The 115343-nt window shown below is 31.3% G+C and carries 114 protein-coding genes, 1 other RNA gene and 1 pseudogene (1 of these 116 running past the window's edge); 52 read left to right on the top strand and 64 right to left on the bottom strand.

Going from position 1 to position 115343, the window contains the following annotated elements; genetic code table 11:
• The 10 genes from CELLY_RS00570 to CELLY_RS00525 all read left to right on the top strand — a co-directional run.
• Positions 1 to 1573 carry the 3' portion of a TonB-dependent receptor domain-containing protein gene (locus tag CELLY_RS00570; RefSeq protein WP_013619700.1) on the top strand. Its footprint begins 851 nt before the window's first position, so only the last 1573 of its 2424 coding nucleotides appear in the window; its start codon lies off the left edge, out of view; the stop codon is at positions 1571 to 1573.
• Between the two features lie 9 nt (positions 1574 to 1582).
• Positions 1583 to 2080: a hypothetical protein gene (locus CELLY_RS00565; RefSeq protein ID WP_013619699.1), complete on the top strand. Its 498-nt coding sequence runs from the start codon at positions 1583 to 1585 to the stop codon at positions 2078 to 2080.
• Positions 2081 to 2114: 34 nt separating this feature from the next.
• The gene (locus CELLY_RS00560) at positions 2115 to 2819 is read left to right on the top strand and encodes a hypothetical protein (protein WP_013619698.1); all 705 of its coding nucleotides are present in this window, start codon (positions 2115 to 2117) and stop codon (positions 2817 to 2819) included.
• Positions 2820 to 2878: 59 nt separating this feature from the next.
• Positions 2879 to 4351 carry an IMP dehydrogenase gene (gene guaB, locus CELLY_RS00555; RefSeq protein ID WP_013619697.1) on the top strand — a complete coding sequence of 491 codons (1473 nt, stop codon included), beginning with the start codon at positions 2879 to 2881 and terminating at the stop codon, positions 4349 to 4351.
• Between the two features lie 118 nt (positions 4352 to 4469).
• Positions 4470 to 4802, top strand: coding sequence for an ArsR/SmtB family transcription factor (locus CELLY_RS00550; protein WP_013619696.1), 333 nt, complete (start codon positions 4470 to 4472; stop codon positions 4800 to 4802).
• Between the two features lie 23 nt (positions 4803 to 4825).
• A complete protein-coding gene (locus CELLY_RS00545) occupies positions 4826 to 5296 on the top strand; it encodes a DUF6428 family protein (protein WP_013619695.1) in 471 nt (156 codons plus the stop codon).
• A gap of 1 nt (position 5297) precedes the next feature.
• Entirely contained in the window at positions 5298 to 5789 is a 492-nt protein-coding gene (locus CELLY_RS00540; protein WP_013619694.1) for a GNAT family N-acetyltransferase, read from the top strand.
• Positions 5790 to 5801: 12 nt separating this feature from the next.
• Positions 5802 to 6416: an arsenate-mycothiol transferase ArsC gene (locus CELLY_RS00535; protein ID WP_013619693.1), complete on the top strand. Its 615-nt coding sequence runs from the start codon at positions 5802 to 5804 to the stop codon at positions 6414 to 6416.
• The gene (arsB, locus tag CELLY_RS00530) at positions 6416 to 7456 is read left to right on the top strand and encodes an ACR3 family arsenite efflux transporter (RefSeq protein WP_013619692.1); all 1041 of its coding nucleotides are present in this window, start codon (positions 6416 to 6418) and stop codon (positions 7454 to 7456) included. The genes CELLY_RS00535 and arsB overlap by 1 nt, the downstream gene beginning before the upstream one ends.
• Before the next feature lie 52 nt (positions 7457 to 7508).
• Positions 7509 to 8012: a DUF3124 domain-containing protein gene (locus CELLY_RS00525; RefSeq protein ID WP_013619691.1), complete on the top strand. Its 504-nt coding sequence runs from the start codon at positions 7509 to 7511 to the stop codon at positions 8010 to 8012.
• Positions 8013 to 8082: 70 nt separating this feature from the next.
• On the opposite strand, the gene CELLY_RS00520 is transcribed toward CELLY_RS00525, so the two are convergent.
• The gene (locus tag CELLY_RS00520; protein ID WP_013619690.1) at positions 8083 to 8616 is read right to left on the bottom strand and encodes a thioredoxin family protein; all 534 of its coding nucleotides are present in this window, start codon (positions 8614 to 8616) and stop codon (positions 8083 to 8085) included.
• A gap of 175 nt (positions 8617 to 8791) precedes the next feature.
• Between CELLY_RS00520 and CELLY_RS00515 the strand changes: the two genes are divergently transcribed.
• A complete protein-coding gene (locus CELLY_RS00515; protein WP_013619689.1) occupies positions 8792 to 9463 on the top strand; it encodes a hypothetical protein in 672 nt (223 codons plus the stop codon).
• Between the two features lie 30 nt (positions 9464 to 9493).
• Here CELLY_RS00515 and lysA read toward each other — a convergent pair whose 3' ends face one another.
• Entirely contained in the window at positions 9494 to 10744 is a 1251-nt protein-coding gene (gene lysA / locus CELLY_RS00510) for a diaminopimelate decarboxylase (protein ID WP_013619688.1), read from the bottom strand.
• A 225-nt stretch (positions 10745 to 10969) separates the two neighbouring features.
• Between lysA and sucC the strand changes: the two genes are divergently transcribed.
• Positions 10970 to 12160 (top strand): ADP-forming succinate--CoA ligase subunit beta, encoded by a 1191-nt coding sequence (sucC, locus tag CELLY_RS00505; RefSeq protein WP_013619687.1) that lies wholly within the window; start codon positions 10970 to 10972, stop codon positions 12158 to 12160.
• Between the two features lie 74 nt (positions 12161 to 12234).
• Here sucC and CELLY_RS00500 read toward each other — a convergent pair whose 3' ends face one another.
• Positions 12235 to 12621: a DUF1456 family protein gene (locus tag CELLY_RS00500; RefSeq protein WP_013619686.1), complete on the bottom strand. Its 387-nt coding sequence runs from the start codon at positions 12619 to 12621 to the stop codon at positions 12235 to 12237.
• Between the two features lie 137 nt (positions 12622 to 12758).
• Between CELLY_RS00500 and CELLY_RS00495 the strand changes: the two genes are divergently transcribed.
• Positions 12759 to 13166 (top strand): hypothetical protein, encoded by a 408-nt coding sequence (locus CELLY_RS00495; RefSeq protein ID WP_013619685.1) that lies wholly within the window; start codon positions 12759 to 12761, stop codon positions 13164 to 13166.
• A 208-nt stretch (positions 13167 to 13374) separates the two neighbouring features.
• A complete protein-coding gene (locus CELLY_RS00490) occupies positions 13375 to 13797 on the top strand; it encodes an Hsp20/alpha crystallin family protein (protein WP_013619684.1) in 423 nt (140 codons plus the stop codon).
• A 100-nt stretch (positions 13798 to 13897) separates the two neighbouring features.
• Here the strand turns inward: CELLY_RS00490 and uvrB are convergent, their stop codons facing one another.
• Positions 13898 to 15883, bottom strand: a complete 1986-nt coding sequence (gene uvrB / locus CELLY_RS00485; RefSeq protein WP_013619683.1) for an excinuclease ABC subunit UvrB — start codon at positions 15881 to 15883, stop codon at positions 13898 to 13900.
• A 134-nt stretch (positions 15884 to 16017) separates the two neighbouring features.
• Entirely contained in the window at positions 16018 to 18747 is a 2730-nt protein-coding gene (locus CELLY_RS00480) for a T9SS type B sorting domain-containing protein (RefSeq protein ID WP_013619681.1), read from the bottom strand.
• 135 nt (positions 18748 to 18882) lie between these two features.
• On the opposite strand from CELLY_RS00480, the gene CELLY_RS00475 reads away from it, so the two are divergent.
• The gene (locus CELLY_RS00475; RefSeq protein WP_013619680.1) at positions 18883 to 19563 is read left to right on the top strand and encodes a hypothetical protein; all 681 of its coding nucleotides are present in this window, start codon (positions 18883 to 18885) and stop codon (positions 19561 to 19563) included.
• Between the two features lie 15 nt (positions 19564 to 19578).
• On the opposite strand, the gene CELLY_RS00470 is transcribed toward CELLY_RS00475, so the two are convergent.
• The 4 genes from CELLY_RS00470 to CELLY_RS00455 form a co-directional block, all read right to left on the bottom strand.
• Entirely contained in the window at positions 19579 to 20412 is an 834-nt protein-coding gene (locus CELLY_RS00470; protein ID WP_013619679.1) for an ABC transporter permease, read from the bottom strand.
• Between the two features lie 27 nt (positions 20413 to 20439).
• Complete coding sequence (locus CELLY_RS00465) at positions 20440 to 21342, bottom strand: ABC transporter ATP-binding protein (RefSeq protein WP_013619678.1); 903 nt, start codon at positions 21340 to 21342, stop codon at positions 20440 to 20442.
• Between the two features lie 86 nt (positions 21343 to 21428).
• A complete protein-coding gene (locus tag CELLY_RS00460) occupies positions 21429 to 21905 on the bottom strand; it encodes a DUF7507 domain-containing protein (RefSeq protein WP_013619677.1) in 477 nt (158 codons plus the stop codon).
• A 27-nt stretch (positions 21906 to 21932) separates the two neighbouring features.
• Positions 21933 to 23879 (bottom strand): DUF11 domain-containing protein, encoded by a 1947-nt coding sequence (locus CELLY_RS00455; RefSeq protein ID WP_013619676.1) that lies wholly within the window; start codon positions 23877 to 23879, stop codon positions 21933 to 21935.
• A 170-nt stretch (positions 23880 to 24049) separates the two neighbouring features.
• Between CELLY_RS00455 and CELLY_RS00450 the strand changes: the two genes are divergently transcribed.
• Positions 24050 to 25135 (top strand): hypothetical protein, encoded by a 1086-nt coding sequence (locus CELLY_RS00450; RefSeq protein WP_013619675.1) that lies wholly within the window; start codon positions 24050 to 24052, stop codon positions 25133 to 25135.
• A gap of 59 nt (positions 25136 to 25194) precedes the next feature.
• Here CELLY_RS00450 and CELLY_RS00445 read toward each other — a convergent pair whose 3' ends face one another.
• Genes CELLY_RS00445 through CELLY_RS00435 form a run of 3 tightly spaced genes read right to left on the bottom strand, consistent with a single transcriptional unit; the run spans position 25195 to position 27880 of the window.
• On the bottom strand, positions 25195 to 26253 hold the full coding sequence (locus tag CELLY_RS00445) for a nucleoid-associated protein (protein ID WP_013619674.1): 1059 nt from the start codon (positions 26251 to 26253) through the stop codon (positions 25195 to 25197).
• A 54-nt stretch (positions 26254 to 26307) separates the two neighbouring features.
• Positions 26308 to 26820, bottom strand: a complete 513-nt coding sequence (locus CELLY_RS00440) for an IS1096 element passenger TnpR family protein (protein ID WP_013619673.1) — start codon at positions 26818 to 26820, stop codon at positions 26308 to 26310.
• A 25-nt stretch (positions 26821 to 26845) separates the two neighbouring features.
• Positions 26846 to 27880 (bottom strand): COX15/CtaA family protein, encoded by a 1035-nt coding sequence (locus tag CELLY_RS00435; RefSeq protein WP_013619672.1) that lies wholly within the window; start codon positions 27878 to 27880, stop codon positions 26846 to 26848.
• Between the two features lie 296 nt (positions 27881 to 28176).
• On the opposite strand from CELLY_RS00435, the gene CELLY_RS00430 reads away from it, so the two are divergent.
• A complete protein-coding gene (locus CELLY_RS00430) occupies positions 28177 to 28755 on the top strand; it encodes a TetR/AcrR family transcriptional regulator (protein ID WP_013619671.1) in 579 nt (192 codons plus the stop codon).
• A gap of 76 nt (positions 28756 to 28831) precedes the next feature.
• Here the strand turns inward: CELLY_RS00430 and CELLY_RS00425 are convergent, their stop codons facing one another.
• From CELLY_RS00425 to CELLY_RS00385, 9 genes are all read right to left on the bottom strand, one after another.
• Positions 28832 to 30775: an OmpA family protein gene (locus CELLY_RS00425; RefSeq protein ID WP_013619670.1), complete on the bottom strand. Its 1944-nt coding sequence runs from the start codon at positions 30773 to 30775 to the stop codon at positions 28832 to 28834.
• Between the two features lie 12 nt (positions 30776 to 30787).
• Positions 30788 to 31729 carry a PorP/SprF family type IX secretion system membrane protein gene (locus CELLY_RS00420; RefSeq protein ID WP_013619669.1) on the bottom strand — a complete coding sequence of 314 codons (942 nt, stop codon included), beginning with the start codon at positions 31727 to 31729 and terminating at the stop codon, positions 30788 to 30790.
• A gap of 37 nt (positions 31730 to 31766) precedes the next feature.
• On the bottom strand, positions 31767 to 38435 hold the full coding sequence (locus CELLY_RS16840) for an Ig-like domain-containing protein (protein ID WP_244847025.1): 6669 nt from the start codon (positions 38433 to 38435) through the stop codon (positions 31767 to 31769).
• A gap of 441 nt (positions 38436 to 38876) precedes the next feature.
• A complete protein-coding gene (locus tag CELLY_RS00410) occupies positions 38877 to 40292 on the bottom strand; it encodes a CCA tRNA nucleotidyltransferase (protein ID WP_013619667.1) in 1416 nt (471 codons plus the stop codon).
• 2 nt (positions 40293 to 40294) lie between these two features.
• Positions 40295 to 40885 carry an L-threonylcarbamoyladenylate synthase gene (locus CELLY_RS00405; RefSeq protein ID WP_013619666.1) on the bottom strand — a complete coding sequence of 197 codons (591 nt, stop codon included), beginning with the start codon at positions 40883 to 40885 and terminating at the stop codon, positions 40295 to 40297.
• Positions 40869 to 42695, bottom strand: coding sequence for a CDP-glycerol glycerophosphotransferase family protein (locus CELLY_RS17305; protein WP_013619665.1), 1827 nt, complete (start codon positions 42693 to 42695; stop codon positions 40869 to 40871). The genes CELLY_RS00405 and CELLY_RS17305 overlap by 17 nt, the downstream gene beginning before the upstream one ends.
• A complete protein-coding gene (locus CELLY_RS00395; RefSeq protein ID WP_013619664.1) occupies positions 42692 to 43378 on the bottom strand; it encodes a phosphocholine cytidylyltransferase family protein in 687 nt (228 codons plus the stop codon). Before CELLY_RS00395 ends, CELLY_RS17305 begins: the two co-directional genes overlap by 4 nt.
• Before the next feature lie 132 nt (positions 43379 to 43510).
• Positions 43511 to 44347: a glycosyltransferase family A protein gene (locus tag CELLY_RS00390; RefSeq protein ID WP_013619663.1), complete on the bottom strand. Its 837-nt coding sequence runs from the start codon at positions 44345 to 44347 to the stop codon at positions 43511 to 43513.
• A gap of 40 nt (positions 44348 to 44387) precedes the next feature.
• The gene (locus tag CELLY_RS00385; protein WP_013619662.1) at positions 44388 to 45245 is read right to left on the bottom strand and encodes an ATP-grasp fold amidoligase family protein; all 858 of its coding nucleotides are present in this window, start codon (positions 45243 to 45245) and stop codon (positions 44388 to 44390) included.
• A gap of 80 nt (positions 45246 to 45325) precedes the next feature.
• Between CELLY_RS00385 and CELLY_RS00380 the strand changes: the two genes are divergently transcribed.
• Positions 45326 to 46147, top strand: coding sequence for a glycosyltransferase family 2 protein (locus CELLY_RS00380; RefSeq protein WP_013619661.1), 822 nt, complete (start codon positions 45326 to 45328; stop codon positions 46145 to 46147).
• Between the two features lie 69 nt (positions 46148 to 46216).
• Here the strand turns inward: CELLY_RS00380 and CELLY_RS00375 are convergent, their stop codons facing one another.
• A complete protein-coding gene (locus tag CELLY_RS00375; protein ID WP_013619660.1) occupies positions 46217 to 47032 on the bottom strand; it encodes a 2,3,4,5-tetrahydropyridine-2,6-dicarboxylate N-succinyltransferase in 816 nt (271 codons plus the stop codon).
• Positions 47033 to 47137: 105 nt separating this feature from the next.
• Between CELLY_RS00375 and ruvX the strand changes: the two genes are divergently transcribed.
• The 3 genes from ruvX to CELLY_RS00360 are packed head-to-tail and all read left to right on the top strand — an operon-like array spanning position 47138 to position 48672.
• A complete protein-coding gene (gene ruvX, locus CELLY_RS00370; RefSeq protein ID WP_013619659.1) occupies positions 47138 to 47548 on the top strand; it encodes a Holliday junction resolvase RuvX in 411 nt (136 codons plus the stop codon).
• A gap of 45 nt (positions 47549 to 47593) precedes the next feature.
• On the top strand, positions 47594 to 48184 hold the full coding sequence (def, locus tag CELLY_RS00365) for a peptide deformylase (RefSeq protein ID WP_013619658.1): 591 nt from the start codon (positions 47594 to 47596) through the stop codon (positions 48182 to 48184).
• 56 nt (positions 48185 to 48240) lie between these two features.
• Positions 48241 to 48672 carry a DUF5606 family protein gene (locus tag CELLY_RS00360; protein WP_013619657.1) on the top strand — a complete coding sequence of 144 codons (432 nt, stop codon included), beginning with the start codon at positions 48241 to 48243 and terminating at the stop codon, positions 48670 to 48672.
• Positions 48673 to 49040: 368 nt separating this feature from the next.
• On the opposite strand, the gene CELLY_RS00355 is transcribed toward CELLY_RS00360, so the two are convergent.
• Both CELLY_RS00355 and CELLY_RS00350 read right to left on the bottom strand, forming a co-directional pair.
• Positions 49041 to 49793 (bottom strand): LytR/AlgR family response regulator transcription factor, encoded by a 753-nt coding sequence (locus tag CELLY_RS00355; protein ID WP_013619656.1) that lies wholly within the window; start codon positions 49791 to 49793, stop codon positions 49041 to 49043.
• The gene (locus CELLY_RS00350) at positions 49794 to 51584 is read right to left on the bottom strand and encodes a tetratricopeptide repeat-containing sensor histidine kinase (RefSeq protein WP_013619655.1); all 1791 of its coding nucleotides are present in this window, start codon (positions 51582 to 51584) and stop codon (positions 49794 to 49796) included. It abuts the gene before it with no gap.
• 596 nt (positions 51585 to 52180) lie between these two features.
• Between CELLY_RS00350 and CELLY_RS00345 the strand changes: the two genes are divergently transcribed.
• The 5 genes and pseudogenes from CELLY_RS00345 (at position 52181) to CELLY_RS00325 (ending at position 56487) form a co-directional block, all read left to right on the top strand.
• A complete protein-coding gene (locus tag CELLY_RS00345; RefSeq protein ID WP_013619654.1) occupies positions 52181 to 53203 on the top strand; it encodes a hypothetical protein in 1023 nt (340 codons plus the stop codon).
• Between the two features lie 32 nt (positions 53204 to 53235).
• On the top strand, positions 53236 to 54486 hold the full coding sequence (locus tag CELLY_RS00340; protein WP_013619653.1) for an MORN repeat-containing protein: 1251 nt from the start codon (positions 53236 to 53238) through the stop codon (positions 54484 to 54486).
• Positions 54487 to 54499: 13 nt separating this feature from the next.
• Positions 54500 to 54811, top strand: a pseudogene (locus CELLY_RS00335) (DUF6852 domain-containing protein); the annotation flags it as partial.
• Between the two features lie 186 nt (positions 54812 to 54997).
• Complete coding sequence (locus tag CELLY_RS00330) at positions 54998 to 56089, top strand: PAS domain-containing sensor histidine kinase (protein ID WP_013619651.1); 1092 nt, start codon at positions 54998 to 55000, stop codon at positions 56087 to 56089.
• On the top strand, positions 56089 to 56487 hold the full coding sequence (locus CELLY_RS00325) for a response regulator (RefSeq protein ID WP_013619650.1): 399 nt from the start codon (positions 56089 to 56091) through the stop codon (positions 56485 to 56487). The genes CELLY_RS00330 and CELLY_RS00325 overlap by 1 nt, the downstream gene beginning before the upstream one ends.
• A 32-nt stretch (positions 56488 to 56519) precedes the next feature.
• Here CELLY_RS00325 and CELLY_RS00320 read toward each other — a convergent pair whose 3' ends face one another.
• The 3 genes from CELLY_RS00320 to CELLY_RS00310 all read right to left on the bottom strand — a co-directional run bounded on the left by CELLY_RS00320 (position 56520) and on the right by CELLY_RS00310 (position 59464).
• Complete coding sequence (locus CELLY_RS00320; RefSeq protein WP_013619649.1) at positions 56520 to 57116, bottom strand: LURP-one-related family protein; 597 nt, start codon at positions 57114 to 57116, stop codon at positions 56520 to 56522.
• A gap of 80 nt (positions 57117 to 57196) precedes the next feature.
• Positions 57197 to 58810: a family 20 glycosylhydrolase gene (locus CELLY_RS00315; protein ID WP_013619648.1), complete on the bottom strand. Its 1614-nt coding sequence runs from the start codon at positions 58808 to 58810 to the stop codon at positions 57197 to 57199.
• 9 nt (positions 58811 to 58819) lie between these two features.
• A complete protein-coding gene (locus tag CELLY_RS00310; protein WP_013619647.1) occupies positions 58820 to 59464 on the bottom strand; it encodes a GDSL-type esterase/lipase family protein in 645 nt (214 codons plus the stop codon).
• A 276-nt stretch (positions 59465 to 59740) separates the two neighbouring features.
• On the opposite strand from CELLY_RS00310, the gene CELLY_RS00305 reads away from it, so the two are divergent.
• From CELLY_RS00305 to CELLY_RS00280, 6 genes are all read left to right on the top strand, one after another.
• Positions 59741 to 61030: a DEAD/DEAH box helicase gene (locus CELLY_RS00305; protein ID WP_013619646.1), complete on the top strand. Its 1290-nt coding sequence runs from the start codon at positions 59741 to 59743 to the stop codon at positions 61028 to 61030.
• A 5-nt stretch (positions 61031 to 61035) separates the two neighbouring features.
• Positions 61036 to 61263, top strand: coding sequence for a VF530 family protein (locus CELLY_RS00300; protein ID WP_013619645.1), 228 nt, complete (start codon positions 61036 to 61038; stop codon positions 61261 to 61263).
• A gap of 96 nt (positions 61264 to 61359) precedes the next feature.
• Entirely contained in the window at positions 61360 to 62136 is a 777-nt protein-coding gene (mazG, locus tag CELLY_RS00295; protein ID WP_013619644.1) for a nucleoside triphosphate pyrophosphohydrolase, read from the top strand.
• A 54-nt stretch (positions 62137 to 62190) separates the two neighbouring features.
• Positions 62191 to 63564, top strand: coding sequence for an MATE family efflux transporter (locus tag CELLY_RS00290; RefSeq protein WP_013619643.1), 1374 nt, complete (start codon positions 62191 to 62193; stop codon positions 63562 to 63564).
• A 2-nt stretch (positions 63565 to 63566) separates the two neighbouring features.
• A complete protein-coding gene (locus tag CELLY_RS00285; RefSeq protein ID WP_013619642.1) occupies positions 63567 to 63794 on the top strand; it encodes a hypothetical protein in 228 nt (75 codons plus the stop codon).
• Between the two features lie 9 nt (positions 63795 to 63803).
• Positions 63804 to 64373, top strand: a complete 570-nt coding sequence (locus tag CELLY_RS00280) for a phosphatase PAP2 family protein (protein ID WP_013619641.1) — start codon at positions 63804 to 63806, stop codon at positions 64371 to 64373.
• Here CELLY_RS00280 and CELLY_RS00275 read toward each other — a convergent pair whose 3' ends face one another.
• The 4 genes from CELLY_RS00275 to CELLY_RS00260 all read right to left on the bottom strand — a co-directional run bounded on the left by CELLY_RS00275 (position 64374) and on the right by CELLY_RS00260 (position 67458).
• Entirely contained in the window at positions 64374 to 65036 is a 663-nt protein-coding gene (locus tag CELLY_RS00275) for a hypothetical protein (protein WP_013619640.1), read from the bottom strand.
• Between the two features lie 69 nt (positions 65037 to 65105).
• Positions 65106 to 65834, bottom strand: a complete 729-nt coding sequence (locus CELLY_RS00270; protein WP_013619639.1) for a glycosyltransferase — start codon at positions 65832 to 65834, stop codon at positions 65106 to 65108.
• Positions 65835 to 65857: 23 nt separating this feature from the next.
• Positions 65858 to 66895, bottom strand: a complete 1038-nt coding sequence (gene meaB, locus CELLY_RS00265; RefSeq protein ID WP_013619638.1) for a methylmalonyl Co-A mutase-associated GTPase MeaB — start codon at positions 66893 to 66895, stop codon at positions 65858 to 65860.
• A gap of 2 nt (positions 66896 to 66897) precedes the next feature.
• Positions 66898 to 67458 (bottom strand): DUF2911 domain-containing protein, encoded by a 561-nt coding sequence (locus CELLY_RS00260; protein ID WP_013619637.1) that lies wholly within the window; start codon positions 67456 to 67458, stop codon positions 66898 to 66900.
• 221 nt (positions 67459 to 67679) lie between these two features.
• Here CELLY_RS00260 and CELLY_RS00255 point away from each other — a divergent pair, with 221 nt between their 5' ends.
• From CELLY_RS00255 to CELLY_RS00245, 3 genes are read left to right on the top strand one after another with little or no spacing between them, the layout of a single operon-like run.
• Positions 67680 to 68222 (top strand): RNA polymerase sigma factor, encoded by a 543-nt coding sequence (locus CELLY_RS00255; RefSeq protein WP_013619636.1) that lies wholly within the window; start codon positions 67680 to 67682, stop codon positions 68220 to 68222.
• Positions 68206 to 68787: a hypothetical protein gene (locus CELLY_RS00250; protein WP_013619635.1), complete on the top strand. Its 582-nt coding sequence runs from the start codon at positions 68206 to 68208 to the stop codon at positions 68785 to 68787. Before CELLY_RS00255 ends, CELLY_RS00250 begins: the two co-directional genes overlap by 17 nt.
• Positions 68768 to 70159, top strand: coding sequence for a hypothetical protein (locus tag CELLY_RS00245; RefSeq protein WP_013619634.1), 1392 nt, complete (start codon positions 68768 to 68770; stop codon positions 70157 to 70159). The genes CELLY_RS00250 and CELLY_RS00245 overlap by 20 nt, the downstream gene beginning before the upstream one ends.
• Positions 70160 to 70168: 9 nt before the next feature.
• On the opposite strand, the gene msrA is transcribed toward CELLY_RS00245, so the two are convergent.
• Entirely contained in the window at positions 70169 to 70846 is a 678-nt protein-coding gene (msrA, locus tag CELLY_RS00240) for a peptide-methionine (S)-S-oxide reductase MsrA (RefSeq protein WP_013619633.1), read from the bottom strand.
• 87 nt (positions 70847 to 70933) lie between these two features.
• Between msrA and CELLY_RS00235 the strand changes: the two genes are divergently transcribed.
• The 5 genes from CELLY_RS00235 to CELLY_RS00215 all read left to right on the top strand — a co-directional run bounded on the left by CELLY_RS00235 (position 70934) and on the right by CELLY_RS00215 (position 73460).
• The gene (locus CELLY_RS00235) at positions 70934 to 71614 is read left to right on the top strand and encodes a peptidoglycan DD-metalloendopeptidase family protein (RefSeq protein ID WP_013619632.1); all 681 of its coding nucleotides are present in this window, start codon (positions 70934 to 70936) and stop codon (positions 71612 to 71614) included.
• A gap of 187 nt (positions 71615 to 71801) precedes the next feature.
• Positions 71802 to 72038 carry a hypothetical protein gene (locus tag CELLY_RS00230; RefSeq protein ID WP_013619631.1) on the top strand — a complete coding sequence of 79 codons (237 nt, stop codon included), beginning with the start codon at positions 71802 to 71804 and terminating at the stop codon, positions 72036 to 72038.
• Between the two features lie 242 nt (positions 72039 to 72280).
• Positions 72281 to 72517 carry a hypothetical protein gene (locus CELLY_RS00225; RefSeq protein ID WP_013619630.1) on the top strand — a complete coding sequence of 79 codons (237 nt, stop codon included), beginning with the start codon at positions 72281 to 72283 and terminating at the stop codon, positions 72515 to 72517.
• Positions 72518 to 72754: 237 nt separating this feature from the next.
• A complete protein-coding gene (locus tag CELLY_RS00220; protein WP_013619629.1) occupies positions 72755 to 72991 on the top strand; it encodes a hypothetical protein in 237 nt (78 codons plus the stop codon).
• Positions 72992 to 73217: 226 nt separating this feature from the next.
• Positions 73218 to 73460 (top strand): hypothetical protein, encoded by a 243-nt coding sequence (locus tag CELLY_RS00215; RefSeq protein WP_034647105.1) that lies wholly within the window; start codon positions 73218 to 73220, stop codon positions 73458 to 73460.
• Positions 73461 to 73664: 204 nt separating this feature from the next.
• Here CELLY_RS00215 and secA read toward each other — a convergent pair whose 3' ends face one another.
• From secA to CELLY_RS00180, 8 genes are all read right to left on the bottom strand, one after another.
• On the bottom strand, positions 73665 to 77027 hold the full coding sequence (secA, locus tag CELLY_RS00210) for a preprotein translocase subunit SecA (protein ID WP_013619626.1): 3363 nt from the start codon (positions 77025 to 77027) through the stop codon (positions 73665 to 73667).
• Positions 77028 to 77228: 201 nt separating this feature from the next.
• On the bottom strand, positions 77229 to 77453 hold the full coding sequence (locus tag CELLY_RS00205) for a DUF2795 domain-containing protein (RefSeq protein WP_013551418.1): 225 nt from the start codon (positions 77451 to 77453) through the stop codon (positions 77229 to 77231).
• Positions 77454 to 77587: 134 nt separating this feature from the next.
• Positions 77588 to 78163 (bottom strand): cob(I)yrinic acid a,c-diamide adenosyltransferase, encoded by a 576-nt coding sequence (locus CELLY_RS00200; protein ID WP_013619625.1) that lies wholly within the window; start codon positions 78161 to 78163, stop codon positions 77588 to 77590.
• A 3-nt stretch (positions 78164 to 78166) separates the two neighbouring features.
• Positions 78167 to 78514: an SdpI family protein gene (locus tag CELLY_RS00195; RefSeq protein ID WP_013619624.1), complete on the bottom strand. Its 348-nt coding sequence runs from the start codon at positions 78512 to 78514 to the stop codon at positions 78167 to 78169.
• Positions 78515 to 78519: 5 nt separating this feature from the next.
• Positions 78520 to 78651, bottom strand: coding sequence for a hypothetical protein (locus CELLY_RS17270; protein WP_013619623.1), 132 nt, complete (start codon positions 78649 to 78651; stop codon positions 78520 to 78522).
• A 31-nt stretch (positions 78652 to 78682) separates the two neighbouring features.
• Complete coding sequence (locus CELLY_RS00190; protein ID WP_013619622.1) at positions 78683 to 79156, bottom strand: hypothetical protein; 474 nt, start codon at positions 79154 to 79156, stop codon at positions 78683 to 78685.
• 12 nt (positions 79157 to 79168) lie between these two features.
• Positions 79169 to 81043: an ABC-F family ATP-binding cassette domain-containing protein gene (locus CELLY_RS00185; protein WP_013619621.1), complete on the bottom strand. Its 1875-nt coding sequence runs from the start codon at positions 81041 to 81043 to the stop codon at positions 79169 to 79171.
• A 13-nt stretch (positions 81044 to 81056) separates the two neighbouring features.
• Positions 81057 to 82235, bottom strand: a complete 1179-nt coding sequence (locus tag CELLY_RS00180) for an Lnb N-terminal periplasmic domain-containing protein (RefSeq protein WP_013619620.1) — start codon at positions 82233 to 82235, stop codon at positions 81057 to 81059.
• A gap of 168 nt (positions 82236 to 82403) precedes the next feature.
• On the opposite strand from CELLY_RS00180, the gene CELLY_RS00175 reads away from it, so the two are divergent.
• Positions 82404 to 83159 carry a CDP-alcohol phosphatidyltransferase family protein gene (locus tag CELLY_RS00175; RefSeq protein ID WP_013619619.1) on the top strand — a complete coding sequence of 252 codons (756 nt, stop codon included), beginning with the start codon at positions 82404 to 82406 and terminating at the stop codon, positions 83157 to 83159.
• An 8-nt stretch (positions 83160 to 83167) separates the two neighbouring features.
• Here the strand turns inward: CELLY_RS00175 and lptB are convergent, their stop codons facing one another.
• The 4 genes from lptB to CELLY_RS00155 all read right to left on the bottom strand — a co-directional run bounded on the left by lptB (position 83168) and on the right by CELLY_RS00155 (position 86117).
• The gene (gene lptB, locus CELLY_RS00170) at positions 83168 to 83908 is read right to left on the bottom strand and encodes an LPS export ABC transporter ATP-binding protein (RefSeq protein ID WP_034645320.1); all 741 of its coding nucleotides are present in this window, start codon (positions 83906 to 83908) and stop codon (positions 83168 to 83170) included.
• Between the two features lie 64 nt (positions 83909 to 83972).
• Positions 83973 to 84329, bottom strand: a complete 357-nt coding sequence (locus CELLY_RS00165; protein WP_013619617.1) for a carboxymuconolactone decarboxylase family protein — start codon at positions 84327 to 84329, stop codon at positions 83973 to 83975.
• Complete coding sequence (gene tatC, locus CELLY_RS00160) at positions 84310 to 85152, bottom strand: twin-arginine translocase subunit TatC (RefSeq protein ID WP_013619616.1); 843 nt, start codon at positions 85150 to 85152, stop codon at positions 84310 to 84312. Before tatC ends, CELLY_RS00165 begins: the two co-directional genes overlap by 20 nt.
• On the bottom strand, positions 85152 to 86117 hold the full coding sequence (locus tag CELLY_RS00155) for a KpsF/GutQ family sugar-phosphate isomerase (RefSeq protein WP_013619615.1): 966 nt from the start codon (positions 86115 to 86117) through the stop codon (positions 85152 to 85154). Before CELLY_RS00155 ends, tatC begins: the two co-directional genes overlap by 1 nt.
• A gap of 196 nt (positions 86118 to 86313) precedes the next feature.
• Between CELLY_RS00155 and recQ the strand changes: the two genes are divergently transcribed.
• Complete coding sequence (recQ, locus tag CELLY_RS00150; protein ID WP_013619614.1) at positions 86314 to 88515, top strand: DNA helicase RecQ; 2202 nt, start codon at positions 86314 to 86316, stop codon at positions 88513 to 88515.
• A gap of 78 nt (positions 88516 to 88593) precedes the next feature.
• Here the strand turns inward: recQ and CELLY_RS00145 are convergent, their stop codons facing one another.
• From CELLY_RS00145 to CELLY_RS00135, 3 genes are read right to left on the bottom strand one after another with little or no spacing between them, the layout of a single operon-like run.
• A complete protein-coding gene (locus CELLY_RS00145) occupies positions 88594 to 88905 on the bottom strand; it encodes a CCC motif membrane protein (RefSeq protein ID WP_013619613.1) in 312 nt (103 codons plus the stop codon).
• 14 nt (positions 88906 to 88919) lie between these two features.
• On the bottom strand, positions 88920 to 89249 hold the full coding sequence (locus CELLY_RS00140; protein ID WP_013619612.1) for a CCC motif membrane protein: 330 nt from the start codon (positions 89247 to 89249) through the stop codon (positions 88920 to 88922).
• Positions 89250 to 89268: 19 nt separating this feature from the next.
• Complete coding sequence (locus CELLY_RS00135) at positions 89269 to 89517, bottom strand: DUF2752 domain-containing protein (protein ID WP_316931707.1); 249 nt, start codon at positions 89515 to 89517, stop codon at positions 89269 to 89271.
• Positions 89518 to 89679: 162 nt separating this feature from the next.
• Between CELLY_RS00135 and CELLY_RS00130 the strand changes: the two genes are divergently transcribed.
• Entirely contained in the window at positions 89680 to 90225 is a 546-nt protein-coding gene (locus CELLY_RS00130; protein ID WP_013619610.1) for a Smr/MutS family protein, read from the top strand.
• A gap of 2 nt (positions 90226 to 90227) precedes the next feature.
• Here the strand turns inward: CELLY_RS00130 and CELLY_RS00125 are convergent, their stop codons facing one another.
• Entirely contained in the window at positions 90228 to 90734 is a 507-nt protein-coding gene (locus CELLY_RS00125) for a hypothetical protein (protein WP_013619609.1), read from the bottom strand.
• A gap of 112 nt (positions 90735 to 90846) precedes the next feature.
• Here CELLY_RS00125 and CELLY_RS00120 point away from each other — a divergent pair, with 112 nt between their 5' ends.
• On the top strand, positions 90847 to 91995 hold the full coding sequence (locus CELLY_RS00120) for a cysteine desulfurase family protein (protein ID WP_013619608.1): 1149 nt from the start codon (positions 90847 to 90849) through the stop codon (positions 91993 to 91995).
• On the opposite strand, the gene CELLY_RS00115 is transcribed toward CELLY_RS00120, so the two are convergent.
• Both CELLY_RS00115 and CELLY_RS00110 read right to left on the bottom strand, forming a co-directional pair.
• Positions 91992 to 92645, bottom strand: coding sequence for a hypothetical protein (locus CELLY_RS00115; protein WP_013619607.1), 654 nt, complete (start codon positions 92643 to 92645; stop codon positions 91992 to 91994). The two genes, CELLY_RS00120 and CELLY_RS00115, sit on opposite strands and share 4 nt — an antisense overlap.
• A gap of 172 nt (positions 92646 to 92817) precedes the next feature.
• Complete coding sequence (locus CELLY_RS00110) at positions 92818 to 94509, bottom strand: M23 family metallopeptidase (protein WP_013619606.1); 1692 nt, start codon at positions 94507 to 94509, stop codon at positions 92818 to 92820.
• Between the two features lie 196 nt (positions 94510 to 94705).
• Here CELLY_RS00110 and CELLY_RS00105 point away from each other — a divergent pair, with 196 nt between their 5' ends.
• From CELLY_RS00105 to rny, 4 genes are all read left to right on the top strand, one after another.
• The gene (locus tag CELLY_RS00105; RefSeq protein ID WP_013619605.1) at positions 94706 to 94996 is read left to right on the top strand and encodes a hypothetical protein; all 291 of its coding nucleotides are present in this window, start codon (positions 94706 to 94708) and stop codon (positions 94994 to 94996) included.
• A gap of 16 nt (positions 94997 to 95012) precedes the next feature.
• On the top strand, positions 95013 to 95309 hold the full coding sequence (locus CELLY_RS00100; RefSeq protein ID WP_013619604.1) for a cell division protein ZapA: 297 nt from the start codon (positions 95013 to 95015) through the stop codon (positions 95307 to 95309).
• 60 nt (positions 95310 to 95369) lie between these two features.
• Positions 95370 to 95480: non-coding RNA, 6S RNA (ssrS, locus tag CELLY_RS16835), on the top strand.
• Between the two features lie 46 nt (positions 95481 to 95526).
• A complete protein-coding gene (gene rny, locus CELLY_RS00095; protein ID WP_013619603.1) occupies positions 95527 to 97098 on the top strand; it encodes a ribonuclease Y in 1572 nt (523 codons plus the stop codon).
• A gap of 74 nt (positions 97099 to 97172) precedes the next feature.
• On the opposite strand, the gene CELLY_RS00090 is transcribed toward rny, so the two are convergent.
• From CELLY_RS00090 to CELLY_RS00040, 11 genes are all read right to left on the bottom strand, one after another.
• Positions 97173 to 97406: a DUF6095 family protein gene (locus tag CELLY_RS00090; RefSeq protein ID WP_013619602.1), complete on the bottom strand. Its 234-nt coding sequence runs from the start codon at positions 97404 to 97406 to the stop codon at positions 97173 to 97175.
• A gap of 15 nt (positions 97407 to 97421) precedes the next feature.
• The gene (locus CELLY_RS00085; protein ID WP_013619601.1) at positions 97422 to 98234 is read right to left on the bottom strand and encodes a DUF4249 family protein; all 813 of its coding nucleotides are present in this window, start codon (positions 98232 to 98234) and stop codon (positions 97422 to 97424) included.
• A gap of 5 nt (positions 98235 to 98239) precedes the next feature.
• Positions 98240 to 100612: a TonB-dependent receptor gene (locus CELLY_RS00080; protein ID WP_013619600.1), complete on the bottom strand. Its 2373-nt coding sequence runs from the start codon at positions 100610 to 100612 to the stop codon at positions 98240 to 98242.
• Between the two features lie 125 nt (positions 100613 to 100737).
• Positions 100738 to 102948 (bottom strand): NADP-dependent isocitrate dehydrogenase, encoded by a 2211-nt coding sequence (locus CELLY_RS00075; protein ID WP_013619599.1) that lies wholly within the window; start codon positions 102946 to 102948, stop codon positions 100738 to 100740.
• Between the two features lie 653 nt (positions 102949 to 103601).
• The gene (rplS, locus tag CELLY_RS00070) at positions 103602 to 103952 is read right to left on the bottom strand and encodes a 50S ribosomal protein L19 (RefSeq protein WP_013619598.1); all 351 of its coding nucleotides are present in this window, start codon (positions 103950 to 103952) and stop codon (positions 103602 to 103604) included.
• A 140-nt stretch (positions 103953 to 104092) separates the two neighbouring features.
• Positions 104093 to 104413, bottom strand: coding sequence for a hypothetical protein (locus CELLY_RS00065; protein WP_013619597.1), 321 nt, complete (start codon positions 104411 to 104413; stop codon positions 104093 to 104095).
• Positions 104406 to 105086 carry a tRNA (guanosine(37)-N1)-methyltransferase TrmD gene (gene trmD / locus CELLY_RS00060; protein ID WP_013619596.1) on the bottom strand — a complete coding sequence of 227 codons (681 nt, stop codon included), beginning with the start codon at positions 105084 to 105086 and terminating at the stop codon, positions 104406 to 104408. Before trmD ends, CELLY_RS00065 begins: the two co-directional genes overlap by 8 nt.
• A gap of 38 nt (positions 105087 to 105124) precedes the next feature.
• Positions 105125 to 105568, bottom strand: coding sequence for a GNAT family N-acetyltransferase (locus CELLY_RS00055; RefSeq protein WP_013619595.1), 444 nt, complete (start codon positions 105566 to 105568; stop codon positions 105125 to 105127).
• Positions 105569 to 105614: 46 nt separating this feature from the next.
• Entirely contained in the window at positions 105615 to 106241 is a 627-nt protein-coding gene (locus CELLY_RS00050) for a hypothetical protein (protein WP_013619594.1), read from the bottom strand.
• A 157-nt stretch (positions 106242 to 106398) separates the two neighbouring features.
• On the bottom strand, positions 106399 to 107847 hold the full coding sequence (locus CELLY_RS00045) for a glyceraldehyde-3-phosphate dehydrogenase (protein WP_013619593.1): 1449 nt from the start codon (positions 107845 to 107847) through the stop codon (positions 106399 to 106401).
• A 138-nt stretch (positions 107848 to 107985) separates the two neighbouring features.
• A complete protein-coding gene (locus CELLY_RS00040) occupies positions 107986 to 109386 on the bottom strand; it encodes a S1C family serine protease (RefSeq protein ID WP_034645224.1) in 1401 nt (466 codons plus the stop codon).
• Positions 109387 to 109504: 118 nt separating this feature from the next.
• Between CELLY_RS00040 and dapF the strand changes: the two genes are divergently transcribed.
• The 4 genes from dapF to CELLY_RS00020 all read left to right on the top strand — a co-directional run bounded on the left by dapF (position 109505) and on the right by CELLY_RS00020 (position 112658).
• Entirely contained in the window at positions 109505 to 110278 is a 774-nt protein-coding gene (gene dapF / locus CELLY_RS00035) for a diaminopimelate epimerase (RefSeq protein WP_013619591.1), read from the top strand.
• Positions 110272 to 110796 (top strand): GNAT family N-acetyltransferase, encoded by a 525-nt coding sequence (locus CELLY_RS00030; protein ID WP_013619590.1) that lies wholly within the window; start codon positions 110272 to 110274, stop codon positions 110794 to 110796. The genes dapF and CELLY_RS00030 overlap by 7 nt, the downstream gene beginning before the upstream one ends.
• The gene (gene mltG / locus CELLY_RS00025; RefSeq protein ID WP_013619589.1) at positions 110796 to 111839 is read left to right on the top strand and encodes an endolytic transglycosylase MltG; all 1044 of its coding nucleotides are present in this window, start codon (positions 110796 to 110798) and stop codon (positions 111837 to 111839) included. The genes CELLY_RS00030 and mltG overlap by 1 nt, the downstream gene beginning before the upstream one ends.
• Positions 111840 to 112001: 162 nt before the next feature.
• Positions 112002 to 112658, top strand: a complete 657-nt coding sequence (locus CELLY_RS00020) for a hypothetical protein (RefSeq protein ID WP_013619588.1) — start codon at positions 112002 to 112004, stop codon at positions 112656 to 112658.
• A gap of 53 nt (positions 112659 to 112711) precedes the next feature.
• Here the strand turns inward: CELLY_RS00020 and CELLY_RS00015 are convergent, their stop codons facing one another.
• From CELLY_RS00015 to dnaA, 3 genes are read right to left on the bottom strand one after another with little or no spacing between them, the layout of a single operon-like run.
• Entirely contained in the window at positions 112712 to 113431 is a 720-nt protein-coding gene (locus CELLY_RS00015) for an SAM-dependent methyltransferase (RefSeq protein ID WP_013619587.1), read from the bottom strand.
• 3 nt (positions 113432 to 113434) lie between these two features.
• Entirely contained in the window at positions 113435 to 113890 is a 456-nt protein-coding gene (locus tag CELLY_RS00010; RefSeq protein WP_013619586.1) for a low molecular weight protein-tyrosine-phosphatase, read from the bottom strand.
• 11 nt (positions 113891 to 113901) lie between these two features.
• Positions 113902 to 115326, bottom strand: a complete 1425-nt coding sequence (gene dnaA, locus CELLY_RS00005; RefSeq protein ID WP_013619585.1) for a chromosomal replication initiator protein DnaA — start codon at positions 115324 to 115326, stop codon at positions 113902 to 113904.
• Positions 115327 to 115343 lie beyond the last annotated feature (17 nt).

Raw genomic sequence — 115343 nt, 5'->3', positions numbered from 1 at the left:
TAGTTTTAACTTTAAGCAAGGAGATGGTTTTAGGCCAAATTCATACTTTAATTCTAAAAATGCATTTATGCATTTGGGGTATCAATTAAGTACAAAAACTAAAGTAGAAACAGAGGTTACATATTTAAATTATTTAGCACAACAAGCTGGTGGGTTAACAGATAATATGTTTAATGAAAACCCTTACCAAAGTAATAGAGCAAGAAACTGGTTTAAAGTTAATTGGCTTTTATATAATATAAAGTTTAAACACAATTTTACGGAAAATACCAGCTTATTATTTAACTTTTTTGGTTTAAATGCATCTAGAGATGCCCTAGGTTTTAGAACAAACAGAGTAAACCAAGTAGATACAAATGAAGAAAGAGATTTAATTACCGGAGATTTTAAAAACTTTGGTTTTGAAGCTAAGTTGTTAGACAAGTATACGTTTTTTGGAAAAAAAGCAACCTACTTAATTGGTACTAAGTTTTATAAGGCAAACAACACATCTATACAAGGGCCAGGAAGTAATGGTAGTGACGCTAACTTTTCTTCTGCAATAAATGATTATCCTAATTACCCGTCGCAGTCTAATTATAAAAACCCTAATTTAAATATTGCATTTTTTGGTGAAAATATATTTTACCTAAAGGATAATTGGTCTCTAACACCTGGTTTAAGAGTAGAATATATAAAAACAGAGAGCGACGGTTTTTTTAAAAAAATAAATACTGATGCAGCAGGTAATGTTATTTTAAATGAAACGGTAGAGAGTAATGATAGTAATGAGCGTTCTTTTATATTATTTGGTTTGGGAACAAGTTATAAGCCAAATAAGTTTTTAGAGATTTATGGTAATGCATCTCAAAACTACAGGTCAGTAACTTTTTCTGACTTAAACATTGTGAACCCCTCTTTTAGAATTGGAGATTTATCCGATGAAAAAGGATATACTTTAGATCTTGGTTTTAGAGGTAATTATAAAAACTATATTTCTTATGACGCAGGTGTTTTTGGTCTTTTTTATAATGACAGAATAGGTTTGGTTACAAAAGCCTTAGATGATGGTAGTGTGGTGCAAGAAAGAACAAATGTTGGTGATGCTCGTATTATAGGGGTAGAGTCTTTAGTAGATTTTAATTTAAAAAAGGTGTTTAAAATAAATAGTAGTTTTAGCTTTAATTATTTTATAAATACATCTTTTATTAATTCTGAGTATACCCAGTCTCAGCAAAATGGTATTGTAGGAAATAAAGTAGAATTTGTACCGGATTTTAACTTAAAAACGGGTGTAAAATTTGGGTGGAAAAATATGTTAACTAGCATACAATATACAAGCCTAACACAGCAATACACAGATGCTACTAACTCTAAAGAGCCAAGTTTAAGTGGTGTAAATGGTGTTATACCAAAATATAATGTTTTAGATTTTTCAATGTCGTACAGATATAAATTTTTAAAATTAGAAACAGGTGTAAATAACCTATTAGATGAAGAATATTTTACTAGAAGAGCAACAGGATATCCTGGTCCTGGTATAATTCCTTCGGCCAACAGAAATTACTATGCTACACTAGAAATTAAATTTTAAAATTTTATAATGAAATACAACGGACTACTTGGCACTTTTCCATCAGAAATAAAACTATTTATAGGAGCTTTTGTAGTTATCTTGTCTATTGGTTTTTATACAGGACTTATGTTTGTTAATGAAACCACCGGAGCCAAACCAGCAGGCATTACAGAAAACTATTTAGGTAATGAAGAAGATGAAGATGCAGAGGTAATGAAATTTAAAAAGAGTAAGCGAGAAATGCTTACTACAGTGCATACACATATATTGTCTATGTCTTTTATTTTCTTTTTATTAGGAGGTTTGGTGTGGCTTACAAAACTACCAAAAAAGTTAAAACTGTTTTTAACAATAGAGCCGTTTTTGTCTGTATTGCTAACATTTGGAGGTATTTATATGCTATGGTCTGGTATGCTATGGATGAAGTATATAATTATGATTTCGGGTGCATTAATGACACTTACTTTTACGTTATCTGCTCTGGTAATTTTATGGCAATTAATTAAAAAACAAGCCACAACTTAGTTATTACTGTATAGTTTAGTAGCTTTATACTACTATGCGCTACTTGGTAACTCTTATTGTATTCTTTTTTTGTGTTGATAGCTTTGCTGCCGAATGGAAGAATTTTAAAGCATATCAGCAAAAAACCGGAAGAAATACACTTTTGCCTAAAGACTGGTTTAAAAAAGACCGATTGAAAAATACGGTTACTTGGCAACAAGCAAATAGTTTCAATCTAACTAATAATCTATTTTTAGAATATCAAACTATAGCAGAAAGAAGAGATTTTTACAAATGGTTTGCATTGTCAATAGAAGAAAAAGGACATAAGGTTGTATGGCCAAGAATGGCACATTTTATTTCTGCTAAATTAAACTTAGCTACTCATTACCCATATAAAATGTTTTTAAAAAATGATGTTATAGATGCTGCAAAAATAGGTAGCGAAAAAGTATTTAATTCTGCTTTTTTAAGTATGTATAATTTATATTCAAATACCACTGTTTTAAATGAAAAAGAAAGTTTAGCTTGGGATAAAGCCATATTGTATAAAGAGCAACACATTTGGGTAAAAGAAGTTTATGATACTTTAAATGAAAAAACCTTAAAAAGGTTAGCGCATATAGCAAAAGGTAAATTTGTATATGCAGTTGTAGTTCCTAAAAAATTACGCTTTAAAGGTTGTTTAGCATCCGCACAAGAGAGGTATACGTATGCTATGCATACGTTAAGAAAACATTGTGAAAACTCTTATTGGTAAATATGTGGTTGTTTACATTTATAAATTGTATATTTGCACGCAATTAATCCTTAATTGCTATGCAAGCTCACCTAAATAAAATTGTTGGAGAAGGTCTTACTTACGATGACGTACTCCTTGTTCCTGCTTTTTCAGAAGTGCTTCCAAGAGAAGTAAGTATAAAAGCAAAATTTACAAGAAACATAACTATAAATGTACCAATTGTCTCTGCGGCAATGGATACTGTAACAGAATCTCGTATGGCAATTGCCATGGCGCAAGAAGGCGGTATTGGAGTGTTACATAAAAATATGACCATTGCAGAGCAGGCAGCAAAGGTTCGTAAAGTTAAACGAGCAGAAAGTGGTATGATTATAGATCCTGTTACTTTGCCATTAAATTCTGTTGTGCGTGACGCTAAAGCGAATATGAAAGAGTATAGCATTGGCGGCATTCCAATAGTAGATGAAGAGGGTAAATTAATTGGTATTGTTACGAATAGGGATCTTCGTTTTGAAAAAAATAACGACAGGCCAATTTCAGAAGTAATGACTTCTAAAAACTTGGTAACTGTTAGTGAAGGTACCTCTTTAGCACAAGCAGAAGATATTTTACAAGAAAATAAAATTGAAAAACTACCTGTTGTTGATGAAGACAACAAATTGGTTGGTTTAATTACGTTTAGAGACATTACAAAACTAACTCTAAAGCCTATAGCTAATAAAGATACTTATGGTAGATTAAGGGTTGCTGCAGCTTTAGGAGTTACAGGAGATGCAGTAGAACGTGCAGAAGCGTTAGTAAATGCTGGTGTAGATGCAGTTGTTATAGATACAGCACATGGCCATACAAAAGGTGTTGTTGCTGTTTTAAAGGAAGTTAAAAAGAAATTTCCAGAGTTAGATGTTATTGTAGGTAACATAGCAACAGCAGAGGCTGCTAAATATTTAGTAGAGGCTGGTGCAGATGCTGTAAAAGTAGGTATAGGTCCAGGATCTATATGTACAACTAGAGTAGTTGCTGGTGTTGGTTTTCCTCAATTCTCTGCAGTTTTAGAGGTTGCAGCAGCTATAAAAGGTAGTGGGGTTCCTGTAATTGCAGATGGCGGAATTAGATATACTGGTGATATACCTAAAGCTATAGCTGCTGGTGCAGATACAGTAATGTTAGGTTCTTTATTAGCAGGTACTAAAGAATCTCCAGGAGAAACTATTATATACGAAGGAAGAAAGTTTAAGTCTTACCGTGGAATGGGTTCTGTAGAGGCTATGAAACAAGGTAGTAAAGACCGTTATTTTCAGGATGTAGAAGATGATATTAAAAAACTTGTACCAGAAGGTATAGTAGGCCGTGTACCATACAAAGGAGAGTTGTATGAGAGTATACATCAATTTGTTGGTGGTTTACGTGCAGGTATGGGGTATTGTGGAGCTAAAGATATTGAGTCTTTAAAGGAGAAAGGTAAATTTGTTAAAATTACAGCTAGTGGTATTAATGAGAGTCACCCTCATGATGTTACTATAACTAAAGAGTCTCCTAACTACAGTAGATAAATAATAACTTATATTATAAAAATGCAGCATAGCTTTTTAAGTTATGCTGCATTTTTTTTGAGTAAAATTTGCTTTTGTATTTATATTAATCGTAATATTGCAATAAACAAATTAAGTTATGGGTTTAGCAAAGACAGAAATATTTACAGAAGACCAAAATCAGGTAGCAATTTACGCTAAAGCTTTTAGTCACCCAGCACGTGTAGCCATACTTCAACACTTATTTAAAATAAATACGTGTATCTGTGGAGATTTAGTAGGAGTTATTGGTTTGGCACAACCAACAATTTCTCAGCATTTAAAAGAATTAAAGTTATTAGGGCTTATAAAAGGTAATGTAGAAGGTACAAGTGTTTGCTACTGTATACATAAAGAAAATTGGACAAAAATGAAAACTGTAATGAGTCAGTTTTTAGATCAAGATTTAGAAGAAAATAATAGTTGTTGTTAAGTTTAATTTAAAATAATATTTATATGAAATTATCAGAAGTTAAAGCAAATTTAAAAAGCTTAGAAAAAATAGCATTTCAATTGCCAAACGGAGAATTAGTACCTAGTCATTTTCATGTAACAGAAGTAGGTAAGGTAACTAAAAACTTTATTGATTGTGGTGGTACTGTAAGAAATGAAGATGTTGTTAATTTTCAATTGTGGAATGAGCAAGATTATGATCATAGATTGCATCCAGAAAAATTAGTAAACATAATAGAATTGTCTGAAAAAGTTTTAGGCATTCCAGATTTAGAAGTAGAAGTAGAATATCAAGGAGATACTATTGGTAAATACGGATTAGATTTTGACGGAACTAACTTTTTGCTTACATCAAAATTAACAGATTGTTTAGCAAAAGATAAATGTGGTATTCCAGAAAAAAAAGAAAAGGTAAAGCTAGCAAGTATACAAGCATCTGGCAATAGTTGTGCTCCTAATTCTGGTTGTTGCTAAAATGGAATTTAAACCAATTTCTAAAGCTAATTACTCTAGTGTAGCCAAAATTTATCAAGATGGTATAAGCACTGGTGTAGCAACTTTTGAAACTAAAGTTCCAACTTGGGATGTGTGGAGCAAAGCTCATTTGCCATTTGGGTGTATTGCATTATTTACTAATGAGGGTACTATGCAAGGTTGGGCTTCTTTAGCAGCAGTTTCATCTAGGTGTGTTTATGGCGGTGTAGCAGAAGTTAGTGTTTATGTGGCAGCTAATGCCAGAGGCAAAGGTTATGGTAAATTACTGCTAAAACAGTTAATAACTATTAGTGAGCAAAATAATATTTGGACGTTACAAGCTGGTATTATGAGAGCTAATAAAGCTAGTTTACACTTGCATAAAGAATGTGGTTTTAGAGAAATAGGTTACAGAGAAAAAATTGGTAGACTTAACGGTAAGTGGCTAGATAATATAATTTTAGAGCGCAGAAGCGCAATTGTGGGAATTTAAAAAGTTTAAAAAATGATTTTTGAAGAAATTAACTCCTTTATTGGTGATTTAAAAAAAGTAGAAGTTAGTAATGAGCGTAAGGCAATTTTACAACCTTTAGCAGATTATGTACAAGAAAAAGCAACTAAAAATGAAGACATTCGTTTAAATTTTATTTGTACACACAACTCTAGAAGAAGTCACTTGTCTCAAGTATGGGCGCAAACAATGGCAGCTTATTTTAATGTTAAAAATGTTACTTGTTATTCTGGTGGAACAGAAGCAACAGCTCTTTTTCCTATGGTAGCAACCACATTAAGTAACACTGGCTTTAAAATAGAAAAACTAGCAGGTAAAGACAATCCTGTTTATAGTATAAAATATGGTGTAAATGCAGCACCAATTATTGGTTTTTCTAAAAAGTATGATGCAGAATTTAATCCTGCTTCAGAATTTGCTGCAATTATGACTTGCTCGCAAGCAGATGGTGGTTGTCCTTTTATAGCAGGTGCAGAAAAACGTGTTCCTATAACTTTTGAAGATCCAAAAGCTTTTGATGGTACACCACAACAAGCAGAAAAATACCAAGAAAGAAGCACGCAAATTGCTGCAGAAATGTTTTATATCTTTTCAAATATTAAGAAATAATGGCGGGTAAAAAATTAAGTTTTTTAGATAGTTACTTAACATTGTGGATTTTTATTGCAATGTTACTAGGTGTAGGTATAGGTTATTTTGTGCCAAGTTTTCCGGGGATTATAGATTCTTTTAGTAGTGGAACTACAAATATTCCAATAGCAATTGGGCTAATAGTAATGATGTACCCACCACTAGCAAAAGTGAATTACGCACTCTTACCAAAAGTGTTTAAAAACACAAAAATATTATCTATTTCTTTAATTCTTAACTGGATTATTGGACCTGTATTAATGTTTTTCTTGGCTATAATTTTTTTACAAGATTATCCAGAGTATATGGTTGGACTTATTTTAATAGGTTTGGCACGTTGTATAGCAATGGTTCTTGTATGGAATGATTTGGCAGAGGGTAGTAGTGAGTACGGAGCTGGTTTAGTGGCTTTAAATAGTATTTTTCAGGTATTTGCGTATAGTTTTTATGCATGGCTATTTATTACTGTTTTGCCTCCTTACTTTGGTTTTGAAGGTGCTATTGTAGATATATCTGTTAGTGCTATAGCAGAAAGTGTTGCTATATATTTAGGAATTCCTTTTTTATTAGGTATTTTAAGTAGATTAATACTTGTAAAATTAAAAGGAGAAGAGTGGTACAATACTAAGTTTATACCTACTATTTCACCATTAACTTTAATAGCATTGCTGTTTACTATTGTGCTAATGTTCTCTTTAAAAGGAGAGTTAATTGTAGAAATACCTATGGATGTTGTAATTATTGCTATACCATTATTAATATACTTTACATTAATGTTTATTATAGGGTTTTTCTTTACAAAAGCAACAGGAGCAAGTTATGATAAAACAACTGCTGTAGCATTTACCGCTGCAGGTAATAATTTTGAGTTAGCTATTGCTGTAGCTATTGCTGTTTTTGGATTAAATTCTGGTCAAGCTTTTACAGGTGTAATAGGACCTTTAGTAGAAGTACCTGCTTTAATATTGTTGGTTAGAGTATCATTCTGGTTTAAGAAAAAGTATTTTAGTAAGGCATAATAGTATAGATAAAATTTATTTTTATGTAACTTAGTCTTTCAAACAAATTATAATGAGAAGCTTTGTTTTATTACTAATATTTGCTGTTGTTTCTTGTACAGAGCACAAGGATGTTAATACTTTAAGTACGGTAAACTGGGATAAGAGAAGTGTAGGGTTTAAAATCCCAGATTCTTTAAAGGCAGGTAAAACTTATTTATCTGTTTATTCACAAGTTTATAGTCAGTCAGAGCATACAACGCATGACTTAACAGCAACAATAAATATGCGTAATACTAGCAGTACAGATACTTTGTATATTATAAAAGCAGAGTATTTTAATACAGTAGGTAAGTCTATTCGTAATTATGCAAAAAAGCCAATATATATAGCTCCTATGGAGAGTGTAGCTATTGTTATAGATGAGCATAATAAAGAGGGTGGTACTGGAGGTAATTTTATTTTTAATTGGAAGATAAGTAAGTTATCAAGTAATCCGCTTTTTGAAGGTGTTTTTATATCTACCAAAGGTCAGCAAGGTTTGTCTTTTGTGACGCAAGGAAAAGTAATAGACTAAATTTTAAATTTAAGTATAAAAAAAGCGCTCTAAACTAGTTTAGAGCGCTTTTTTTATACTATATGTGGGCTTATTCTGTTTTAGAGTCATATTCAGCCCATTTTTTTGTTTTGTGTATATCTTCACCAAAATATTTGGCAATTTTTAAAAATGGTTTAGGTTTTTGGTAGCCAGGTACAGGAGATAACATTTGTTGTTTTTCATCTAAAAAAATAGTAGTTGGGTAACTCATTTTACCTTGCATTAATGCAGCAGCAAACTCGTGGTAACCACTTCTTCCAGACGCAACAAATTTATAAGTTTGTCCTTTGTATTCTAATGGCTCTTTACGTTCACCATCTAACTTTACCATATAATAGTTTTTTGCCATATATTCAGCTACTTCAGGATTTTGGAATGTATCTGCATCCATTTTTTTACACCATCCGCACCAATCTGTGTAAACATCTATAAACATTTTTTTAGGCTCTTTATCTTTTGCAGCTAGCTCTATAGCTTCTTCCCAGCTAAGCCATTTTACTTCTTGAGCATTTGTTGTAAAAGATGTAAATGCTAAAAAGAATATAGCACAAATCTGTAAAGCGTTTATAGATTTTAATTTCATAGTAAATATTTTAGTTTTTAGTCCATCAACCTTAACAAAGCTAACGAAAAATATAAAAAATTATTTTACAAATATACTATACTCCCTGTTTACCGTGATTGGTTTTTACTAAAACAAGGGTAGTATGGGTGTTCTAATGCTTATAATTTTGCTGTATAAATTAAAATAGTATAAGATGAATATACAAAAACTTTTTCCATCTTTATTGGTAGAAACTCCAAGAGTTATTTTAGATAAAATTGTAGAACATAATACAATTATTAATCAAAAAAGTAAAGCTGTTGTTTCTTTGCATTTAACTACAGGTTTGTTTTTAGAAGGGAGTCCAATAAAAATAAATGTAGAAAATAGTATTGTGGTGCTGGTTTCTGGTGAAAAAATTAGTTATGTTAAAATTGCAGATATAGCGTGTATTAGCATTATAAATTTTGTGCGTTTTGTAGATATTTTAACAGATGATACATATTTTGAAGTTAAAGATGAATTGGTGCCAACACCTTTAGAGCTAAAAAGAATACAGAGGGAAATAGAAGAGTATTTAAAAAACACTTTTAGTGTTACATTGGTAAATACAGCACTCGAAGAGGTAAAAGATTCTAAAATAGAAAAATTTCAGATGCAGCAATTTTTTTCTAGTTTACTACAAAGTCTTAAAAATATTGGAAGTTATAAATCAGGTAAAGAGGCACTAGAAACTGTTAGTGTATTAACAATTGCATCAACCATAAACAAATTAAATGTAAAGAAAAATGCAGAAGGTAATTTAGAGTTGGAGGTTAATTTTAAAGAAAAATTTGAATCAGATTTTAATAAACAATTAGAAAATAAGTTAGAAGAAAGTTTGTAAGTTTAGTTAGTTAAAGGCAAAAGCCACTGCTTATTTAGCAGTGGCTTTTTCTTTTTTCATTTCTTTTTTCGAAAATAAATTTTTTACATCTATTTGGTTTTTAATAAGATCATCAAAAGTTTCTCTTTCTCTTATTAAAATTGCCTCGCCATTGTGCCATAATACCTCTGGTGGTCTAAATCTAGAGTTGTAATTGCTAGCCATAGTAAAGCAATAAGCACCTGCGTTGCGGAAACATAAAATATCTCCTTCAGATATTTCATTAATTCTGCGGTTGCTAGCAAAAGTATCCGTTTCACAAATGTAACCTACAACAGAGTAGTAACGTTCTCTTCCTTCTGGATTAGAAATGTTTAAAATTTCATGAGATGATCCATAAAGCATAGGTCTAATTAGGTGATTAAAACCAGAATCTATACTAGCAAACACTGTAGATGTAGTTTGTTTAACTACATTTACTTTTGCTAAAAAGAAACCAGATTCACTCACTAAAAACTTACCAGGTTCAAATGCTAAGGTTAATTCTTTACCATATTCTTTACAAAAGTCATTAAACTTTGCACTTAATTTCTGACCTAATTCTTCTACGTTAGTTTCTATATCACCAGTTTTATATGGTACTTTAAATCCGCTACCAAAGTCAATAAAGTCTAAGTTTTTAAAGTTTTTAGCAGTTTCAAAAAGTATTTCAGAAGCGTATAAGAAAACGTCAATATCTAAAATGTCACTACCAGTATGCATATGTATACCATTAATATTCATTTTAGTTAGGTCTACAATACGTAATAAATGTGGTATTTGATGAATACTAATTCCAAATTTTGAATCTATATGACCAACAGAAATGTTAGAGTTACCTCCGGCCATAACGTGTGGATTAATTCTAATACAAACAGGAATATTTGGGTGTTTACTACCAAATTGCTCTAATACAGACAAGTTATCTATATTAATACGTACACCTAAAGCAGCAGCTTTTTCAATTTCTTCTAAAGATACTCCGTTTGGTGTATATATAATAGATTCTGGTTTAAAACCAGCTAAAAGCCCTAATTCTACTTCTTGTATAGACACAGTGTCTAAACCACTACCTAAAGAATTCATTAGGCGTAATATAGATATGTTAGACAACGCCTTTGCGGCATAGTTTAATTTTAATTTTTTAACACCCTTAAATGCATTAGTTAATCTTTGGTATTGGGAAACTATTTTTTCCGAATCATATACATAAACGGGATCTCCGTATGTTTTTGCAATTTTTAATAAATCGGATGCTTGCATAAGTATATTGTTTATATTTTATTAGACAAAACTAAGATAGTTATTTATAGCTTCAAAAAATATAGTTGCAATATTATTAAAAAATAACAATTTGTTATAAATAAAACATTTTTATGATTTATTTAGGAGTATACACTATAATTATAGTAAGCTAACTTAAAATTAATTAGAGAAATTGACCTTGGTTTCTTATTTTTGTACCAGAACAAAATATACCTAATATATATGAACCTTCACGAATATCAAGGAAAAGAGATTTTAGCAAGCTTTGGCGTACGTATACAACGTGGCATTGTTGCTCATAACGCACAAGAAGCTGTAACTGCTGCAAAGCAACTTACACAAGAAACTGGCACTGGATGGCATGTAATAAAAGCACAAGTACATGCTGGTGGTAGAGGTAAAGGTGGGGGAGTTAAACTTGCCAAAAATTTAAACGAAGTAGAAGAAATTGCAGGTAACATTATAGGGATGAACCTAATTACACCGCAAACTTCTGCAGAGGGTAAAAAAGTTCACCAAGTTTTAGTAGCTGAAGATGTATACTACCCAGGTGAGAGTGAAACATCAGAATTTTATATGTCTGTTTTATTAAACAGAGCTACTGGTAGAAATATGATTATGTATTCTACAGAAGGTGGTATGGATATAGAAGAGGTTGCAGAAAAAACTCCACACTTAATTTTTACTGAAGAAATAGACCCAGCAACAGGTTTACTAGGTTTTCAAGCACGTAAAATTGCTTTTAACTTAGGCTTATCTGGTTTAGCATTTAAAGAAATGACAAAATTTGTTGCTTCTTTATACAAAGCTTATGTAGAGAGTGATTCTAGTATGTTTGAAATTAACCCAGTGTTAAAAACATCAGACAATAAAATAATGGCTGTAGATGCTAAAGTATCTATAGATGATAATGCACTTTACAGAAGAAAGCAATACGCAGAAATGAGAGATTTGCGTGAAGAAAACCCAATTGAGGTTGAAGCGGGTGCATTAGGGTTAAACTATGTAGACTTAGACGGTAACGTTGGTTGTATGGTTAACGGTGCTGGTTTAGCAATGGCAACTATGGATTTAATTAAGCAAGCAGGTGGTGAGCCAGCTAACTTTTTAGATGTTGGTGGTACTGCAGATGCTGCACGTGTAGAAGCTGCTTTTAAAATTATACTAAAAGATCCTGCTGTTAAAGCAATCTTAATAAATATTTTTGGTGGTATTGTACGTTGTGACCGTGTTGCACAAGGTGTTATAGATGCTTATAAAAATATGGGTACTATAAACGTTCCAATTATTGTACGTTTACAAGGTACTAATGCAGATATAGCTAAAGAATTAATAGATAATTCTGGTTTAGATGTACAGTCTGCTGTACAATTCCAAGAAGCTGCAGATAAAGTAAAGGAAGTATTAGCTTAAGCTACATACAATTAAATATACTAAAAAAGGGACAATCTAAGTGATTGTCCCTTTTTTTTGTACCCAACAAAAAATTATTTCTTTTTGTTCTTGTATTTTACAGTACTTAAGTCCTGATTTTTATTTTTTTCTCTAACCTTATCTTTATAAATAGGTTTAGGTTTGTTATTGTTGTATATCTTTTTTTTAGGTAAAGTAGTTTTTCCTTTTTTAGCCAAAGCCTCAGCAGGTGTAGTTGGGTTGTCCTTAGAACCGCGTAAATATATAACCAATCCGTTTAAAAAATTACGTAATATTTGATCACCACACTCCATATATTTAGGATGATCTTCTTTTCTAAAAAAAGCACCAAGTTCACTTGTTGAAATTTTAAAGTCTACCAATTTTAATATTTCCACAATATCATCATCACGTAGCATAAGTGCTACTCTCAATTTTTTTAGGACATCATTATTCGTCATATATAAATATATTATTTTGTACAAAGTTACTATAAATATACCATTGATACATAGATATGTATCAGTTATACAATTTATGAACCATTTCTTGGATGTTTTTTATAAAATGCAGTATATTGCCGCTAATAAAATTAGCTATGTCTGTAAAAACCAATTATTTAAAAAAACTAAGTATATTATTAGATTTAATTGATTTGGCAAAGGTTGACGGCCTAGTACAATCTGAGTATGACTTTTTAGTAGAAGTTGCAGAAGATTTAGGTGTAGATGCTGTTGTTTTAGATTCTCTTTTTGAAGCAAAAATAGAACGTATAAAACCAGGTACAGAAGCAGAAAAAATTAGTCATTTTTTTAACCTAGTTAAATTAATGAATGTAGATGAAAAACAATCTATATTAGAAATTAATAAACTACATAAATTAGGTTTAGGTATGGGCTTATCTCCAATGGCCATACAACAAGTATTATCTATAATGCATAATTACCCTAATAAAGAGGTTCCATTAAATGTTATAGAGCAAGCTTTTAAAGCACAGCAGAACTAATATAACTCCTTTATTGCTATTTTTTTTCATAACTGTGTCTCCTTTTTTAGTTAGGTACAGCATAATTTGGCGTGTATAATATTTAAACCCTGTCCTTTTGTCATATACACACCAGTTATTTATGACAAAAAGTCATTAATTTATGGTTGGTATATAATTTGAAAAGTAACTTAACAAGAATAATTATTAAAATTTAAAATTGTTAGTTATGAGTTTAGTTAAAAGAAATACAGTTTTTCCTTCATTATTAAATGAAATATTAAATACAGATTGGTATGGTGGCTTAGAGAATAATACATCTAATACAGCACCAGTAAATATTAAGGAAAACGAAAAAGATTACACTTTAGAGTTATTAGCTCCAGGTAGAGAAAAAGAAGATTTTAATATAGAAATAGATAAAAATATTTTATCTGTATCTGTGTTAGATGAAAAAGTTAAAACAGATGTAAACGAAAAGTTCTCATTAAAAGAATTTAGTGTAAAAAGTTTTAAAAGAACCTTTAGTTTGCCAGATACTATAAATGAAGATAGTATTAATGTTACCTATAAAAATGGAGTTTTAAAATTTACGTTACCTAAAAAAGAAGAAGCATTACCTAAGCCAAAAAGGTTAATAGAGATTGCATAATAAGTTTAAAATATTGTTTTATACGCTAGGATAAAGCAATATTAGATTTGGTTGGTTAGTTTTTGTAAAGTGCCCTAAGTAAAATTACTTAGGGCATTTTTTATTTTTCCTGTAAAGCTTTTATTTCATCTCTTAATTTAGCGGCTTCCATAAAATCTAATTCTTTAGCAGCTTTTTCCATAGCTTTACGTTTTTCACGTATCATTTTATCCTTTTGGTCTGTAGTTAAGTAAGCCATATCTGGCTCTGCAGCTCTTGCTTCTTCTTTTTCAAAATGGTAAGTAGAAACTGAATTTTGTGACAAAGCACTATCCAAACTTTTATTTAAAGCCATAGGCTTTTTGTTATGTTTAGTGTTGTAAGCAATTTGGCGTTCTCTTCTGTAGTTTGTTTCATCAATAGTTTTTTGCATACTAGCTGTAATTTTATCAGCATACATAATGGCTTTACCGTTTACATTTCTTGCAGCTCTACCTACAGTTTGTGTTAAAGAGCGTGCACTACGTAAAAAACCTTCTTTATCCGCATCTAAAATAGCAACTAAAGACACCTCAGGTAAATCTAATCCCTCTCTTAAAAGGTTAACACCAATAAGTACATCAAACAAACCTTTACGCAAATCTTGCATAATTTCTACACGTTCTAAAGTATCTACATCACTATGTATGTAGCGGCAACGTACACTAATTCGGTCTAAATATTTAGCTAATTCTTCCGCCATACGCTTAGTAAGTGTAGTAACTAAAGTGCGCTCATCTTTTTCTATACGTAAGTGTATTTCCTCTACCAAATCATCAATTTGGTTTAAACTAGGTCTTATTTCTATTATAGGGTCTAGTAAGCCTGTAGGTCTAATTACTTGCTCTACATACACACCACCACTTAGTTGTAACTCATAATCTGCAGGTGTAGCACTTACGTGTATTACTTGGTTTTGTATCATTTCAAACTCTTCAAACTTTAATGGTCTGTTATCCATTGCAGCTGGTAATCTAAAACCATATTCTACTAAGTTTTCTTTTCTACTTCTGTCACCACCATACATAGCGTGTACTTGTGGTACAGTAACGTGACTCTCGTCTATCACCATTAAATAATCATCCGGAAAATAATCTAATAAACAAAAGGGTCTAGTTCCCGGTAGTCTACCATCTAAATATCTAGAGTAGTTTTCTATACCAGAACAATAGCCAAGTTCACGTATCATTTCCAAATCAAAAGTAGTACGTTCCTCAAGACGTTTAGCTTCTAAATGTTTTCCAATTTCCTTAAAATAATCAACCTGTTTTACCATATCTGCTTGTATAGCATGTATGGCATTTTGTAAAATATCTGGCGATGTTACAAACATATTAGCAGGGTAAATATTTAAATTTTCATATACCTCTAATACTTTGTTGTGTAATGGGTCAAAAGCTTCAATTTCTTCTATTTCATCACCAAAAAAATGAATTCTAAACGCATGATCTGCATAACTAGGAAAAACATCTACCACATCTCCTTTAACTCTAAAATTACCATTTCTAAAATCTTCAGTAGTTCTAGAGTATAAACTCTGTACCAATTGATGTAAAAATTTGGTTCTAGATATTACCTGGTCTCTTTTAATAGAAATTACATTTTTCTGAAACTCTACAGGGTTACCAATACCATATAAGCAAGACACAGATGCAATAACAATCACGTCTCTACGGCCAGACAATAGGGAAGAAGTGGCACTTAAACGCAATTTTTCTATATCTTCATTAATAGATAAATCCTTTTCTATAAAAGTTCCCGTAGTAGGTATATAAGCTTCAGGTTGGTAATAATCATAATAAGACACAAAATACTCCACAGCATTCTCAGGAAAAAACTGCTTAAACTCAGAGTACAATTGCGCAGCCAACGTTTTGTTATGTGCTAAAACCAAGGTAGGTTTTTGTACCTTTTCTACCACATTTGCCACCGTAAACGTTTTTCCAGAGCCTGTAACTCCTAGTAAAGTTTGGTGTTTTTCTCCTTCATTTACCCCTTTAACCAACTCTTTAATTGCTTGTGGTTGGTCACCAGTAGGTTCAAATTTTGATACAACTTTAAATTTCATAGATTAAAAGTAACAAATACCGCAATAAAAGCATACAAATAAGCAATGTATTTTGGGCGCTCGGGCGGGCTTTACGCTATACTCCGTTTTGCTTTAGGGCAAATACGTGGTGCCGCTTCAATCCCTAGCGCAGCTTATCGTTTTAAAGAAAAATGACCATTAAAGTCTCTGCCATTTTCTAATTTAGCTCTAAACCAATAATCAGACTCAGGAGCAGGAATACCTTTGCTGTCACCATCCCAACCATTAGAGCTAGGATCTATTTTAGCAACAAGTACACCATACCTATCAAAAATATAAATATCACTTTTAGCTAAAAAAGTAGTGCTTATACCGTTAATTTGCCACGTATCATTAATAGCATCTCCATTAGGAGTAAACATTTTAGGGTAACCAATTACAGAAACACTATAAGGAGCTGTAGTTCCACATCCTTTTTTATCTCTAACAAATACCTCTAAAATACCAGCAGGTACATTTGTAAAAGTGTTGCTATCTTGGTAAGGTCCACGGAGATCTAAAATAGCATACTCATAATCACCATCTCCAGTAACAATAATGCTAATGCTATTATTGTTACTTAAATCTTTAACCTCTACATTAGTAATAGTAGCAATGTTAGATGGCGTAACAACAAATTGCTTAGAGTTTGTACAGTTTTGTGCGCCGCCATTATAACTGTACCCAAGTTCTAATCTGTAGTTTCCTATAGTATTAATAACAGTATTAACAGAGCTAGATATTAAATTTTCTGTGCCATTAGCTTCAATTTTAAACCATTGGTAAATATCATAACCTGGTTCTGCATTAAGCTCTAAAATAGGGTTATCTGTGCACAAATAATACTCATCATTAATAATAACTTGTGGTGTTGGCTGTACAATTAAAGTAATTTCTTCTACACCTTGGCATTGGTTGCTAGCTTCTAATCTTGCATATAGTGTAGCACTAGTAGAAATGTAATTTTCACCAGAAATTGGGTTTAATTCTAAAGATGCATCTGTGATAGATGCATAAAAATTAACTTCTAAGCCTGGGTAGTCTAAAGTTTTTATATCTTCTAAATTAAAAGATCCAGTAACCTCTGTATCTAAAGGATTAATATCACAAGCATAATAAGGTAATTTAGTTGGTAAGCTGCTAGTGGTGGGTTGTACCTCTAAATAAAGTTCTGCATACACAACACAGTCATTTTCATTAGTAACACTAGTATAAATTGTTTGGCTTTTAAAGTTTGTGTTTGTAAAACCAACAGGGTTTGTTATAGGTAAATTGGCATCTCTGTCTGCAACAGAAGCATAAAAGTTAACCGTATTCTCTGCAATACCGTTAGAGATATCAAAACTAGCTTGCTCTAAATTAAAGCTAGCAAAACCATCTGTAGAATCACTGTCTAAATCGCACTGTGTTAAAGTGGTATTTATAGCAATAGGTAACGGATTTATATTTACTTGTGCTTCACCAATTATGGGACATTCAGCTGGGTCTGCAGGAGTCACTTCTAATGCATATTTTCCTACATCTGCTAATGTAGCATTAGTAACATTTAATACATTACTATTATTTGTTATTGGAACTCCATTTAAAGACCAAGTATACGTTGCTCCAGGAAGATTGTCTACTTCTAGCGTAAAGTTATCTGCCTCACAAATAGTTAAAGACGGACTGGTACTACCGTCTGTATTTTTAACCAAATCTTCTTTAGCAAAAAAAGACTGTATAAAAGGTGGCAAGCCTTGTGTTGCTAATTTACCTTGTAAATTAACGGCATTATGTTGGTAACCAGCTGCTGTGCCAATTTGGTTAGGGTTATTAATAACGCCTAAATACTGTGTTCCTTGGTCATAATTAGTAGCAATGGTTCTGTATATTTTACCATTTTCACCTAATTGTAATGCGCCACGGTAAATATCTCTGTCATCTAAAACAACTTCACTAGCAGAAATACTAGGAGCCATTAAATTGTATTGTAAAAGGTTAGATGTTTCTGTGGTTAATCCTTGTTGAGCATTGTAGGTGTGTACGTAAAGCAACTCGTTGTTAGGCGAAAACTCTAGACCGTATGGATCTTTATTTGGAGCATTAATGTTTATGCGTTGTTCATTTGTAAGTACACCAGTGTCAGCATCAAAATCATATAAATATAATCCCTGGCTAACGTTAGCCGATGCCATTTTAGTACCATCTGAAGATAGTTTTAAGTAACCTCTTTTATCAGAAATTAAACTACTTACTTTAGATTTTACAGATGTGGTTACCACGCCAGTATCATTAACTTCAAAGGCGTGAAAAGTATCAAAAATACCTTCACTACCATCATTAGTTGCATAGGTAATAACCCAAACAGACTTATCAAAACAATCTTTAAGAACTGCTGTAATTTTCTCTGAGCAATAATCTAACAGTCTAACGTTTTTAGAGGTTACCGCACCTTTTCCTCCATCTAAAGACATATCTACAGTAGAGTAATTAAGGCCATAATCAGGGTCTGCTTCAAAAACACTAGTATCTACAGTAAAAATGTAAAAAATATTAGTGTCTTTTTGGTTGGGAACAATCAATGCAGATTGCGAGCTAGAAGGATCACCATACAAGCCCGTACCATTCTGCATTATTGTATGGTCTTTTGTAAAAACACGTATGCCATCAGTATAAAATAATAAGTTCCCAGTATCATCAGATATTGTTGCGCAACCTTCTGTTGTATTTAATTTACCATCTGTAACGGCAGTAACACTACCATCATTATTAAAGCGTAAGCCAGCACCTTCTCCAAAATACCAATTAGAAGCCTGAGTTTGACCAAAAGAGAGTAGGGGCAATAGCATAGCTATTGCAAGGAGTAGTTTTGTGGTTGATTTCATAAAAGCGTTCTCTAAAACGCTTAAATATACTTATAAATCTCGTTTTTTTAACATAAAATTATATATTAATTATATGAATGGTTTGATTTTTGTAAGAAATTTATAGTATTATTAAAATTATTAAAAATAGTCATTATGAAAAAATCAATAACCAAATTAAAAACACTATTTATTGTATTATTTATAGGTGTTCTACATTTAGAGGCTCAAGTTTCTGATGTTAATTTAACAAACTTGTATAGTAGAATGACTGTTGCGTCTTTTGATAGTTCTTCATCAAACGATATTAAAGGAGATAGTTATATAGTAGATGATTTTAGGCCAGCTAAATTGGCAAAGGATAAAAAAACATTTTTTGTAAGGTATAATGCTTATAAAGATGAAATGGAAATTCAGCGAGGTAATGATGCTTATTATTTATCTCGTTTTTATGACTTACCTATTACTTTTATCGGTACAAATGAAGTATATAAGATGTTTGATTATGATAAAGGAAAAAGAACAGGTTACTTTCTTTTGCTAAATGAAGGAGATAAAATTTCATTATTATTAAAACAAACAATTAAATTTTATGAAGCTCATAAAGCCAAAACTGGTTATGGTAAATCTGAGCCAAAAAGATTAGAGAGAGAAGATGATGCTTTATATTATTCAAATAAAGAAAACATTGCAGTTAAGTTACCAAAGAAGAAAAAAGATATTATGGGATTATTTGACAGCAAAGAGAAAGATATTGAAAGCTATATAAAGCAAAATAATTTAAATTTGAAGAAAAAAGAAGATTTAATTAAACTTTTTTCTTTTTACAATTCGTAAATTAAAAAAGCGAGATTATAAATCTCGCTTTTTTAGTAATATGTATGATAAATATATAAAAATAGCGGTCCAACATAACACAATTAGTAATTGTAAAGGTTGCACACTATAATCTCTAGAGATATCCTCACCAACTTGCTTTGCGGCAGATTTTATAACATTTAACCTGCTAAAAGGTTCAGTTATTGTACTCCACATAGATCCAAAAGGGAAAAAACTAGTTACATTATCTGCTAATTCTTTAGAATATTTAGAAGCTAAATAAGTGTACGGAATAATTTCTGCTCCAATAAACCAGATAAATAAAAAGCCTAGAGCAAAAGCAGAGCGTTTTACCAAAATACCTACAAAAAAGCAAAAAGAGAAAAACCCAATAAGCTTTATAAAGTAGGCAGCTAAGTACTCTAAATCAGAAAATATAATAGAAAACTCATTAAAATCAGAATATATTAATCCTAATAGCAAGGATATTAAAAATATAAATATTGTAGAGGCTAAAGAAAATACTCCTATTGTTAAAAATTTAGAAAGTATCAACTCTTTTTTTGATAAACCATCTATTAGGTTTTGTTTTATAGTCTTATTACTGTACTCATTAGCTATCATAGAAACTATAACAATAGCTAAAAATACCTTAAGAAAAGCAGCCATAAAGGTGTTAAAATGCCAAATGTATGGGAAATTAAAAATACCAACATCTGCTATATGAAATTTTAAAGGGCCAAAATCTACTTTTATCATAGAAATACCAGCAATGAGTATCATTAAAATAAAATAAGATAGTATAAGAATTTTACTAGCTCTGTTGTTCCATAGTTTTATAAATTCTATTTGTAGTAAACGTAACATATTTTTAAGTTTTTTTGATTGTTGTAATTAGTTAGATTGGTTTTTTGTAAGCTCTAAAAATTGCTCTTCTAAGCTTTCTTTACGTTTTACTAAATGAGATAAAATTATACCATTATTATGCAGTTCTTTATTTAATTCTGAAGCATTCATTTCAGCTTTTAAATCTGCTATAATTAAACCATTTTCTTCTCTAACATTACTAAAATTAGGATTTAGTTTTAAAAATGATAAAAGTGCTTCATTGTCCTCTGCTTTTAACTCAAAAAAGCCATAACTAACAATCATTTCATCAACACGACCAGAATATAATTTTTCTCCTTTTCTTAAAATTACTACGTGGCTACACACTTTTTCTACTTCATCTAATAAGTGAGAAGCTAGTAATATGGTGGTGCCTTGAGCAGCAATAACCTTTATAATTTCTCTAATCTGGTGAATTCCTTGGGGGTCTAAGCCATTTGTTGGCTCATCTAAAATAAGTATTTCAGGATCATTAAGTAGGGCAGAGGCTATAGCTAAGCGTTGTTTCATACCTAAAGAATAGGTTTTAAACTTACTGTTTTTACGATCTAAAAGTCCAACTAACTCTAGTTTTTCTTCAATTTTAGACTCATCTACTTCTTTAATTTTACAAACTAGCTTTAAGTTTTGTACAGCCGTCATATATGGGTAAAAGTTAGGCCTTTCTATAATGGCTCCAACTTTTTTTAATGCTTGGTGTGTATTTGTATTCCCATCAAACCAACTAAAATCTCCAGATGTTTTATTTACTACATTAAGTACAATACCAAGAGTAGTAGATTTGCCACTTCCGTTTGGACCTAATATGCCATAGACATTGCCTTTTTCAATAGTAAAAGATAAGTCTTTTACAGCGGTTAAATACCCGTATTTTTTTGTTAGATTTTGAACTTTAAGAATTGTTTTCAAAAGTAGTTGGTTTTATGATTGTTATGGTCATATGACGAACTACTATAGAATTTGTTACAAAGTCTTACAAAAAAGGTTTGTAAAATTTAGTTTAGCTTTACTCTGTGGGTAATTTTTCTGTTTGTGATTACTGTTTTAGGTCTTCCTAAAATTACAATAGTAACATCATCTGGTTCACCATCACTATTAGCATCAAAATTAGTACTATCACTTGGGTCATCAGAGGTATCTGAAATACTAAAACCATTTGGTAATTCTGCTTGAGCTGTAGCACTATTTGTTACCATTAAAGCCATTAGCTCTGAATTATTTATACTATGTGTTAATGTAAACCTTGCAGATGCAGATGGGGCTAATGTAGCAACAGATGCCGGACTAATACTACCAGAATCTGCAATAGGGTCTGATATAGTTACATTAGTTAGGGTGTTTGGTCCATTATTGGTTACAATTAGTAAATACGTAATTTGCTCGTTTAAAGAATCATACGATCCGTCTGGTGCAGGTAAAGCAACTTTTGTAACAGTAACTTCATTATTAGTAATGTTAATTGTTTCAGACATATCATCACTAGTAGTATTACTATCTACTTAGTCTTGGGAGTTGGTAACTGTATTGGTGTAAGATGTTGTACTAGAATTAAAAGGTAATTCATCTGCCTTAACTTCTAAAATAATAGATACCAATTCTCCTTGACTAATAGTTCCTATTGTCCATTCTGGAGCAGACCAACTTCCTACGCTAGGACTAGCGGATAGTAATGTTAAACCAGCGGGAATAACATCTGTGATTTTTAAGTTGGTAACATCATTAATACCAAGGCTTTCTACTGTTACTTTAAACTCAAAAACATCACCTTCTAAAACAGAACTTACATTGGCTGTTTTTTTCACAACAATATCTGGTAAACAGTAATAAGCAGCTATTGGCTGAGAGTCATAGGTACAACCACCTTTGGTTACCCTAACAAAATAATCTCCTGCTTCATTAGGTGTGTAGCTAGAGAATATTGCACCAGGCACAGCTGTTCCGTTTTGAAACCATTGATATGCATCAAAATTTGCATCAACAACTTGTATTATAGAACCAGGTAAACAGCCACCACCAGTTACTTGTAAGTCTACTTCTGGGACAGTATCAAAACCAGAAAAATAGCCTGCAATACCTCTTGCACCATTAAAACCTAAAAAACCTACGGCAATAGGTCCTGTAGATTGTACAGAAACATTACCTGTTAAGTTAGGAACATAAAAGGTTTTCCAATCTGCAGATCCGGTAACAGTTGTGGCAGCAGGTAAGGTAACATTTCCATTACCATCTGTTACAGTAATATTACCGTCTGGAGTAGAGGTAGAAGCAATTATTGTAACACCACCATTCATAGTAATACCAGCGGCATCTTTTATATCTGGAATATTATCTAGACTATCTGGAAGCAAACAGTTTACTGGAGCAACAAAGTTTAAACCTACTGTAACTATAGAGGTACCACCAGCTAAAGATTGATAAGCATATGCATCTTTAGAAGTTGTTACAAACATATTGCCACCAGCTGCATTACTAGAATAATAGCTATCTGGAATTTCAAAATAATCTCCGTTGTTTATAGTAGCAATAGGTGTTGCAGATCCATTAACAAATATATCAGTACTATTTTGTGTACCAATAATTATTGGTTTTTCTGTTTCGTTATTACCATTACCACGAATAAAAACATATTCTTTTCCTATTTTATTTTGGGGTACAGGCTGGTCTATTGCAGCATCTCTACTAGAATTATTGTTTCTAACACCAATGTTAAGTCCACCGTTACTTATAACAATATCTTTGGTAGATTGTAAGGTAGCACCTAACCAACCATCAACATTTGCAGTAGTTTGTTTAGTGTATGCTTCAAAAACAAAAGATTCATTTGCGTTTAAAGTTATTTGGTACGTATCATCTGTAATGCCTCCGGCATTATTTCCTAACCTAAATTCACTGTTAGGGTCATAGCCAGACAAGGTTATTACTGTGTTATCTTCAGTAGCCATAATACCTAATGTACTTGTTAAACTATTATGGTTTCCTCTATTGGGTATACCTCCCCATTTAAAAATTTGTCCCATTGCTTGCCTACCTTTACTTGTAAGCGAAGTAGATTGAGAGTTAGAACTACCTCTATAATTTACATAAAATTTTTCTCCTCCAGGAGATTCAAAACGTAAACCACTTTGAGTTAATACAATACCTGTATTTGCATTTTTTACTAACGTAATGTTATTATCTCCATTTGTTAAGTTGTATGTTACAGGAGCGCCATTAGAAAGGGTTAAAGTAGCTATGGGCGCAGCAATTGTACCTTGGTAAACGTTTACCGTAAAGGCAGCAGTTTCTGGAGTAGATAAATACACAGCCTGTTCCCTTACAGCTTGGTTATTTCCTCCTTGTTTTAAAGGTGGTAAATAGTGTAAATCACTTAATTGAGCGAAACCAAAATAGTTAAATGTTAAAAATAATAGTACGCTTAGTCTTTTAAAGGATTTAATATAATTCATTATCTATATTGTAAGTAAAACAAATAAAGCTATTGTATTCCTAATTTCTAAATATATGTTGTATATATGCTACTAGTTGTTGTAATATGTTAATATTGATAGTTAATAAATGCTAATTATTTCTTTTTTATCTCAACTTATTTCCTATTTTTATTAAAAACGAAAAGTACATGTCAGATGAAAAATTAATGTCTAAAAAAAAACCTGCTTACCCGGTAAGTAGTCATTTAGACGCCTATTTAGAACACTATAATAGAAAAATGAAAATACCTATCTTCTACGAAGATTTGTTGCGTTTTGCTGGTTCTGTAGTTGTTTATGATTCAGATGATAACGATACTTTATGGGTACGTGTATATTACTCTGAGTTTGATAGGGCAGAAATAGATTTGAGCTTAAAAAAGGTGTATTCTATTTTACTTTCTGATGGTGGAGATAACATAATTCAGTACTTAAATATTGATGCTGTAGATTTTTGCACTTTTGGAAACTCTAAGCCTTTTAGAATAAAAGTGCGTAATATTTTAAATGATAATTTCACATATTTTTATATTAAGAAGACTGATGCATCTAGAATTTACGGCTTAGAATTGGAGCACATGCTTTCTCCATACAATTTAAACTTTTTAGTATACAAGGACACCTTAATAGAAGAACACATATCTGGTATTCCAGGAGATGTTTTTATAAAAGATATGCTGCCAAAATGTACAGAGTCAGAAAAAGCACAACTAGCTAAAGAATTTGTAAAGTTTAATGAACGTTGTATGATTAGGTTGTTGGGAGATATGAGATCTTACAACTACGTAATTGTTCCTGTGCATGATTTTGACCATGTTGTTTACAGAATAAGAGCAATAGATTTTGACCAGCAATGTTTTGAAGGAAAATTAAAAGTATATAGACCACAGTTTTTTAAAGAAAACTTTCAGATGGTAGAATTGGTGCGAAAAAAACTTTTAGTAAGCTCTGTAGACCAATACAAGTTAGAAGAACGATCTATAGTAGCAAAACGAATTAAAAGTTCTGGAAATAGAATTAAAAAACTTAGAAGTATTTGTAAAAAAGATACAATTTCTACTCCAGAAAATATAAAACTTTTAAGAAAAGAAATTTATGAATTAACCCTAGATATGCAGTTTAAAAAATGTCGTAAAATGGGAAGGGTTTTAGATTTAGCTCTGGATTTTGTTAAACGTAATTATGAAGATGTAAGTATGAAACAAATAATGGAGAATAGGATTAAAATAGATTAATATTATACTCCATTATTAGTAATGTTATGGTAAGCTAAAAACTACGCTATTAGTGGTTTTTAGTTTTTTTCTTCTTTGTTAAAATATACCAGGTAGTAGTACATTTGGCGTTCTTCATCCCAACCTTTTTCTACAAATTTCTCTGCAGATTCTGGGTTAATAAAGTCCATTTTTATTTGAATGTTAGTATCTAAATTAATAACATTTTTAATTTTTTTACGAACATCAGAAACTGCTTTGTTTGCAATATTAAAGTTTGATACGTCTTCTACACTAAATTTAGGCCCCTTTTCTACTTTATAGTGCTTAAACTCTGGTATTAACTCAGGGTTTTCCATTACCTCATTTAAAAACTCTGTTTCTTCAAAGTTATCATTTTTAGCAAAGTGGTTAACAGCCTTATTCATAAACAATACCTCTTGTTGTTTATCTTCTGCAGGTAAAACAACATCTTTAGCAAAGTTTTGACAAAATTTTAAATAGTTTTTAGTGTAAAATGTTTCATCTGCTAAAGCATCTACACCTAAAAAGTTTTCTAACCAATATTTGGTGTCATAACGGTTACTATCTACAGATAAAACTTTGTAACCTTCCTCTTTATGAGAGTTAAAAATAAGGCAACCCTTATCTAATTTATTAATATTTATACCTTGTAATATATTAATATCTATATTTTCACCATTTTCTATTAACTGAAGAAAATCGTGCTTAAGCTCGCTTTTAAAAATACCAATAGCATCTATTTTCTTATTGTCTAATAACACATCTGTTAGGTGTGTTACGTATAACTCTCCGCTTTTTATATGTGGGTGGTTAGACTGTTCAAAAAGATGAGTAGCAACTTTTTTAGAAACCGCATGACAACTTTCTGGAGCATCAAAAATTTCTGCTGCCAGCTTGTATATTTCATTAAACTCTACATCTACTTCATTTGTAAATTTAAAATAGTTTTCTTCTTTTTCTCTAAATGGTTTAAAAAAGTACTCTTTTAAAAGACCAGTAGTTTCATCATTTAAAGTAAACGGTTGGTTAGATAAAAATGCACCTTCGCCTTTATTTTTATTACCAACACGGTGTATAGAAATACTTTCTATTTGAGTAGAATATAAATTTATCAATGGTATCTAGTTTTATAATTAGTATTTGTAAAAGTATGTTATTTGTATTTAAAATTAGTTCCAATTTTCATCAAAATCTAAATCTTCATAACTACCTAAATCATCTGTGTAATTGTCATCAAAATTTTCACCTTCTGGGTTATCAGATTCAAAGTTTTTTTCAGGCGGACTATCAGGTAGTTCTCCAAAACTAAATAGCACATTTGGGTAGGTAACACCGTCTTCATTATCAACAATATCTGCTAGTTCTACAAAGAAAGTCCACATACTAAAAAAGTCGTACACATAAATAAGTTTAGGTGTTTTTTCAGTAAGTATATCTTCTAAAAATATTTCATTCATCAATTTAACATCAGAACCATTTTCACTCATATCAAAAAGAGCAATTTCTTCATCTTGGTTCCAATCTTCATCACAAGTATAAAAAGATGCCATTTCGCTTCCTAAAAAACCAAAAGCCTGTGTAATGGCATTGTGTAAATCTTCTAGTGTGTTGCTGTCTTCAATTTCTAAATCTCGGAACACATCATCTTTAGCATCTAAGATAATTCTAATTTTATAAATCATTTTTTAAATTTTGCGGGTTGCAAAGTTACAAAGTTTTATCTCTTTTAGTTGTATTTACTAGTTCTAATACCATATAAAATTGAACTCCAAACAGTAGAGAAGCTAAAACCAGGTGAAGTGTTTGGCTACCAAACGGAAAATGAACATAATTCATTGCTACACCAGTAACAATCTCTAACAATAACAGTGTTAGAACCCATTTTATTTTAGTTAATCCTAATTTTAATTTTTGTATTCTAAAAAATAAATATGCGTTTAATAAGAGAACAAGAATAGAAAATGACCTATGTATATAAAAAGTAACTGTAACATTTTTTAACCACAGGTGTTTTGCTGTTTCGCCAACAATATCTGCTTGGTCATCTACCATTTGCCTAACTTGTGTGCCTAAAACTATTTGTAGTAAAGTTAATACCAGGGCAACAATAATTAGCTGTTTTGTTTTTTTGTCTTTGGCTATTACAATTGATGTTTCTTTTACGGAATATATTAAATACAATAACATGGCAACAATTGCTAAAGCCATTACCATATGTACCGTAATTTTTACAGGGTTTAAAACAGAATAGACTACTGTGGCACCCAACCAAGCCTGAAAAACCATAGCAAATACTATTGCCCAAGAAAGTATGGTAACTGTTTTTCTTGTTTTCCAGTATTTTAATGATAAAATAGCTAAAACTAGTGTTGCTAAGCCTGCTAAAGCACCAAAAAGTCTATTAATATACTCTATCCAAGTATGTGTAGCATTAAAGGTTGCATAATCATGTTTAGTGTAAGTTTCCCAATTTGCAGTATTAAATTGTGCAGTAGAGGTAAAGTCTTTAGCAGCAATTTGCAATGTTTTATCTACTATAATTACTTCTCCTTTTTTAAAGAAAGAAAAAGGTTGCCATTGCAGTTCTGTAATATTGGTTGGTGGTATATATTGTCCAAAGCATTTTGGCCAATCTGGACATCCCATTCCACTACCTGTCATTCTAACTACTGCACCAGCAATAATAACTAAGTAAACTAGTATTAAAGATAATTTAGCTGTTTTTATAAATGTTTTTTGCATTTTTTTGGAAGTCTATAATGTACTGCAAAAATACGCCTCTTTTGGTTTTAAATAAAGTTTAAATAACTAATAAAATCATCTATTTACAGGTATTAGTAAATATATTCATTATTAATTTTTATTCACTATTAGGTTATTCACTGTATTTATTATAATAATAAAAATGATTTTTAAAAGCTTTTTTTTAACACAACTAAACTTGTATAGTTAACGTTTGTTCATATATTTGACCTATGATATAATATTGTAATTATTGTTACAAAATAATTATCCCCCATATTAACAACCTATTTACTATGAAAAAATTAACCAAAAAAGAATTATTTTTTGAAAAGACACTTAAGTTAATAAGTGAAAAAGGCTTTAAGGCCACAACAATGCGAGACATTGCACACGAGTTGAATTTTGAAGTAGCAAATGTTTACAACTATATAGATTCTAAAGAAGCGTTATTAGAAGATTATTTGTTTAGTACCTTAGAAGAATTTGTTGTCTATTTGGATAATATTATGAATTCTTCGTACTCTCCGGTAGAAAAATTAAAGTTTGTAATTTCTAAGCACGTTCAGTATACACTTAACAAGCCATATGAGGTTTCTCTTTTTGTATATGAATGGCGTAATTTAAAAGGAGAGAAATTAGAAGAGTTTAAATTAAAAAGAAGCGGTTATATAAGTACTGTAAGTAATATAATTGATGAAGGTATCTCTGAAGGTTCTCTTCGTAAAATGGATGGTGAATTTGCAACTTTTATGGTAATATCTTCTATGCGTTGGTTGTTTAGTATGATTACCAATGATGATATAAAAGTAAACCCAATAGAGATAGAGAAGCAGTTAACAGACTTTATTTTTAAAGGGATAGAAAATAAGTAAATAGTTTATTATTTATGTAACAAAAAAGAGGAAGCTAAAGCTTCCTCTTTTTTGTTTTTATAGGATGTTTTATTGTTTAGTTTTGTACTACAATAAACTCAGATCTTCTGTTTTTTTGGTGTTCTTCTTCAGAGCATTTGCTGTTAGAGTCACAATTGTTTGTAAGCTCTGACTCACCAAATCCTTTACCAGAAACACGCTCAGGAGCAATACCATTATCTAGTAGGTATTTTACAGTTTCCTTAGCTCTTCTGTTAGATAGAGCTAAGTTATACTCATTAGTAGCTCTGGCATCTGTATGTGAACGAACCTCAATAACCACCTCTGGGTATTCTTTAAGGTATGCAAACACTTGTTGCATAGTAATTTGTCCGTCAATTCTAATAAATGATTTATCAAGGTCAAAATAAATAGGATCTAGTTTTAAGTACTTTGTTAAGTCAGTACCAATAGGCGCAGCTCTTTTAATAGGATTTAATTTTACAATAACAGGTTTTAATTCTTTATTGCGTTCCATAGTAAAGGAGGTAGTACCTTGCTCAAACTCTATTTTTTCTCCGAGTAGGGTATAGGTATCATCCCAACAAATATCATTTAGTGTAAAGTTTCCTTTGGTGTCTGTTTTAGTTTCAAAAACCAAGGTATTCTCTTTGTCTTTTACTTGGATCGCAGCATCAGCAATACTAGCCCCCGTTTTAAGATTAACAGCAGTACCTGTAATGGTATTGTAGCAATTAAGATTTAGCTCTTTGGTTTGTATAAAGCTATAAATATCATCATACCCTTTACCACCATCACGGTTAGAGGCAAAGAATCCTTTTTGAGTGTCTTCATCAAAAATCAAAGAGAAATCATCTTGTTTACTGTTTACTGGTTTTCCAACATTTAAGATGTAAGAGTCGTTAAAATTGTCAGTTACTTGTGTTGCAAAAATATCTAAACCGCCTAAACCGGGATGCCCATCAGAGGCAAAATACAAGATGTTGTTTTTAGAAACAAAAGGAAATGTTTCTCTAGATTCTGTGTTAATTTTATTGCCAAGATTACGAGGAGCAGAAAAAGTACCATCAGCAATAATATCTACCACAAACAAATCAGACATTCCTCTAGTGCCAGGCATATCAGATGCAAAGTATAGTTTAGTTTCATCAGGCGATAGGGCAGGGTGTGCTACAGAAAAATCATCACCATTAAAAGGCAATTCTGTAACTTTTTTCCACTCATCATTTACCTTAGTAGCTCTATATAATTTAAGTCTACTAACCCCATCTTTATCACGTGCAAATCTCCCGTTATCAGAATTATTTCTGGTAAAATACATGGTATTGCCATCTTTAGTAAAAATAGCAGAAGATTCATGTGTTTTTTTATTTAGTTTGCGGTCTAGTTTACCAGCGTTAATAGGTGTGCCTTCTTCATTAAACTGAGCAGCATACAGGTTTAAAAATGGCTGGTTATTCCACTCGTTAATAGTTCTACGCACAGTTCCTGTATCTCTAGCAGAAGAGAAAACAAGTTTGTCATTGTAATAAGCAGGAGAGAATTCAGATACACTAGAATTTATTTCTAAGTTTTTAATATTGTACCGTCCCGAGTTTTTTTCAATTACTTTTAGGTAGTCTGTATTATTTTCAAATAAAGACGCTCTAGAGTCGTACTGTTTTATATCATCAAACTTACGCATCCAAGTATCAGATTTTTCATATTCTCCAATAGACTTTAGTGATAATGCGTATTTATAGACCTCTTCAGGGTCAACGTTAGCACCTTCTAGGTTAACCAACATCTCATACCATTTTGCGGCATTTTCATACCTAGCATTAAGGTAGTTAGAGTTGGCTAATTTTCTATAAATAGTTTCAGATGTATATCCTAAGTCAATAAGTCTTTCATAAACATCAATAGCTTCAGCGTATTGGTAACTTTCAAACTTATCATCGGCCTTTTTCTCTTTTTTGGTTTGTGCGTTTGTAAAAGCACAACAAAACAAAAAGGCAAGTGTTATGTATTTAAATTTCATTTGTTTTGTTTTTTAGAAGAATCTAGGCGTAATTACTTTTTTGTATCTTGATCTTAGCTCGTACCTTAAAAAAACCTCAAAAGAACCATCATTAAACGAGGTATTTCCAAGATCAGTAGTTTCTTTATCATAGGCTAAACCAAGCATTAATTGGTCACTAAGCTGAAACCCAACAAGAGCACTAAGAGCAGCATCCCAACGGTATGCGGCACCAAAGCTAAATTTATCTCTAAGTAAAAAAGTAGCTGACAAATCGGCTTGTATAGGAGCACCTTTAACAGCTTTAATAAGTGCGGCAGGTTTAAGTTTTAAATCTCTGTTAAGTTCAAAAACATAGCCTGTAATTAAATACAAGTTCATACGTTCTACGGCAAGAAAAGAACTGTTTTGTCCTTGAGAATCATCAAAGTGTTTTGTTTCTAAAAAGTTAGGGACAGAAAAACCAGCGTAGAATTTATCAGTATGGTAATAGATACCAGCGCCAAAGTTAGGGGAGAATTTTTTCTCGATATCATCATACCCTGCCGGAGTAGACTCTTGTCTGTAATTGGCCAGTTTAGAAAAATCTAGATTTAAAAAATGTCCCCCAGCTTTAAGTCCAAAGGATAGTTTTCCTTGTTCACTAGTAGGAACTGTATAAGAAAAAGCAGCATCTATATAGGTATCTTGATTTGTTCCGTTACCAATTTCATCGTGAACCACAGACAATCCCAGACCAACTCTTCTAGAAACAGGAGTGTTAAAGTTAAGCGTTTGTGTTGTAGGGGCACCATCTAGGCCTACCCATTGAGATCTGTGCAAAGCAGCAATACTAAATACGCCTCTAGAACCAGCATAAGCAGGGTTAATGGCAATGGTGTTATACATATATTGAGTGTATTGTGCATCTTGCTGAGCAGAAATGTTCTGCAGGGCAAGAAGGACAAAAACAATACTTAGAAGTAATTTTTTCATAATTTATGATTTATGCGTTTAATGGTTGTGTTTAAAGTTATCTATTTAGATATAAATATCCGGCTTTAGATTTATTTTGACCGTTATTATTGTAATTAATAATGTAGTAGTAAACACCAGCAGGAAGTTCTTCATTTTTATTAATAACAACTCTACCGTTAGATATTCCTTTAAAAACATTAGAACCACGATCATATCCTTTAGTTTCAAAAACAATTACGCCCCATCTGTTGTAGATTTGTACGGTATTGTTAGGGAACTGTTCAATATTAATAATTCTAAAGTATCCATCATCTACACCAGGCCCCACAAGGTCGTTGTAAATAGAGATGTCACAAGCAGAACCAGTTGGAGGTGTACCACCAATATTATCACAAGGATCAAGAGGATCAGTTTCATCATCTACTTCTTTACCATCAAGAATTAAATCACCATCAGAATCAGAATTAAAAGGATCTGTACCTAAAGCCGCTTCTTGTGCATTAGTTAAACCATCCATATCACAATCACTAGTGTCAAGAGGCGTACCACCGTTAGAGTCACAGTCATCAAGCGGGTTGGTATTATCAGTAACTTCTTGTCCGTCTAAAATAGAATCCCCATCAGTATCAGGGTTATTAGGATCTGTACCTAAAGCCGCTTCTTCATTATCAGATAATCCATCATTATCAGAATCAATAGAAAGTACAACTGTACCAGTACCAATATTTCCAGCAGAATCTGTAGCTATTATTTCTATGGTGTCTTCATCTTCTAATATTGGAAATGTACCATTATCTGGTATTGCTGTAGCCGTATCAATGCTCCAATTTCCTGTAGAATCTGTTGTTACTGAATATGAAACATCAATTACACCATCACCATCTGTATCTAAATCAATTAATAGAAGTTCATTAGAATTTCCTTGACCTGTTAATAAAGGAGAAGTTGTATTAGCTGTAAAGCTATCTACTATAGGATCAGTAGAATCAATAGTAGCCGAATCAGCAGCACTATTAGGGCCAACGTTCCCAGCAACATCTGTAATATTAGCAGTTACATTAATAGAGTTACCATCACCAGGATTAGCAATTATAACATTAATAGTACCATTAGTAATATCTGTAGCATTAAGAACAATGTCTTGAGAGTTTCCATTACCATCAGTAATAGTTACAGTATCACCTGCCACGGCATCAGCCGGAAGAGTAATAGTAGCATCAATATCACCCACTAATTCATCTTGAGAAATTAAACCGTCATTGTTAGTGTCTTCAGTAATAGTTACTGTAGGTGCAGTAGGAGGAGTTGTATCAATAGTAGCCGAATCAGCAGTGCTATTAGGGCCAACGTTCCCAGCAACATCTGTAATATTAGCAGTTACATTAATAGAGTTACCATCACCAGGATTAGCAATTACAACATTAATAGTACCATTAGTTATATCTGTAGCATTAAGAACAATGTCTTGAGAGTTTCCATTACCATCAGTAATAGTTACAGTATCACCTGCCACAGCATCAGCCGGAAGAGTAATAGTAGCATCAATATCACCCACTAATTCATCTTGAGAAATTAAACCGTCATTATTAGTATCTTCAGTAATAGCTACCGTAGGCGCAGTAGGAGGAGTTGTATCAATAGTAGCCGAATCAGCAGTGCTATTAGGGCCAACGTTCCCAGCAACATCTGTAATATTAGCAGTTACATTAATAGAGTTACCATCACCAGGATTAGCAATTATAACATTAATAGTACCATTAGTAATATCTGTAGCATTAAGAACAATGTCTTGAGAGTTTCCATTACCATCAGTAATAGTTACAGTATCACCTACCACAGCATCAGCCGGAAGAGTAATAGTAGCATCAATATCACCCACTAATTCATCTTGAGAAATTAAACCGTCATTATTAGTATCTTCAGTAATAGCTACCGTAGGCGCAGTAGGAGGAGTTGTATCAATAGTAGCCGAATCAGCAGTGCTATTAGGGCCAACGTTCCCAGCAACATCTGTAATATTAGCAGTTACATTAATAGAGTTACCATCACCAGGATTAGCAATTATAACATTAATAGTACCATTAGTAATATCTGTAGCATTAAGAACAATGTCTTGAGAGTTTCCATTACCATCAGTAATAGTTACAGTATCACCTGCCACGGCATCAGCCGGAAGAGTAATAGTAGCATCAATATCACCCACTAATTCATCTTGAGAAATTAAACCGTCATTATTAGTATCTTCAGTAATAGCTACCGTAGGCGCAGTAGGAGGAGTTGTATCAATAGTAGCCGAATCAGCAGTGCTATTAGGGCCAACGTTCCCAGCAACATCTGTAATATTAGCAGTTACATTAATAGAGTTACCATCACCAGGATTAGCAATTATAACATTAATAGTACCATTAGTAATATCTGTAGCATTAAGAACAATGTCTTGAGAGTTTCCATTACCATCAGTAATAGTTACAGTATCACCTACCACAGCATCAGCCGGAAGAGTAATAGTAGCATCAATATCACCCACTAATTCATCTTGAGAAATTAAACCGTCATTATTAGTATCTTCAGTAATAGCTACCGTAGGCGCAGTAGGAGGAGTTGTATCAATAGTAGCCGAATCAGCAGTGCTATTAGGGCCAACGTTCCCAGCAACATCTGTAATATTAGCAGTTACATTAATAGAGTTACCATCACCAGGATTAGCAATTATAACATTAATAGTACCATTAGTAATATCTGTAGCATTAAGAACAATGTCTTGAGAGTTTCCATTACCATCAGTAATAGTTACAGTATCACCTGCCACGGCATCAGCCGGAAGAGTAATAGTAGCATCAATATCACCCACTAATTCATCTTGAGAAATTAAACCGTCATTGTTAGTATCTTCAGTAATAGCTACTGTAGGCGCAGTAGGATCTGTAGTATCAATAATTAATTCTAAAGTAGTAGCATCATTAGTGCTATTCCCAGCCGCATCAGTACTAGTAACCTGTACTTCATTAGTGCCATTAACATTAGGGCTAAAAGTTCCACTATCTGGAGTAGCTGTTTGAGTATCAATAGTCCAGCCACCAGAAGCGTTAGCAGTAGTAGTGTATGTAGCACCACCCACAACAACAGTAATAGTAGAGTTAGGTTCAGCCGTACCTGTAAGAACAGGTGTAGTATCATTAGTAACTAGACTATCAACCGTAGGAGTTGTAGGGTCTGTGGTATCAATAGTTAATTCTAAAGTAGTAGCATCATTAGTGCTATTCCCAGCCGCATCAGTACTAGTAACCTGTACTTCATTAGTACCATTAACATTAGGGCTAAAAGTTCCGCTATCTGGAGTAGCTGTTTGAGTATCAATAGTCCAGTCACCAGAAGCGTTAGCAGTAGTAGTATATGTAGCACCACCCACAACAACAGTAATAGTAGAGTTAGGTTCAGCCGTACCTGTAAGAACAGGTGTAGTATCATTAGTAACTTGACTATCAACCGTAGGAGTTGTAGGGTCTGTAGTATCAATAGTTAATTCTAAAGTAGTAGCATCATTAGTGCTATTCCCAGCCGCATCAGTACTAGTAACCTGTACTTCATTAGTACCATTAACATTAGGGCTAAAAGTTCCACTATTTGGAGTAGCTGTTTGAGTATCAATAGTCCAATCACCAGAAGCGTTAGCAGTAGTAGTATATGTAGCACCACCCACAACAACAGTAATAGTAGAGTTAGGTTCAGCTGTACCTGTAAGAACAGGCGTAGTATCATTAGTAACTTGACTATCAACCGTAGGAGCTGTAGGATCAGTAGTATCAATAGTTAATTCTAAAGTAGTAGCATCATTAGTGCTATTCCCAGCCGCATCAGTACTAGTAACCTGTACTTCATTAGTACCATTAACATTAGGGCTAAAAGTTCCGCTATCTGGAGTAGCTGTTTGAGTATCAATAGTCCAGTCACCAGAAGCGTTAGCAGTAGTAGTATATGTAGCACCACCCACAACAACAGTAATAGTAGAGTTAGGTTCAGCCGTACCTGTAAGAACAGGTGTAGTATCATTAGTAACTTGACTATCAACCGTAGGAGTTGTAGGGTCTGTAGTATCAATAGTTAATTCTAAAGTAGTAGCATCATTAGTGCTATTCCCAGCCGCATCAGTACTAGTAACCTGTACTTCATTAGTGCCATTAACATTAGGGCTAAAAGTTCCACTATCTGGAGTAGCTGTTTGAGTATCAATAGTCCAGTCACCAGAAGCGTTAGCAGTAGTGGTATATGTAGCACCACCCACAACAACAGTAATAGTAGAGTTAGGTTCAGCCGTACCTGTAAGAACAGGCGTAGTATCATTAGTAACTTGACTATCAACCGTAGGAGTTGTAGGGTCTGTGGTATCAATAGTTAATTCTAAAGTAGTAGCATCATTAGTGCTATTCCCAGCCGCATCAGTACTAGTAACCTGTACTTCATTAGTACCATTAACATTAGGGCTAAAAGTTCCGCTATCTGGAGTAGCTGTTTGAGTATCAATAGTCCAGTCACCAGAAGCGTTAGCAGTAGTAGTATATGTAGCACCACCCACAACAACAGTAATAGTAGAGTTAGGTTCAGCCGTACCTGTAAGAACAGGTGTAGTATCATTAGTAACTAGACTATCAACCGTAGGCGCAGTAGGAGGAGTTGTATCATTATTATATGGATCTGTTCCATTAGTAATTTCTGTTCCATTATCTATTCCATCACCATCACAATCAGCATTATCCCAATTACTGTCTGTATTTGCACTTACTTGATTAACGCTAAATATACAAGGGTCTAAAGGGTTAGAATCTGTAGTGTCAGGATCACCATCACCATCATCATCTAAATTTTCAATTGTAATAGTTTCACTCATATCATCAGTAGAAGCGTTAGAGTCAATTTGGTCTTGGGTATTATCTACTGTATTTGTTACATCTATACTTGTCGTAGGAGCAACAACATCATCTGCAGTTGCAATTATAGTTAAATTTTGTTTTTCTCCTTTAACCATAGTACCTATAGTCCAATTAGGAGAAGACCAAGTGCCTTTACTAGGAGATACACTAAAAAGGGTTAGGCCCGTAGGTAATATATCTTCAATTACTAAATTTGTTACATCATCAACTCCAAGGCTTTCAACTGTAATAGTAAAAGTTATATTTTCTCCTTCAGAAATTGTGCTCTTATCAGCAGTTTTTTCAACAAGTATATCTGGCTGACAATAAAACACTTGAATTACATTTGAATTATAATCACATCCACTTTTAGAAACATTTACATAATGCTCTCCTATTTGTGTTGGTGTATAGTTACTTGTTACGGCACCAGGTATAGCAACGCCATCTCTATACCATTGATAAGAATCAAAAGTTTCGGTAAGTGAAATTGTACTTCCTAAACAACCAGAACCTGTAATTGTATAGTCTACAACTGGTACGGTATCGAATCCTGAGAAATAACCTCCAATACCTAATGAACCACTTAATCCAATAACACCAACAGCTATTGAACCAGAGGACTGTACAGATACATTACCAGTTAGGTTAGGTATATAAAAACTTTTCCAAGCTAAACCATTTGCCATTTGGGCTGCAGGTAAAGTTACAGTGCCGCTACCATCTGTTACAATAATGTTAGCGTCTGGTGTACTATTTGAAGCTAGTATAGTTAAACCTGCATTAGATAAATTAATTCCAACTAAATCTTCAATATTTCCTATATTATTTAAATTATCTGGAAGTAAACAGTTTACAGGAGCAATAAAATTCATTCCTGTTGTTGCTGCAGAAGAATTACCAGCTAAACACTGGTAAGCATATACATTTTTAGATGTTGTTACTGTCATATTACTACCAGGAGAACTACCAGTATAATTTGCTCCAGGGATAATAAAATATTCGCCATTGTTTATAGTTGCAATAGGAGTTGAAGAACCATTAATGAAAATATCAGTTCCATTAGCAGTACCTATTATAACAGGAAATTCTAATGCGTTACTACCATTACCTCTAATAAAAACATATTCTCTGCCTATTATATCAATAGGTACTGGCTGGTCTATACCAGCATCCTGAAGGTCTGAGCCAGCAACAACTCCAACTAAAATATTTCCGTTACTAATAGCTATATCTTTATCAGCTGTTATGTCAGCTCCTACCCATCCATATCTATTTGCATCTCCATTATTACCAACAGACTCTAATACGTATGTTTCTCCTTTATCTAATGTAATAGTTATAATATCATCAGTTAAGCCAACCGCATTAGTTCCTTGTCTAAAAACACAATTGGGGTCATAATCTGATACGACTACAGTTGTATTATCTTCTGTAGCCATTATGCCTAATGTTGCATTGTATATATTTCTGTCGTGTAAAAAAGGAATACCACCCCATTTAAAATGTGTACCTAGAGCAGCTCTACCCTTAGAAGTTAAAGAAGCACCTTGTGCACCATTTCTACCTCTGTAGTTTACATAAAATTTTTCTCCAGAAGCAGATTCAAATCGAAGTCCAGCAGTAGAGAGTATGACTCCTACATCAGCATCTGGTAACATTGTTATACCATTATCATTATTAGCTAATGTATAAGTATATGGCAGTGCATTGGATACAGATACTGTACTTACAGGTGTTACAGATGTGCCAATATATATATTTACATCAAAAGCAGTTGTTTCTGGTGTAGATAGATATATTGCTTGATTGCTCATATGATTACCTGTTTGAGTTAGAGGAGGTAGATAGTGCAAATCACTTAACTGAGCAAAACTTGTTGTAATGAATAATAGACAGAAAAAGTTTAATATGATTTTTTTTTTGACATTAAACTTTGAAAAAATCATTGAATGGAAATTTTTCATTTAAAGGGGGTTAATGGTTACGTTTAATTTTAAAAAGTGCTTCGTTTTTTATTGATAGGAAAAAAACTAAGTGTAATGTTTTTATAAATGAGAAAACACTTCTTTTAACCTGTTTTATTCAAATATACCTATGAATAAATGGTTAAATAATTATATGTTGTCTAACACGAAGAAAGTGTAGATGAATGGTAGAAAAGTGTATGTGAAGGAAAACATAAAAAAATGTATGTTTATGTTTTTATGAACTTTTGTAGGTATTGTAAAAATTGATGAAGAGAAAAATATTGGTAGTTATAAACCTAGTTCTTTACCTTTTTTAAGCATAAAATTATATGCTTCATTATAGTCATTAGGAATTGTACCATCTAAAATAGCTTCTTTGATAGCTTCTTTTAAAATTCCAATTTCTTTAGATGGTTTTAAATTAAAGGTTTTCATAATTTCTTCTCCAGTAACTGGAGGCTGAAAATTACGAATTTGATCTCTTTCTTCTACTTCAACAATTTTTTGTCTAACTAGTTTAAAATTGTTGCGGTATTTACGTTGTTTTTTTGTGTTTTTTGTAGTGATATCTGCTTCACATAAAATCATTAGGTCTTCTATGTTTTCACCAGCATCAAAAATTAAACGTCTCACAGCAGAATCGGTTACAAAATCTTCAGAAAGTACAATAGGTCTAGAACTCATTAGTACCATTTTTTGTACATATTTCATTTTATCATTTAACGGCATACGTAATCGTTTAAACAATTTGTATACCATTTTAGAACCAATAAATTCGTGACCTCTAAATGTCCAGCCCTTTTTTTTATGAAACTTTTTTGTTGGTGCTTTACCAATGTCATGTAGTAATGCAGCCCAACGCAACCATAAATTATCTGTATTTTCAGAGATATTATCTACTACCTCTAAAGTGTGCCAAAAATTGTCTTTATGTTTATGACCTTCAATTTCTTCAATACCTTGTAGAGCACTTAACTCTGGTAAAATAAATGGTAATAATTTTGATTTATGGAGAAGAGCAAAGCCTATAGAAGGTTTTGAACTGTTCATAATTTTATTTAACTCATCAACAATACGCTCTTTAGATATAATATTTATTCTGTCTTTATTTTCCGTAATAGATAAAAACGATTTTTCCTCTATATTAAATTGTAGTTGAGTAGCAAAACGTATTGCTCTCATCATACGCAAAGGGTCATCAGAATAGGTTACGCCTGGTTCTAAAGGAGTTTTAATAATTTTATTGGCAAGATCATTTATTCCATTAAAAGGATCTAATAACTGCCCATATGTGTTTTTGTTTAAAGAAATAGCCATTGCATTAATGGTAAAATCTCTTCTATTTTGATCATCTTCTAGAGAACCATTTTCAACTATAGGTTTTCTACTATCTTCATGGTAACTTTCTTTACGTGCACCAACAAACTCTAGTTCTAAGTCGTTATACTTTAGCATAGCAGTACCAAAGTTTTTAAATACAGATACCTTTGGATTGGTAGGTAATTTAGAGGCTACTTTTTGAGCTAACTCTATACCACTGCCAACAGCAACAACATCTATATCTTTAGGTGTTCCTCTTTTTAATAGAAAATCGCGAACAAAGCCCCCAATAACGTAGGAGGCTACATTAAGTTCTGCAGCTGCTTCTGCTATTACTAAAAAAATTGGGTCTTTAATTGCGTCTTTGTAGTTATCTTGCGTCATTCCTATTTCCGAATCACCTTTACTGTACCATCATTACTTAATTTAATGATTGATGAAGGGGTGACTTTTTGTATGTTACGCTGCAAATTTACGGCATAGTCTACACCTTTTAAAATATCAGAACTTATTTCTTTAAAACTTTTAGCAGTGGGGTCTCCAGAAAGGTTTGCAGAAGTAGAAACTATAGGTTTTTTAAACTTGCTTATTAAGTATTGACAAAATTTATCTGTTGCAACTCTAATAGCCAAGCTTTTATCTTCTGCTATTAAATTTTTGGCAATATTTTTTGGATTGTCATAAACAATTGTTGTTGGTTTGTCTGCAATATCTATGATATCAAAAGCAACTTCAGGAACTTTTTCTACGTGCTTTTCTAACATAAAATCATTTGCAACTAAGCAAATCATTGTTTTAGTATTGGCTCTTTTTTTAAGCTGATATATTTTGTTTACGGCATCTTCATTAGTTGCGTCACAACCAATACCCCACACAGTGTCTGTTGGGTATAAAATAACACCACCATTTTCTAATACAGTAATGCATTTATTTATTTCATCAATAAAATTTTGATCGGGTTTATTTTTGCTCGCCATTATGCAATTGTTGTAGTTTTTTATATCTCTCTTTTGTTGCGTTAGCATAGAGATAACTTATTATAATTCCTTTGTTACCATCTAAAATACCTAATTTAATAATATAATGCTCTAAAAACTTACCTATCGGCTTTATGTAGAGATGATACGGAGTGGCTTTTTTATTTTTATCAAAATCTTCTTGAGCTTTTAATTGCTCATATTTAATTCTTTTTTGTTTATATATGTTGTAGTCAAAATAAGCATAGTGAATTAATTTATTTTTAAGGATAGATGACTTACCGCTAACCTCTAAGGTTTCATGAACAATTCTTTTTGTAGAAAAAGCAACCTTTTCTTTGTTAAATAGCCTGTAGTTTTTATCGTTTTGCCAACCGCAAAAGCGTAATATTTTATTATTAAACATAAATGTTCTGTAAACAAAAAAGGCAGAAATATTTATGTTTTTATTGTTTATAGTTTTTAAAATTTCTTGCTGTAAATCATCAGGGATCCTTTCATCAGCATCAATAAATAAAACCCATTTATTTTGAGCTAGACTAAGAGCATAGGCTTTTTGGTCAGAATAGTTTTTAAATGCTCTTTGAATTAAAGAAACTTTTGGGTGTTTTTTTATAGCTTCAGCTGTTCCGTCTGTACTATACGAGTCTACAATTATAATTTCATCAGCAAATTTTAAATTCTCAATAACAGCGTCTATATTTCTAATTTCGTTGTATGTGATTAATAAGGCACTTAATTTTTCAGACTTGCGACCATTAAAGGTATTTTTTATTGGTTTTCCAAAAATAGAATTAATTTTAAGAGCTCTGTCTATAGGAAGTTTACGCTTGGCAGGCACACCGTTGTTATGAACAAATTTTTTAGCAGCATTTAACATACGCTCTGCAGATTTACCATCTGAGTATGGGTGGTATTCATCTTGAATATATTTTCTTTGACTAGAAAATGGGTCGTTTTCAAGATTAGTGATTATTTTTTCTTGTAGATTATTATAATTTGTAGAATTATCCCAGTATATAGTTTTATTTATGTTTTTATAGGTTATAACAGGTTTATTTAGTAATAAAAACTCATAAATAACAGAAGAAGTATCACTCACCATTAAGTCTGATAACAGTAAATATTTTATAATATTATTGTCTTCTATAAAAATAACGTTCGCATTTTCTTTTGAAATAACCTTGTATGTGTTTATTAAGTCTTTACTCATTAAATCATGAAATTTAATAAGTATTAAATAATTAGTATTTTTAGCTGCAGATTTAATTTCATTTACCAAAAAAGGAGCAGAAGTAAGACTAGGTGAAAAAGTAGGCGCATAAAGAATTATTTTTTTAGCGTTATAACTTTTTAACAATTCACTTTTTTCTGTATCATATTTATTTTTTTCAGAATAGTAGATATCTAATTTAGGCCACCCAGTTTCTACAACTTCAAAGTTTTTATATTTACGCTTAAACTCTAAAAATTTTTTTGTAAAATACGGTCCTTGGGTTAAGTACAAATCAAAATAATGTCTTATTTTAAAATGACCTTTTTTTTCTCCTGCCAAGCCATGAAATATTTGTACTTTAACTCCTTGTATATAATAAGGAACTTCATTTCCTGGTGAAAATATAATATCGCTTTTGTAAAGTTGTAAGTCTACTATTCTAGTGGTGTAATTATCTGTTTTATAAGGGAATTTTTGGGTAAGTTTAGAGTCAATGTACCATAAAAAATCATCTCCTTTTTCAATCAATAAATTCTTAATTGGATTTAGGATTCCAAAGGCATATGCATTTTGACAAAATAAAATTACTTTCATTTATAAAATAAATTGTTGGCATTCACTAAATCTTCTTTAAAATCTACCTCCATACAGTTATGCTTAGAAATATCAACAGCAGATAATGCTATATTGTCTTTTTCAATTGCTAATTCAAGCCCTTTTTCAAAGTAATCATTATCATCACATTCTTCCAGTCTCTTAATGAATGATTGGATATCTTTTTTTGCTATATAATTTATGCCTACAGCTTCACCAAGACCATTTTTTACAGACTTAGAAAGCTCAAAGATAAAATTATCTTTTAATGTATATTTTATTTCTTCGTCTGCAACACTATTAGTATTAACAGCAACAAAAGAATTGTCGGTTTTTATTATAGGTAATAAAGTATTTAAAAGAGTTTCATCAAAAACAACATCACCATTTAACCATAGTACAGATTGATTAGTATTTTTTAGCAATGCTCTTAATAAACTTTTTGATGTGTTTGTACAGTCAAAAAAAGGATTGTAAATATAGTTTAATTCAGGAAACCGTTCCATAATTAAATCTTTTTTAAAACCAACAACAACACTCACGTCATTGATATTAAAAACTTTAGACAGATTCTCTATCTGCATTTGCATGATACTTTTGCCATTATTTAGTTTAGTAAGTGGCTTAGGAAAAGGGTTTCCCAATCTAGATCCTATACCAGCAGCAAGTATTACTATTTTCATTTTAAGTTCTTTAATAATTTAGGGTATTAATGTATTGTTTTAAGTAATAGATGCATAAAACTTAAATAAGTTAGCAACATAAATTATTTTATTTAGATTGTTAAATTTTTTCTGCTTTTTTTCAGAAATAACTTACCTTTTTTGTTTTTTTAAAATTGAAACTAAGTCAAAATGGTCAGATAGTGCTTGCCACTGAGTCTCATTTTTTTTCTTTTTAACATTTTCTTCTTTAAGAGATACTTTTTGACTTCCCATAATTGGTATAGGTAGTTTAGGCTTAAAACTAGATTCTTTAGTTATTGTGTTGTTTAATAAAGACATTCCTTTAAACCATAAGTCATCTGCTTTAGGTGCTAGTTTTAAAAATAAGTTTTTATTAAATATTGTATTGGGCATAGAGTTAGGAGGGTATAATACTCCCCAAGATCCTATAGGTAAGTAAGGGTTATGTAAATTAGTTTCTTCTCGAGTTCTCCACTTAATAAATGGCAAGTAGCTGCCATTTTCATTCATTTTTATTTGGGTAGCTCTATGAGCAATAATGCAATATTTATGCTTTAAATGTTCTTGGTATAGTAATTTTAACCAATTGTTATGATACATTTGGTCATCATCACAAGTTACAATTATAGAAGAAGGGTTTTCTTCTAAAGTGTGTATTAGTTTTCTGTGCGAGCAAGTTAATTTAGAATATTTAATTTGAAATATTTTAGACTCTAACTTAACAAGTTTTTTTGGTAAATTATTTTTTAATGAATCATTTAACCATAAAATTATTTTTTCTGGTAAGACTGTCTGATTTAAAATACTTTTGATAACCAAATCTAAATTATTTAACCTAGTTGGTATAGAAGTTAAAGAGACTATTACAGGGATGCTATCTTTATGCTGTACTAATTTTTTTTGTGATTTTAATCTATACTTGCAAGTATGGTATATAGAATGGGGTAACTCTTTAAATACTTTCATTTATATTTTGGTTAAGTAAGATTATTAGAATAATGTTAATTTAAATTAGTGGAAGCTTAAAGTAATCACCAACAATTTTATTATATTTTTCTGGATAAAATTCTTTTCGAGCATCTGTAGGGTAAAATGTCATTTCTCCAAACACAGATGAACCATTTACTGAGTAAAAATCAACTCTTACAAAAGGAAATCCTTCAGATAGTTTTTTGGACAAATCAATAAGTTCATTAAAATTAGTGGGCTTATTAATTTTATTTGGGTCTTTCTTCTTCCAACCAAATGGCATTTCTTCCCAATTTAAACTGTAAAAATATTTTCCTAAAGTATCAGACTGAGCAATTAAAAATTTTGGTTCACCGTCAAAACAATAAAACTTATAATCTATTAAATCATTAGTTATTTCATCTTGCATAAACTGTTCAATAATTAACCTTGGTTTTACATTTTTATATGCCCATTCCAACCCTCCTCTATAGTATTGGTTTTTGTTTAACCATTTATACATTTTTAAGTTAGCCTTGGTTTTATTCACTTTAGATTTGTCTGTTACAACCAAATTAAAATTACATCCGTGAACACCTTTAATCACAAATTTTTCTGGTAATTTGTCCCAGTCAATTTCTTTTGGAGAATTATAAACTCCTATACAATCATTTAAGTATTGTTTGCCTATCTTTTCTTCTACAAATTCTCTTACAGCGTATTTGTCTACTAATTTTGGTAATAGAGGATTTCTGTAAAATACTTTATACCATGATAATTTTTGATTAAATTCTATTGGGTTGTTATAATCTAATTTTTTACCTGTATAATACTCATAGTAATGCTTAACATAAAATTTTTGAGGCAAAAATTTAAATGTTTTAATGAGTTTTACCCAAAATTTTCTTAATATCATTTTTCTATTTAGTATTGTTTTTCAAAAGTAAAGATTATTAAAATAATCCTTAGTACTTTTGTTATCATTTTTAATTTTATATGAAAGCACCAGACATTTCCGTTATAATAAGTACATACAATTCTGTAGAGTGGTTAAAAAAAGTACTTTGGGGTTATAACACACAAACAATAAATAATTTTGAAGTTGTTATTGCGGATGACGGTTCTAGAGAAGAAACTAAAACAGCTATAGAAGAGTTAAAAAAAGTTGTAAATTATAGTATAACTCACGTTTGGCATAAAGATAATGGCTTCCAAAAATCTCAAATATTAAATAAAGCAATTGTAGAAACTAGAGCTCCATATATTATAATGTCTGATGGAGATTGTATACCAAGAAAAGACTTTGTAGAAATTCACAATAATTATAAAGAAGAAGGATATTTTTTATCTGGGGGTTATTTTAAGCTTCCTATGAATATATCAGAATTAATTTCTAAAGAAGATATAGAAACAAATACATGTTTTTCAATTTCATGGTTAAAAAAACATGGACTAAATGCGTCTTTTAAAAATAATAAATTAAGGTTTACTGGTTTTGGAGCTAAATTTTTAAATACAGTTACTACTACCAAAGCTACATGGAACGGACACAATTCTTCTGGCTGGAAAAAGGATATTTTAGCCGTTAATGGTTTTGATGAACGTATGCAGTATGGCGGTCAAGATAGAGAATTAGGTGAGCGCTTAGTAAATTTAGGGGTAAAAACGAAGCAAATAAGGTACAGTGCTATTGTTATACACTTGGATCATCCTAGAGGTTATGCAAATAAAGAAAGCTGGAAAATAAATAACGATATTAGAAAAGAAACACGTAATTTAAAGCACAAAACAACTAAGTTTGGAATTAATAAAGAGTAATTTACTTTACATAAACACAAAGCCCACAATTACAATTGTGGGCTTTGTGTTTATGCAATATATAATATACTAAACAGCAACATCATACTCTCTTAAAGCATCATTTAAAGATGTTTTTTTATTGGTACTTTCTTTACGTTTACCAATAATTAAAGCACAAGGCACGTTGTATTCACCAGCAGCAAATTTTTTAGTGTAACTACCTGGTATAACTACAGAACGTGCAGGTACTCTACCTTTCATTTCTACAGGTGTATCACCAGTCACATCTATAATTTTAGTACTCATTGTTAAAACAACATTAGCACCTAAAACAGCTTCTTTTTCTACTCTTACACCTTCTACAACTATACATCTAGAACCTATAAAAGCACCGTCTTCTATAATTACCGGAGATGCTTGTAATGGTTCTAAAACACCACCAATACCAACACCACCACTAAGGTGTACATTTTTGCCAATTTGCGCACAACTACCAACTGTAGCCCAAGTATCTACCATTGTACCTTCATCTACATAAGCACCAATATTTACGTAACTAGGCATTAATATAGTACCAGGAGAAATGTAGGCACCGTGTCTTGCAACAGCATTAGGTACTACACGTATTCCTTTTTCTTTATAACCTCTTTTTAAAGGCATTTTATCATGGTATTCAAAAATACCAGCTTCTAAAGTTTCCATATTCTGAATAGGGAAATAAAGAACAACAGCTTTTTTAACCCATTCGTTTATTTGCCAATCATCTCCTTTAGGCTCTGCACATCTAAGTTTACCATTATCAATTAGGCTAATAACTTCTCTAATGGCGTCCTGTGTAGCTGTTTCTTTTAATAAATCTCGGTTATCCCAAGCAGCTTCTATAGTTTTTTGTAATTCTGTCATTTTTTTGTAAAATCAATTTTAGCAAAGATAATAGGTGAGGCTTAATAATTTAATCAAATGTAAACATATAACAATTTATATATTATTTTTGCCAAAAAAAACAGTTTGGGTAGATTACTAGCTATAGATTTTGGAAAAGTGCGTACAGGCATAGCTGTAACAGATGAGTTGCAGATAATAGCATCTGGTTTAACAACCGTAGCAACTAAAGAGCTAATAACATTTTTAAAAGATTACATAGCAAAAGAAAAGGTAGATAAAATTATAGTAGGAGAGCCTAAACAAATGAATAATACAGCGTCTGAGTCAGAAGTGTTAATTGTTCCTTTTTTAGAAAAACTTACAGCTGTTTTTCCTAATATGATTATAGAAAGAGAAGATGAACGTTTTACATCTAAAATGGCATTTAAAACAATGATTGATAGTGGGTTAAATAAAAAAAAGCGTAAAAATAAAGCACTTGTAGATGAGATTAGTGCAACAATTATTTTACAGTCTTATTTAAGTAGAAATTAAAATTATAGTTGTTAATAGAACAACGTATAAAAATTAAGTGATAATATGATTTTACCAATTACAGCATACGGTGATCCTGTGCTAAGAAAAAAAGCAAAAGACATAAACCAAGACCATCCTAAACTAAAGGAGCTTTTAGAAAATATGTGGGAGACTATGTATAATGCAAGCGGAGTTGGTTTAGCAGCACCACAAGTTGGTTTGCCTTTGCGAATATTTTTAGTAGACACAACTCCTTTTTCTGATGATGAAGATTTATCTGCAGAAGAACAAAAAGCTTTAAATGGTTTTAAAAAAGCATTTATTAATGCTAAAATTATTGAAGAAACAGGAGAAGAATGGGCTTTTAATGAAGGATGTTTAAGCATACCAGACATTAGAGAAGATGTATCTAGAAAGGAAAATATAAAAATTACTTATTTAGATGAAAACTTTAAAGAACATACTGAGGAGTATAACGGTTTGTTGGCAAGAGTTATACAACATGAGTATGACCATATTGAAGGTATTTTGTTTACAGATAAACTATCTTCATTAAAGAAAAGATTGCTTAAGAGTAAGTTAGGAAACATTTCTAAAGGAAAAATTAGAGTAGAATATAGAATGCGTTTTCCTGAAATGAAAAAAGGAAGATAGTTTTCTTTTTTATCGCTATAAAAAATATAATATTTGTAATAGATATAAAGTAAAATATGAGTTTAGATAAAATTTTATCAATTTCTGGTAAGCCAGGATTACACAAGTTAGTAACACAAACACGTACCGGTTTTGTAGCTGAGTCTTTATTAGACGGAAAAAGAAGTACGGTAAATATGCGTACAAATGTTAGTGTTTTATCAGAAATTGCAATATATACGTTAGAAGAAGAGGTTCCTTTAAGAGAGGTATTTAGTAAAATACAAACTAAAGAAAACGGAGAAAAAACATCTGTTAAGCATAAGGATGATAAATTAAAATTAGAAGAATATTTCTTTGAGGTATTGCCTAATTATGATGAAGACCGTGTTTATGCAAGTGACATTAAAAAAGTAATACAGTGGTATAATTTGTTACATGACCATGGCATTACAGATTTTTCTGAACCTAAAGAAAACAAAGAAACTGAAGAGTCTGCAGCAGAATAATAACAGAAACTTAAGTAACGTAAAGAGGTCGTCTAAAAAGTAATTTTAGGCGATTTTCTTTTTTGTGATTTTTTATTAGACACTATCCCGTTAAGAGTGTAAGTTAAAAATAACGAGGGTTTGACTTTTATTTAAAGTCTGCCCCTTTTTTCATATATAATTAAAAACTAATTTAGTATTAACTCTAATTATGCATTGGAGTTACCCCTTTTTTAGGACACTAGCCTGAAATCTGTATTAGGCAAAATGTATTGGTTTTGGATATATACTATTTTATTCAATTTCTCTATAAAGTTTACGGTGGTTTTCTAACTCTATATAATGGTGTTTTAAAATGTTACTGTTTCTAAGGTGTAGTTTATTATGTATTAAGCAAATTTGTTTAGATTATTAATCCTATCAGAGAAATCATCTTTTCTTCTTTTAGCTACAGGCACGACACTTTCATCATTCATAATTATATAGGCGTTAGTTCCTTTGATGTACTTGCTTATAAAATTTATATTTATTAGGTGAGACTGATGTGTTCTAAAAAAATGATATGAATTTAGTAAGTCATCATAATACTTTAATGTTTTTGAAGTGTATATAGTATCATTGCTTACTAGGTAAAGTTTTGTATAACTGCCGTCTGCTTCACACCTTAATATATTGGACATCTCTAAAAAGTATGTTTCTTTTTCTGTAGTTATAACTATCTTTTTTTTATCTTCGGTTAAAGTATTGTGTAGTAATGTATTTAATTTATGCGCATTGTTTATATCTAGAGTTTTATCTAATCTCTTTAATGTTTCATTTAACTCATCTTTATCAATAGGTTTTAGAAGATAGTCAAATGCACTAAACTTAATTGCTTCAATAGCATATTTGTCATATGCAGTAGTAAAAATAATTTGAAATGTAAGATTTTTAATAGTTTTTAATAAATCAAAGGCTGTTTTATCACTGAGTTGAATGTCTAAAAAAACTAAATCAAAATTTAATTTTTTAATAGTGTTTTTGGCTTCTTCCAGTGTATGGCAAATACGTACTATCTTTATTGCTTTAGAATGGTTTGATAGTAGTGATATTAGTCTTTCTGAGCAATGCACTTCATCGTCAACAATTATAGCTTTTATCATTTAAAATTTTAGTTTAAGTGGTAATGTTACTTCAACTCTTAAGCCTTTTTCTTTATCTGTATACTTTATAGTTTCGTTTGCCTTTTTTGTTTTGTTAATTAAATCTATTCTTTGACTCGTAATTTTAATGCCCATTGAGCTTGTTTTATTTAAATTTCTTGTAGCCTTTTCTCTACCAATTCCGTTATCTTCAACAGCACAAATTAGTGTTTTGTTATTACTGTTTATTTCAATTTTAATTATGCCTTCTGCTTCTATTTGAGATACGCCATGCCAAATACTATTTTCTATAAAGGGTTGTAGAATTAATGGAGGTATTAAGGTGTTTTCCAAATCAATATTATTATTAATACTTACAATATGGTTAAGTTTATTTTTTAGTCTCAAAGATTCAATGTCTATATACATTTTTAATAACTCTAAATCATCTTTTAGCGAAATCCATTTTTTTTCAGAGTTTTCTAAAATAGAACGTGTTAATGTAGAAAATTTTAACAAATATTCATCCGCTTTTTTTATGTCATTATTAACCAAATAGTTACTTATAGAGTTTAATGAGTTAAAAATAAAATGGGGATTCATTTGAGATCGCAAAGCTTTCAGTTCGGTTTCGGCTATTTTAGTTTTAAATTCAGCAATATTTTTTTGTGCCTCAGCATCTCGTTTTCGTTTGTATAAAAAATAACCAACAATAGAAAATAGTAGTAAAGAACTTCCTGCACCAATAGCCGAATTTTTAATTAGTGATTGACGTTTTATTTCCGCTTTAGAGAGAGTATCTTGTTTATCAATTTGATACTGCATATCTTTTTTTGTTAACTCTGCTTTTTTTTCTTCGGTTGCTACGCTATCTCTTAATTTAATATAATTTTTAAAAGCTAATAACGATTTTTTATGATTCTGATCATTTTCATAAACTTGATTTAAAACTAGCCAAGAATCTGCTTGCCACTCAACAGCATCAATATTTTTTGAAACAGCTAATGAATTTTTAGCATATATTTTAGCTTGATTAAATTTATTTTGTAATACCAAGACCTTGCCAAGACTATTTAAAGCAGAAGCTTCTATGTATTTATTGTTAATTTCTCTTGAAATTTGTAACGCTTCTTTATAGTGTTTTAATGAATTATTATAATCTTTTTTTCTTTTGTAGGCTAACCCCTTGTTGTTAATAATAGCAGCAACAAAAAATATATTATTTACTTGCTTTGCATATAATAATGCTTTATCAAAGTAGTTTATTGACGTATTTACTCTGTTAGTTTCACTATAAACATTTCCAATATTATTGTATGCTCTTATTTGGTTAATAGTGTCTTTTAGTTCAATAGAAATGTTTAAGCAGTTATTATAGTTAGCTAATGCCTTGTCAAAATCTTTCATATCAGCATAAATGTTAGCTACATTATTATAAAGATTAATGGTTAATTTTTCATCATTAATGTTTTCAGAAATACTTAGAGCCTCAAGAAATAAGTCTAGAGCTTTTAAGTTGTTTGCCATTGTGTAATAGATGCTGCCTTTTTGGTTTAATGCAGATGCTGTTCCTTTTTTCCATTTTTTGTCTTTTGCAATTTTTATAGCTTCATCAATATATTCTATAGCTACCTTAGGTTTGCTATATGTTAAGTAGTTTGAGGCCTTTATTAAATATTGACCTCTTACAGTGTCTTTTTTAATATAACCATCAAGAAGGTTTAAAATGGAATCTTTTTCTTGTGCTAGAGAAGAAAAACAACAAAAAACTAAGTAGGTTATAATTATTAAGCTTCTGAGTACTGGTTTCATTTAATTTTTTTTTGGTAAAAAAAGCACTTAAATTTAATACTTTTGAGCAGTAAACTGCTAAATAATTATAAATATATAAGCTAATCTATTTTTTCCGAATAAGAATTCTAAATGCCCGAATACAAATTATGATTTAGACAAATTGGTTTTATCGCTAGTTTTAAAGTATTAAATAGCTAATTCATAAAAGCATTTTTGTTAATAATAATTTTATTAATCAACATACCAAATTCAGTTTTTTTAGCAAAAAGAGAATTGATAGGTAGGCAAGAACGAATAGAAAAAATATCCAAAGTGAATATTAAAGGAGCAAAAGGTGAAGACTTGTATTTAGCTCATAAAACATCAGCATTATTCCTTTTTTTTAATTACATCATTGGATATTCACTTTGAATATTTTTAGTATTTATTATTGTAACACAAGTGTTAAAGTATAGGTTTAAAAAGCAAGCAAACTCAAAATGAAAAGATTTGTATGCCTATGCCTCTAAAATGAAATAAGTAAAGTGATAATATTATCAATGTTTTTAAGGATTACTATTCATTACTCTTAAAATAGTTTTATATAAAAAAGTTGAAATTATTAATAAAAAATTATGAGACTAAATTTAAATATATCAAAGATAAAATTAAAGATTATTGTCTTCTTTGTAATGCCTTTTTTTGCCTTTTCAAATTCAGGTTTATTTACCTCAGAAAAAGCAAATGATAAAGTAGACAATAGTGAGCTTAATACAGATGGGTTGTATTTTGCTGAGTTTTATGATTATATATACAGAGGGCATTTTGAGAACATTAAGATAAAAAGATTGGATTATGAATTTCTAATGATTTATGAACAATATTTAAGAGCATTTGGTGTAAAATGCTCAAAATACTTACTAGTTAATAAAGTTGAAATAATGGAGATTGTATGCGACCAAGAAGAGATTGGATATAATGCCTATGGAGATGTAATAAGTAGAGTTTGTGTTAAATATAAATGGCAAGGAACAGGTTTGTATGCGAAACCAGACATATATAACGCTAAAATGAAAATTGTTGAAATGCATAAAGCGAATGGTATAGATATTTTTTTGAAAATGGTAACTGATCCAAATGCAATGGGAAACTCAATAGATATGTTACATAAAAGAAAAGGGCTAGCTAATGATATGGAAAAGTTTTTTATACTAAATCAGTGTAACAGTAAAGCCATTATACAATTTGAAGAAAACCTAAAAAGGTTTGCGCTTAACAAAACACCTATTCGCTTAAAGAAAAAAAGTAAATATACTATTGCAAAAAATTCTGGTGGTCCAAAAGGGCAACAAAATTACAATAAATTAGTTGATGACCTTGTTGCAGACCAAGCAAAAACATGGGCTTTTAATCGCTACACAAAAGGCAGTATTTCAGGGTTGAGAATCGAATCAAAAAATAGTGAAGGCAAACCTATAAGTTTAAGGGCAAACTATAAGTTTAGGGGATTTAGCAATAATGGTAAAGGATGGGTGAAAATCATTTTTAAAAATGGAGTGCCAGATTGTATGTATTTTTTTGATTTTCCATCAAATTGTAAAAAACCTAATAGTGGTATTGTAACTAGTTACTCCTTAGAAAAATATTCCAATCAGTAATTTTATAATTAGTAATTTAAAAAGAATAGTTTATGAAAAAAATAGTATTAATACTGTCTTTATTTTACTTTATTTCATGTGATACAGTTGTGTATAAAGAAGCTATCCCAAAAAGCAAGAAAGATTATCCTTTTTTTCCATTAAATTATGATGGAACCTATGTGAGTTCAAAAACTAGAAAAGACACACTCTTTATTGGTGCAAAAGACTTTTATTTTAAGTTAGCACCAACAGTAGATGGAAAAGAAAATACTTTTTCTAGAAAAGGACGAGTAGGTAAGCAACTTAAGGTTAAATTATACGGCAAAGGAGCATTTGTAAACTCAAAACAGTATAATAGTTCTAACTACTGGAATACACGTTTTATTACTTTAAAAGGCAATAAATTATATGTTTTTAAATTGCCAAATAATACAGATGTAAAAAGTTTAATTTATGATTATAATTACGATAATAAAACAAAAAAATATATTATAAATCCTAGTATGTCAGAATTAGACGCGTTAATAAATAATAATATATTCAAATTATCTAGAGTTTTTGAAAAGATAAATTCAACCTCCTATAAACCAAAATTAACCAATAGTAACTCACAAAATATAAAGTATAAAGCTGGTTGTATTTATGGAGATTGTAAAGGTGGGTACGGCATATATAAGTATAGCAATGGCGACAGTTATAAGGGATATTTTAAAAATAGTAAAAGACATGGCTTTGGAGATTATTTATGGGGTAATATTCATTATTCTGGTAACTGGGAAAACGGAAACCGTAGCGGGTATGGAAATTTTTATAAGCAAGAAATTAATACCTTATATGTTGGAGAATGGAAAAATAATTTAATTTCTGGATATGGATTCAGAATAAACTCTAATTTAAGTGTAGACAGAGGGTTATGGCAAAGTGGAAAAATTGTTTCTAGGTATAGTTACAGTGACAGTGGAAAAAGAATAGGTTGTGTAAGAGGCAATTGTAATAATGGGTATGGCAAATATGTATTAACTAGTAATAGTTACTATGAAGGATTTTTTATTAATGGAAAGCGTTTGTTAGGGGAGTACAGCTATAAAAACGGAGACAAATATAAGGGGGAATTTAATTCTAGTGGAAAAAGAGAGGGTACAGGTTTTTATACTTACTCAAATGGTAATGTTTACAAAGGGCAATGGCTTAATGATAAAAAACATGGTTTAGGAATTTTTAAATATAAAAATGGTAAAACCTATTATGAAAATTATAACAATGGTGTAAGAGTTTCTTCTAAAGAACAAAAAATCAATTAAACATTAATATTTAATGCGTACAAATGTTAGTGTTTTATCAGAAATTGCAATATATACGTTAGAAGAAGAGGTTCCTTTAAGAGAGGTGTTTAGTAAAATACAAACTAAAGAAAACGGAGAAAAAACATCTGTTAAGCATAAGGATGATAAATTAAAATTAGAAGAATATTTCTTTGAGGTATTGCCTAATTATGATGAAGACCGTGTGTATGCAAGTGACATTAAAAAAGTAATACAGTGGTATAATTTGTTACATGACCATGGTATTACAGATTTTTCTGAACCTAAAGAAAACAAAGAAACTGAAGAGTCTGCAGCAGAATAATAACAGACCATTTAATATATAAAAAGGCAACATACGTTAAAGTATGTTGCCTTTTTTGTTTAACATATGTTTTTTACCATTCGTCTACACTAACTGTTTTTTTAAAGTGTAACAGTTTAATTTATAAGTAATAAGCTTCAAATTTGTACCAGATTACAGTTTTAACCCCAAATAAAAACAAGTAGTATGAGTGCTAAAATTATGAATGTAGACAATGAGATTAAAGGAGCTTTTTTTGATATGGCACACACACCTAGTGTAGTATTTGATAAAAATATGGTGTTTTTAGATATGAATGAAGCTGCAATATCTACCCTAAATATTAAAAAAAGCGATTTTATAGGTAAATCTATTCTTGAAGCATTTCCTTATTTAGAAGGTACAGAAAGGTTAGAGGCTTATAAAAATGTTATAAAAACAGGAAAGCCAATAAGTCTAGACGAAATTTCTTTTTATACAGATGATAAAACTTTTGTTTTTATAGTTAGAGCTTTTAAAGTAGGGGAAGGTCTAGGTGTAACTACACTAGATATTACTAACCTAATAACCACAATAGATAAGCTAAAAGCAACACAGAATAATTTACAAATTGTAAATAAAAATTTAAAACTTAAAAATAAAGAGCTAGAAGAGTTCTCTTATGTTGCTGCACATGACTTAAGAGCTCCTTTAACCAATATGCAAAGTCTTTTTGGAATGTTAGAGTCTAGCAATGCTATAACAGATGAAGTAAAACCAATATTTGATAAGCTAAAATATGTTGGTAAACTTATGTGTGATAAGTTAAAGGCTTTAAACAATGTAATTGCCTTAAAATCTAATTTAGAAGACAAAAAAGAAAAAGTAATTTTTAAAGAAGTTGTAGCAAAAATAAAAGCAATACACTCTGAAAAAATAGTTACAAGTAGGGCAATAATAAAAGAAGATTTTACTGCTTTACCAACTATTAATTACAACCCTGTACAGTTTGATAGTATTTTGCATAACTTAATATCTAACGCTATAAAATATAAGCATCCTCGTAGAAAACCTATTATACACGTATCTACACATTTAGAAAACAATAAACCAGTTTTAATAATTAAAGATAACGGTTTGGGTTTTGATACTAGTAACGGAAAAAGTAAAGTATTTGGCTTATTTAAAAGAATGCACACACACGTAGAAGGCTTGGGCGTTGGACTATATATTATACACTCAATTATTGTGGGTAATGGAGGCCAAATAGAAGTTGTAAGCGAAGAAAATAAAGGAACACAATTTAAAATATATTTTTAATGGAGAATAAAACAACCAACTTATGTAAAATTTTGCTAATTGAAGATGATGTAGTAACTAACTTTATAACTACTAGTAAATTAAACAACTTAGGATATAGTAATATAACAGCTGTAGAAAATGGTAAAGAAGCTATTGATTATTTAAAAGATAATAAGCCAGACTTAATTGTTTTAGATCTTAATATGCCTATTATGGATGGGTTTGAATTTATGGAGAGCAAAGAACAAAATTGCATTTGTATGGGTGTGCCAATTGTAATTGTTACATCTTCTGGTAGGCCATCTGATAAAGAAAAAGCTAAAACATTTTTAGATGTAATAAGCTATTTAGAAAAACCATTAAATTATGATAAGCTCCAAAAAATACTAATGTCTTTAAGGCAGTGCTTAAAATAATAAAAGCCTTGCTAGCAAGGCTTTTATTTGTGTTATCCTCTTCTTCGTTCTAATAAAATCATCATCATTAAGCCAAGCATTATACGGTCATCATCATCACTATCCATTTCTCCTTGTTTGCTTAATTCAAAATTTCTGCCAAAAAATGAAGCAGACTTTTTTAATTTAATAATTGGTTTTCCTTGGTTATCCTTAACCATATAAGAAGGGTTAAATAAATAACCTGTAAACATACCTAATATCGGAATCTCTCCTAGTACAGAGTCAAATACTTTAACCCAAGGGTTTTCTTCAGATATATTGTATTGTTGTTTTTGGTTTTCATCAATAATATCATAATGTGCTTTCCATATAGACCTCCAACCTTTACGAGCAACTTTACCAAATTCTTTGCCGTTTTCGTCTTTAAAGGCATATGCAGCAGAAAAATCTAACCACTTATCAGCTTTAATACTGTAATTAACTTTTGTTTTAGACTCGTTACTATAAATTTTAATTTCTTCTTTAAACTTAAACATCTTTTGTTTTACATAAGCTATTGTTTTACCAGTAGCATCTGTAGCTGTAAAATCATTAGAAAATGAAGATATTTTAAATTGAAACTTAACAGGAAATTGAATGTTTTGCATAAGAGTTTTTGTAATTTTTTCATGTTATATACAAGTAATATAACTCTTACATTCTTGTGTTATTGTAAATTAAAAAACCTTTAATCTTTTTCAATGTATTTATATGTGTGTTTGCTTTTTTTCCAGTCTATAAGTTTAGTTGGGTAGTATTTAACATTCATACGGTCTAAATAAGGTGCTTGGTTAGCTAATCTATTTTTATAATTTTCCCAATTTCTGTTTTCTTTTATGGTCCAGTTAAGCTCAGAGTAGCCAATAATTCTAGGAAAAGCTAAATATTCTAGCTCTTCAATATTGCTTATAGTCTCGGACCATAAAGGAGCTTCTATACCTAATACCTGTGCTTTAGGTAAGTTTTTTACAAAGGTTTCTGGTGTCCAGATATAAGCAGAATCTACAGGTATATAAGTTGCCCAAGTTAAACCGTGTTTAGACAAGGTATCATATTTCATATCTAAATAAGCTTTTTTAGCGGGAGACAAAATAATCTTCATACCCTTATCTAGCGCTAAGTTTGCATTTTTTTCGCTTCTCCAAAATTGAGCAACAGCATTGCTACTTATATCTGTAGTAGCAATTTCATCCCAACCAATTGGAGTTTTTCCGTGACTTTCTACAATTTTAGATACTTTTAAAATAAATTTTTTAAAATCCTTCTTTTTTGTAACGTGGCTTTCATCTCCTCCTAAATGAAAATAAAGGCCAGGAGAAATGGCAGAAATTTCTCTTACAACATCATCTACAAAGGCATAAACAATATCTTTATTTGTATCAAAAGTGCTAAAGCCTACACGCATACCGGTATAAACTTTAGGCGTTTTTCCGTTTCCGTTTAATTGCGGATATGCAACTGTTGCAGCATTAGTATGTCCGGGCATATCTATCTCTGGTACAATTGTAATATGCCTTTCGGTTGCATAACGTACAATTTCTTTAAAATCTTCTTGGGTATAAAACCCTCCAGGGCCACCGCCAACTTCTGTGCTAGCTCCAATTTCTGTTAGTTTTGGCCAAGATTTAATTTCTATTCTCCAACCTTGGTCATCAGTTAAGTGTAAGTGCAGGGCATTAAATTTATAATATGCTAATACATCTAGGTATTTTTTTACGTCACCAACACTAAAAAAATGTCTGGCTACATCTAACATAGCACCTCTGTACTCGTAATTAGGTTGATCTAGTATTTTTCCGCTAGGTACAAGCCACATTTTATGGGTAGTAAGCGTATCATTACTTTCTTCTGGTATAATTTGTCTTAATGTTTGTATGCCTCTAAATGCACCAGCAGCTGTTTTAGCATTTATAATAATAGAATCTTGCGTAATATACATTTGGTAAGCTTCCTTACTTTTAAGTTCCAAACTATCTGTTTTATTTATGTATATAATTTTAGCTTTTTCAATATTATTAACAGTATTTACAGGAACTTCTAAATTAATTTTAGTGCTAATTTTGTTAGATAAAAAAGAACCTACTTGCTCAAAACCAGAGTCATTAGAGGTATAAATTGCAGTGTTTTTGTCTAAACCAAATGCACTATTGGTGGGAGTTATTTTTAATGGCAAGGGAACCATATTTTCTGCAGATAAATCTGTAGTTGGGTAGTTAATAATTACTCTTTTTTCTTGGCAAGCAACTATTAAAAAAATGCCAATAAGGGTTAATAGTGTTCTAAATAAGATAGAATTTTTCATTTAAATTGGTTAGTTAATATAGTTTGTAATTACATTTTGCCAAATTTGGTAGCCTTTGGCATTCATATGTAGGTTATCTGCTGTAAAAATATCTGCCTTTACCTTGTTACCATTAAGCATAGGTTTCCAGATATCTACATAACTAATATTTGGGTCTTTTTTAGCTATTCTTTTATATTTTCGGTTTAACTTTTTGTAATTTCTTTTTAAGTGCCACCTTGCAATACTTGGTTTTACAGAAATTAGTACAATTTGTGTAGTTGTGTTTGCACTTTTTATTTTATTAATTATTTGTGTTAATTGTGATAGTATTAAGCCACATTTTCTATTACCAGCAATATCATTATCACCTTCATAAATAAAAACTTGTTTAGGGTTGTAGGCCAATATTAAATCGTCTGTAAATAATAGTAAATCTTCTGTTGTAGAGCCACCAAAACCAGTGTTAATAATATTTTTATCCGGAAAATCTTCTTGTATAGTTTTCCAATATTTAATACTAGAGCTACCAGTAAAAACAATACTTGGTTGTTTACTGTTACGTTTGTTATTGTATTTTTTTTGAAGCATTTGTACTTCATTGTAAAAACGATGTGTTGTTTGGCTAAAGCCAAAAATTGAAGTAAGTAAAAATAAGGATAGTAAAATTCTCATATTTTCAAATATAATGTTAATATAACTTCTTTGTTTGTGTTATATGTGTATTTTTCGACAGGTAACATACAATACCCGATACACGTATTTATATAAACTCTGCAATGTTTTTAGTAGTGTAAAAAGTGAATTAATAACAAGCTCTTTATTAATTAATTACAGTTTGGTTCTTAACATTTTCTAAAAGAAAGTATTAACCATAAAAATAGCATTACTTTTGCATTTAATTTTAAGAACAGACTTTAATAAAAAGTTATGGTTCATCAATACTAATTTATGACATTTAAAAACTTAGGTTTATCTAATAATCTATTAAAAGCAATAGACAAAAAGGGGTATACAACTCCGTCTCCAATACAAGAAAAAGCAATACCGCCTGTTTTAGAAGGTAAAGATGTTTTGGCATCTGCACAAACAGGCACAGGTAAAACAGCAGGTTTTACTTTACCATTATTACATTTATTATCAGAACAAAAAGCGTTAAGACATAGGCCAGTACGCGCTTTAATATTAACGCCAACAAGAGAATTAGCAGCGCAAATATTTGCTAACGTAAAAGAATATAGCGAGTTTTTAGATTTACGCTCCGCGGTAATTTTTGGTGGAGTAAACCAAAAACCACAAATAGCAAATTTAAAAAGAGGAATGGATGTTTTGGTGGCAACACCTGGGCGTTTACTAGATCTTCATAACCAACGATTTTTATCATTAGATAAAGTAGAAATTTTTGTGTTGGATGAAGCAGACCGTATGTTAGATATGGGTTTTTTGCGTGATATAGAACGCGTAATGAAGTTAATACCAGCAAAAAGACAAAATTTAATGTTTTCAGCAACTTTTTCTAAAGACATTAAAAAGCTAGCTCACGGTATTTTAAATAACCCTATACAGGTTGAAGCTACACCAGAAAATACAGCTGTAGAGGTAATTAAGCAAAAAGTTTACAGAGTAGCCAAAGGTAAAAAAACGGGCTTAATTATTAAGTTAATATCAGACGGCAATTGGCAACAAGTATTAGTGTTTACAAGAACAAAACACGGAGCAAATAACTTGTGTAAAAAAATGAGCTCAAAAGGTATTTCTGCAGCGGCTATACACGGTAACAAAAGTCAGGGTGCACGTACAAAAGCATTAGACGGATTTAAAAAAGGAACACTACGTGTGTTAGTAGCTACAGATATTGCTGCACGTGGTTTAGATATTCCTTTACTACCACACGTAATTAATTATGAAATTCCAAATATATCTGAGGACTATGTACACCGTATAGGTAGAACAGGTAGGGCAGGTGCAAGTGGTGAGGCAGTATCTTTAGTTAGTGCAGATGAAACCACATATTTAAAAGATATTCAAAAATTAATAGGAATGCAAATTCCTGTAGAAATTGTAGAAGGTTTTGAGCCAGATCCTAATGCATCTACAAAACCAATTAAACAAGGACAACGTAATAATCGTTCTAGAAGTTCTAGCAGCAAGCCTAAAGGCGGAGCATCTAAAAACAATACTAGCAATAACCGTAGACCTAAACGTAATAATGACCGCAGGTCTAACAATAAACGCAATTAATAATAATGCAAAAGTCTAATGATCCTTTACACGGTGTAAAACTAGCAACTATTATAGATGAGCTGGTAGACTTTTATGGCTGGGAATATATGGGTAATACAGTTAATATACGCTGTTTTACCCATAGGCCAACAGTAAAATCTAGTCTTCATTTTTTACGCAGAACACCTTGGGCACGTACCAAAGTAGAGCAAATGTATTTACAGTTATTACAAGAAAAAGCAAAAGAATAAGCCGGTGTTGCTTTTTGTTATTTAAAGCAAATTACTCTTGTTTTTTGTGCTTTTTAAAACGATAGTCTTTGTACTTTTACCAAAACTTTTTTTAGGATGAATTCTAGAAGTACACAATTAAAAGCTATAGATAGATTGCTTACCATAATGGAAGAATTGCGAGAGCAATGCCCTTGGGATAAAAAGCAAACCTTACAAACCTTACGCCACTTAACCATAGAAGAAACCTATGAGTTAGGTGATGCTATTTTAGACAATAATTTAGAAGAAGTTAAAAAAGAATTAGGAGATTTACTTTTACATATCGTTTTTTATGCTAAAATTGGTAGTGAAACTAATGATTTTGATATAGCTGATGTTGCAAATGAAATTTGTGACAAACTAATACATCGTCATCCTCATATTTATGGAGATGTTAAGGTAGAAGATGAAGAAGAGGTTAAGCGTAACTGGGAAAAACTAAAACTAAAAGAAGGAAAAAAAAGTGTTTTAGAGGGTGTTCCTAAAAGTTTGCCTGCATTAGTAAAAGCAAGTAGAATACAAGATAAAGTTGCCGGTGTAGGATTTGATTGGGAAGAGCCACAACAGGTATTTGAAAAAGTGCAGGAAGAACTAGCAGAGTTGCAAGAAGAAGTAAATGATGCTAACCAAGACAAAATAGAAGCAGAATTTGGGGATGTTTTGTTTTCTATGATTAATTACGCACGCTTTTTAAAGGTTAATCCAGAAGATGCGCTAGAACGTACAAACAAAAAGTTCATCAAAAGGTTTCAGTATTTAGAAACTAAGGCAAAAGAAATGGGTAAATCTTTGCAAGATATGACACTTGCAGAAATGGATGTTTTCTGGAACCAAGCAAAAAAAGAAAACTAATACTGCAGTAAGACCTATAATTATTTTAATTTCATTTTTTAAAGCATTCAAAAATTGAAACAATACACAAAAGAATTTAAATACAACTTAAAGCTAGCATTCCCAGTTATATTAGGCTTATTGGGGCACACATTTGTTGGTTTTGCAGATAATATTATGGTTGGGCAACTAGGTACAGCAGAGTTAGCAGCTGTATCTTTAGGTAATAGTTTTGTATTTATTGCAATGTCTTTAGGAATTGGTTTCTCTACAGCAATAACACCATTGGTAGCAGAGGCAGATGGCGCTAATAATGTAAAGGATGCTAAAAACGCACTAAAACACGGACTGTTGCTATGTACCGTTTTAGGCCTGTTTTTATTTGGAGTTATACTTTTAGGTAAACCATTAATGTATTTAATGAAACAACCGCCAGAGGTTGTAGAACTCGCTATTCCTTATTTAGATTTGGTAGCTTTTTCATTAGTGCCATTAGTGATTTTTCAAGCGTTTAAACAATTTTCAGATGGCTTATCGCAAACAAAATACCCTATGTATGTTACTTTAATTGGTAATGCTATAAACATACTATTAAACTACTTACTAATTTTTGGAAACTTTGGTTTTCCTGAACTAGGTATTATAGGAGCAGCCATTGGTACATTGGTATCTAGAATTTCTATGGTTGTTTTAATATGGGTAATGCTAAAACAAACTAAAAAGTTTCATAAATACGTTACGGGTTTCAATTTTAAAAAAATAGAAAACCAAATACTAAACAAAATTATGAAAATTGGTTTTCCTTCTGCATTGCAAATGTTTTTTGAAGTTGCCATATTTACAGCAGCTATATGGATAAGTGGTGTACTTGGTAAAAATCCACAGGCAGCAAACCAAATAGCATTAAACCTGTCTAGTATGACGTTTATGGTTGGTATGGGACTAGGAGTAGCTGCAATGGTACGTGTAGGTAACCAAAAAGGTTTAGGTAATTTTAAAGATTTGCGCAGAATGGCACAATCTATATTTTTGCTTACATTTTTATTAGAAGTTGTTTTTGCAACTTTATTCTTAATTTTTAGACATTGGTTGCCAACAGTGTATTTAGATGTTAATGATACAGCAAACATTGTAGATAATACAGAGGTTATTTTAATAGCAGCTCAATTACTATTAGTTGCAGCCTTTTTTCAAATTTCAGACGGACTGCAGGTTGTAGTGCTTGGTGCTTTACGTGGTTTGCAAGATGTTGCTATACCAACACTAATTACATTTATAGCCTATTGGTTAATAGGTTTTCCTATATGCTTTTATCTAGGTCTATATACTCCTTTAAAAAGTACAGGAATTTGGATTGGCTTATTGGCTGGCTTAACTGCATCTGCTTTTTTATTGTACATTAGATTTAACATACTAACAAAAAAATTAATACTTAATACAGAAGAATAATTATGGATTTTCCAAAGTTTTTATTGGGCGATAACACTGATTACCCAACAGCTATATTTATAATACATACAGATTACCCTAGGTTTATAATTAATTTAGAAGATGATGAGGTAGAGTGGTTAGAAGATTTCACAAAAGAAGATGAAGCAGAATTAACTGAAGAAGCAGAAAAGTTAATTGCTGAAGCTACTGCTTTTTATGATAGAGAAATTTCTCGTTACGAAGAATAAATTACAATTATGCTTGAAGAATTAATACAATACGATACTAATTTTTTTTTATACCTAAATAATTTAGGAACTAGCACTTGGGATGGTTTTTGGATGTTTGTTACCAATAAAAAAAGCTCTATACCATTGTATGCTGTGTTGTTATTTTTTACGTACAAGCAAGTTGGATTAAAAAAAACATTTTTAATATTAGTATCTGTAGGTATTTTAATAGGAGCTACAGACCAATTGGCTAATTTTTTTAAGTATGGTATTGCGCGTTTAAGGCCTTGTCATAACCCAGACTTAGATGGTTTAGTACGTTTGGTAAAAAGTTCTTGTGGAGGTAAATACGGCTACTTTTCTGCACATGCAGCAAATTCTTTTGCTGTTGCAGTATTTTTTGGAAATGTACTTAAAGATAAATTTAAATACATAAAAGTACTGCTACTTACTTGGGCAGCATTTGTTGCCTACAGCAGAATATACATTGGTGTGCATTATACATTAGATGTTGCTACAGGTATTGTAATTGGTAGTTTTTTAGGTTTTGTTTTTTACAAACTGATGCAGCTAATGGCTGCAAAGTTAAAGCTATAATTAACTTTCTTTTTTAAATATAGAATTATTTAGCGGAGCTAAAAATATTAAAATAAATATAGCACCAAAAACTAGTTCGTAAACTTCCCAAGTTCTACCAGCTGGGTTGCTAACAACTAATGCTGTTGCAGTTAAAAAGGCAATGGTATGATGCCATTTTACCATAGGAACAGCAAACGTATTTACCAGTTGTTTAAACCACTCTTTTTTTCTGTAAAGAATAGGGGACACAATTAAATACATAACCATTACAACCATAAGTAATTGACTAAATATTAGTTTGTTTACTTTGGTTTCTCCTACAACCATATTGTGTAAGTTGGTTTCTCCTTGTGCGTTATTCTCTATAAAAAACTCACTAGATTCTACACCAAGAATACGTTGGCCCCATGATACTTCTTCACCTGCTCCAAATAAAAACAAAATAGCAAAAAGTAATGTTCCTATTTTCCAGGTTATAGATTTTCCTTTAGATATTGTAATTAACCTGTATAAACAAATTAAACTAATAATAAACAGCATTAATGCAGTACCGTATTCTACAAGTCCGTCTTCTTGTGCATAATATGTGTCAAAAAATTCTTTGTCTGTTAGTCCAAAATACAAACCAATACTACATATTAAAAATAAGACTGCGTAAACTACTTTATCTATTGTTTTCATTTTATATTTTTTGCTAATAATCAAAGGTAATAATTGCCAATAAAAGGTGTGTTATACTTTGGTAAGATTTTAACTTTTATGTTTAGTTGCTTTTTTTGTAACGTTATAACTAATGTATTTATGCTTCATCCATAAATAGGCAAAACAATCTGCTAATGGGCCCAAAGACCTGTTCCAGAATCCAAATTTTGTTTTACCAGCAATTCTAGGAAAATGTTGTACCGGAATTTGTTTTACTTTTCCGTTTTGTAATAATATCATTGCGGGTAAAAATCTATGTAAACCATTAAAAAGTGGTATTTTTTTAGCGTAAGCGGTTTTAATAACTTTTAATGGGCAACCAGTATCTTCTACACCATCATTGGTAAAAAAACGTCTTATTTTGTTGGCTAGGCTAGATGACAATTTTTTAAAACCAGAATCTTTCCTGTTTGTTCTAATACCAGTAACTAAGTCGTATTCTGGTATATAATCTAAAAGTAAATTAAAATCTAACGGGCTTGTTTGTAAGTCTGCATCAATGTAACCAACAAGTTCTGTTGTAGCAGTATCAAAACCTGCTTTAATAGCAGCTGTTAAACCGTAATTTTTATCAAACTGTACAAAAGAAAAATGAGTGTTGTTAGCACATATTTGCTCTAGTAATGCTTGACTATTATCTGTAGAGCCATCATTTATAAATAAGACAGTTGTTTTTTTTAGAGCAACATTTAAGTAATTGTTAAGCTCTTTATCTAATCTAGCAATATTGTCTTCTTCATTGTAAATAGGTACAATTATAGTAAACTCGTGCGTCATAATATACAAACTAGTGGTTGGTATTACTTACTGTGTAGGTTTAATAATTTGTCTGCAGCAGTAAAAGGTGATGTTTTATTGTTTATAACAGCATCTATAGCAACTTGTAATTCTGCCTTTACACTTTTATTACTGTAAAACTGTTGTTTTAATTGGTCTTCAATGGTTTGTAATAGCCAATATTTATTTTGCTCTTGTCTTTTTTGTATAAAAAAGTTGTTTTTGGTGTTAATAGCAACATAGTTTGTTATTGTTTCCCAAACATCTGTAATACCAATATCTTCTAGAGCAGAACAAGCTAGCACTTTTGGTACCCAGCCATTATCTTGTGTTTTTAATAAATGCAGAGCACGTGTAAACTCTACTCTTGCTTTTTTAGCACGTTGTACATTATCTCCGTCAGATTTATTAATTACTATGGCATCTGCCATTTCCATAATACCACGCTTAATACCTTGTAGCTCGTCACCAGCACCTGCCAATTTTAATAAAAGAAAAAAGTCTACCATACTATGTACAGCAGTTTCACTTTGTCCTACACCAACGGTTTCAATTAAAATAACATTATAGCCGGCAGCTTCACAAAGTACAATGGTTTCTCTTGTTTTACGGGCAACACCACCTAAAGAGCTGCCAGAGGGAGATGGTCTAATAAATGCATTTTCGTCTTTTACAAGTTCTTCCATTCGTGTTTTATCACCCAAAATGCTACCTTTTGTAACAGTACTTGTTGGGTCTACAGCTAAAACAGCAACTTTATTACCTTGGGCAGTAAGTTTTTTTCCAAAGCGTTCTATAAAAGTACTTTTACCAACGCCAGGTACACCAGTTATACCAATTCTAATACTGTTAGTTTTGTGTAGTAAACAACGCTCTATAATTTCATTAGCTTGTTTAGTGTGTGTACTGTTGGTGCTCTCTATAAGTGTAATAGCTCTACTTAAAGCTGTTTTATTACCACTTAAAATACCATTGGTTAAGTTTTCTGTAGAGGGTAATTCTCTTCTAAATTTTTTAATTTTAGAAGCACTTTGGTTACTTATATTTTTATTTGTGTTCAATATTACTTGCTAATAGGTACGTTAACTTTGGTTTTATCCCAAGCTAAAGTTAAGTACGGTTGTTCTTTGTCTTCAAAGTTAATGGTAAATCTTTCTTTAACCGAATCTAATTTTGTTACAGGTACAGTTACTGTTACAATATCTTGTTTTGCATTTCTGGTAGTTTCTGCTCCACCGCTTAAAATTGTAACTCCCCAATCTGGAACTTCTTTATTAAAAATAATATCCCAACTGTCTTTATTTGGTTTAGACCAGATAGAATATGTGCCAGCAGGTAAGTTTTTACCATCTACTTTAATAGCAGAAGTGGTTTTAAAAGTAGTAGGTTCATTAGCGCCAGTTCTCCAAACTTTGTTATACGGTACAAGCGAACCAAAAATGTGTCTGTCTTTTTTAGAAGGGCTACAATAAACTACGTTTAAATTGTAACCGTCTTTATTATATGTTACAGTAGCTTCCGGACTAAATTTTTTAGTTTGGTCTTTCATCATTGGTAACCCAACAAAAATTGTAAGTAGTCCTAACACCACTACTGTAACAATCATCCATTGTATAACTTTCATATTGTGGTTGTTTTTTTAGGTTTTTCTCTAAGTTACTAAATCTTGCTTAATTAAGAACTGCTTAATTTGTACTTTAACCAGTATATTATATAAAGTGTAAAATTGCTTTAATTTAATAGGGATTGCTACAAAAAAAACAAAAATAATTTATGTTTTTGCAACATCAGTAATTTTGTATCGTCTTTTAAATAACAAACTAAACCTAATACAAGAAAAAATTAATGTCTACTGCTGATATTATTAAAAAATGCAAAACAAATAACCGTAAAGCACAAATGCAGCTTTATAAGCAATACTGTAATGGTATGTATTGTGTGGCTATGCGTTTTTTAAAAAATGAAGACGATGCAGAAGATGTAGTGCAAGAGGCATTTATTAATGCTTTTGAAAAAATACACCAGTATAGAGGAGAAGTAACCTTTGGTGCTTGGCTTAAAAAAATTGTAGTACACAAATGTTTAGATTTTATAAAAGTTAAAAAAGATAAATATGTAGCCTTAACAGAAACTAATTTAAGAGTGGTAGAAGATGATGATTGGTTGGTAGAAGATACGGTAACTCTGCAGCAAATAAAGTTTGCAATAGCTCAGCTACCAAGCAAATACCAATGTGTGGTACAATTATATTTAATTGAAGGATATGACCACTCAGAAACATCTGGAATATTAGATATTACAGAGTCTGCCTGTAGAACACGCTTGTTAAGAGGTAAAGGCTTGTTAAAAGAACTTTTAAAAGAGAAAAGATATGGGACAGGATCTTAGAGAAATATTTAAGAAAGAAAGAGCAAAGCAAAAGCACAACTTAAAAGATGGGCATATGGCTAGGTTTGAAGATAAACTTAACCAAACTATGCCTGCTACACCAAAATATACTGCAAAATTTAGGTATAAAGTAGCTGCTAGTGTACTATTAATGCTAAGTATATCTTTGCTTATTTATGTTGCAAAAACCAAGAACACTCCTGTGCAACCAACTATTGTAGATGCAGAAAAGGTAACCAAAAGCAAAGATGGGATAACCCTAGGGGCATTATCTCCTGACTTAAAAAAAATAGAAGATTATTATAAAGTAAATATAAATTTAGAGTTGGCACAGTTGCAAGTGTCTAACGATAATAAAACATTGGTAGATAGTTATATGGAGCGCTTAGCGGAGTTGCATAAAGAATACCAAGAACTTAATACAGAGTTAAACACCATTGGGCCTAATGATCAATTAATTTCTGCTTTAATTAACAATTTGCAATTGCGTTTGCAGTTGCTACAAAAACTAAGAAAAAAGTTAAACGAATTAAAAAGCACCCAAAATGAAACAATTAATGTATAAGAGTATAGCAGTTTTAGCACTGTTGGTAAATGTAGGTTTGTACGCTCAAAAACAAACAAAAAAAATTAAAGAAGTTTTTAATGTAGATAAAAACGCCGTTTTAGATTTAGATACCAACAATGCAGATATTGAGTTTGATACCTGGAACAAGAACGTAATACAAATAGAAGCTACAATAGAGGTTGAAGGAATGACTACAGATGAAGCAGAAAAGTATTTTATTCGTAATAAAATGGATATCCTAGGAAACTCTAGTAAAGTAACTGTATCTACCGGAGGTAACAAATTTTTTAGTAAAACAACCAGCTTTGCAAATGCATATCCAGTACATTTTAATACCTCTAATTTTCCTGCTAGAGTATCTTTTGATATGGATACTATTAGGATGGACTCTATAGTTCTAGATTTTGATTTAAAAGACGTAAAATTTGCAGACTTTGATTATGAAGAATATCAAAAAGGAGGTAAAGAGTATATACAAAAGTGGCAAAAAGAGTTTCAAAAAGATATGGGAGCTAAAAACGAAGCTGAAATAAAAAAATGGGTAGCAGAAGTTAAAAAAAAGGCAGAGATTACTCAGAAACAAGCAAAAATTATAAGAGAGAAGCATAAGGAGATTGCTGAAAAACATAAGCTAATAGCAGAAAAGGTAAAAGCTAAAGTTTTAAAAGCACAGCAAAACGGAGATGTATTTTATATGGACTCCAATGAGTTTTATACTAGTCCAAATACATTTTACATTTCTAAAGGTGGTGATACTAAAAGCTTAAAAGTTAAAAAAACTATTAAGATTAAAATGCCTAAATCTGCAACCATAAAAATGGATGTACGCCACGGTAAAGTAAAACTAGCTGAGAATACTACAAATATAAACGCAAACTTGTCTTATGCAAGTTTGCTAGCTACAACAATAAATGGAGATAAGACGTATGTAAATGCGTCTTATTCTCCTGTATATGTTAGTAATTGGAACGTAGGACAACTAAAAACTAGTTATGCTAAAGCTATAGATTTAAAAACAGTTAATGAGCTTACTTTAAGTGCTGTTTCATCAAACATTACAATTAATGAGTTGTTAAAGTCAGCTTTTATTACAAACGATTTTGGTGATGTAGAAATAAACTCAGTTTCTTCAAGTTTTGAGGATCTAGATGTAACCATAACTAATGGTAATTTAAATGCATCCTTACCAAAATCATCTTATTCAATATATGTAAAGGGCAAGTCATCTAAAGTAGCTTTGCCTGTAGGTTTATCAGTAAATAAGTCTGTAAATCAGAATATAATAGTACACAAAGGATTTAATGCATCTAATAACACAAATAAATCTGTTAATATAAATGCATCTTACAGTGATGTTGTTTTAAAATGAAGCCAATCTTTAATGAGAATCTTTTTTTAATAACTCTGGAAATTTACTTTTAAACCTATTTAGCCTAGGTATAGATACATTTTTAATGTACGGGTTGTTAGGATGTTTTTTTTCGTAATCTTGGTGGTAGCCTTCTGCCTTGTAAAAAGTTGTAAATGGAGTTATTTCTGTTACAATTTTAGAGCTAAATACTTTTTCTTTAGTAAGCTTAGCTACATAGTCTGTTATAATTTTTTGTTCTTGCTTGTTTTTGTAAAAAGCAATAGATCTATATTGTGTGCCTTTATCTGGTCCTTGGCGGTTTAATGTTGTTGGGTCTTGAGATCCAAAAAAAACTTTAACTAAGGTAGCATAACTAACTTGTTTTGGGTTGTAGTAAACAACAACAGCTTCTGCGTGTGTGCTATTACCACTACCTACTTGCTCGTAAGTAGGATTTTTTTCTTTACCTCCTGCATAGCCAGATATTACTTCCTTAACACCTTTAACACTCTCAAAAACAGCTTCTACACACCAAAAGCAACCACTTGCAAAATAGGCAGTTTCATAAGAGCTTAAATCCTGAATAACTGTTTTAGTCTCTGCTTTGGCTTCTGTACTAGTTTCTTTTTTTGTATTGTTTTTAGATGAACAACTTGTAGATATTAATATAGTGCTTAGTAATAATGCAACTTTAACTATTCTCATAAATTTTCTTTTTAATAAATTAGTGCGCTACTTTTAAATATACTTACAAGGGTACATCTATTTTAAAAATACATTAACATTTTATTTATGCAAAATACAGCAAATTTTTTGCAATCTGTAACTACAGGTTTTACTTCTATTATAAATACCACTAATTTAAAAGACAGTTATATTTCTGTGGACTTATCTACCGGTAATAAAGAGTTAGATAAGGTAGATATTACCAGGGCAAATGAATGTGAAGCGTATATTAAGCAGCAATTAGAACTTAAAAATGGAACAGTTGCTTTTGGTGGGTATTTAGAAAAAAGAAATCTATATGCTAATAATGAAAACTTTACTAAACAAAGTAGTGATGTACGTAATATACATTTGGGTGTAGATTTTTGGGCAGATGCTGGTGCAGAAGTTATAGTGCCTGTAAGTGGAGTAGTGCATAGTTTTAAAAATAATAATGTATTTGGAGATTACGGACCTACAATAATATTAGAACACACAATATATGAACAAACATTTTTTACTTTATACGGACACTTGTCTGTTTCTTCATTAAACAATATATATGTTGGTAAAGAGATTGTACAGGGTACTGTTTTGGCAACTTTAGGTACTGCTGAGGTCAATGTAGGTTATGCACCACATTTACATTTTCAGCTTATAATGGATATAAAAGACTTTAAGGGAGATTATCCAGGAGTTTGTACCAAAAAAGATTTAGCTTATTATGCGCAAAATTGTCCTAATCCAAACTTGCTGTTAAAAATATAAATGTCTTTATTTAAGATTAAGTGCACTTAATTTCGATTAGAGGATTTTAGCTTAATTTCAGTCATCGAAGATTTTTTACACTTTATCATAAATTTTGTCAAACACCTAAAAATAAGGGTGTTTAAGCGATTTAGATTTAGTAGCCCTTAGCTTGATAGTAATTTTACAGTATCAAAACTAAGTTACTATGAAAGCAATTATCACTTTATTATTCATTATTACAGTAGGCGTTACAGCACAGGCACAAGAAGCTAAAGTTACTCCTGTTTTAAAAATGGAAACTACAGAGGTAAAAGCTACAGTAGTGAAAAAAGAAGCTGTACAACAAGAAACTAAAGTTGCACGTTTATATAAGTTTAAAAACTCTAAAATTAAAAAAGCATTATCTTTTTCTACAAAACGTGGAAAGTCTAAAATTGCTTAATTCAATTACGTTACTCTTAGTTTTTATTATTCATTTATTTTTTTAGGTTGATATATAGTGTGTTTATCGATAAAATGCATAAAATACCGTTAATTGGTTTTACGGTGTATTTATAGGATTTACGGTGAACGTTACCAGTATTTACTTTATTACCACTCGTCTATAGTTAAGAGATACTCATCTGCAAATGTTAATTTTGGGTGTATGTGGTAAGTAGCTTTGTAAAACAAAACAAAAATATTATGAAAGCTATTATCACTTTATTATTCGTTATTACATTAGGATTAACTGCACAAGCACAAGAAGCTAAAACTACAGCTGTTTTAAATATAGAAACTACAGAAGCTAAAATTACAGAAATTAAAAAAGACGTTGTTAAAGAAAAAGTTGAGGTTGCACGTTTATACAAGTTTAAAAACTCTAAAATTAAAAAAGCATTAACTTTTGTTATTAAAAAGGCTAAGACTAAAGTGGCGTAATAAGCGTAGACTATATTTTTGTTTTTATATCTCCTTATTTATTTTTTTCTTTCTGCACAATATCAGTTGTAATACACTTAATTTCGATTAGCTGATTTTAGCTTAATTTCAGTCATCGAAGATTTTTTACACTTTATCATAAATTTTGTCAAACACCTAAAAATAAGGGTGTTTAAGCGATTTAGATTTCTGTAACTTTAAGTTGGTAGTAATTTTACATCAACAAACAAAGTTACTATGAAAGCAATTATCACTTTATTATTCATTATTACAGTAGGCGTTACAGCACAGGCACAAGAAGCTAAAGTTACTCCTGTTTTAAAAATGGAAACTACAGAGATAAAAGCTGCAGTAGTAAAGAAAGAAGCTGTACAACAAGAAACTAAAGTTGCACGTTTGTATAAGTTTAAAAACTCTAAAGTTAAAAAAGCATTATCTTTTTCTACAAAGCGTAGCAAGTCTAAAATTGCTTAATGTAAAGTAATTTATAACTGATTGTTAAATAGTGTTTTAGTCTTTATTAAATCGTTAAAGTGCATATTTTTTAAGATAAAGTGCTTATAAAGGTAAATACTATTATTTTTTAATAGGTAGTTCATCTAAGTTATTGCAAGTCAACGATAAAAAAGTGTTTTTAAACGAGTATGAAAAAACTTGGAATGATAAGCGTTGTAATTTTATAGGAAACAAAAACCTATTTATGAAAACTTTAGTTACCTTATCTTTAATTTTATGTGTTGGTTTATCTGTACAAGCACAAAAAACTAAAAAGTTGCCTATAAAAAAAGTTGAAGTAGAGAAAATAGCTTCAATTGTAAAAGGGTCTACAGTTTTAAATAATACAAAACAGAATAGCGTTGCACGTTTGTATTTAATTAAAAATGCAAATATTATTAAAGCGTTATCTTTTGAGACAAAAGCAAATAAAGCAAAATTAGTTTAATTATGATATATATAACTTTAATTACAATAGCAGCTATTACAATTGGTTTGTTATTTAATAATAAACCAAAAGTGCGTGCAATTAAAGTTCCTGTACGTAACAAAAGCATAAAAAAGTAACTAACAACAATTGCAGTTATAACTGCGTATAAATAAAAAAGCAGCTCTTAAAAGAGCTGCTTTTTTTATGTTTAATAGTACTGGTTTATTCTTCAACCAGTACCCATTCACCTCTTGCTAATAAAGGCTCTGCTTGTTTAAACTTAACAACTTTAGATTCGCCATTCATCACATTTTTAATTGTAACTCTGTCATTTCTACCAATTTTTGGTCTTTCTCTAGTAATTGTTTCTGTTACTTGTGGTCTATTACCTTGTGTTTGACTTGCAGCTCTGTTTTGTGCAGCTAACTCATCACTGTTAGGTATTTCTTCTTTTGTAGTTTGTAAGTTTGCTTGTGGCCTTCTTACGGTTCTTGCTTCCTGTATGTCTGATGTGTCACCAGTTGGTAACTCTGCTTTAAACAAGAATGATACTACATCTTTATTTACTGTATCTACCATAGACTTAAAAAGTTCAAAAGCTTCAAACTTGTAAATTAATAGCGGATCTTTTTGTTCATGAACAGCTAATTGTACAGATTGTTTTAGCTCATCCATTTTACGTAAATGGGTTTTCCAAGCATCATCTACAATGGCAAGTGTAATGTTCTTTTCAAAATCGTTAACCAATTGTTTACCGTTACTTTCGTAAGCCTCTTTAAGGTTGGTAACTATTTTAAGTGCTTTAATACCGTCTGTAAAAGTAACTTCTATACGTTCAAAATTATTAGCAGCATCTTCATATACGTTCTTAATTACCGGAAATACTGTAGCGGCGTTACGCTCCATTTTATTTTGGTAATGCTCGTATACTACTTTATAAGTTTTGCTAGCAATATCTTGAGTAGACATTTTTGCAAACTCATCTTCAGTAATAGGAGCTGTAACAGAGAAATACTTAATTAATTCAAACTCAAAGTTTTTATAATCGCTAGCAGCTTTATTACCTTCTGCAATAGACTCGCAGGTATCATAAATCATATTAGCAATATCTAATTTTAAACGCTCTCCTTGTAATGCATGACGTCTTCTTTTGTAAATTACCTCTCTTTGGGCATTCATAACATCATCATACTCTAATAAACGTTTACGTACTCCAAAGTTGTTTTCTTCAACTTTTTTCTGTGCACGTTCTATAGATTTTGTCATCATTGAGTGCTGAATAACTTCGCCTTCTTCTAAGCCCATTTTATCCATCATTTTAGCAACTCTATCCGAACCAAATAAACGCATAAGGTTATCTTCTAAAGAAACATAAAATTGAGAACTTCCTGGATCTCCTTGACGACCAGCTCTACCACGTAACTGTCTATCTACACGTCTAGAATCGTGACGCTCTGTACCAATAATTGCCAAACCACCAGCATTTTTAACGTCTGTAGATAATTTAATATCGGTACCACGACCTGCCATATTGGTTGCAATAGTTACAATACCAGCATTACCTGCTTGTGCAACTACATCTGCTTCTTTCTTATGTAACTTAGCGTTAAGTACATTGTGTGGTACTTTACGTATGGTTAACATTCTAGATAACAATTCTGATATTTCTACAGAAGTTGTACCAATAAGTACCGGTCTGCCAGAGTTAGATAGTTGTGTAACTTCCTCTATAATGGCATTGTATTTTTCTCTTTTTGTTTTGTAAATTAAATCGTTTCTATCGTCACGAGCAATTGGTCTGTTAGTTGGTATTTCCATAACATCTAACTTGTAAATTTCCCAAAATTCACCAGCTTCTGTAATGGCTGTACCAGTCATACCTGCAAGCTTGTTGTACATTCTAAAGTAGTTTTGTAATGTAACTGTAGCAAATGTTTGCGTCATTGCTTCAATTTTTACATTCTCTTTAGCTTCTATAGATTGGTGTAGACCATCTGAGTAACGACGACCGTCCATAATACGACCAGTTTGCTCATCTACAATCATTACTTTATTATCCATTACTACATACTCTACATCTTTTTCAAAAAGAGTGTAAGCTTTAAGTAATTGGTTCATTGTATGTATACGCTCACTTTTAATAGAGAAGTCTTTAAATAACTCTTCTTTAAGTTCAGCTTCTTTTTCTATATCTAGATTTTGGTTTTCTATCTGTGCAATTTCATAACCAATATCTGGCATTACAAAGAAATTACTGTCTACATCTCCAGAGATGTGTTTAATTCCTTTGTCTGTTAGCTCTATCTGATTGTTTTTTTCATCAATTACAAATAACAACTCTTCATCTACCGTAGGCATTTCACGGTTGTTGTCTTGCATGTAAAAGTTTTCAGTTTTTTGTAATAATTGCTTAATACCTTCTTCACTTAAAAACTTAATAAGAGCTTTGTTTTTAGGTAATCCACGGTATACACGCAGTAATAAAAAACCGCCTTCTTTTGTGTCACCTTCTTTTATTAATTTTTTAGCTTCTGCTAAAACACCAGTTAAGTATTGTTTTTGTAATTGTACAATGTCTGCAACTTTTGGTTTTAACTCGTTAAACTCGTGTCTGTCTCCTTCGGGTACAGGACCAGAAATAATTAATGGTGTACGTGCATCATCAACCAACACAGAATCTACTTCATCTACAATAGCAAAATTATGCGGACGCTGTACTAGGTCTGTTGGTTTATGAGCCATATTATCACGCAAATAATCAAAACCAAATTCATTATTTGTACCATAGGTTATGTCTGCGTTGTATGCAGTTCTACGGGCATCAGAATTAGGTTGGTGATAATCTATACAATCTATAGTAAATCCGTGAAACTGAAATATTGGTGCCATCCACGCGCTATCTCTTTTTGCCAGATAATCGTTAACGGTTACAAGGTGTACGCCATTACCAGTAAGTGCATTTAGGTATACTGGTAATGTAGCAACTAAGGTTTTACCCTCACCAGTTTGCATTTCTGCAATTTTACCTTGGTGTAGTGCAATACCACCAATTAGCTGTACATCATAATGTACCATATCCCAAGTTACTTGCTTACCTGCAGCATCCCAAGAATTTTGCCATACGGCTTTGTCACCTTCTAAGCTAACATAGTCTTTAATACCAGACAACTGCCTGTCATATTCTGTAGCAGTAACTGTAAGTGTAGTGTTATTTGTAAAACGTTTAGCAGTTTCTTTAACAACAGCAAAAGCTTCTGGTAAAAGATCTGAAAGTGATTTTTCTAACGTTTTATATACTTCTTCTTGTAAACGATCTATTTCTGAGTAAAGATCTTCGTTCTTATCTATATCTGTAGAAGACTCTACTTCAATTTTAAGAGCTTCTATTTGTTCATTTAACTCTTTTGTGTCTGCCTTTAATTTTTCTTTAAACTCTACTGTTTTTGCCCTTAGCTCATCTAGACTAATAGCTTCTAAACTTTGTTCAAAGGCTTTAATTTTATCAACTATTGGCTGTAATTGCTTAACGTCTTTTTTGGCTTTATCACCAACAAAGGCCTTTAGCACGGAATTAATGAAACTCATATGTATTATAATTTATAAAGTCTGTGGTTTACAAAGTAAACACATTCAACTATTTAGATTAATGTTCCGTATAAAATGCGGAATGTAATTTGTTACGCAAAAGGTATTCCAGTTTTAAAAAAGCATAAAATAGCCAACTGCGTCTGCCAAAATTACATAAAAAAAAAGCCTCCAAGGAGACTTTTTTGTGTAATTCTTTATTTAATATTCATCCTCATTCCAGAGGTAATCTTCTTCTGTAGGATAGTCAGGCCATATCTCCTCAATAGACTCGTAGATTTCTCCACCTTCTTCTTCCATAGATTGTAAATTTTCTACAACTTCTAATGGTGCACCAGTTCTTATGGCGTAATCTATTAATTCATCTTTGGTCGCTGGCCAAGGCGCATCACTTAAGTAAGATGCTAGTTCTAATGTCCAATACATGGTAATAGTTAATTTTAATTTTTTGCAAAAATAAATTTTTAAACAAGAAAAGCAAGTTTTTTTGTGGTTTTTTAATTTATTTTTTTAAAATTGTTGATATTCAATATGTTGATAACGTTAAAATAATGTAAATATTAGTCTTTCTTCTCAGGAATCCACTTTATTTCGTTTGCATTTAGGTCTTTGCTTAGTTTTCTAGAGAGTACAAATAAGTAGTCGGACAATCTATTGATAAATGACAAAACATTTGCTTCAAAAGGTTCGTTCTCGTTTAAATGAGATGCTAAACGTTCTGCTCTACGGCAAACAGTACGTGCAATATGACAGTATGACACGGTTGTGTGTCCGCCAGGTAAAATAAAATGTGTCATCTGTGGTAAAGATTCATTCATTTTATCCATTTCTTGCTCTAATAGTTCAATATCTGCGTTGCTAATTTTTTCAATATTTAGCCTTTCTTTTCCGTTTTTAAGTACCATTTTTTCTGGATCTGTAGCCAAAACAGCACCAACGGTAAATAATTTATCTTGTATTGTAGCTATAATATCTTTGTAGTGGTTATTAATTTTTTGGTCTCTTATAAGTCCCATCCAAGAGTTTAGTTCATCTACAGTACCGTAAGATTCTATACGTAAATGATGTTTGGGAACTCTAGTGCCGCCAAATAGGGCAGTAGTTCCTTTATCTCCTGTTTTTGTATATATTTTCATATGTTATTCTTTGAATTTTGAGTCTATAGCTTTTTCTACTTTTAACACTAAAGTAATAATACTTGTAAGCAATAGCGCTATACTAATAACAACTGCAATTTCTTTTTTAGGTTGATACAGAAAACTAAATAGAGATGATAATGCAAGTAAAAAACCAATTTTTATTAATTGTATTGATGAATATTTTTGCGCAAAATTCCACCTGTCTTGGTTTAACATAGCTTTGCTAGTTCTGTAACCATATAGGTTATTTATTTTTTTAGGAGGAAATTTAAACTGAAAAAGTCCAACGATTATAAATAAGCTGCCAGAGCCAAGAGGAATGTGAAATAATGGGTTGCTAAAATCCAAATTGCTTACTCTTTACGTTTGTAATTACTCATAAATTTACGAGATTTTCTTTCCTTGCTTTTCTTTTTATTTCTAAAATTAACCACAAGAAAAATAATTAATACAATTCCGCAAACAATAAAAGTAGTGTAGTCCATTTTCAATTTTTATAAATTTAAAAATACAGAATTATAATCTTATTTTAAAATGCTCTTTAGCTTGTTCTTTTCTAAAAAATACAGCAGCACCATAAAAAACATCTACTGTAACAGTTACTTTGTTTAGTAATTTTATTTGCTCCCAAACTTGCTTTGTTTGTTTGTTTTTATAAATATTATGTATAAAAACCATAGTGTTATTATGGTAGTTAATGCTATTAAAAACAGCTAAATCTGGAGTGTTTAAATACCCAAAGTCTACATTAGTATTGGTATAATTTATGTTGTTTTTTATATGTTTTTTTAATTCTTTATTTGTTGTAAAAGCAGTTTTTACATTAAAAAAAGAAATACTTTTTAGTATAACGTTAAAACCTTTATTACGGTGTAGCTTCTCTTTTTTATACAAACACTTAGTAACGTAATTGTATATAAAAGGTGAGTGTACACCGTGTTGGTTAGTTGCTTTTAATAAAAAACGTAGATGCGCAAGTGTTTGAAACATAGTTAAGCAAAATTAACCTTCAACAATTGCAGAAAGCTCAAACCAGCGTTCTGTTTTTTTATCAATTTCATCTATAACAAGTTGTAGTTCTTTAGATAGCTTATCTATCTCATCGCCACTAAGGCTAGCATCAGAAAATTTATTCTGTAGTGTAACCTTTTTTTCTTCTAACTTTTTTATTTTATTTTCTATGTTATTGTATTCTTTTTGCTCTTGAAAAGATAATTTATTTGTTTTGCCTTCTGTTTTCCAAGATTTTTTTTCTGTTTTAGCTTCTTTCTCTTTATTTTCTCTGCTTTCTAATACAGCACTGTCTTCATAAGACCTAAAATCTGAATAGTTTCCTGGGAAATCTTCAATAACAGCATTGCCTCTAAATACAAATAGGTGATCTACAATCTTATCCATAAAATACCTATCATGAGATACTACTAATAAACAACCTGGAAAATCCATTAAAAAACTTTCTAAAACACTTAAAGTAACAATGTCTAAGTCATTTGTAGGTTCATCTAGTATTAAAAAGTTAGGATTTTGTATTAATACAGTACATAAATATAACCTTTTGCGTTCACCACCACTTAGTTTTTCAACAAAGTCGTATTGTTTTTTTCTATCAAATAAAAAGCGTTCTAATAATTGCTGAGCAGATATTTGACGTCCTTTTTTAAGCGGAATATAATCTCCAAATTCTCTTATAACATCTATAACTTTTTGGCCTTCTTTTATTTTTATCCCCTTTTGAGTATAATAACCAAATTTAATAGTTTCACCAACAATTACTTTTCCGCTATCTGGTTGGTCTGTGCCTGTAATTATATTTAAAAAAGTAGATTTACCAGTACCATTTTTACCAATAATACCAATACGCTCACCTTTTAAAAAGTTATACTCAAACTTATCTAAAATAGGTTTGTTTGGGTAGGCTTTAGAGATTTTTACAAGCTCCATAACCTTACTACCCATACGCTCCATATTAATCTCTAGCTCTATTGTATGTTCTTTTCTACGTTGGTGAGCTTTAGCTTTAATGTCGTTAAAATCATCTATTCTAGATTTAGATTTGGTCGTACGTGCCTTAGGTTGTTTGCGCATCCAACCTAGTTCTTTTTTGTATAATAATTTAGATTTATGGTGTTCTACTGCTTCCTGTGTTAAACGGGCTTCTTTTTTTTCTAAATAGTAAGAGTAATTGCCTTTGTATGGGTATAGCGTATTGTTATCTAACTCAATAATTTCATTACATACACGCTCTAAAAAGTACCTATCATGTGTAACCATAAATAAGGTAATATTTTCCTTAGCAAAATATTCCTCTAACCACTCAATCATTTCTAGATCTAAATGGTTGGTTGGTTCATCTAAAATTAATAAGTCTGGCCTGTTTATAAGCGCATCAGCCATTGCTAAACGCTTTTTTTGTCCGCCAGAAAGTAAACCAACTTTTAAAGAAACATCATCTAATTTAAGTTTAGATAATATTTGTTTGTATTGAGTTTCAAAATCCCAAGCTTCAAACCTATCCATAGCATCAAAAGCAAGCTGATATTTTTCTGCATCTTCTGGGTTTGCAAGTGCTTTTTCATAATTTGCTATAACTTTTAAAACTTCATTGTCTGATGCAAAAATGGTTTCTTCAATAGTTAGATCTGGATCCATATTAGGCTCTTGCTCTAAAAATGAAACACGAGTTCCTTTTCTGTAATTTACTTGTCCACTATCCGGAGAATCTAGCCCAGATAATATATTTAAAATAGAGGTTTTTCCGCTTCCGTTTTTAGCTATTAAAGCAATTTTTTGATCTTTATTTACACCAAAAGAAATGTTTGAAAAGAGAGCGTGTTCTCCGTAAGATTTTGATATGTTTTCAACCGTAAGTAGGTTCATTTGTTTGTTTTAGTTATTTTGCTTTTTGCCATATAAATGCATATCTAATGGCAAGTGATAATAGTATTGGAATAAATGCTGGGTGAAATTTTTGAACACCTGTTAATTGTACAACTGGTACAACTAGTAATAATATAAGTGAAATTATGCTGTATATATGCAGTTTTGCTTTTTTATTTTGCTTGTTAAATAGCAAAAGTAACGCAACTAAATTTACAGGCATAGCCCAAAGCAAGTTAAAGTTGTTTGCGGTTGCAGTATGGTCTGTAGCAAACCACAATAAGGTTAAAATTAAACCTATTAAGCCAGTTACAAAAAATAAAAACGCATCTATCCATTTAGACCATAATTGATTTTTGTAATCTGTGTAAGTAATAAAAGCTACAAACGCTAAAAGTAAAAACGACCAGAACATAGGGGTTCCTAAAAAATTAATACTATTTACTTTTTTATGTTCTTTTAAAATGGTTCTGTTAGACAGTACTAACGGAGCGTTTTTTATAGTACTGTTGTTTAATTGAGACCATACATAGTCTGGTAAAAATGTATGTTGTAAAATAGTGGCTTGTTTATCTATTTTAGAGCCTAAAGCTAAATCTATACCAAAACTAGACCAAGTGTTTGTCTTTAATTTTTGATCTAATAACTCTCTAAATGTAAAGTTTTTTTCTAAATGATCTTCGTTAAAAGTAATGTCTTTGCCAATAGAAATGTTTAAAACTTCAATAATTTTAGTAGCGCAATTGTTGTATAAATAATCATACAAGTAATCTCTGTTTTCGGGCTTTACATTTTTTTCTAGGTAATTAAAAAGCTGTTGTTTTTGTTCGGTATTAAGATTTAAAACTTGCTCTTTTACCCATCTTTTTTCATATTGATACTCATACAAAAATCTAGAAAAATCTTGCTTATTTACTTTAAAAAGCAATTTTCCTTTCACAAAATTTAAATAAAAGTTGGGAGCGTTAAAATCAAAAATACCGTAATTATACACCTTATCAGTTCTTGTAACTGGGTCCCAAACCCTAATAGCGCTATGGCCAAAGGTAGAGTACAATTCATCTCCAGAGCCACATGTAAGTACACTAATTTGAGCATTGTTAGATATAGAACTGTTTTGTGAGTAAGCCAAGGATGCATTAGCTAATAACAGTATAAAAACGATAGCTTTAATGTAATTTTTCAAGTTCATTATTTTTTAGGAGTAACAAATATCGAACAAATTAGAAGAACTGCCGTATGCTTTTTAAAAAAGCAGCTTTTTAAATTGTTTTTTTTAAAGAAATGCTATTTTTACCAAAGCAGCTAATATTACTGTATTTTTGAAGAATATAGCAATACACTAAACTTACTAAAAAAAATGAAAAAACAGATACCTAACTTAATTACGCTTTTAAATTTATTTTGTGGTTGTTTAGCGATGCTTTTTGCTGTACACGGACTTTTTGAAATGGTTGCTTTATTTGTTTTCTTAGGTATATTTTTCGATTTTTTTGATGGTTTTGCTGCTCGTATGCTTAAAGTACAGAGCGAGCTTGGTTTACAGTTAGACTCATTAGCAGATATGGTAACAAGCGGAGTAGTGCCAGGTATAGTAATGTATAAATTATTATTAATGTCTACTACAGGCGGATGGAGTTCTGCAATGTTTGCAGGGGTAGAAAATAATTTTTATACCTCTGGATTTCAAATTTCGTCTATAATTCCTTTTATAGGTTTTGTAATAACCTTAGCTTCTGGTTACAGGTTGGCTAAATTTAATATAGATGAAAACCAAACAGAATCTTTTATAGGATTACCAACACCAGCAAATGCTCTTTTAATAATTTCATTGCCGTTAATATTAGCCTACCAAAATTTCCCTTTGTTAAATGATGTAATATTAAACCAATGGTTTTTACTAGCAGTTACGGCTTTAAGCGCATATTTATTAAATGCTAATTTACCTTTGTTTGCTTTAAAATTTAAAACCTGGAATTTTAAGGATAATGCTATTCGCTACATTTTTTTAATACTATGCGTAGTATTACTAATAACGCTAAAATATTTAGCGGTACCAATTATAATAGTAACTTATATACTATTGTCTGTAGTAAGTAAATTAGGAACTAAATAAACTTAGTTTTAAAAATCTATTTTAGTTTTACGTAGCTCAAAGTTTTGGCCAAGGTAAACTTGCCTTACCATTTCATCGGCAGCTAGTTCTTCTGGTTCACCAGATTTTAAAATACCACCTTCAAACATTAAGTAAGACCTTTCTGTAATGGCAAGAGTTTCTTGTACGTTGTGGTCTGTAATTAAAATACCAATATTTTTGTTTTTTAATTGAGCTACAATACGCTGTATATCTTCTACTGCAACCGGATCTACCCCAGCAAAAGGCTCATCTAATAATATAAATTTTGGATCTGTGGCTAAAGCGCGTGCAATTTCTGTACGCCTACGTTCTCCACCAGAAAGTAAATCTCCTCTGTTTTTACGTATGTGTCCTAAACTAAACTCTTCAATAAGAGACTCCATTTTCATATGTTGCTCTTTTTTACTCAGTTTTGTAAGTTGTAGTACACTTAAAATATTTTTTTCAATGCTAAGCTTTCTAAAAACTGAAGCTTCTTGTGCCAAATAGCCAATTCCGTTTTGTGCTCTTTTGTACATAGGAAATTGTGTAATATTCATATCATTTAAATAAATATTACCACCATTAGGTTTTACGAGTCCAACAATCATATAAAAAGAAGTTGTTTTACCAGCACCATTTGGGCCCAACAAACCAACAATTTCTCCTTGGTTTACTTCCAAAGATATTCCTTTTACTACTTGTCGTCCTTTATAGGACTTCATTATATTGTCTGCTCTAAGCTTCATTTTTTCCATAGAATATCCAAATCTAAGTTATTCTTTTTGTAAACAGAGAAGATTTACCTTTTTTTTAACCTTCGTGGTTAGCTTCTATAGCCTCCCAATACTCGTGTGCACGCCTTAAATGCGGAATAACAATACTACCGCCAACAAGGGTAGCAATACTAAGTGTTTCCATAATCTCATCTTTATTAGCACCTTCTCTGTGCGAACTTTCTAAATGGTATTTTACGCAATCATCGCAACGTAAAACCGCAGAAGCAACTAGTCCTAGTAGTTCTTTAGTTTTTACATCTAAGGCTCCTTTGCTGTATGCATTAGTATCAAGGTTAAAAATTCTATTAATAACCTTGTTTTTATCTGCTAATATTTTTTCGTTCATTTTAGAACGGTACTCGTTAAATTCTTTAACTGGATTTTGTGACATTCTTACCTAGTTTTTTAGCTTCATTTTTTAACACTCTTCTAGAAATATAAATACTAATTTGATATAGTATTAAAACGGGTATTGTTACTACAATTTGACTTGCAACATCTGGAGGAGTTATAACAGCAGCTACTATTAATACTACAACCAATGCTATTTTTCTATGCTTTTTAAGCACTTCTGGAGTAACTAAGCCTACTTTTGTTAAAAAGTATATTATTATTGGAAGCTCAAACATTATACCGCAAGCAATTACAGATGCTTTTACGGTAGATATAAAGGAGCTTAAATCAAATTCATTTAATACCTCTTTACTAACTTGGTATGTGCCTAAAAAGTTAATAGAGAAAGGAGTTACAATATAGTAACCAAAAAGCACACCAGAGAAAAATAAAAATGATGCGGCAAAAATAAAACCTTTAGAATTTTTACGTTCTTTTTCATACAAGCCTGGACTAATAAAACGCCACATTTCATATAAAATATAAGGAAAGCCAAGTATAAAACCAGCCCAAATAGAGGTCCATATATGAGCAGAAAACTGCCCTGCCATAGTTCTACTTTGTATGGTAAAAGGTAGGGTATCTGCACAAAAACTAGATTCCATTCCAAAATACGTAGCTATAGAACAAAAGAATTTATAGGTAGGGAAATCCATTTTTTTAGGTCCCAATAATACGGTATCAAAAATAAATTCCTTCATTGCAAATGCAACAATACCAATAATTACAACTGCTAGTGTAGATCTAATTAAGTGCCATCTAAGTTCTTCTAAATGGTCTAAAAAGGACATTTCGTCCGGGTTTTTTTTACTTTTTGCCATTATAAAATGCCTTCGTTTACTAAGTTATGTAAATGTAATAAACCAACGTATTTGGAATCTTTTACAGCAACCAATTGAGATATTTCTTGTTGTTGCATTAGTTCTAATGCATCAACTGCTAAAACATCTGTATTTACTGTCTTAGGATTTTTAGACATAATGTCTTTAGCGGTTAAGTTTCCAATATTATCATACGTATTAAGCATACGTCTAATATCTCCATCAGTAATAATACCAATAACTTTATCATTTTCTAAAACTGCTGTTGCGCCAAGCATTTTTTCAGAAATTTCTACAATAACCTCTTTAACAGGTGTATTTGTTTTAACTTCTGGTTTTTGGTTGTTATTTACAATGTCATTTACACGCAAGTACAGTTTTTTACCCAATGCACCACCTGGGTGGTACTTGGCAAAATCTTTACTTGTAAATCTTTTAAGTTCTAATAAAGAAACGGCAATTGCATCACCAATAACCAATTGTGCGGTTGTACTTGTGGTAGGTGCTAAATTATTAGGGCAAGCTTCTTTTTCTACATATGTATTTAATACATAGTTAGACTGTTGTGCTAAAAAAGAATCTGTATTTCCTGTCATTCCTATTAATACGTTTCCACCTCTTTTAATTAATGGTACCAAAACTTTAATTTCTGGTGTGTTACCACTTTTAGAAATACAAATAACTACATCATCTTTTAAAACAGTACCAAGGTCGCCGTGTATGGCATCTGCAGCATGCATAAATATAGATGGTGTACCAGTAGAGTTTAAGGTAGCCACAATTTTTTGCGCTATAATGGCACTTTTACCTATACCAGATATTATTAATCTTCCTTTAGAGTTGTAAATAGTATTTACAGCATCTGTAAAATTGGTATCTAGTAGGTTAGATAAGTTTTTAATAGCATCAGCTTCATTAGAAATTGTACGCTTAGCAATATCTATAATTGTTTTGGAGTTGCTCAATGTAATCTTAAATTATGTGTTCTTTTAAAAAAGATGTATTATCTTTAAGAATACAAAATTACGTAAACTTATTTTTATGTGATACAGTAATTTGATTGAAATTAAATTTGCCTTAAATTTTGTACGGATTCCTAAAATTTGAGTATCTTGAATTTTATTTTATTTAAAACAGTAAACACAACCACTATACAATACTATGAGTAACTCTAACATTGATTTGCACGCTTCCTTAAAAAAACATTTTGGATTCACAAAATTTAAAGGATTACAAGAGAGTGTCATCAATAACTTGCTTAAGGGTAATAATACGTTTGTTATAATGCCAACTGGCGGAGGCAAATCGCTTTGCTATCAGTTACCAGCGTTAATGCAAGAAGGTACAGCTATTGTTGTTTCTCCTCTAATAGCTTTGATGAAAAATCAGGTAGATGCCATACGTGGTATCTCTTCTGAACACGGAATTGCACACGTTTTAAATTCTTCTTTAACTAAAACTCAAGTAAAAGAGGTGAAAGAAGATATTGTAAACGGTGTAACTAAATTATTGTATGTAGCTCCTGAGTCTCTTATAAAAGAAGAGTATGTGGAGTTTTTAAGATCTGTAAAAATATCTTTTGTAGCGGTAGATGAAGCCCATTGTATATCTGAGTGGGGACATGATTTTAGACCAGAATATAGAAATTTAAAAACCATTGTTGGTAAGCTAGGAGACAATATACCTATGATAGGTTTAACGGCAACAGCTACACCAAAGGTGCAAGAAGATATTGTAAAAAATTTAGGGATTGCAGATGCTAAACTATTTAAAGCATCATTTAACAGGCCTAATTTATTTTATGAAGTACGACCAAAAACTCAGAATATAGAAGCAGATATAATACGTTTTGTAAAGCAAAACGTAGGTAAATCTGGAATTGTATACTGCTTAAGTCGTAAAAAAGTTGAAGAATTAGCACAGGTATTACAAGTTAATGGTATTAGTGCTGTGCCTTATCACGCTGGTTTTGATGCAAAAACAAGGTCTCGTTATCAAGATATGTTTTTAATGGAAGAGGTAGATGTTGTGGTTGCAACAATTGCCTTTGGTATGGGTATAGATAAGCCAGATGTGCGTTTTGTAATACATCATGATATACCTAAAAGTTTAGAAAGCTATTACCAAGAAACTGGTAGGGCAGGTAGAGATGGAGGAGAAGGACATTGTTTGGCTTTTTATTCTTATAAAGACATAGAAAAGCTAGAGAAATTTATGTCTGGGAAACCCGTTGCAGAACAAGAAATTGGAAATGCATTGCTGCAAGAAGTTGTTGCTTTTGCAGAAACATCTATGTCTCGTAGAAAATTTATTCTTCATTATTTTGGAGAGGAATTTGACGAGGTTAATGGAGAAGGAGCAGATATGGATGATAACACCCGTACTCCTAAAGAAAAAGTAGAAGCTAAAGAAAATGTAGTTAAGCTTATTAGTGTGGTACAAGGCACTAAAGAAAAATTTAAATCTAAGGAAATAGTAAATACCTTAATTGGTAAAAAAAATGCACTAATAACTTCGCATAAAACCAATGAAAAACCATTTTTTGGTATAGGGAAAGATAAAGATGCTGGTTATTGGATGGCTTTAATTCGCCAAACTTTAGTTGCTGGTTATTTACGTAAAGAAATAGAACAGTACGGAATTTTACGTGTTACACCAATGGGTGTTGATTATGCCAAGGAGCCAAAATCATTTTTAATGACAAAAGATCATGTGTATAGCCAAGCAAATGATGATGCTATTGTGAGTGCAGCAAAAAGTTCTGGTGGTGTAGCAGATAAAGAGCTTGCACAGTTGTTAAGGCAACTTAGAAAGTCTGAAGCTAAAAAGCACGGTGTACCTCCTTTTGTAGTTTTTCAAGATCCGTCTATAGATGACATGGCGCTTAAGTACCCAACCAGTATGGAAGATATGCTTAACATACATGGAGTAGGAGAAGGTAAAGCTAAAAAATACGGAAAACCATTTTTAGCACTTATAGCCAAGTATGTAGAGGATAATGATATTGTTAGACCAGATGATTTGGTGGTTAAAAGTACAGGAGCTAATTCTGCTTTAAAACTGTACATAATACAAAACGTAGATCGTAAATTACCATTAACAGATATTGCAGATGCTAAAGGTTTAGAGTTAGCAGAGTTGATAAAAGAAATGGAACAAATAGTATATAGTGGTACAAAGCTAAATATTACTTATTGGGTAGATGAAACTTTAGATGAAGACCAACAAGAAGAAATACACGATTACTTTTTAGAGGCAGAATCTGATAATATTGATGCTGCTGTAGAAGAGTTTGATGGTGACTATGAAGATGAAGAGCTACGTTTATATAGAATAAAATTTATTAGTGAAGTAGCAAACTAGTTTACAAATAAACTTAAAATAAAAAATCCCAATACATATGTATTGGGATTTTTTTGCTATCAATATGTCTATTGTAGTTTAATATTGCATACCATCCATACTTCCTGTTGTAATGGCAGCTATTATAACTCCAAAGTATAGTATTATAAATACAAGATATAGGGCCGCTATAACTAATCCTATGATAGATAAAATCTTCGCGGTTTTTACATTTTCAATTCCTGTGTATTGGCCTGGATTTTGCTCATAAAGTAATCTTGCTTTTTTACCCTTAGATAAACTAATAAAACAAAAAATAGCTCCAAGAGGTCCGCAACATGCAACAGTTGCAATTAAGCCAATTATTCCCATTGTCATAGCGCTACTAGCACCTGGTAATTCTTCTTTCATAATTTAGATATATATTATTGATTATATCCTTGGTTGTATCCCTTCATAAACTCTTCCATCATTTCATCATAAGCACCTGTAGATTTAAAGAATATGTAAAGCCCTACTGTTATAATACTTAGTACAAGACCTATAATAGAAACAATTTTTGCGGTTTTTAACTGTCCAAAGTTTGAGTATTCTTGTGGGTTTTGTTGGTAGATTTTAGTGTCTTTATTTATTAAAAATAGAGCTATACCAGAAAAAAGTATTCCTCCAAATCCAGAAGTGCAGCAGCATCCAACATAAGAAATTATTCCTAATACTAATGCAATAGTAACGTTTGGTAATTTTTGTTGTTCCATAATTTAAAAAAGTAATTGGTTAAATAAATTTATTAATATAGTTAGTAAAAACTAATACAAAATTGATGACTAATAAGGAAATAATAATTTTATTAGCATATTTAATTTTATAGAAGTGGTTAACCCCTATAAAACCAAAAAGTAGAATTAAAGAATAAATTGCGGGATACATATAAAATGCACCACTAAAATCTCCTTGCAGTATTAACGAAATTGATCTTTGTATGCCGCAACCAGGGCAGTCTACACCAAAAAACTTCTTGTTCATACAAGGAAGCATATAATCATTAATGTTAAACTCTAGTCTTGGTAACAGCATTTAGGCTTGCAATCTATTTTTGAACTGGAAAAATACTACTATTTTTGTGGAAAGAAAATAAACGTCTTATTATTTTTTAAAATTAAGAGGTAAAAGATGTAAGAATTAGGTATGAAGAATTTTAGCATTGGTGATAAAGTAGAGGTTTTAGATGATACTATTTCAGGTACAGTTACTGCCGTAGTTGGTGATAATATTACCATTGAAACTGATTTGGGTTTTGAAATATCTTATTTAGCTAAAGAGCTAATTAAAATTGCAAATGCAGATACAATAAGAGTATCTAATTATGAAGTGGCTAAAATTAAACAAGAAAAAGAGCAGCCAAAACGTAAAAATAAACCAGCAATAAAACCAAAAGAGCGAAATATTCCTAAAATGGAAGTAGATTTACACATTAATCAGCTTGTAAAGTCTAGCAAAGGAATGGGTAATTTTGATATGCTTAATTTACAGTTAGAAACAGCTAAACGTCAATTAAACTTTGCTATTCAAAAAAGAATACAAAAAGTTGTTTTTATACACGGAGTGGGAGAGGGAGTGCTTAAGGAAGAGTTGCAATACCTATTTAATAAATATGATAATTTAAAGTTTTATGACGCAGATTATCAAAAATACGGACTAGGAGCTACTGAAGTTTATATTTTTCAGAATTAAAATTATTGAGGAACTGTTGTTGTTATTACAGCAAAATCTTCAATATTTAAATCTGTTATACGTGTATCATCACTATTGTTTAGTGTAATATCTTTAAGTTTAATGGTATGTATAAAGGTGCCTTCTGTTTCTCCAGCAACTGTGTTTATAGTAATAGTTCCTTTTTCTGCGTTAATTTCTTCTAAAACTGTAGGTGTTGCAGGTGGTGGAGAATCACAAAAATAACTACTAGATACGGTGCCAGAAAATGTACGGTATGTTAGTTGAGAAGATTCTGGTATTGCACTTGTTATTTCTGCTTCAGAAACTTCATTTTTTAATAAACCAGAGGCTAATGTTAAAATCAAAGTTTCGTTATCATTTATCTTAAAAAATAATTCAGTATCAACACTAAGTGTACCACAGTTTTGAGCTGTTACAGTGCTAAAATCTAAAGTTTCTATCTGCAAGTCTCCATCACTACATGAAAGTAATGCAAAAAGAGCACTAAAAAGGAAATATTTCTTCATACTCCAAATGTAAAAGTTTTTCTTTTGATTAGATGTAGATTTTAACGTTTTTTAGAATTATTTAATTTTAAATCCCCTATTTTTGGGGGATTATAATTTTTGATAAATTCTGATGCAAAAAGTTTATTTAGATAGCGCAGCTACAACACAGGTAAGAGAAGAAGTTATTGCAAAAATGCAAGACGCTTTAGGAGAATGTTACGGGAACCCATCTTCTACACATAGTTTTGGTAGAACAGCTAAAACTGCAATAGAAAAAACACGCAAAACAATTGCGAAATACTTAAACGCACACCCAGCAGAAATTATTTTTACATCTGGTGGTACAGAGGCAGATAATATGATTTTGCGTGGAGCAGTAAGAGATTTAGATGTGCGTACTATTATTACTTCTAAAATAGAGCACCATGCTGTTTTACATACAGTAGAGGAATTAGAAAAAGAATACGGTATTGCATTGCATTACGTAAATTTAGATGCTAACGGTAATCCAGATTTAATACATTTAAAAGAGTTATTGGCAAAAGATGATACTAAAAAAATAGTGAGTCTTATGCACGTTAATAATGAAATAGGCAACAAGTTAGATATTGATGCAGTTTGTATATTGTGTAAAGAGTATAATGCTCTATTTCATTCAGACACTGTACAGTCTGTTGGTCATTATGCTTGGGATGTACAACAAACTCCAGTAGATTTTTTAACTGCTGCTGCTCATAAATTTCACGGTCCAAAAGGTATTGGTTTTGCTTATATAAAAAAGGATAAAGGTATTAAGCCACTAATATTTGGAGGCTCTCAGGAACGTGGTTTTAGAGCGGGTACAGAACCATACCATAATATAGTTGGTTTGGAAGAGGCCTTTGTAATGTCTTATAATAATTTAGATGAAGAAAAGGCTTATGTTACAGAGCTTAAACAATACTTTATTGATAAAATAAAAACAGAAATTCCTGAGGTTAAATTTAACGGGTTGTCTGGTGATATAGATAAAAGTACATACACTTTGGTAAACGTAAATTTACCTGTAGACGAGAAAAAAGGTTTAATGCTTTTATTTCATTTAGATTTAAAAGGTATTGGGTGTTCTAAAGGTAGCGCTTGCCAATCTGGAAGCAGCTTAGGGTCTCACGTATTAACAGAGGTGTTGTCTAATGAAGATTTACAAAAACCGTCGGTACGCTTTTCTTTCTCTAAATACAATACCAAGCAAGAGTTAGATTATACTATACAAGTATTAAAAGAGTTTGTAGAGAGTTAATTTTTCTTATTCTTTTTAACTCTTTCTTTATCATAAGGAAATTTACGAGTAGCTTTCTTCATCATACCATCTATAAGGTCTATGGTGTTTTTGCCAGTCTTCTTGTTAATTTCCTTTTCGTATTTCCACAATAGTTTGCCAGAGTCTCCATCACTAACTTTTATGCCAATACGCCCATAATTTGCATTTCCATCAAAATAATCAAAGAAATTAAAAGATGTAGATACTCCGTTAGATAAAAGTACATTTAAATCTATATTGCCACTAATAATACCATCTACATTTAGTAGCTTGGCTAGTTCTTTAGTGGTGTGTATGTCTATATTTTTAAATGTAATATTGTTTTTAGCTAGTAGGGCATTAGTGTTTTTTATATTCTGAAATTCTACAGCGTACTTCTTCTTTTTTTTACCTCTTAAAAAATAAGTCTCTAGTGCATTTTGTACAGCGTAGCCCTCTTTTTCTTCTAATTCTTTTAGCTTTTCTTTTGTAATGTTATCTTTTAGCTCCAAATTGGCTAAAAACGGAATAATTGCCAGTACTTTATGGTCTTTGCTAATGGCATCAAAATGTTTGTTCTCGTATATATTTTTTTGCGCTTGTACTCCACAAAAAGATAGTAATATTATAAAAAGTAATGTTTTTTTCATTTTTTGTATTCTCTGTAATTACACTGCCGTATTAAAGTTTATGACACTTTATTTTTGCAAAAGTATATGAAATTACTAAACTTATAAGCTTTTAATCTTTTAAACTATTGTTATTTTAGGTGTGTATTTTATTAAATTAATTGTTTTAGGTTAACCTTTTACTTTTGCAGTGTTATTTTCTATAAAAAGTAGTTTCATATGTAGTACTGTTGCCTACATTATCTGTAACAATAACTTTTAAATTGCATTCTTTTTTATTAAGAATTTTATCATCAAAATTATAAGTTATTGTATTTGTTTTGTATTCATAACTCATTAAAACCCACTCTCCGTTTATATAGGCATTATAAGTGTCAATGCCACTTAAATCATCAACAATTTTAAGGCTTAAATATTTGTAATTGTTTAGCCATTGTTTTGCTTTAAAGTTTTTAGGCGTAATAACAGGTGCAATAGTATCTTTAGCAAGGGTGTATGTGCCTAAATTTTTTGTTCTTGTAGTAAAGGTATTTCCTCTTTTATATGTAGTTGCGTGTATAGGTAAGTTTTTGCTATTCAATCTAGCAATAAATAATTGTTTTTTCTCAGTATCAGAGTATTTACTAACATCAAAGGTTATTGTAAAATTGCGGTGTGCAGGTACTTCGTTATTATGAATTTTTACGGTATCCTTCCCCTTTTTTAAATCGATATAGAAATCGTTATAAAAAGTATTAGCAGGAAAATATACTTTTGCCCCTTCTAAATTGTAATTGTTTGGTTTTTTTGCTATTAAGTAATTATCTGTAGTAGCAACTTTTTTGGGTGATTTTAGCTCTTGTACTTTGCCTTCAATAGGAATAATTATTTTTGTAGTGTTGTTTTCCCAGTCTTTTAATAGCAACTCTACATTGTAGGTAAGTCCATTGTTTACAACAATTTTTCCATCGTTATGTAAATCAGAATAAATACTAAGTTTATTACTAGGGTCTTTAAAACACTTTACAATGCGCTGGCTATATTTACCGTAGTGTTGGTAGTCTATTAATGTGTTAATATATCTTGTTTCTGCAAACGAAAAAGAATCAAACTTAAATTTAGAGTATGTTTTACCATTTACCAACTGTTCTATAGCGTAAATACCATTTTTGTTTGCAGCCATATCTTGCCTGTCATAACCATTAAAGCCAATTCCTATAGTACCAGAGGCATAAACTTTATCTGCCAAATAAGATCCGTCTGCTTGCCTCTTAAATTTAATTTGAGTTTTATTTGCGCTACGGTTAATTTGCGCATCATTACTTAGTGGATAAGCGTATAAGTTTAAAATTGTTGGGTCTGTTGCGTCTCTAATATCGTAACCATATAAAAGCGGATTTGTAGGTTTGCTGGTAGTATTGCTTCTAATTTCAAAATGTAAATGCGGACCAGAAGAACCACCTGTATTGCCAGAGTAAGCTATAACTTCTCCCTTTTTAACTTTAAGCTCTCCAAAATCAGGAAAAGTCTCTACTTGATATGATTGCTTTTTATATTGTATTTTTTTGATGTACTCTTCAATTTTAGGAGAAAATTTTTGTAAATGCGCATACACAGAGGTGTAACCGCTAGGGTGAGTTATGTAAAGAGCTTTACCATATCCCCAGTGCGATATTTTAATACGCGTAACAGAAGCATCATCAATAGCATAAACAGCTAATCCTTCCCTTTGTTGGGTTTTTATATCTATACCAGAATGAAAATGGTTAGAGCGTAACTCGCCAAAATTACCAGCCAAAATTAAAGGGATATCTAATGGTGACTGAAATTTATTTTGAGGATATTTCTCTTGTCCGTATACAGAAGTAAGTAAAAATAATGCAGCTATAAATGCGTAAATTCTCATAAGTATTTTTAAAGTTGATACGAAAATAACCAATCCCGTTTAATTGAAAAAAACTAATATGCTTTAAAAATTCCAAAACACCTTATTACAGAGGGTTAAGTGCTAATATTTAATTCTTTACAAGAATAATTGAAAAAAGTATTGCGAACTAGTTTAATCTATGTTAACTTTGTGATAAATGCATCGATTTTTGTAAATGAGCGAATTAGTTGAAATTGTTGATTCTTTAGAAAACAAAGTTAGCAAGCTACTTCATAAGATGGAGTTGTTAAAGCAAGCAAATACTAGGTTGTATGAAGAGTTACTTTCGCTTAAAAAAGAGCAAGCAGCAACTTCTAATTTGGTTTTAGAATGGGAAGAAAAGTATAATGCTCTTAAACTTGCAAATTCTATGCTAGGCAGTAATAAAAATAAAACAGAAGCAAAGCTAAAAATAAATACATTAATTAGAGAGTTAGACCATTGTATTGCTCAACTAGCTGAATAATGTAATATTAATACTTATGGCAGAAAAGCTAAAAATTAAACTTTCTATTGCAGACAGGGTTTACCCGTTAACTATAGATCCTAGTCAGGAAGAAGGTTTACGTAAAGCTGCAAAAAATATAGAGCAGCTTGCAAAAAAGTTTGAGCAAAATTATGCCGTTAGAGATAAACAAGATGTATTGGCAATGTGTGCCTTACAATTTGCCTCTAAAATAGAGCAAAAAAGTATTGATAAACAAGAAGACACAACAGAAGTTACTAAGCGTTTAAAAGCATTAGAACACATTGTAGAATCTAAGCTGAGCTCTATATAATATAAAATACGTTCATTACATAACATTAAATTACTGCCCACATTGGTATTTTTTTGACAAACTCAACATTAATTTGTTTTTAAAGGGTGAGTTTAGTTTGTAAAAGCAGGCCTTACTAGTATAAGGATCCTTGATCATGCTGTTAGCCCTAATCCTGTTTTATAGGAGTTTGTACAAAACACCCCCAATGTGGGTTTTTTAATATATATAAACAACCATGGAGAATATTACATTTATAATTATAGGAACTATAGTAGGTTTGGCAATTGGTTTTATAATAGCCAAGTTTTTAGAGAAAGGCAAAGCCTCTAAAACAATTGCTAGTGCTAAGTTAGAAGCGGAATCAATATTAAGAAATGCTAAAACCGAAGGTGAAGGCATTAAAAAAGATAAAATACTACAGGCAAAAGAAAAGTTTTTAGAACTTAAAGCAGAACATGAAAAAGTTATTATTGCTAAGGATAAAAAAATGTCTGAAGCAGAAAAACGAACTAGAGATAAAGAATCTCAGGTTAGTAATGAGCTTGCAAAAAGTAAAAAGTTAAATGACCAACTACAGTCTAAGCTACAGTCTGTAGATCATAAGAACGAATATTTAGAGAAAAAACGATCTGAGTTAGATAAGTTGCACAAAAACCAGGTACAGCAGTTAGAGGTGATTTCTGGCTTGTCTGCTGATGAGGCTAAAGAGCAATTGGTAAATTCTTTAAAAGAAACAGCTAAGTCAGATGCTATGGCGTTTATGCAAACAGCTATGGAAGAGGCTAAACTTACTGCAGAACAAGATGCCAAGAAAATTATAATTAATACTATACAGCGTATAGGAACAGAGGAAGCAGTAGAAAACTGTGTATCTGTTTTTAACCTAGAGTCAGATGATGTTAAAGGGCGTATTATTGGTAGAGAAGGTAGAAACATTAGAGCTTTAGAGGCTGCAACTGGGGTAGAGATTATTGTAGATGATACTCCTGAAGCTATTATACTTTCTTGTTTTGACTCTGTACGTAGAGAGGTAGCACGTTTGTCTTTACATAAATTGGTGACAGATGGCCGTATACACCCTGCACGTATTGAAGAAGTGGTGCGTAAAACAGAAAAACAAATTGAGCAAGAAATTGTAGAAGTTGGTAAGCGTACAATTATAGACTTGGGTATTCACGGTTTACACCCAGAGTTAATTAGAGCAATTGGGCGTATGAAATACCGTTCTTCTTATGGGCAAAACTTATTGCAACACTCAAGAGAAGTTGCTAAACTATGTGGTGTAATGGCAGCAGAGTTAGGTTTAAACCCTAAAACAGCTAAAAGGGCAGGTTTACTACATGATATTGGTAAAGTGCCAAACACAGAAGTAGAGGTAGAAACACCACACGCTATTTTAGGTATGCAATGGGCAGAAAAGTACGGAGAAAAGGCAGATGTTTGTAATGCTATTGGTGCCCACCATGATGAAATTGAAATGAAAACTCTAATAGCGCCAATTGTACAAGTTTGTGATGCTATTAGTGGTGCAAGACCAGGGGCAAGAAGACAAGTTTTAGATTCTTATATACAACGATTAAAAGATTTAGAAGAAGTTGCTTTTGGATTTGTAGGAGTACAAAAAGCATATGCAATACAAGCTGGTAGAGAGTTGCGTGTTATTGTAGAGAGCGAAAAAGTAAATGATGACAAGGCGGCAGAATTGTCATTTGAAATTTCTCAAAAAATACAAACTGATATGACGTATCCAGGTCAAGTTAAAGTTACTGTAATACGCGAAACAAGAGCAGTTAACGTAGCTAAATAGTAATTTATAGTTTTAGATATTAAAAAAAGCCTCCAATTGGAGGCTTTTTTTAATATCTAAAAGTAACAAGTAAGTTACTTTTTTCTCTTTCCAAAAATTGCTGTCATCATTAAGCGTAAACTGTAATAGAAAAGCCCTAACGCAGCTAAAGACAAAATAAAACCAAGTATAAGTACAGGTAAATATAAAGGGTGATTTTCGTTTTTAAAGGCCTCGTATATAGCTCCAGGGCCAGAAAACATAAGTAATACTGTTAGCCCAAAAAACTTAATGCTTTTGTAAAAAGAGTCAGACTGTGTTGTGGGCATATTTTAAAGTATTTTTTAATTTATAGTAATTTTGTACTCGTATGTTTCAGATAAATTAAAATATCCTAAAGCATAATCATCTTCATTTGTGGTGTTAATTATGTTGCCTCTAATAGTAGCAGGTGTTGTTTGAAAAGGTCCTCCAGAGCTTTCTCCACTTTGTGCTAAAATTAAATCCATATAATTATAAAATTGTTCATCTACACCATTTAACTTTATAACAACTTCCTTGCCAGAAGATAAATCGTCATAAAAATAAGAGAACTTAAATGTTTCTCCTTGAAAAAACTCATCTGACGTGGTTAAAAATTCACCAAAATCCAAATCAAACAGATAAAAATCATCTCTATTGGCATTATCTGTAAAGGAAACAATTAGTTCTGTATCATCTTCATCAAAAAGTGTAGCATCTCCTTGTTCTACATTATCAATTGCTACACTAGGTATTAAGGTAGTTTCTGCAATGTATGTATTGTTGTTATACACTACATTTAATTGGTATGTTTTATTAAACTCTGGTGTAAAATTATTTGATGAAGCTTGGTAGTAGCCAGCATTTCCATTAGATGAGAATGGATAAACTGTTCCGGAGCTTAAATCTACAATAAAAACATCTGCTGTGGTTACTGGGTTATCTTCAGTATCAAAATAGTTTGTTGTTAAAGATAATTTTACAAAACCATCTGTTCTTACAGGAGACTCTGTTGTATATACATTAAAACTAGCATCTATAACTAATTTTGGTTCGGTACTAGGAACGTCTATATCTACAACATCTTCGCACCCAAAAAATAATAGTAGTGGTATAATGTATACTAACTTTTTCATTATTATTAAAATTTAAAATTATAAGTTACAGATGGTACTATACCAAAAATAGAGGTACGTAGAGCTTCATTGTTTCCAGTATCCTCATTTCTAGAAAAATTAATAGAAGCTGCATTTTTACGATTGTAAACGTTGTATATGCCAAAAACCCATTGTGCTTGCAATTTTCTGTTTTTATTTTTTTTAGGAGTTAGTGTGGCAGATATATCTAACCTGTTGTAGCTTGGTAAGCGTTGGTTGTTACGGTCTCCATAAATAGGAATGCTTAGGTCTTTGTACTCAAATTGACCAATTGGGTAGTTTGTTGGTTGCCCAGATTGGTATATTAAATTACTATTAAAGCTCCATTTGTCATTTAAGTTATAGCTAGCGTTAATAGATAAATCGTGAGTCTTATCAAAAGACGTGGTGTACCATTTACCATTGTTAATTCCTGTTTCGTTAGTGCTTCTTGGAGGAGTTTGTTGTTCGGACTTAGATAAAGTGTAAGATAGCCAACCGTTTAATTTTCCGCTGTTTTTCTTAAGCATAAGTTCTAAACCGTAAGATCTCATTTTACCATTTAAAATTACCTGTTCTATTGCATCATTAGCAATTAGGTTAGCACCATCTATATAGTCTATTCTGTTTTTAACATCTTTGTAATAAGCTTCTGTCTCTAAGGAGTAACTGTCATTATTAAAGTTTTTAAAATAGCCTATTGCATATTGATCTAATATTTGTGGTTTAATATATTTTCCGCTGGGAGACCAAACATCTAAAGGAGTAGGGGAGCTAGTGTTAGATAATAAATGCAGGTACTGAGCCATATGGTTGTAACTAGCTTTTATAGAGTTGTTATTGTTTAGTGCGTAAGACAATGCTACTCTTGGCTCTAAGTTGTTAAATGTGGTTATTTGTGCAGATCTTTTAAAGCGTTCTATTCCTATAGGTTCTGCACTTTCGTATATCTGAAAATCGGTATTAAAATTAACTGCTTGGTTGTTTTCATATATAAAAAGCTCATCTTGTCCTAGCCTGGTGAAATGGCTCCAGCGTACTCCGTACTGTAATGTAAGGTTGCTGCTAACTTTGTGTTCGGCATCTATATAGGCAGCAAATTCGTTAGCGTATTTGTCAGTTAATTTGTTTGGTAAAATACCAGAATCGCTTCGGTTTGGCTTTATTTCTCCAGGATTAAATCTGTAATATGTGTTGTTTAGTCCGTAATTTAATTTAAGGTTGTTAGAGATGTAATTTTTAAAATCGTACTTAAGATTAAAGTTTTGTATTCCAGAGTTCCATTTAAAACCAACAAAATCTAATTCTAATCCGTAAAAATAGTCAGAGTAAATTAATGATAAATTGCTAAACAATTTATCAGAAAATAAGTGATTCCACCTTAAATTAATAACAGAGTTACCATATGTGTTTTCAAAACTATTGGCAATGCTAAAAACATCTCTACCAAAATAGCCAGATAAGTATAGGTTATTGTTTTTATTTATTTTGTAATTAAGTTTAGTATTTAAATCATAAAAATATGCCTTATTGTCATTATCTAATAAGGGTAAAAACAGATGAGCATAAGAGCTACGACCACCGATTAAAAAAGCGCCTTTGTCTTTTTTTAAAGGTCCTTCAAGCAATAATCTACTAGAAACAATGCCAATACCGCCATTAGCTTTAAATTCTTTACTGTTTCCTTCTTTTTGGTAAATATCTAGTACAGATGAAATTCTGCCTCCGTATTTTGCAGGTATACCACCTTTGTATAGTTTTAAATCTTTTATGGCATCAGGATTAAAAACTGAAAAGAAACCAAATAAATGTGAAGAGTTGTAAATGGTAGCTTCATCTAGTAAAATTAAATTTTGATCTACAGAGCCACCACGCACATTAAATCCGGATGCACCTTCACCACCACTAGTAACTCCAGGAAGTAGTAAAATTGACTTTAGAACATCAGCCTCGCCTAATATTGCTGGTATTTTTTTTATACTGCTAGATGATAAAGAGTTTACACTCATTTGTGGTTTTCGAATGCTAATTTTCTCAATGTCCTCAGTAAGTACAATTTCGTTTAACTCCTCAATAGCTTCATTAAGTTGAAGGTTTAATGTGGTATCTTTATTTAAATTTATTTCTTTTTTAATGTCATTAAAACCAATATAACTTACAATTATTGTGTAGTTTCCTTTAGGCAGTGTTAATGAGTAAAACCCGTATTCATTGGTAATTACTCCTGTTTGTAGTTCTGGTACTGCTATAGAAACACCTATTAGTGTTTCGTTACTAGACGCTTCTGTGATGGTGCCAAATAATGTATATTTTTCCTGCGCCTTACTTGTTGTAAAAAAGAACAAAAGGATAAAAAGGCAGACAATTGGTCTGTGCATAGTTGGTATGGGTTTTTGTAAAAATAACCACTTTTAAAGCTAGATTATAATAGTTAACATTTATTTAAAATAAAAAAGCCTTTTCAAAAAATAATGAAAAGGCTTTAAGTGTAAATGTTTAAGCATTAAATACTACTAATAATAGTATTTAAAGTGTTGCTAGGTCTCATAGCTTTAGCTAAAACCTCTTGGTTAGGTAAGTAGTAGCCCTCTATGTTTACACTAGAACCTTGAGCGTTAATTAACTCTTCGTTTATTTTGCTTTCATTATCTTTTAATGAAGCATAAACATCTTTAAATTTAGCTTGTAAAGCAGGACTCTTGGTTTGGTTAGCTAATGCTTCTGCCCAATATAATGTTAGGTAAAAGTGAGAACCTCTGTTGTCTATTTCGTTTACTTTTCTAGACGGAGATTTATCGTTTAATAAAAATTTCTCTGTAGCATCACCTAAAGCTTCAGCTAAAACAAGTGTATCAGTATTTCCAGATTTTTCTGCCTCGTGCTCTAAAGAAACCTCTAAAGCTAAAAATTCACCTAAAGAATCCCAACGTAAGTGTCCTTCTTCAGTAAATTGTTCAACGTGTTTAGGAGCAGATCCACCTGCACCAGTTTCAAACAAACCACCACCATTCATTAAAGGAACAATAGATAGCATTTTTGCGCTTGTACCAACTTCTAAAATTGGGAACAAATCTGTTAAGTAATCTCTAAGTACATTACCAGAAACAGAAATAGTGTCTTTACCATCTTTAATTCTAGCAAGTGTGTATTCTGTAGCTTTTAAAGGCGATAGAATTAAAATTTCTAAACCAGACGTATCATGGTTAGGTAAATATGTGTTAACTTTTTTAATTAACTCTGCATCATGAGCTCTGTTTTCATCTAACCAAAATACAGCAGGTGTATTAGTTGCTCTTGCTCTAGAAACGGCTAACTTAACCCAGTCTTGTATAGGAGCATCTTTTACTTGGCACATTCTCCAGATATCACCAGCTTCTACGTTGTGCTCTATAAGTACAGTACCGGTAGCATCTATAACTTGTACTTTTCCGTTGTTTGCAATTTCAAAAGTTTTGTCGTGAGATCCGTATTCTTCAGCTTTTTGAGCCATTAAACCAACGTTAGGTACTGTACCCATTGTTGTAGGGTCAAAAGCACCGTGTTTTTTACAGAAATCTATAGTTGCAGAGTAAATTTCTGCATAACTACTATCTGGTATAACAGCCAAAGTATCTTGTGCTTTACCTTCTGCATTCCACATTTGTCCGGAGTTACGTATCATTGCTGGCATAGAAGCATCAATAATAACGTCACTAGGCACGTGTAAATTTGTTATTCCTTTGTCAGAATTAACCATTGCTAAATCTGGACCATTCTCTATAGTCTTTTCAATTTCAGCTTTAATTTCTGCGCCATTAGATATTTTATCTAATTTATTTAATAAGCTTTCTAAACCGTTGTTTGCGCTTATTCCGTTTTCTTCAAAAACTTTACCGTACTTTTTAAATACATCAGCAAAGAAAACTTCTACAGCGTGACCAAAAATAATTGGGTCAGAAACCTTCATCATAGTTGCTTTCATATGTAAAGAAAACAATATGCCAGCATCTTTAGCTTCTTTCATTTGCTTTTGTAAAAACGCTAAAAGAGCTTTGTTGCTCATTACAGTAGCATCTATAATTTCGCCATCTAGTAATGAAATTTTATCTTTTAAAACCTCTTTAGAGCCATCTTCTTTTACTAAAACAACACTAACATCTGTTGCTTTGTCTAAGGTGATAGACTTTTCGTTAGCTTTAAAATCTCCAGAAGACATAGTAGCTACTTGAGATTTAGAATCTGGGCTCCAAGCACCCATAGAGTGTGGATTTGCTTTTGCATAGTTTTTAACAGCTTTTGGAGCTCTACGGTCAGAGTTACCCTCGCGTAATACAGGGTTTACTGCACTACCTTTAATTTTATCATAACGTCTTTTAATTTCTTGCTCTTTTGCATCTTTAGGATCGTCTGGGTAGCTAGGTATAGCGTACCCTTTTTCTTGTAGTTCTGCAATGGCTTCTTTAAGTTGTGGTATAGAAGCACTAATATTAGGAAGTTTAATAATGTTAGCCTCAGGACTTTTTGCCAATTCTCCTAATTGTGCTAAAGCATCTTCAAACTGTTGCTCTTTTGATAGGTAATCTGGAAAAACAGCTAATATACGAGCTGCTAAAGAGATGTCTTTTGTTTCCATTTCTATACCTGTAGTTTTAGTAAAAGCTTGTACAATTGGTAAGAAAGATTGAGTTGCTAAAGCAGGAGCTTCATCAGTTTTTGTATATATTATTTTTGGCATATTATATTGATTTATTTTAAGCGAAACAAATATACAATTTTCAGTTATCTTATAGAATGAGATATTTTTAAAAAACTATTAAAAATTGTGATTATTATGCAATAAATCAATGAAAAACAAAAGCCATATCATTGTATTGTATACATTGATATGGCTTTTAGAAACAATTCTTAACTTTTGTTTGTTTTATACCTTCTATAAAACGGCAACCATTGATTGCAGTTAACTTTTGTTTCTACGTTTAAAACATAACAATACTTAATTTTAATTAAGTCAATCTATTATGTTTTTTCTTGTTGCTATTTTTAAGTTTAATTAAACATATAATTTAATAAATTAAAAATCTATAATCAAGTTTTATCAACCCATTATAGGTCTTCAATGTAAGGTTAATTTAAGATGTGCACTTAATTAACTTTATAAAGAGATCTTGCAACAATATAAAGAACGCAACTTTATAGTTATGTACTATACACTTACCTAATAATGATATTAATAGTAAATAACACTTAAATTTAATAAATATAAATTAATTAAGCAATAACTTTAACATATTATGGTTATTTTGCTTACTAAATAAAAATAACGTATATGCTTTAACAAAAAAAAGTCTACCGTTAGGTAGACTTTTTAGTATTGTATAAGAAGTGGTATTATTTACGAACTTCTTTAATTCTTGCTTTTTTACCAGTAAGACCTCTAAAGTAGAAGATACGAGCTCTACGCACTTTACCTTTCTTATTGATTTCAATTTTTTGTAATGCAGGTAAATTAACAGGGAAAATACGCTCAACACCAACAGTACCAGACATTTTACGGATTGTAAAAGTTTCTGTAGCGCCGCTACCTCTTCTTTGGATAACTACACCTCTAAAGAACTGAGTACGAGTTTTTTCACCTTCCTTAATTTCGTAGTATACAGTAATTGTATCACCAGCAGAGAATTTTGGAAAATCTTTTTTTGGAACAAATTCGTCTTCAACAAATTTAATTAATGCTTCCATCTTGTTTCTTTTTTATATAAGTTTATTAAAATCAACAGTTCACGTTTTTCGCCAGAGGTTAATTTTAAATCGAGTGCAAAAATACATTATTAATTACATATAGCAAGTTTTGAACTGTATTTTTTGCTGTAAAATGGTTATTATGAATCTTTTTTTAATTTACTAACGGCTAAAATAAAGCCTGTCACAAAAATAATAGAGAAGAAACAACTTAAAATATTAACACTGTAGTTAGCTAACATTAGTTGTTCTGGTTCTAAATTAAGAGAGCTTGTTAATGCAGCTATTAATGGGTATGCTATTGAGCATAAAAAACTAACAACGCTGCCAATTATCATAAAAACACCTGCTATGCCTTTTTTTTTGGTAGTGTAAATTATGGCGCCAATTGTTGTGGCAATAGCTATTAAGGCGTAAATTATAGAGGTTATTCCGTATAATATTTCAAAATTATCAATCATTATCTAGTAAATCTGGTCTTAGTTGTTTGGTTCTTTCGTAGGCTTGGTCTTCTCTCCATTTTTCAATTTTAGGAAAGTTGCCATTCAGTAATATTTCAGGAACTTTTAATCCTTTGTATTCTGCAGGTCTAGTGTATACAGGCGGAGCTAACAAATTATCCTGAAAGGTGTCTGTTAAAGCAGATGTTTCGTTATTTAAAACACCCGGAATTAACCTTATAATAGTGTCACATAAAACAGCAGCACCAAGTTCTCCTCCAGACAAAACATAATCTCCAATAGATATTTCTTTTGTAATTAAGGTATCTCTTACTCTTTGGTCTACGCCTTTATAATGTCCGCAAAGAATAATTATATTTTTTGATAATGATAAGGTATTAGCCATTTTTTGGTTTAAAGTACTACCATCTGGTGTCATATATATAACATCATCATAAGTACGTTCTCCCTTTAGTTTGCTAATGCATTTGTCTATAGGTTCTATCATCATAACCATACCTGCGCCACCACCAAATTGATAATCATCTATTTGGTTGTAACTTTTATCTGTATAGTCTCTTAAGTTGTGAAAATGAACTTCTACTAGCCCTTTTTCTATAGATCTTTTTAGAATTGAAGCTTCAAAAGGACTCTTTAATAATTCTGGTAAAACCGTAATAATATCTATTCTCATACTAAAATATTGGTGGCAAATATACAATTTAGATTTTGCTATTTAGCAGTCCAAAAATAATGAAAAGACGCTGTATCTTTTTCCCAGTTTAGTTTTTCGTATAATTTTTGAGCTGGGTTGTTGGTTGCGGTTTCTAAAGCTAGCCCTTTGTGTTTATTATCTTTGCAAAATTGTTGAGCTTTTTTTAGTAATTCAGTTCCTATGTTGTTACCTCTGTATTGGGTATCTACGTATAGGTCATTTAAAATGAATAGTGGTTGTAATGCTACGGAAGAGTAGGAGGTGTACAATTGTGTAAAACCAACTGCTATGTTATTTTTAAAAGCAATAAATATGTGAGATTGATTTTTACTTAATCTTTCTATCAAAAAATTTTCAGCGGCTTTTAAGTTAGGCTCTTGCTTGTAAAAAATTCTGTAGTTGTTAAGTAAAGGAGCAACTATGCTACTATCTTCTTCTGTTGCTTTTTTTATTGTTACCATAGTTGTGAAAAATAAAAAAGCTCCTTAAAAAAGGAGCTTTGTGTTTTTATTTCTTGTGTTTGTTTAGCTCATCCATAAGCTGTCTGCTTATTTTCTGTTCTCGTTCTAAAGCTCTTCTTCTGTGGTCTTCAAACTCAGTTTCTAACTCTGCTAAGTTTGTTTTAGCTTCTTGCGTTAATACATTACTTTTTCTAAACTTGTAGATAAATAATAATAACAACGTAAGTAAACCACCAATAATAGACCACAATATAAGGTTGTATGTTACTTTAGATACTTGCATCCCTAAAAAAAACATACTATCTTTTTCCTGTGTAATTGCAGTAAGGTTTTTAGTAGTGGCGTCTAGTTTTTGGTTTAAGTTTTCAATTGTTCCTTCTTGCTCATTAATAGTACTTTTTAATGATGCTTTTGTTTTTCCATAAATAGTTAAAGAATCAAGTACATTTTCTCTAAGCTTAGTTAAATGAGTAATTTTAATTATTTCATATTTTACTCCTGCAGCTCCCCAATTACCACCTTTTTTAAATACATATTCAAATTGGTTATCAATTGTTCCGCCATCTAATGATAATTTATTCTCTTCATCTTCTGATTCGTTATCATCTTGAGCAAACTGTACGTTCCATACTAGTAAAGCAATAAATATTGGTAATAGCTTTAACCCTTTCATATAATGTAGTGTTTAAAAATTTTATGAGACGGCTAAAGTAATTTAATATTTTTAGATAAGAAAAAAACTCCGCTGAAACTTGGAAAATAAAATAGAAAAATGTCTATAAAATGCTCCAATTTATGAGTTACAACGAAGTTTTCCAACACATAATCGATTAATAGTAGGTAAATCTCCTTACTTTAGAGATGTACTTAGCTAATCTTATTACTTGATGAGAGTATCCATATTCATTATCATACCAGATGTATAAAATAATGTTTTTACCATCTTTAGAAACTATGGTAGCGGGGCTATCATAAATTGATGGGGCAGAGGTGCCAACTATATCAGATGATACTAACTCATTATTTAAAGAGTATTTAATTTGCTCTACAAGGTCACCTTCTAAAGCGTATTTTTTAAGAATAGTATTGATACCTTCTTTAGATGTTTTATTATTAACATCTAAGTTTAATATAGCTAAAGAACCGTTTGGTACAGGTACTCTAATTGCATTAGAACTTAATTTACCTTCTAAACTAGGTAGTGCTAAACATACTGCTTTACCTGCGCCAGTTTCTGTAATTACCATATTTAGTGCTGCTGCTCTACCACGACGGTATTTGCTGTGCATATTATCTACTAAATTCTGGTCGTTAGTATAAGCGTGTATAGTTTCTAAATGCCCTTTTTTAACGCCTAAAGAATCTTCTACAATTTTTAAAATAGGAGTAATTGCATTTGTTGTGCAAGATGCAGCAGAAAATATTTTAGTAGTATCTGGGTTGTGCTCTAAATGGTTTACACCGTGCACAATGTTAGGGATACCTTTACCTGGTGCCGTTAATAATACTCTAGATGCACCTTTAGATTGTAAGTGTCTGCTTAAAGCTTCTTTATCTCTAAAAGCACCCGTATTGTCTATAATTAAAGCGCTAATTATACCGTATTTAGTATAATCTATATCTTCTGGTTTTTGGGCAGAAATAATATGTACTGTAGTGCCATTAATAATTAAAGCATTGTTTTCTACATCTACATCAATAGTACCTGTAAAATGTCCGTGAACAGAATCGGTACGTAAAAGGCTAGCTCTTTTTTCTAAAACCTCTTGGTTAATTGTACCTCTGGTAACAATAGCTCTAAGTCTTAATTGGTTTCCTTTACCAGTTTTAGCCATAAGCTCTCTGGCAACTAACCTACCAATTCTACCAAAACCATAAAGAACAACATCTTTAGGTTTTATTGTTTTTGCGCCATTAGCATCTTTTAGTTTGTCTAAAACAAATGCTTTTACATTGCTGTAATTATTATCATCTGCGTGGTATTCATAAGTTAATTTACCTATATCTAATTTTGCAGGTGGTAATTTAATGTCGTTAATTGCTCTTAAGATTTCAACAGAATCAAAAATTGAAATTGGTTTTTGTACAAATTCACCTGCATACTCGTGTAGGTTAATAATGTCGCTAACATTTTTATCAATAATCTGATTTTTGAAAAGAACTACCTCAATAGACTTGTCATACCACAGGTTGCTCACAATTTTTATGAACTCTGTAGTTGCTTTTCTACGGTCTGCTTGAAAAGCTAATTCTTTCTCGTACGATTTACTGGCACTCATTAAATATGATTTAAAATAAATTTAATTTTGGGCAAAAGTACTATATTTCAAACGTTTTCGTAAAGTGTTTTTGTAAAAAAAAATGCAGACTTCGTTAAGTCTGCATTTTTAACCGTTAAAAAGGATTGTGTTTATTGGCTATTGAAAGATAAGACGTTCTCTTTCTCCTTTTTCATTAACCATAGTTATGCTTGTGTAGCCGTATCTGCCAATAGAGCTAAAAAGGTTTTTAGCATCATATACATTTTTAATTTCTTTTTTTCCTACAGCAATTAATACTTTGCCTTCTAAATTATACATTCTGTACAACTCAGGAACTCCTATAATTTTAACTCCGTTTTTGGTTTTAAATTTTTTGCGGTCTTTATCATTAAGATTTTTAACTTCTAAACCAAGACCTTCTATAATTATGGTTTGTCTTTCTTTTAAAATTACAGGTTTTATAATTTCTTCATCGTCTCTATTAATAGCTATCTGTATAGTATCTCCTGGTCTTTTAGAAGATAAGTAACCATTTAAATCCGCTAATTTGTGTATTTCTACTTCGTCAGTTTTTTTAATAATGTCTCCGCTTTGTAAACCGGCTTCAAAAGCACCAGAATCTTCAGTTACGTCTTCAATGTACACACCATCAATTTCATTTAAACCATTTTCTACGGCATATCTAGAGTTTACTTTTGGTGTAGAAATGCCTAAAATTCCGTCTAAAACATTTCCGTATTCAATAATGTCATCAACAACTTTTTTAGCAATATTACTAGGTACTGCAAAAGAATACCCAACATAAGATCCTGTTCTAGAGGTAATAGCTGTGTTAACGCCAATTAAGTCTCCGTTAGTATTTACCAAAGCACCACCACTGTTTCCTGGGTTTACAGCAGCATCAGTCTGTATAAAAGATTGTGATTTATTGCTCATATCTAAATTACGAGCCTTAGCACTTATAATACCTGCTGTTACTGTAGATGTTAGGTTAAATGGGTTACCAACTGCTAAAACCCATTCGCCAACTTTAACACTGTTACTATCTCCAAATGCTAAATATGGCAATTTCTTTTTTGCATCAATTTTTAAAAGAGCAATATCTGTATTAGGGTCTGTACCAACCAACTCAGCAACATATGTTTTATTGTTGTTTAGTGTAACTTGTAGTTGTGTAGCGTTGTCTATAACATGGTTGTTTGTAACTATATACCCATCTTCAGATATTATAACACCAGATCCGGTACCAACTTGTGGTTTTGCAGAAACACTTTGTCCGTAAAAAAACTGTAGTACACGATTTTGTTCTTGGTCTATAGATACATTTTTAACGTGTACAACTGCATTAACCGTATTTTCTGCTGCAGAGGTAAAATCTACTTCATTAATACCAGCACCTCTAAAAGAAACAGGTGTGTTACTTGTTGTAAAAGTAGATGCATTAGAGTCTTCTGTTATAATGTGATAATTTTTCTCCTCCAAAAATAATTTATATGCTCCTAAAGTTATTGTGCCTGCAAGCACAGAAACGGCTAGTAAACTTGTTATTTTTTTCATAATCATTCAATATATTAACATTTTCAACTGTAAAATTATCAATTTTATATTTCAAAAAGTCTAATTTAACGTCTTTTTAACTGCTAAAAAAACCTTAACAAATTATATATTTGTGACTATGCAAATTACATTTTATAAATATCAAGGAACAGGGAACGATTTTGTTATGATAGATAACAGATCTTTAAGTTTTCCAAAGCAAGATACCAAGTTAATTAATACGTTATGTGACCGTAAATTTGGAGTGGGAGCAGACGGTTTAATTTTACTAGAGAATGATGAGGATTTAGACTTTAAAATGGTGTATTATAATGCAGATGGTAATGAAAGTACTATGTGCGGTAATGGAGGAAGGTGTCTTGTTGCCTTTGCTAATTTTTTAGGCGTGATAAAAGAAAAAACCACATTTAATGCTGTAGATGGGTTGCATAATGCTACTATTAAAGGTGATATTGTAAGTCTGCAAATGATTGATGTTGCTGAAGTAAAAGAAAAAGAAAATTACTCTTTTTTAGATACAGGTTCTCCGCACCATGTACAATTGGTAGATAACGTAAATGGTTTTGATGTTTTTACAGAAGGCAAAAAAATTAGATACGGCCTATATGGTGAAGCTGGTAGTAATGTAAATTTTGTAACTAAAAATGCTAAGGGTTACACCGTGCGTACTTATGAAAGGGGTGTAGAGGACGAGACTTTATCTTGCGGAACAGGTGTAACAGCAGTGGCGTTAGCTATGCATAAATCTGGTAATACAAATTTAACAACAATACCTATTAAAGTAATGGGTGGTGATTTAGAAATTAGTTTTACTGCTAAAGATGGGAGTTATAAAAATGTATACCTAACGGGTGAAGCTAAACAAGTTTTTAAAGGGGAAATAATATGTTAAGCTTAAAAGGAGAGCGTATATATTTGCGTGCAATAGAGCCTAATGATCTTGATTTTCTGTATCAATTAGAAAACGACACAAGTATTTGGGAAATTAGCGGTACAACTGCTCCTTATGCTAAGCATATTTTAGAATTGTATTTGCAAAATGCTTATAAAGATATTTATGAAGCAAAACAATTGCGTCTTTGTATATGTGATTTTGATGATACTGTTTTAGGTTTGGTGGATTTGTTTGATTTTGATCCTGCTAATAAAAAGGTGGGTTTGGGTATTATAGTATCAGAAAAAAAGAAAAGAAATAAAGGAGTTGGAGCAGAAGCCTTAGAGTTAGTTTGTAATTATGTTTTTAAAACATTGCAGTTGCACCAAATTTATGCAAATGTCCTGGTAGATAATGAGCCAAGTAAACATTTATTTAAAAAAATGGGTTTTAATGCTGTTGGTGTAAAAAAAGATTGGATTTTTACCAACGGTAAATTTAAAGATGAAATATTATATCAAAAGATAAATAATTAATGTATATAAAAAGAATTTTAGTAGCAGTTTTACTGATAGGTTTAGTAGGTTGTAGTGTTTTTGCTTATATGGTGTACGGTGTTTTTTTTGTAAATAACACAAATTTTAATAATGATGCAGCTTACGTTTTTGTAAAATCTACAGATAAATTTAATGATGTTAAGCAGCAAGTTGCACCATTACTTAAAGATGTAGAAGATTTTGAAGCTGCAGCTAAACGTAAAGGCTACATATCTAATGTAAAATCAGGTAAGTTTGAGATTAAAAAGGGGATGAATAATAATGAAATTATTAATTCGCTTCGTGGTCGTAATATACCAGTTAAGGTTTCTTTTAATAATCAAGAAACCTTAGAAGATTTAGCAGGAAGAGTAGCTACGCAAATAGAGGCAGATAGCTTGTCTTTAATACAGGCCTTTAATGAACCTCAGTTTTTAAAAGAGAATAATTTTACTCATGCTAATAAATTAGCAATGTATATTCCTAATAGTTATGAGTTTTATTGGAATAGCTCTGCAGAAACATTTAGGTCAAAAATGCTTACAGAATATAAGCGCTTTTGGAATGAAGACAGAAAAGCTAAGGCAAAATCTTTAGGGTTAACAGAAAATGAAGTTGTTGCACTAGCATCTATAGTGCATAAAGAAACCGCTAAAGTAGATGAAAGACCAAGAGTTGCTGGTGTTTATTTAAATAGATTACGTAAAGGGATGCTATTACAAGCAGACCCAACTGTTATATATGCGTTAAAATTACATCAAAATAATTTTAAGCAAATAATAAAAAGAGTACTTTATAAAGACTTAAAGTTAGATTCTCCATACAACACATATATGTATGCTGGTTTGCCTCCAGGGCCAATTGCAATGCCAGATATTTCTGCTGTAAATGCTGTTTTAAATTCGGAAAAACATGACTACTATTACTTTGTTGCTAACGTAGAAAACTTTGGTTATCACAAGTTTGCGAAAACATTATCGCAACATAACCGAAATAAAGAGCAATATATCCGATGGATAAACAAGCAAAACATTAACAGATAAACACTTAATCCGTTAATTGGTGCCGAATATCCTAAAAATCTCATCTTTTATGCTTTTTTAACATTTTAAGAACAATATGAGGAGTAAATTTGCACCCGAGAAATTTAAGCTGACTTAATATTAATTTAATATTAGACCGTAAGTCTTAAGAAATGAAACTATATGAGAAAGTGGATTAGTAAGTTAATCCCCCTAATCATGATTTTTATTTTAACGAGTTTTAGTTACAATATTATTGCACCCAAAATAGGTACAGTAGCATTGCCAAAAACACTTAAAATAAGTAAACCTACAGAGGTTTTGTATCCCAAATACAAAACAGCTATTGAAAATGATGATGAAATGTTGAGTGTAAATCCGCCTTTTTTAGGAGATTCATACAACGCATTTAAAGAAGCTCTTGCATTTAAGGAGTCTCAGGGAGATTATTTTGTGACAAACACATTAGGGTACGTAGGAAAGTATCAGTTTGGAGCAGAAACACTGCAGTTATTAGGAGTTACAAATGTAACTGCCTTTTTAAGCAATCCTATTTTACAAGAAAAGGTATTTTATACCAATTTAAGTAGAAATAAATGGATTTTGCGTAGAGATATTAAACGATTTGCAGGTCGTAAAATAGCCGGATTGGAAATAACAGAATCTGGAATCTTGGCAGCAGCACATTTAGCAGGACCAGGAAATGTAAAAAAGTTTTTACGTTCTAGAGGTACGCACACAGTGCAAGATGCATATGGATCTAGTATTGTTTATTACATGAAAATTTTTGCAGGTTATGATGTATCTGCAGTAAAGGCTGTAAGAAACCCAAGAATTTAAAAATACTACACTATGAAAATGGAAAAAGCCTCAGCGTAATTGCGAGGCTTTTTTTATGCTTGAAAAATAAATATAGTTGGTCTTTTGTTTAAATCTACATTTATTTTTTTCCATTCTGCTATGGTGTTGGTTGCTATTTGTTCTGTTGGTAATGTAATATCTGTAGCAATACAAAGTAATGTGTGGTTTGCTAAGGTTTTTAAAAGTTCAGCTAACAACTTGTCATTTCTGTATGGCGTCTCTATAAATATTTGCGATTGATTATTGTCTTTAGAAATACGCTCCATTTTTTTTATAACAGCTTTTCTCTCGCTACTATCAATAGGCAAGTAGCCATTAAATGCAAAGCTTTGTCCGTTTAAACCGCTAGCCATTAATGCCAAAAATATTGAAGATGGGCCAACTAAAGGAACTACTTGTAAGTTTTTTTGATGAGCAATTTTTACTACCTCGGCGCCAGGATCTGCTATTCCAGGGCAACCAGCTTCAGATATAATTCCTATGCTTTTTCCTTCAAAACAAGGGTCTAAAAAACTTGGTATTATTTGTGGATCTGTAAACTTGTTAATCAGTTCTATGTGTAAACTTGGCTGAGATTTACCAGAGCTTATTTTTTTTATAAAGCGCCTTGCAGTTTTTTCATTTTCTACAATATAGTAATCTATTTGCTCTATAGTTCGTTTTATAGAGATTGGCAACACTTCCAAAGGTTCATTGTCACCTAAAGTGGTAGGGATTAAATATATTTTTCCTGTTTTGGTAGTGTTTTCCATAGGTTATTGGTTTTTTAGTGTTTTGGCAATATTTGTACAGGCTTGGTCTATTAAGTTGTAAACATTTTCAAAACCTTGGTCACCTCCGTAATATGGGTCTGGAACTTCAGTAATTTTTGTATCTGCAAAATGTAACAAGAGTTTTACTTTTTTCTTGTGTTCAGGAGTCTTGGCTAGTGCAATAACATTATTGTAGTTGCTATTGTCCATAACATAAATGGTGGTAAACTCGTCAAAATCTTTTACAGTAAATTTTCTGCATACTTGCTTACTTATGTCTATACCGTATTTTTTTGCAACAGCAACAGACCTTGGGTCAGGAGCACTTCCTATGTGATAGCCAGCAGTGCCTGCAGAATCTACAGAAATTATGGTTGGGTCTACTTTGTTTTTAAGTATGCCCTCGGCCAATGGCGACCTACAAATATTTCCTAGGCAAACCATTAGTATTTTTGTCATCACCCTAAAGTTTAAGAGAATTTTTTAGTAAGATCTTCTATATATTTGCGAAACTGCTTATCGGTTTCAGCTAAATTATCTACTGTTTTACAAGCGTGTAAAACGGTTGCATGATCTCTTTTTCCTATTTGTGAGCCAATACTTGCTAATGATGCTTTTGTAAATCTTTTAGCAAAAAACATAGCCAATTGTCTGGCTTGTACAATATGTCTTTTTCTGGTTTTAGATTGTAATGTAGAAACATCCATTTCAAAATAATCAGAAACTACTTTTTGTATGTAATCTATAGAAACTTCTCTTTTGGTGTTTTTTACAAATTTTTCTACAATTTGTTGAGCAAGTTCTATTGTTATTTCTTTTTTATTGAAAGAAGATTGTGCTATTAATGATATTACAGCGCCTTCTAGTTCTCTAATGTTAGATTTTATGTTTTTAGCAACGTAATCTATAATTTCTTCTGGCATTTCTACACCATCTCTGTAGAGCTTGTTTTTAAGGATAGAAACTCTAGTTTCGTAATCTGGTGTTTGTAACTCAGCAGATAATCCCCATTTAAATCTAGATAGTAGGCGTTGTTCTATGTCTTGCATATCTACAGGAGCCTTGTCTGATGTTAAGATAACCTGTTTTCCATTTTGGTGTAAATGGTTAAAAATATGAAAGAAAACATCTTGCGTACCAGATTTTCCAGATAAAAACTGAACATCATCAATAATTAAAATATCTATTAATTGGTAAAAATGAATAAAATCATTTCTAGTATTCTTTTTAACAGACTCTATATATTGTTGTGTGAATTTTTCAGCAGAAATGTATAAAACAGTCCTTTCTGGGTATTTATCTTTTATCTCTACACCAATTGCGTGTGCAAGGTGAGTTTTGCCTAAACCAACACCACCAAAAATTAATAATGGGTTAAAAGATGTTCCTCCAGGTTTGTTAGCTACTGCCATACCAGCAGATCTTGCAAGCCTATTAGAGTCACCTTCTAAAAAGTTATCAAAATTATAGTTAGGGTTTAGTTGAGATTCTATTTTAATATTTCTAATACCAGGAATTACAAAAGGGTTTCTTAACTCAGGATTTTTAGATTTAATAGGTACATCTAATTCTTGAGGAGAAACTGTGGTTCTGTTAGAGCTTGGTATTTTCTCGGTAAACGGTTCTCTGTTTCCGTAAGTGTTTTCCATTCTAATAATGTAAACTAGCTTTGCATTTTCTCCTAATTCCTTTGTAAGAGAAACTTTTAGTAGTTTAACATAGTGTTCTTCAAGCCACTCGTAAAAGAATTTACTCGGTACCTGAACACTTAAAGAGTTATCTGATAGTTTAATTGGCTTTATAGGTTCAAACCAGGTTTTGAATGCTTGGGGTTGTATGTTATCCTTGATGAAAGATAAACAATTATTCCATACTGATTCTGCAGTAACACTCATTATTAGATAATCTTTTT

Source organism: Cellulophaga lytica DSM 7489 (genome assembly GCF_000190595.1).
In the GTDB taxonomy this organism is placed as follows: Bacteria; Bacteroidota; Bacteroidia; order Flavobacteriales; family Flavobacteriaceae; genus Cellulophaga; species Cellulophaga lytica.
The sequence above is the reverse complement of the archived record's forward strand: the minus strand, read 5'-3'. Positions and strand labels throughout refer to the sequence as shown.

Coding starts and splice junctions, on each gene's coding strand:
- CELLY_RS00090 (WP_013619602.1), bottom strand. CDS start 97,406: ATGCCCACAACACAGTCTGACTCTTTTTACAAAAGCATTAAGTTTTTT.
- lysA (WP_013619688.1), bottom strand. CDS start 10,744: ATGCAAGCATCCGATTTATTAAAAATTGCAAAAACATACGGAGATCCC.
- CELLY_RS00330 (WP_013619651.1), top strand. CDS start 54,998: ATGAGTGCTAAAATTATGAATGTAGACAATGAGATTAAAGGAGCTTTT.
- CELLY_RS00410 (WP_013619667.1), bottom strand. CDS start 40,292: ATGACGCAAGATAACTACAAAGACGCAATTAAAGACCCAATTTTTTTA.
- CELLY_RS00355 (WP_013619656.1), bottom strand. CDS start 49,793: ATGATAAAAGCTATAATTGTTGACGATGAAGTGCATTGCTCAGAAAGA.
- CELLY_RS00115 (WP_013619607.1), bottom strand. CDS start 92,645: ATGAAAAAAACATTACTTTTTATAATATTACTATCTTTTTGTGGAGTA.
- CELLY_RS00030 (WP_013619590.1), top strand. CDS start 110,272: ATGTTAAGCTTAAAAGGAGAGCGTATATATTTGCGTGCAATAGAGCCT.
- CELLY_RS00245 (WP_013619634.1), top strand. CDS start 68,768: ATGAAACAATTAATGTATAAGAGTATAGCAGTTTTAGCACTGTTGGTA.
- CELLY_RS00085 (WP_013619601.1), bottom strand. CDS start 98,234: ATGAAAAAGTTAGTATACATTATACCACTACTATTATTTTTTGGGTGC.
- CELLY_RS00425 (WP_013619670.1), bottom strand. CDS start 30,775: ATGAAATTTAAATACATAACACTTGCCTTTTTGTTTTGTTGTGCTTTT.
- CELLY_RS00490 (WP_013619684.1), top strand. CDS start 13,375: ATGAGTTTAGTTAAAAGAAATACAGTTTTTCCTTCATTATTAAATGAA.
- guaB (WP_013619697.1), top strand. CDS start 2,879: ATGCAAGCTCACCTAAATAAAATTGTTGGAGAAGGTCTTACTTACGAT.
- CELLY_RS00270 (WP_013619639.1), bottom strand. CDS start 65,834: ATGACGCACGAGTTTACTATAATTGTACCTATTTACAATGAAGAAGAC.
- CELLY_RS00285 (WP_013619642.1), top strand. CDS start 63,567: ATGGATTTTCCAAAGTTTTTATTGGGCGATAACACTGATTACCCAACA.
- CELLY_RS00120 (WP_013619608.1), top strand. CDS start 90,847: ATGCAAAAAGTTTATTTAGATAGCGCAGCTACAACACAGGTAAGAGAA.
- CELLY_RS00565 (WP_013619699.1), top strand. CDS start 1,583: ATGAAATACAACGGACTACTTGGCACTTTTCCATCAGAAATAAAACTA.
- CELLY_RS00260 (WP_013619637.1), bottom strand. CDS start 67,458: ATGAAAGTTATACAATGGATGATTGTTACAGTAGTGGTGTTAGGACTA.
- CELLY_RS00040 (WP_034645224.1), bottom strand. CDS start 109,386: ATGAAAAAAATAACAAGTTTACTAGCCGTTTCTGTGCTTGCAGGCACA.
- trmD (WP_013619596.1), bottom strand. CDS start 105,086: ATGAGAATAGATATTATTACGGTTTTACCAGAATTATTAAAGAGTCCT.
- CELLY_RS00470 (WP_013619679.1), bottom strand. CDS start 20,412: ATGTTACGTTTACTACAAATAGAATTTATAAAACTATGGAACAACAGA.
- CELLY_RS00535 (WP_013619693.1), top strand. CDS start 5,802: ATGATTTTTGAAGAAATTAACTCCTTTATTGGTGATTTAAAAAAAGTA.
- CELLY_RS00230 (WP_013619631.1), top strand. CDS start 71,802: ATGAAAGCAATTATCACTTTATTATTCATTATTACAGTAGGCGTTACA.
- CELLY_RS00500 (WP_013619686.1), bottom strand. CDS start 12,621: ATGACGAATAATGATGTCCTAAAAAAATTGAGAGTAGCACTTATGCTA.
- msrA (WP_013619633.1), bottom strand. CDS start 70,846: ATGAGAATAGTTAAAGTTGCATTATTACTAAGCACTATATTAATATCT.
- CELLY_RS17270 (WP_013619623.1), bottom strand. CDS start 78,651: ATGGACTACACTACTTTTATTGTTTGCGGAATTGTATTAATTATTTTT.
- CELLY_RS00325 (WP_013619650.1), top strand. CDS start 56,089: ATGGAGAATAAAACAACCAACTTATGTAAAATTTTGCTAATTGAAGAT.
- CELLY_RS00020 (WP_013619588.1), top strand. CDS start 112,002: ATGAGAAAGTGGATTAGTAAGTTAATCCCCCTAATCATGATTTTTATT.
- CELLY_RS00525 (WP_013619691.1), top strand. CDS start 7,509: ATGAGAAGCTTTGTTTTATTACTAATATTTGCTGTTGTTTCTTGTACA.
- CELLY_RS00235 (WP_013619632.1), top strand. CDS start 70,934: ATGCAAAATACAGCAAATTTTTTGCAATCTGTAACTACAGGTTTTACT.
- CELLY_RS00380 (WP_013619661.1), top strand. CDS start 45,326: ATGAAAGCACCAGACATTTCCGTTATAATAAGTACATACAATTCTGTA.
- mazG (WP_013619644.1), top strand. CDS start 61,360: ATGAATTCTAGAAGTACACAATTAAAAGCTATAGATAGATTGCTTACC.
- mltG (WP_013619589.1), top strand. CDS start 110,796: ATGTATATAAAAAGAATTTTAGTAGCAGTTTTACTGATAGGTTTAGTA.
- CELLY_RS00440 (WP_013619673.1), bottom strand. CDS start 26,820: ATGATTTATAAAATTAGAATTATCTTAGATGCTAAAGATGATGTGTTC.
- CELLY_RS00340 (WP_013619653.1), top strand. CDS start 53,236: ATGAAAAAAATAGTATTAATACTGTCTTTATTTTACTTTATTTCATGT.
- CELLY_RS00315 (WP_013619648.1), bottom strand. CDS start 58,810: ATGAAAAATTCTATCTTATTTAGAACACTATTAACCCTTATTGGCATT.
- CELLY_RS00545 (WP_013619695.1), top strand. CDS start 4,826: ATGAAATTATCAGAAGTTAAAGCAAATTTAAAAAGCTTAGAAAAAATA.
- CELLY_RS00515 (WP_013619689.1), top strand. CDS start 8,792: ATGAATATACAAAAACTTTTTCCATCTTTATTGGTAGAAACTCCAAGA.
- lptB (WP_034645320.1), bottom strand. CDS start 83,908: ATGAAGCTTAGAGCAGACAATATAATGAAGTCCTATAAAGGACGACAA.
- CELLY_RS00420 (WP_013619669.1), bottom strand. CDS start 31,729: ATGAAAAAATTACTTCTAAGTATTGTTTTTGTCCTTCTTGCCCTGCAG.
- tatC (WP_013619616.1), bottom strand. CDS start 85,152: ATGGCAAAAAGTAAAAAAAACCCGGACGAAATGTCCTTTTTAGACCAT.
- CELLY_RS00185 (WP_013619621.1), bottom strand. CDS start 81,043: ATGAACCTACTTACGGTTGAAAACATATCAAAATCTTACGGAGAACAC.
- CELLY_RS00320 (WP_013619649.1), bottom strand. CDS start 57,116: ATGCAAAACATTCAATTTCCTGTTAAGTTTCAATTTAAAATATCTTCA.
- CELLY_RS00175 (WP_013619619.1), top strand. CDS start 82,404: ATGAAAAAACAGATACCTAACTTAATTACGCTTTTAAATTTATTTTGT.
- CELLY_RS00165 (WP_013619617.1), bottom strand. CDS start 84,329: ATGTCACAAAATCCAGTTAAAGAATTTAACGAGTACCGTTCTAAAATG.
- CELLY_RS00220 (WP_013619629.1), top strand. CDS start 72,755: ATGAAAGCAATTATCACTTTATTATTCATTATTACAGTAGGCGTTACA.
- def (WP_013619658.1), top strand. CDS start 47,594: ATGATTTTACCAATTACAGCATACGGTGATCCTGTGCTAAGAAAAAAA.
- CELLY_RS00080 (WP_013619600.1), bottom strand. CDS start 100,612: ATGCACAGACCAATTGTCTGCCTTTTTATCCTTTTGTTCTTTTTTACA.
- CELLY_RS16840 (WP_244847025.1), bottom strand. CDS start 38,435: ATGAGCAATCAAGCAATATATCTATCTACACCAGAAACAACTGCTTTT.
- CELLY_RS00550 (WP_013619696.1), top strand. CDS start 4,470: ATGGGTTTAGCAAAGACAGAAATATTTACAGAAGACCAAAATCAGGTA.
- CELLY_RS00135 (WP_316931707.1), bottom strand. CDS start 89,517: ATGAACAAGAAGTTTTTTGGTGTAGACTGCCCTGGTTGCGGCATACAA.
- CELLY_RS00110 (WP_013619606.1), bottom strand. CDS start 94,509: ATGAGAATTTACGCATTTATAGCTGCATTATTTTTACTTACTTCTGTA.
- rplS (WP_013619598.1), bottom strand. CDS start 103,952: ATGGAAGCATTAATTAAATTTGTTGAAGACGAATTTGTTCCAAAAAAA.
- secA (WP_013619626.1), bottom strand. CDS start 77,027: ATGAGTTTCATTAATTCCGTGCTAAAGGCCTTTGTTGGTGATAAAGCC.
- CELLY_RS00010 (WP_013619586.1), bottom strand. CDS start 113,890: ATGACAAAAATACTAATGGTTTGCCTAGGAAATATTTGTAGGTCGCCA.
- dnaA (WP_013619585.1), bottom strand. CDS start 115,326: ATGAGTGTTACTGCAGAATCAGTATGGAATAATTGTTTATCTTTCATC.
- CELLY_RS00385 (WP_013619662.1), bottom strand. CDS start 45,245: ATGATATTAAGAAAATTTTGGGTAAAACTCATTAAAACATTTAAATTT.
- CELLY_RS00475 (WP_013619680.1), top strand. CDS start 18,883: ATGAAAAAATCAATAACCAAATTAAAAACACTATTTATTGTATTATTT.
- recQ (WP_013619614.1), top strand. CDS start 86,314: ATGAGTAACTCTAACATTGATTTGCACGCTTCCTTAAAAAAACATTTT.
- CELLY_RS00350 (WP_013619655.1), bottom strand. CDS start 51,584: ATGAAACCAGTACTCAGAAGCTTAATAATTATAACCTACTTAGTTTTT.
- CELLY_RS00345 (WP_013619654.1), top strand. CDS start 52,181: ATGAGACTAAATTTAAATATATCAAAGATAAAATTAAAGATTATTGTC.
- CELLY_RS00130 (WP_013619610.1), top strand. CDS start 89,680: ATGAAGAATTTTAGCATTGGTGATAAAGTAGAGGTTTTAGATGATACT.
- CELLY_RS00225 (WP_013619630.1), top strand. CDS start 72,281: ATGAAAGCTATTATCACTTTATTATTCGTTATTACATTAGGATTAACT.
- CELLY_RS00145 (WP_013619613.1), bottom strand. CDS start 88,905: ATGAAAGAAGAATTACCAGGTGCTAGTAGCGCTATGACAATGGGAATA.
- CELLY_RS00480 (WP_013619681.1), bottom strand. CDS start 18,747: ATGAAATCAACCACAAAACTACTCCTTGCAATAGCTATGCTATTGCCC.
- dapF (WP_013619591.1), top strand. CDS start 109,505: ATGCAAATTACATTTTATAAATATCAAGGAACAGGGAACGATTTTGTT.
- CELLY_RS17305 (WP_013619665.1), bottom strand. CDS start 42,695: ATGAAAGTAATTTTATTTTGTCAAAATGCATATGCCTTTGGAATCCTA.
- rny (WP_013619603.1), top strand. CDS start 95,527: ATGGAGAATATTACATTTATAATTATAGGAACTATAGTAGGTTTGGCA.
- CELLY_RS00280 (WP_013619641.1), top strand. CDS start 63,804: ATGCTTGAAGAATTAATACAATACGATACTAATTTTTTTTTATACCTA.
- CELLY_RS00520 (WP_013619690.1), bottom strand. CDS start 8,616: ATGAAATTAAAATCTATAAACGCTTTACAGATTTGTGCTATATTCTTT.
- CELLY_RS00045 (WP_013619593.1), bottom strand. CDS start 107,847: ATGAGTGCCAGTAAATCGTACGAGAAAGAATTAGCTTTTCAAGCAGAC.
- CELLY_RS00375 (WP_013619660.1), bottom strand. CDS start 47,032: ATGACAGAATTACAAAAAACTATAGAAGCTGCTTGGGATAACCGAGAT.
- CELLY_RS00050 (WP_013619594.1), bottom strand. CDS start 106,241: ATGAAAGGGTTAAAGCTATTACCAATATTTATTGCTTTACTAGTATGG.
- CELLY_RS00100 (WP_013619604.1), top strand. CDS start 95,013: ATGGCAGAAAAGCTAAAAATTAAACTTTCTATTGCAGACAGGGTTTAC.
- CELLY_RS00305 (WP_013619646.1), top strand. CDS start 59,741: ATGACATTTAAAAACTTAGGTTTATCTAATAATCTATTAAAAGCAATA.
- CELLY_RS00300 (WP_013619645.1), top strand. CDS start 61,036: ATGCAAAAGTCTAATGATCCTTTACACGGTGTAAAACTAGCAACTATT.
- sucC (WP_013619687.1), top strand. CDS start 10,970: ATGAACCTTCACGAATATCAAGGAAAAGAGATTTTAGCAAGCTTTGGC.
- CELLY_RS00105 (WP_013619605.1), top strand. CDS start 94,706: ATGAGCGAATTAGTTGAAATTGTTGATTCTTTAGAAAACAAAGTTAGC.
- CELLY_RS00205 (WP_013551418.1), bottom strand. CDS start 77,453: ATGTATTGGACATTAGAACTAGCATCTTACTTAAGTGATGCGCCTTGG.
- CELLY_RS00395 (WP_013619664.1), bottom strand. CDS start 43,378: ATGAAAATAGTAATACTTGCTGCTGGTATAGGATCTAGATTGGGAAAC.
- CELLY_RS00250 (WP_013619635.1), top strand. CDS start 68,206: ATGGGACAGGATCTTAGAGAAATATTTAAGAAAGAAAGAGCAAAGCAA.
- CELLY_RS00435 (WP_013619672.1), bottom strand. CDS start 27,880: ATGCAAAAAACATTTATAAAAACAGCTAAATTATCTTTAATACTAGTT.
- CELLY_RS00255 (WP_013619636.1), top strand. CDS start 67,680: ATGTCTACTGCTGATATTATTAAAAAATGCAAAACAAATAACCGTAAA.
- CELLY_RS00125 (WP_013619609.1), bottom strand. CDS start 90,734: ATGAAGAAATATTTCCTTTTTAGTGCTCTTTTTGCATTACTTTCATGT.
- CELLY_RS00140 (WP_013619612.1), bottom strand. CDS start 89,249: ATGGAACAACAAAAATTACCAAACGTTACTATTGCATTAGTATTAGGA.
- CELLY_RS00460 (WP_013619677.1), bottom strand. CDS start 21,905: ATGTCTGAAACAATTAACATTACTAATAATGAAGTTACTGTTACAAAA.
- CELLY_RS00180 (WP_013619620.1), bottom strand. CDS start 82,235: ATGAACTTGAAAAATTACATTAAAGCTATCGTTTTTATACTGTTATTA.
- CELLY_RS00560 (WP_013619698.1), top strand. CDS start 2,115: ATGCGCTACTTGGTAACTCTTATTGTATTCTTTTTTTGTGTTGATAGC.
- CELLY_RS00200 (WP_013619625.1), bottom strand. CDS start 78,163: ATGAAAATATATACAAAAACAGGAGATAAAGGAACTACTGCCCTATTT.
- arsB (WP_013619692.1), top strand. CDS start 6,416: ATGGCGGGTAAAAAATTAAGTTTTTTAGATAGTTACTTAACATTGTGG.
- CELLY_RS00450 (WP_013619675.1), top strand. CDS start 24,050: ATGTCAGATGAAAAATTAATGTCTAAAAAAAAACCTGCTTACCCGGTA.
- CELLY_RS00215 (WP_034647105.1), top strand. CDS start 73,218: ATGAAAACTTTAGTTACCTTATCTTTAATTTTATGTGTTGGTTTATCT.
- CELLY_RS00540 (WP_013619694.1), top strand. CDS start 5,298: ATGGAATTTAAACCAATTTCTAAAGCTAATTACTCTAGTGTAGCCAAA.
- uvrB (WP_013619683.1), bottom strand. CDS start 15,883: ATGAAATTTAAAGTTGTATCAAAATTTGAACCTACTGGTGACCAACCA.
- CELLY_RS00495 (WP_013619685.1), top strand. CDS start 12,759: ATGTCTGTAAAAACCAATTATTTAAAAAAACTAAGTATATTATTAGAT.
- CELLY_RS00065 (WP_013619597.1), bottom strand. CDS start 104,413: ATGATTGATAATTTTGAAATATTATACGGAATAACCTCTATAATTTAC.
- CELLY_RS00310 (WP_013619647.1), bottom strand. CDS start 59,464: ATGAGAATTTTACTATCCTTATTTTTACTTACTTCAATTTTTGGCTTT.
- CELLY_RS00455 (WP_013619676.1), bottom strand. CDS start 23,879: ATGAATTATATTAAATCCTTTAAAAGACTAAGCGTACTATTATTTTTA.
- CELLY_RS00075 (WP_013619599.1), bottom strand. CDS start 102,948: ATGCCAAAAATAATATATACAAAAACTGATGAAGCTCCTGCTTTAGCA.
- CELLY_RS00405 (WP_013619666.1), bottom strand. CDS start 40,885: ATGGCGAGCAAAAATAAACCCGATCAAAATTTTATTGATGAAATAAAT.
- CELLY_RS00015 (WP_013619587.1), bottom strand. CDS start 113,431: ATGGAAAACACTACCAAAACAGGAAAAATATATTTAATCCCTACCACT.
- CELLY_RS00360 (WP_013619657.1), top strand. CDS start 48,241: ATGAGTTTAGATAAAATTTTATCAATTTCTGGTAAGCCAGGATTACAC.
- CELLY_RS00190 (WP_013619622.1), bottom strand. CDS start 79,156: ATGTTTCAAACACTTGCGCATCTACGTTTTTTATTAAAAGCAACTAAC.
- CELLY_RS00275 (WP_013619640.1), bottom strand. CDS start 65,036: ATGAAAACAATAGATAAAGTAGTTTACGCAGTCTTATTTTTAATATGT.
- CELLY_RS00430 (WP_013619671.1), top strand. CDS start 28,177: ATGAAAAAATTAACCAAAAAAGAATTATTTTTTGAAAAGACACTTAAG.
- CELLY_RS00390 (WP_013619663.1), bottom strand. CDS start 44,347: ATGAAAGTATTTAAAGAGTTACCCCATTCTATATACCATACTTGCAAG.
- CELLY_RS00055 (WP_013619595.1), bottom strand. CDS start 105,568: ATGGTAACAATAAAAAAAGCAACAGAAGAAGATAGTAGCATAGTTGCT.